Annotated in this window: 90 protein-coding genes and 1 pseudogene (1 of these 91 cut by a window edge); 43 read left to right on the top strand and 48 right to left on the bottom strand. The window is 61.9% G+C overall.

Features of this window, described 5'->3' with window-relative positions; all coding sequences use genetic code 11:
* Positions 1 to 100: 100 nt before the first annotated feature.
* Both QU606_RS21530 and QU606_RS21525 read left to right on the top strand, forming a co-directional pair.
* Positions 101 to 1,141 carry a YCF48-related protein gene (locus QU606_RS21530; protein WP_304998645.1) on the top strand — a complete coding sequence of 347 codons (1,041 nt, stop codon included), beginning with the start codon at positions 101 to 103 and terminating at the stop codon, positions 1,139 to 1,141.
* 15 nt (positions 1,142 to 1,156) lie between these two features.
* Positions 1,157 to 3,532, top strand: a complete 2,376-nt coding sequence (locus QU606_RS21525) for an RND family transporter (RefSeq protein ID WP_150054214.1) — start codon at positions 1,157 to 1,159, stop codon at positions 3,530 to 3,532.
* Positions 3,533 to 3,586: 54 nt separating this feature from the next.
* Here the strand turns inward: QU606_RS21525 and QU606_RS21520 are convergent, their stop codons facing one another.
* Complete coding sequence (locus QU606_RS21520) at positions 3,587 to 8,488, bottom strand: dermonecrotic toxin domain-containing protein (RefSeq protein WP_304997492.1); 4,902 nt, start codon at positions 8,486 to 8,488, stop codon at positions 3,587 to 3,589.
* Between the two features lie 361 nt (positions 8,489 to 8,849).
* Complete coding sequence (locus QU606_RS21515) at positions 8,850 to 13,739, bottom strand: hypothetical protein (RefSeq protein ID WP_304997491.1); 4,890 nt, start codon at positions 13,737 to 13,739, stop codon at positions 8,850 to 8,852.
* A gap of 247 nt (positions 13,740 to 13,986) precedes the next feature.
* Between QU606_RS21515 and QU606_RS21510 the strand changes: the two genes are divergently transcribed.
* The 4 genes from QU606_RS21510 (at position 13,987) to QU606_RS21495 (ending at position 16,074) form a co-directional block, all read left to right on the top strand.
* Complete coding sequence (locus QU606_RS21510; RefSeq protein WP_168233609.1) at positions 13,987 to 14,277, top strand: DUF5629 family protein; 291 nt, start codon at positions 13,987 to 13,989, stop codon at positions 14,275 to 14,277.
* Positions 14,264 to 15,439 carry a lactonase family protein gene (locus QU606_RS21505; RefSeq protein WP_069076318.1) on the top strand — a complete coding sequence of 392 codons (1,176 nt, stop codon included), beginning with the start codon at positions 14,264 to 14,266 and terminating at the stop codon, positions 15,437 to 15,439. The genes QU606_RS21510 and QU606_RS21505 overlap by 14 nt, the downstream gene beginning before the upstream one ends.
* Positions 15,440 to 15,595: 156 nt before the next feature.
* A complete protein-coding gene (locus tag QU606_RS21500; protein ID WP_024075918.1) occupies positions 15,596 to 15,775 on the top strand; it encodes a hypothetical protein in 180 nt (59 codons plus the stop codon).
* A gap of 173 nt (positions 15,776 to 15,948) precedes the next feature.
* Complete coding sequence (locus QU606_RS21495) at positions 15,949 to 16,074, top strand: hypothetical protein (protein WP_024075917.1); 126 nt, start codon at positions 15,949 to 15,951, stop codon at positions 16,072 to 16,074.
* Here QU606_RS21495 and QU606_RS21490 read toward each other — a convergent pair.
* From QU606_RS21490 to QU606_RS21445, 10 genes are all read right to left on the bottom strand, one after another.
* Positions 16,071 to 16,664, bottom strand: a complete 594-nt coding sequence (locus QU606_RS21490) for a glutathione S-transferase (RefSeq protein ID WP_304997490.1) — start codon at positions 16,662 to 16,664, stop codon at positions 16,071 to 16,073. The two genes, QU606_RS21495 and QU606_RS21490, sit on opposite strands and share 4 nt — an antisense overlap.
* Positions 16,661 to 20,302, bottom strand: coding sequence for an AAA family ATPase (locus tag QU606_RS21485; RefSeq protein WP_304997489.1), 3,642 nt, complete (start codon positions 20,300 to 20,302; stop codon positions 16,661 to 16,663). Before QU606_RS21485 ends, QU606_RS21490 begins: the two co-directional genes overlap by 4 nt.
* A complete protein-coding gene (locus QU606_RS21480) occupies positions 20,299 to 21,540 on the bottom strand; it encodes an exonuclease SbcCD subunit D C-terminal domain-containing protein (RefSeq protein WP_024075914.1) in 1,242 nt (413 codons plus the stop codon). Before QU606_RS21480 ends, QU606_RS21485 begins: the two co-directional genes overlap by 4 nt.
* Positions 21,541 to 21,911: 371 nt before the next feature.
* Positions 21,912 to 23,552 carry a BatD family protein gene (locus QU606_RS21475; protein WP_024075913.1) on the bottom strand — a complete coding sequence of 547 codons (1,641 nt, stop codon included), beginning with the start codon at positions 23,550 to 23,552 and terminating at the stop codon, positions 21,912 to 21,914.
* On the bottom strand, positions 23,549 to 25,288 hold the full coding sequence (locus QU606_RS21470) for a tetratricopeptide repeat protein (protein ID WP_024075912.1): 1,740 nt from the start codon (positions 25,286 to 25,288) through the stop codon (positions 23,549 to 23,551). Before QU606_RS21470 ends, QU606_RS21475 begins: the two co-directional genes overlap by 4 nt.
* Positions 25,285 to 26,373 (bottom strand): VWA domain-containing protein, encoded by a 1,089-nt coding sequence (locus tag QU606_RS21465; RefSeq protein WP_069076314.1) that lies wholly within the window; start codon positions 26,371 to 26,373, stop codon positions 25,285 to 25,287. The genes QU606_RS21470 and QU606_RS21465 overlap by 4 nt, the downstream gene beginning before the upstream one ends.
* Positions 26,366 to 26,860: a DUF4381 domain-containing protein gene (locus QU606_RS21460; protein ID WP_024075910.1), complete on the bottom strand. Its 495-nt coding sequence runs from the start codon at positions 26,858 to 26,860 to the stop codon at positions 26,366 to 26,368. The genes QU606_RS21465 and QU606_RS21460 overlap by 8 nt, the downstream gene beginning before the upstream one ends.
* Positions 26,857 to 27,789: a DUF58 domain-containing protein gene (locus QU606_RS21455; RefSeq protein ID WP_024075909.1), complete on the bottom strand. Its 933-nt coding sequence runs from the start codon at positions 27,787 to 27,789 to the stop codon at positions 26,857 to 26,859. Before QU606_RS21455 ends, QU606_RS21460 begins: the two co-directional genes overlap by 4 nt.
* 5 nt (positions 27,790 to 27,794) lie before the next feature.
* Positions 27,795 to 28,754: a MoxR family ATPase gene (locus QU606_RS21450; protein ID WP_017739127.1), complete on the bottom strand. Its 960-nt coding sequence runs from the start codon at positions 28,752 to 28,754 to the stop codon at positions 27,795 to 27,797.
* A gap of 259 nt (positions 28,755 to 29,013) precedes the next feature.
* The gene (locus QU606_RS21445) at positions 29,014 to 29,367 is read right to left on the bottom strand and encodes a hypothetical protein (protein ID WP_024075908.1); all 354 of its coding nucleotides are present in this window, start codon (positions 29,365 to 29,367) and stop codon (positions 29,014 to 29,016) included.
* A 492-nt stretch (positions 29,368 to 29,859) separates the two neighbouring features.
* On the opposite strand from QU606_RS21445, the gene QU606_RS21440 reads away from it, so the two are divergent.
* The gene (locus tag QU606_RS21440) at positions 29,860 to 34,728 is read left to right on the top strand and encodes an NAD-glutamate dehydrogenase (RefSeq protein WP_168233613.1); all 4,869 of its coding nucleotides are present in this window, start codon (positions 29,860 to 29,862) and stop codon (positions 34,726 to 34,728) included.
* Positions 34,729 to 34,924: 196 nt separating this feature from the next.
* Here the strand turns inward: QU606_RS21440 and QU606_RS21435 are convergent, their stop codons facing one another.
* The 4 genes and pseudogenes from QU606_RS21435 to QU606_RS21420 all read right to left on the bottom strand — a co-directional run bounded on the left by QU606_RS21435 (position 34,925) and on the right by QU606_RS21420 (position 37,819).
* Complete coding sequence (locus QU606_RS21435) at positions 34,925 to 35,620, bottom strand: GntR family transcriptional regulator (protein ID WP_069076312.1); 696 nt, start codon at positions 35,618 to 35,620, stop codon at positions 34,925 to 34,927.
* Positions 35,621 to 35,638: 18 nt separating this feature from the next.
* A complete protein-coding gene (locus QU606_RS21430) occupies positions 35,639 to 36,340 on the bottom strand; it encodes a FadR/GntR family transcriptional regulator (protein ID WP_024075905.1) in 702 nt (233 codons plus the stop codon).
* A 32-nt stretch (positions 36,341 to 36,372) separates the two neighbouring features.
* Positions 36,373 to 36,462 (bottom strand): annotated as a pseudogene (locus tag QU606_RS21425) (outer membrane lipoprotein carrier protein LolA); the annotation flags it as partial.
* A 31-nt stretch (positions 36,463 to 36,493) separates the two neighbouring features.
* Complete coding sequence (locus QU606_RS21420; RefSeq protein WP_304998644.1) at positions 36,494 to 37,819, bottom strand: C4-dicarboxylate transporter DctA; 1,326 nt, start codon at positions 37,817 to 37,819, stop codon at positions 36,494 to 36,496.
* Positions 37,820 to 38,036: 217 nt separating this feature from the next.
* On the opposite strand from QU606_RS21420, the gene QU606_RS21415 reads away from it, so the two are divergent.
* On the top strand, positions 38,037 to 38,666 hold the full coding sequence (locus QU606_RS21415; protein ID WP_102624351.1) for a DNA-3-methyladenine glycosylase I: 630 nt from the start codon (positions 38,037 to 38,039) through the stop codon (positions 38,664 to 38,666).
* A 359-nt stretch (positions 38,667 to 39,025) separates the two neighbouring features.
* On the opposite strand, the gene QU606_RS21410 is transcribed toward QU606_RS21415, so the two are convergent.
* On the bottom strand, positions 39,026 to 39,427 hold the full coding sequence (locus QU606_RS21410; RefSeq protein ID WP_069076310.1) for a cupin domain-containing protein: 402 nt from the start codon (positions 39,425 to 39,427) through the stop codon (positions 39,026 to 39,028).
* Between the two features lie 84 nt (positions 39,428 to 39,511).
* Positions 39,512 to 40,945, bottom strand: coding sequence for a PLP-dependent aminotransferase family protein (locus tag QU606_RS21405; RefSeq protein ID WP_304997488.1), 1,434 nt, complete (start codon positions 40,943 to 40,945; stop codon positions 39,512 to 39,514).
* 146 nt (positions 40,946 to 41,091) lie between these two features.
* Here QU606_RS21405 and QU606_RS21400 point away from each other — a divergent pair, with 146 nt between their 5' ends.
* The 3 genes from QU606_RS21400 to QU606_RS21390 all read left to right on the top strand — a co-directional run bounded on the left by QU606_RS21400 (position 41,092) and on the right by QU606_RS21390 (position 46,935).
* Positions 41,092 to 41,535 (top strand): carboxymuconolactone decarboxylase family protein, encoded by a 444-nt coding sequence (locus QU606_RS21400; protein WP_024075899.1) that lies wholly within the window; start codon positions 41,092 to 41,094, stop codon positions 41,533 to 41,535.
* Positions 41,536 to 41,669: 134 nt separating this feature from the next.
* Entirely contained in the window at positions 41,670 to 45,026 is a 3,357-nt protein-coding gene (locus tag QU606_RS21395) for a hypothetical protein (protein ID WP_304997487.1), read from the top strand.
* 61 nt (positions 45,027 to 45,087) lie between these two features.
* Positions 45,088 to 46,935, top strand: a complete 1,848-nt coding sequence (locus QU606_RS21390; RefSeq protein WP_304997486.1) for a hypothetical protein — start codon at positions 45,088 to 45,090, stop codon at positions 46,933 to 46,935.
* Between the two features lie 48 nt (positions 46,936 to 46,983).
* Here the strand turns inward: QU606_RS21390 and QU606_RS21385 are convergent, their stop codons facing one another.
* From QU606_RS21385 to QU606_RS21370, 4 genes are all read right to left on the bottom strand, one after another.
* Positions 46,984 to 47,751 (bottom strand): SDR family oxidoreductase, encoded by a 768-nt coding sequence (locus QU606_RS21385; protein WP_024075896.1) that lies wholly within the window; start codon positions 47,749 to 47,751, stop codon positions 46,984 to 46,986.
* A gap of 22 nt (positions 47,752 to 47,773) precedes the next feature.
* Positions 47,774 to 48,841 (bottom strand): phosphotransferase family protein, encoded by a 1,068-nt coding sequence (locus tag QU606_RS21380; RefSeq protein WP_150295057.1) that lies wholly within the window; start codon positions 48,839 to 48,841, stop codon positions 47,774 to 47,776.
* Positions 48,842 to 48,970: 129 nt separating this feature from the next.
* Entirely contained in the window at positions 48,971 to 49,924 is a 954-nt protein-coding gene (locus QU606_RS21375) for a 2-hydroxyacid dehydrogenase (protein ID WP_304997485.1), read from the bottom strand.
* Positions 49,925 to 50,116: 192 nt separating this feature from the next.
* Positions 50,117 to 50,641, bottom strand: a complete 525-nt coding sequence (locus QU606_RS21370) for a cysteine hydrolase family protein (RefSeq protein WP_069076305.1) — start codon at positions 50,639 to 50,641, stop codon at positions 50,117 to 50,119.
* A 500-nt stretch (positions 50,642 to 51,141) separates the two neighbouring features.
* Between QU606_RS21370 and QU606_RS21365 the strand changes: the two genes are divergently transcribed.
* On the top strand, positions 51,142 to 52,419 hold the full coding sequence (locus QU606_RS21365) for a serine/threonine transporter (RefSeq protein WP_024075893.1): 1,278 nt from the start codon (positions 51,142 to 51,144) through the stop codon (positions 52,417 to 52,419).
* A 143-nt stretch (positions 52,420 to 52,562) separates the two neighbouring features.
* Positions 52,563 to 54,212 (top strand): SulP family inorganic anion transporter, encoded by a 1,650-nt coding sequence (locus QU606_RS21360; protein ID WP_150295051.1) that lies wholly within the window; start codon positions 52,563 to 52,565, stop codon positions 54,210 to 54,212.
* 186 nt (positions 54,213 to 54,398) lie between these two features.
* Here the strand turns inward: QU606_RS21360 and acnB are convergent, their stop codons facing one another.
* Complete coding sequence (acnB, locus tag QU606_RS21355; protein WP_069076303.1) at positions 54,399 to 57,008, bottom strand: bifunctional aconitate hydratase 2/2-methylisocitrate dehydratase; 2,610 nt, start codon at positions 57,006 to 57,008, stop codon at positions 54,399 to 54,401.
* Positions 57,009 to 57,404: 396 nt separating this feature from the next.
* Between acnB and QU606_RS21350 the strand changes: the two genes are divergently transcribed.
* Positions 57,405 to 57,875: a DUF1289 domain-containing protein gene (locus QU606_RS21350; protein ID WP_150295049.1), complete on the top strand. Its 471-nt coding sequence runs from the start codon at positions 57,405 to 57,407 to the stop codon at positions 57,873 to 57,875.
* Positions 57,876 to 58,359: 484 nt separating this feature from the next.
* On the opposite strand, the gene QU606_RS21345 is transcribed toward QU606_RS21350, so the two are convergent.
* Entirely contained in the window at positions 58,360 to 59,223 is an 864-nt protein-coding gene (locus QU606_RS21345; RefSeq protein WP_024075889.1) for a universal stress protein, read from the bottom strand.
* A 148-nt stretch (positions 59,224 to 59,371) separates the two neighbouring features.
* Between QU606_RS21345 and QU606_RS21340 the strand changes: the two genes are divergently transcribed.
* Complete coding sequence (locus QU606_RS21340) at positions 59,372 to 59,974, top strand: tRNA-(ms[2]io[6]A)-hydroxylase (RefSeq protein WP_024075888.1); 603 nt, start codon at positions 59,372 to 59,374, stop codon at positions 59,972 to 59,974.
* Here QU606_RS21340 and QU606_RS21335 read toward each other — a convergent pair.
* On the bottom strand, positions 59,930 to 61,129 hold the full coding sequence (locus QU606_RS21335; RefSeq protein ID WP_069076300.1) for an MFS transporter: 1,200 nt from the start codon (positions 61,127 to 61,129) through the stop codon (positions 59,930 to 59,932). The genes QU606_RS21340 and QU606_RS21335 overlap by 45 nt on opposite strands.
* Positions 61,130 to 61,285: 156 nt before the next feature.
* Between QU606_RS21335 and QU606_RS21330 the strand changes: the two genes are divergently transcribed.
* Together QU606_RS21330 and QU606_RS21325 are read left to right on the top strand one after the other, a co-directional pair.
* On the top strand, positions 61,286 to 61,993 hold the full coding sequence (locus QU606_RS21330; RefSeq protein ID WP_069076301.1) for a winged helix-turn-helix domain-containing protein: 708 nt from the start codon (positions 61,286 to 61,288) through the stop codon (positions 61,991 to 61,993).
* The gene (locus QU606_RS21325; RefSeq protein WP_304997484.1) at positions 61,994 to 63,271 is read left to right on the top strand and encodes an ATP-binding protein; all 1,278 of its coding nucleotides are present in this window, start codon (positions 61,994 to 61,996) and stop codon (positions 63,269 to 63,271) included.
* A gap of 208 nt (positions 63,272 to 63,479) precedes the next feature.
* Here QU606_RS21325 and QU606_RS21320 read toward each other — a convergent pair whose 3' ends face one another.
* The 3 genes from QU606_RS21320 to QU606_RS21310 all read right to left on the bottom strand — a co-directional run bounded on the left by QU606_RS21320 (position 63,480) and on the right by QU606_RS21310 (position 66,810).
* A complete protein-coding gene (locus tag QU606_RS21320; protein WP_304997483.1) occupies positions 63,480 to 65,303 on the bottom strand; it encodes a serine hydrolase in 1,824 nt (607 codons plus the stop codon).
* Positions 65,304 to 65,397: 94 nt separating this feature from the next.
* A complete protein-coding gene (locus tag QU606_RS21315) occupies positions 65,398 to 65,886 on the bottom strand; it encodes a GFA family protein (RefSeq protein WP_024075883.1) in 489 nt (162 codons plus the stop codon).
* 33 nt (positions 65,887 to 65,919) lie between these two features.
* Entirely contained in the window at positions 65,920 to 66,810 is an 891-nt protein-coding gene (locus QU606_RS21310; protein ID WP_024075882.1) for a LysR family transcriptional regulator, read from the bottom strand.
* Positions 66,811 to 66,992: 182 nt separating this feature from the next.
* Here QU606_RS21310 and QU606_RS21305 point away from each other — a divergent pair, with 182 nt between their 5' ends.
* The 8 genes from QU606_RS21305 (at position 66,993) to dctM (ending at position 75,713) form a co-directional block, all read left to right on the top strand.
* Positions 66,993 to 67,811, top strand: coding sequence for a MaoC family dehydratase N-terminal domain-containing protein (locus QU606_RS21305; RefSeq protein ID WP_304997482.1), 819 nt, complete (start codon positions 66,993 to 66,995; stop codon positions 67,809 to 67,811).
* Positions 67,812 to 67,840: 29 nt separating this feature from the next.
* Positions 67,841 to 69,004, top strand: a complete 1,164-nt coding sequence (locus tag QU606_RS21300; RefSeq protein ID WP_069076298.1) for an acyl-CoA dehydrogenase family protein — start codon at positions 67,841 to 67,843, stop codon at positions 69,002 to 69,004.
* A gap of 10 nt (positions 69,005 to 69,014) precedes the next feature.
* Positions 69,015 to 70,364, top strand: a complete 1,350-nt coding sequence (locus tag QU606_RS21295) for an MmgE/PrpD family protein (protein WP_102624340.1) — start codon at positions 69,015 to 69,017, stop codon at positions 70,362 to 70,364.
* Between the two features lie 9 nt (positions 70,365 to 70,373).
* On the top strand, positions 70,374 to 71,570 hold the full coding sequence (locus tag QU606_RS21290) for a CaiB/BaiF CoA-transferase family protein (RefSeq protein ID WP_024075878.1): 1,197 nt from the start codon (positions 70,374 to 70,376) through the stop codon (positions 71,568 to 71,570).
* 13 nt (positions 71,571 to 71,583) lie between these two features.
* Positions 71,584 to 72,399, top strand: a complete 816-nt coding sequence (locus QU606_RS21285; protein WP_193689435.1) for a CoA ester lyase — start codon at positions 71,584 to 71,586, stop codon at positions 72,397 to 72,399.
* Between the two features lie 238 nt (positions 72,400 to 72,637).
* A complete protein-coding gene (locus tag QU606_RS21280; protein WP_304997480.1) occupies positions 72,638 to 73,621 on the top strand; it encodes a TRAP transporter substrate-binding protein in 984 nt (327 codons plus the stop codon).
* Between the two features lie 179 nt (positions 73,622 to 73,800).
* Complete coding sequence (locus QU606_RS21275; protein ID WP_304997479.1) at positions 73,801 to 74,433, top strand: TRAP transporter small permease; 633 nt, start codon at positions 73,801 to 73,803, stop codon at positions 74,431 to 74,433.
* On the top strand, positions 74,433 to 75,713 hold the full coding sequence (gene dctM / locus QU606_RS21270) for a C4-dicarboxylate TRAP transporter large permease protein DctM (RefSeq protein ID WP_024075874.1): 1,281 nt from the start codon (positions 74,433 to 74,435) through the stop codon (positions 75,711 to 75,713). Before QU606_RS21275 ends, dctM begins: the two co-directional genes overlap by 1 nt.
* 195 nt (positions 75,714 to 75,908) lie before the next feature.
* On the opposite strand, the gene ampC is transcribed toward dctM, so the two are convergent.
* Positions 75,909 to 77,063: a class C beta-lactamase gene (ampC, locus tag QU606_RS21265; protein WP_304997478.1), complete on the bottom strand. Its 1,155-nt coding sequence runs from the start codon at positions 77,061 to 77,063 to the stop codon at positions 75,909 to 75,911.
* A 127-nt stretch (positions 77,064 to 77,190) separates the two neighbouring features.
* Here ampC and QU606_RS21260 point away from each other — a divergent pair, with 127 nt between their 5' ends.
* Together QU606_RS21260 and QU606_RS21255 are read left to right on the top strand one after the other, a co-directional pair.
* Positions 77,191 to 78,069 carry a LysR family transcriptional regulator gene (locus QU606_RS21260; RefSeq protein ID WP_024075872.1) on the top strand — a complete coding sequence of 293 codons (879 nt, stop codon included), beginning with the start codon at positions 77,191 to 77,193 and terminating at the stop codon, positions 78,067 to 78,069.
* 74 nt (positions 78,070 to 78,143) lie between these two features.
* Positions 78,144 to 79,328, top strand: a complete 1,185-nt coding sequence (locus QU606_RS21255; RefSeq protein ID WP_069076292.1) for a DUF2252 family protein — start codon at positions 78,144 to 78,146, stop codon at positions 79,326 to 79,328.
* 608 nt (positions 79,329 to 79,936) lie between these two features.
* Here QU606_RS21255 and yghX read toward each other — a convergent pair.
* A complete protein-coding gene (yghX, locus tag QU606_RS21250) occupies positions 79,937 to 80,824 on the bottom strand; it encodes a YghX family hydrolase (protein WP_304997477.1) in 888 nt (295 codons plus the stop codon).
* A 44-nt stretch (positions 80,825 to 80,868) separates the two neighbouring features.
* On the bottom strand, positions 80,869 to 81,363 hold the full coding sequence (locus QU606_RS21245) for a PaaI family thioesterase (RefSeq protein WP_024075869.1): 495 nt from the start codon (positions 81,361 to 81,363) through the stop codon (positions 80,869 to 80,871).
* Between the two features lie 88 nt (positions 81,364 to 81,451).
* On the opposite strand from QU606_RS21245, the gene QU606_RS21240 reads away from it, so the two are divergent.
* Positions 81,452 to 82,009, top strand: a complete 558-nt coding sequence (locus tag QU606_RS21240) for a YceI family protein (RefSeq protein ID WP_041160956.1) — start codon at positions 81,452 to 81,454, stop codon at positions 82,007 to 82,009.
* On the opposite strand, the gene QU606_RS21235 is transcribed toward QU606_RS21240, so the two are convergent.
* The gene (locus tag QU606_RS21235; RefSeq protein ID WP_024075867.1) at positions 82,006 to 82,896 is read right to left on the bottom strand and encodes a DMT family transporter; all 891 of its coding nucleotides are present in this window, start codon (positions 82,894 to 82,896) and stop codon (positions 82,006 to 82,008) included. The two genes, QU606_RS21240 and QU606_RS21235, sit on opposite strands and share 4 nt — an antisense overlap.
* Positions 82,897 to 82,985: 89 nt before the next feature.
* Between QU606_RS21235 and QU606_RS21230 the strand changes: the two genes are divergently transcribed.
* Complete coding sequence (locus QU606_RS21230) at positions 82,986 to 84,311, top strand: PLP-dependent aminotransferase family protein (protein ID WP_304997476.1); 1,326 nt, start codon at positions 82,986 to 82,988, stop codon at positions 84,309 to 84,311.
* 23 nt (positions 84,312 to 84,334) lie between these two features.
* On the opposite strand, the gene QU606_RS21225 is transcribed toward QU606_RS21230, so the two are convergent.
* Entirely contained in the window at positions 84,335 to 84,763 is a 429-nt protein-coding gene (locus tag QU606_RS21225; protein ID WP_024075865.1) for a nuclear transport factor 2 family protein, read from the bottom strand.
* Positions 84,764 to 84,984: 221 nt separating this feature from the next.
* Here QU606_RS21225 and QU606_RS21220 point away from each other — a divergent pair, with 221 nt between their 5' ends.
* The 3 genes from QU606_RS21220 to QU606_RS21210 all read left to right on the top strand — a co-directional run bounded on the left by QU606_RS21220 (position 84,985) and on the right by QU606_RS21210 (position 87,174).
* Positions 84,985 to 86,079: an SMP-30/gluconolactonase/LRE family protein gene (locus QU606_RS21220; protein WP_024075864.1), complete on the top strand. Its 1,095-nt coding sequence runs from the start codon at positions 84,985 to 84,987 to the stop codon at positions 86,077 to 86,079.
* A gap of 101 nt (positions 86,080 to 86,180) precedes the next feature.
* Positions 86,181 to 86,393 (top strand): DUF6434 domain-containing protein, encoded by a 213-nt coding sequence (locus QU606_RS21215; RefSeq protein WP_024075863.1) that lies wholly within the window; start codon positions 86,181 to 86,183, stop codon positions 86,391 to 86,393.
* A gap of 43 nt (positions 86,394 to 86,436) precedes the next feature.
* A complete protein-coding gene (locus tag QU606_RS21210; protein WP_069076288.1) occupies positions 86,437 to 87,174 on the top strand; it encodes a CPBP family intramembrane glutamic endopeptidase in 738 nt (245 codons plus the stop codon).
* Positions 87,175 to 87,447: 273 nt separating this feature from the next.
* On the opposite strand, the gene QU606_RS21205 is transcribed toward QU606_RS21210, so the two are convergent.
* Positions 87,448 to 89,154 carry an amidase gene (locus QU606_RS21205; RefSeq protein ID WP_304997475.1) on the bottom strand — a complete coding sequence of 569 codons (1,707 nt, stop codon included), beginning with the start codon at positions 89,152 to 89,154 and terminating at the stop codon, positions 87,448 to 87,450.
* 56 nt (positions 89,155 to 89,210) lie between these two features.
* Positions 89,211 to 89,996, bottom strand: a complete 786-nt coding sequence (locus tag QU606_RS21200; RefSeq protein ID WP_069081337.1) for a helix-turn-helix domain-containing protein — start codon at positions 89,994 to 89,996, stop codon at positions 89,211 to 89,213.
* An 83-nt stretch (positions 89,997 to 90,079) separates the two neighbouring features.
* Between QU606_RS21200 and QU606_RS21195 the strand changes: the two genes are divergently transcribed.
* Positions 90,080 to 90,385, top strand: a complete 306-nt coding sequence (locus QU606_RS21195; RefSeq protein ID WP_024075859.1) for a DUF2834 domain-containing protein — start codon at positions 90,080 to 90,082, stop codon at positions 90,383 to 90,385.
* A 12-nt stretch (positions 90,386 to 90,397) separates the two neighbouring features.
* Here the strand turns inward: QU606_RS21195 and QU606_RS21190 are convergent, their stop codons facing one another.
* Both QU606_RS21190 and QU606_RS21185 read right to left on the bottom strand, forming a co-directional pair.
* Positions 90,398 to 91,564: a GGDEF domain-containing protein gene (locus QU606_RS21190; protein ID WP_277379584.1), complete on the bottom strand. Its 1,167-nt coding sequence runs from the start codon at positions 91,562 to 91,564 to the stop codon at positions 90,398 to 90,400.
* A 109-nt stretch (positions 91,565 to 91,673) separates the two neighbouring features.
* Positions 91,674 to 92,900 (bottom strand): MFS transporter, encoded by a 1,227-nt coding sequence (locus QU606_RS21185; protein WP_024075857.1) that lies wholly within the window; start codon positions 92,898 to 92,900, stop codon positions 91,674 to 91,676.
* A gap of 102 nt (positions 92,901 to 93,002) precedes the next feature.
* On the opposite strand from QU606_RS21185, the gene QU606_RS21180 reads away from it, so the two are divergent.
* Positions 93,003 to 93,824 carry a helix-turn-helix domain-containing protein gene (locus tag QU606_RS21180; protein ID WP_024075856.1) on the top strand — a complete coding sequence of 274 codons (822 nt, stop codon included), beginning with the start codon at positions 93,003 to 93,005 and terminating at the stop codon, positions 93,822 to 93,824.
* On the opposite strand, the gene QU606_RS21175 is transcribed toward QU606_RS21180, so the two are convergent.
* Together QU606_RS21175 and QU606_RS21170 are read right to left on the bottom strand one after the other, a co-directional pair.
* Positions 93,781 to 96,384: an EAL domain-containing protein gene (locus tag QU606_RS21175; protein ID WP_051448891.1), complete on the bottom strand. Its 2,604-nt coding sequence runs from the start codon at positions 96,382 to 96,384 to the stop codon at positions 93,781 to 93,783. The two genes, QU606_RS21180 and QU606_RS21175, sit on opposite strands and share 44 nt — an antisense overlap.
* 67 nt (positions 96,385 to 96,451) lie before the next feature.
* On the bottom strand, positions 96,452 to 96,853 hold the full coding sequence (locus QU606_RS21170; RefSeq protein WP_102625344.1) for a helix-turn-helix domain-containing protein: 402 nt from the start codon (positions 96,851 to 96,853) through the stop codon (positions 96,452 to 96,454).
* 100 nt (positions 96,854 to 96,953) lie between these two features.
* Here QU606_RS21170 and QU606_RS21165 point away from each other — a divergent pair, with 100 nt between their 5' ends.
* Positions 96,954 to 97,697 (top strand): SDR family NAD(P)-dependent oxidoreductase, encoded by a 744-nt coding sequence (locus QU606_RS21165; RefSeq protein WP_069081332.1) that lies wholly within the window; start codon positions 96,954 to 96,956, stop codon positions 97,695 to 97,697.
* Here QU606_RS21165 and QU606_RS21160 read toward each other — a convergent pair.
* Positions 97,649 to 98,854, bottom strand: coding sequence for an MFS transporter (locus tag QU606_RS21160; protein ID WP_304997474.1), 1,206 nt, complete (start codon positions 98,852 to 98,854; stop codon positions 97,649 to 97,651). The two genes, QU606_RS21165 and QU606_RS21160, sit on opposite strands and share 49 nt — an antisense overlap.
* Before the next feature lie 57 nt (positions 98,855 to 98,911).
* A complete protein-coding gene (locus tag QU606_RS21155) occupies positions 98,912 to 99,934 on the bottom strand; it encodes an alpha/beta hydrolase (protein WP_168232903.1) in 1,023 nt (340 codons plus the stop codon).
* Between the two features lie 166 nt (positions 99,935 to 100,100).
* Between QU606_RS21155 and QU606_RS21150 the strand changes: the two genes are divergently transcribed.
* Positions 100,101 to 101,024, top strand: coding sequence for an AraC family transcriptional regulator (locus QU606_RS21150; RefSeq protein ID WP_024075850.1), 924 nt, complete (start codon positions 100,101 to 100,103; stop codon positions 101,022 to 101,024).
* Here the strand turns inward: QU606_RS21150 and QU606_RS21145 are convergent.
* A complete protein-coding gene (locus QU606_RS21145; protein WP_024075849.1) occupies positions 100,999 to 101,505 on the bottom strand; it encodes a GAF domain-containing protein in 507 nt (168 codons plus the stop codon). The two genes, QU606_RS21150 and QU606_RS21145, sit on opposite strands and share 26 nt — an antisense overlap.
* 56 nt (positions 101,506 to 101,561) lie before the next feature.
* Positions 101,562 to 103,064, bottom strand: coding sequence for a glycine betaine/L-proline transporter ProP (gene proP, locus QU606_RS21140; RefSeq protein ID WP_024075848.1), 1,503 nt, complete (start codon positions 103,062 to 103,064; stop codon positions 101,562 to 101,564).
* Positions 103,065 to 103,589: 525 nt separating this feature from the next.
* On the opposite strand from proP, the gene QU606_RS21135 reads away from it, so the two are divergent.
* Positions 103,590 to 104,111 (top strand): GNAT family N-acetyltransferase, encoded by a 522-nt coding sequence (locus QU606_RS21135; protein ID WP_304997473.1) that lies wholly within the window; start codon positions 103,590 to 103,592, stop codon positions 104,109 to 104,111.
* Between the two features lie 153 nt (positions 104,112 to 104,264).
* Positions 104,265 to 105,668: an MFS transporter gene (locus QU606_RS21130; protein ID WP_024075846.1), complete on the top strand. Its 1,404-nt coding sequence runs from the start codon at positions 104,265 to 104,267 to the stop codon at positions 105,666 to 105,668.
* Positions 105,669 to 105,703: 35 nt separating this feature from the next.
* Here QU606_RS21130 and QU606_RS21125 read toward each other — a convergent pair whose 3' ends face one another.
* Positions 105,704 to 106,624, bottom strand: a complete 921-nt coding sequence (locus QU606_RS21125; RefSeq protein WP_069075823.1) for a bifunctional helix-turn-helix transcriptional regulator/GNAT family N-acetyltransferase — start codon at positions 106,622 to 106,624, stop codon at positions 105,704 to 105,706.
* Between the two features lie 209 nt (positions 106,625 to 106,833).
* Here QU606_RS21125 and QU606_RS21120 point away from each other — a divergent pair, with 209 nt between their 5' ends.
* The 4 genes from QU606_RS21120 (at position 106,834) to QU606_RS21105 (ending at position 109,730) form a co-directional block, all read left to right on the top strand.
* Entirely contained in the window at positions 106,834 to 107,550 is a 717-nt protein-coding gene (locus tag QU606_RS21120; RefSeq protein WP_024075844.1) for a YafY family protein, read from the top strand.
* Between the two features lie 50 nt (positions 107,551 to 107,600).
* The gene (locus tag QU606_RS21115) at positions 107,601 to 107,942 is read left to right on the top strand and encodes a nuclear transport factor 2 family protein (protein WP_024075843.1); all 342 of its coding nucleotides are present in this window, start codon (positions 107,601 to 107,603) and stop codon (positions 107,940 to 107,942) included.
* A 15-nt stretch (positions 107,943 to 107,957) separates the two neighbouring features.
* Positions 107,958 to 109,064, top strand: coding sequence for a cell division protein ZapE (gene zapE, locus QU606_RS21110; RefSeq protein WP_024075842.1), 1,107 nt, complete (start codon positions 107,958 to 107,960; stop codon positions 109,062 to 109,064).
* A 174-nt stretch (positions 109,065 to 109,238) separates the two neighbouring features.
* The gene (locus QU606_RS21105; protein ID WP_024075841.1) at positions 109,239 to 109,730 is read left to right on the top strand and encodes a GNAT family N-acetyltransferase; all 492 of its coding nucleotides are present in this window, start codon (positions 109,239 to 109,241) and stop codon (positions 109,728 to 109,730) included.
* Positions 109,731 to 109,832: 102 nt separating this feature from the next.
* Here QU606_RS21105 and QU606_RS21100 read toward each other — a convergent pair whose 3' ends face one another.
* The 4 genes from QU606_RS21100 to QU606_RS21085 all read right to left on the bottom strand — a co-directional run bounded on the left by QU606_RS21100 (position 109,833) and on the right by QU606_RS21085 (position 114,955).
* Positions 109,833 to 110,054, bottom strand: a complete 222-nt coding sequence (locus QU606_RS21100) for a hypothetical protein (RefSeq protein ID WP_024075840.1) — start codon at positions 110,052 to 110,054, stop codon at positions 109,833 to 109,835.
* Positions 110,055 to 110,199: 145 nt separating this feature from the next.
* Complete coding sequence (locus QU606_RS21095; protein ID WP_024075839.1) at positions 110,200 to 112,437, bottom strand: TonB-dependent siderophore receptor; 2,238 nt, start codon at positions 112,435 to 112,437, stop codon at positions 110,200 to 110,202.
* A 130-nt stretch (positions 112,438 to 112,567) separates the two neighbouring features.
* The gene (locus QU606_RS21090) at positions 112,568 to 114,310 is read right to left on the bottom strand and encodes a phosphoethanolamine transferase CptA (RefSeq protein ID WP_069075825.1); all 1,743 of its coding nucleotides are present in this window, start codon (positions 114,308 to 114,310) and stop codon (positions 112,568 to 112,570) included.
* A 471-nt stretch (positions 114,311 to 114,781) separates the two neighbouring features.
* A complete protein-coding gene (locus QU606_RS21085) occupies positions 114,782 to 114,955 on the bottom strand; it encodes a DUF6026 family protein (protein WP_024075837.1) in 174 nt (57 codons plus the stop codon).
* A 269-nt stretch (positions 114,956 to 115,224) separates the two neighbouring features.
* On the opposite strand from QU606_RS21085, the gene gnd reads away from it, so the two are divergent.
* On the top strand, positions 115,225 to 115,343 hold the beginning of the coding sequence (gene gnd, locus QU606_RS21080; protein WP_024075836.1) for a phosphogluconate dehydrogenase (NAD(+)-dependent, decarboxylating). The gene runs 865 nt beyond the window's last position; the window shows 119 of its 984 coding nt (coding positions 1–119); its start codon is at positions 115,225 to 115,227; the stop codon falls past the right edge of the window.

Raw genomic sequence — 115,343 nt, 5'->3', positions numbered from 1 at the left:
CCTGCTGCCTCCAGGCGCTCTAGATTGCAGGTTTCAGAGCCCAGGAAGGCAACACGACCTAACAATAATAATGGGAGAAAGGTCTATGAGTGAGCCTGTCATGGGTTGGGTTGTTTGCCGCCCACGTGCCGCACGCAGGGTTGCGTTGCTGGCCACAGCGCTCTCGCTGTTTGGAGCCGTCGCGTTGCCGACCGCCGTCCAGGCCGCCAGCGATACCCCCGCCGCCGCGGTGTTTGCGATTGAATCCCCCAAGGCCGCCAAGGGCCTGATGATCGACGTGGTCCATGCCGGCAAGCGCCTGGTGGCGGTCGGTGATCGCGGGCATATCCTCTATTCCGATGACCAGGGCACTGCCTGGACCCAAGCCAAAGTTCCCACCCGGCAACTGCTGACGGCGGTGTATTTCGTCGATGACCAGCACGGCTGGGCGGTCGGCCATGATGCGCAAGTCCTCGCCAGCACCGACGGCGGTGCCACCTGGAGCCAGCAATACCAGGACCTCAAGCGCGAAGCGCCGTTGCTCGACGTATGGTTCAAAGACGCCAGCCACGGCCTGGCCGTCGGTGCCTACGGTGCGCTGATCGAAACCACCGACGGCGGCAAGACCTGGAACGACGTCAGCGACCGCCTCGATAACGAAGACCAGTTTCACCTCAACGCCATTGCTTCTATCAAGGACGCCGGCCTGTTTATCGTGGGCGAGCAGGGCAGCATGTTCCGCTCCAGCGACGACGGCCAGACCTGGGAAAAACTCGAAGGCCCCTACGAGGGCTCGCTGTTTGGCGTGATCAGCACCGCTCAACCGCAGACCCTGCTGGCCTATGGTTTACGCGGCAACCTGTACCGCTCCACGGATTTCGGCAGCACCTGGGAGCAGGTCGAATTGAATGCCGCGCGCGGCGCCCTGGAGTTCGGCTTGTCGGGGGCGACCTTGCTCGATGACGGCTCATTGGTGGTGGTCGGCAACGGCGGCAGCGTGGTGGTCAGCCATGACGACGGCCAGACCTTCAGCGTATTCAACCGCCCGGACCGCATTTCGTTGTCGGCCGTCACGGCGGCAGGCAACGGCAACTTGATTCTGGTCGGACAGGGTGGTGTTCGCGTCGCCACGCCCACCGGCGCCGAACCGACAAAACAATAAGAAGGCGGGGAAAGAATGAGCAGTCATCACAACGATAAAGCGACCTTTCTTGAGCGCCTGATCTTCAACAACCGCCCGGCGGTTATCGTCATTTGCCTGCTGGTGAGTGTGTTCCTGTTCTGGCAGGCGACGTTGATTCGCCCGTCCACCAGCTTTGAAAAAATGATCCCGCTCAAGCACCCCTTCATCGAGAAGATGATGGAACACCGCAACGACCTGGCCAACCTGGGCAACACGGTGCGCATCTCGGTGGAGGCCAAGGACGGTGACATCTTCACGAAGGAGTACATGGAGACCCTGCGCCAGATCAACGACGAGGTGTTCTACATCTCCGGCGTCGACCGCTCGGGCCTCAAGTCGCTGTGGAGCCCCAGCGTGCGCTGGACCGAAGTGACCGAAGAAGGTTTTGCCGGTGGTGAAGTGATCCCGCAGAGCTACAACGGCTCGCCGCAAAGCCTCGACCAACTGCGCAACAACGTGCTCAAGTCAGGCCAGGTCGGGCGCCTGGTGTCCAACGATTTCAAGTCGAGCATTGTCGATATCCCGCTGCTGGAGTCCTACCCGGACCCGCAGGACCAGGGCAAGCTACTGGCCCTGGATTACCGCAAGTTCTCCCATGAACTGGAAGATAAGATCCGCAACAAGTTCGAAGCGCAGAACCCCAACGTCAAGATCCATATCGTCGGCTTTGCCAAGAAGGTCGGCGACCTGATCGACGGCCTGGTGATGGTGGTGCTGTTCTTCGGCGTTGCGTTCGTCATCACCCTGGTTCTATTGCTGTGGTTCACCAACTGCCTGCGCAGCACGGTCGCGGTATTGAGTACCACGCTGGTGGCGGTGGTCTGGCAACTGGGCTTGATGCACTTCTTCGGCTTCGGGCTGGACCCGTATTCGATGCTGGTGCCGTTCCTGATCTTCGCCATCGGTATTTCCCACGGCGTGCAGAAGATCAACGGTATCGCCCTGCAATCCAGTGAGGCCGACAACGCGCTGACCGCCGCGCGGCGTACCTTCCGGCAACTGTTCCTGCCGGGGATGATCGCGATCCTCGCGGATGCCGTGGGCTTTATCACGCTGTTGATCATCGATATCGGGGTGATCCGTGAACTGGCCATCGGCGCATCCATCGGTGTGGCGGTGATCGTGTTTACCAACCTGATCCTGTTGCCGGTGGCGATTTCCTATGCTGGCATCAGCCATCGCGCCATCGCCCGCAGCAAGAAGGACGCACACCGCGACCACCCGTTCTGGCGCCTGCTGTCGAAATTTGCCAGCGCCAAAGTGGCGCCGGTCTCGATCCTGCTCGCGCTGGTCGCCTTCGGCGGCGGCCTCTGGTACAGCCAGAACCTGAAGATCGGCGACTTGGACCAAGGCGCGCCGGAGCTGCGCCCGGACTCGCGCTACAACAAGGACAACAACTTCATCATCAGCAACTACTCGACCAGTTCCGACGTGCTGGTGGTGATGGTCAAGACCAAGGCCGAAGGTTGCTCGCGCTATGAAGCCATGGCGCCGATAGACCAGTTGATGTGGAAGATGCAGAACACCGAGGGCGTGCAGTCGGCGATCTCGCTGGTGACCGTGTCCAAGCAGATGATCAAGGGCATGAACGAGGGCAACCTGAAATGGGAAACCCTGTCGCGTAACCCGGATGTCCTGAACAACTCCATCGCCCGCGCCGATGGCCTGTACAACAACAATTGCTCGCTGGCGCCGGTGCTGGTGTTCCTCAACGACCACAAGGCCGAAACCCTCGACCGCGCGGTGCATGCGGTGCAGGCGTTCGCCAAGGAGAACAACAAGGACGGCCTGGAGTTCATCCTCGCCGCCGGTAACGCCGGGATCGAAGCGGCCACCAACGAAGTGATCAAGGCATCGGAGCTGACCATCCTGATCCTGGTGTACCTGTGCGTGGCCACCATGTGCATGATCACCTTCCGTTCCTGGGCGGCGACCCTGTGCATCGTGCTGCCGCTGGTGCTGACCTCGGTACTGGGCAACGCGCTGATGGCGTTCATGGGGATCGGCGTCAAGGTCGCGACCTTGCCGGTGGTGGCGCTGGGCGTGGGGATTGGCGTGGACTACGGCATCTACATCTACAGTCGCCTGGAAAGCTTCCTGCGCGCCGGCCTGCCACTGCAAGAGGCCTACTACCAGACGCTCAAGTCCACCGGCAAGGCCGTGCTGTTTACTGGCCTGTGCCTGGCGATCGGCGTGTGCACCTGGATCTTCTCGGCGATCAAGTTCCAGGCCGACATGGGCCTGATGCTGACCTTCATGCTGCTGTGGAACATGTTTGGCGCGCTGTGGCTGCTGCCGGCGCTGGCCCGCTTCCTGATCAAGCCCGAGAAACTGGCGGGGCAGAAGGGCAATTCGCTGTTTGCCCACTGAGCCCTGGGGTGAGGGCGTCTGGCCCTCACCCCAAGGTGGACCTTCAGGCCGGTATCACGGGTTCGCTCGCGGTAGCGGCGCGATCGCCAGGAAAATCTGGTCGACGGGAGGCGTGATCAGTACATAGACAATGTTGGTGACCGGTTCGCTGCCGGGGTCCCGGAGGTTGCGCAAGTAGGCTTGGACGTGTTCCTTGAGCAAATCCTTCTGGGTGAATTTGCGCTGTTCGGGCAGCTTCAAATGCGCCCGGGTGTAACGGGCGGGCGGGGCGTCGGCCGTGGCGTAGTGGAAGTGCGCGTACCACAACACCGCCGGCGGTTTTTTCGCCTTGTCGTAAACCGCGTATTCGGTGAAGAAGTCGCCGCTGAGGGTCGGACGTTGCGGGTCGGCCAGGCTCGTCAGGTTGATGTCGATTTCTTGATGCTCCCACAGGTAGTTGAGGCTCTCCGGTGTCGGCCATTGGCGCTTGTAGGCTTCACTGCACACGCGTTGAGCCTGCCGGTTCATATCCCGGGCCTGCGCGAGGTATTCGTCGACCAGGTCCTGGGCCGATAGCTTGTCGAGGTGATCGCGCTGTATTTCCTCGGCCAGTGCCGTGAGTTTTCTCGCATGGCCAGTGAGCAGTTCATCCCAGTCGCCCGGATTGACCTGCTGACGGGTGAGGGGCGAGTCGAGTTTTTGCTGGTCGGTCGCAATCGTGTGATCAATGCCTTTGCGCTGCTCGATCAGCGCCTGGCCAAGGCTTTTGAGGGTGGCGAGTGAGCGGCTCTGTGGTTCGGTTGGCACCGGGGCGGCAGGTTCGTCTTCGGTGGCTGCCCAGCCGTCTTCGTGTCGGCTGAAGGCGCTGACGGTTTCACCGGTCAGCGTATCGGTGATGGTGAAACGTTCCTCGGCGCCTTGTGCACCGGCAGGCTTGAGTTCGCCGATGAGGTATTGCTTCCTACGGGTTTTGAAGACACGTTTTGTCGGCAGTTTGGGGCGCAGGTTTTTCGACAGTGGCAGCTCCACGTCCAGCGCTTCCTGCTTGCGCACCACGGCTTCCAGCTCGTTTTGTGCAAGCGCCTTGGCATATTCGAGACCTTTGAGCAGGCGCTCGGACTCCGGGCGCAGTCGACGCGGGTTGATGACCTTGAGCGCGCGGATGGCCTCTTCATAGCGGTTGTACTGCTTGAGGACCGTCTCGTAGACATCCCGTTGTTCGGCCAGCGGGTATTCGGCGCTGCTGCGCACTTCAACGTGAGACAGCAGCACCTCGAACAGGTCGATGTGCTCAAGGCGCCTGATGTAGAGGTCTTCTTCGGGCGGCGGCACGGTATCGGTCATTTCCACGCTGGCAGCGGCGAGATAATTCAGCGCATTGAGTTTCAGGTTGTCGGAAAAAAAATGCTGTGGGAAGGCGATCTCATCCAGCAGTTTTTGACGTACCACGCGCCCGGCCCGCGAGTCCTGTTCCAGCCGTTGAAGGGTGTTCTCCATGGCTGCCGAGACCTCGCCCATGTGCTGGCGGATGTTGGCCGACTCAATGGCGTTGCTGATGTATTCGTTGTAGACGGTGCGGTCGCCCAGCAAATTGTCGATAAACATCCTGCGCGCCATCTCTGCCATCGGCTCCCCCGCGCGGGAGAAGCGCATGGCGTTGAGCCGGCCCAATAGCAAGGTGTGAATGAACAGCTGTTGGTCCCAGATGGTGTTGAGGATTTTCTCGCGGTCGCGCACGTGCGCACCCGCCCCACCGACTTTTTCCAGTTCCTGGCCCAGCGTGACCATTTCCAGGCGCGGGGGGAGCGACTGGGCAAACAAGACTTCCAGGTTTTGCAGCAGAATCTCGAATTCGCTACGCAGCGTCTGGTGCCTGAGGGTTTCCTGCAGGTGGCGTGCTTCCAGCCCCGGCCTTTGTGCGTCAGCCGCCTTTTTCAGCAGCTCTGCCGTCAGTTGGACGATCTTGCGTTGATGCTTCAGGGCATCCAATGCGTTTTGTGTGGGTTTAAGCGATGCATCGAATGGCTCCAGCAGTTGCGGGATTTCTTGGCTGAGTGCCTGTACGCGCGCGAGCACCTGCTCTTTCTTGCGCCGGTTTTGCGCTTGCAGTTCGTCCTTTCTGCCGCCGCCCAACAGCTTCAGCCCAGGGTCCAGGGTCCAGCGGCCCCTCCCGTCGGTCTTGAGCTTGATACCGGGGTGGTCTGGATGCTCAGGGTGAATGATGAACACCTCGCCAAAGCCCGGAACAATACTGACCCTGAACAACAAGCCGCCGACGGAGGCATGCCATCGGCCATCAATGCTGTACAACCCCGCGTGGGGGCCGATCTTGAGCGGCTCTGGTGCGGGCGTGGGCCAGGCGATGTTGACGGATCGCAGTTTGTCCAACAGCCTGGCCGAGGCGCTGTCGCTGGCCAGGGAATGGTCAAAATCCATCAGCGTACGGCCACCCCCCGGTGGTTCCGCGGGCAGGCCGACAATGCCGCGCGCAACCACTGCTGTTCGCGTTGTTGCCGGGCCGGGCAGCGGGTGCCTGAAGGGCTCGAGGGTCAGGGCTTGTGCATCGAACGGTGGGGTGTCGGCAACGGGAGCCGGGGTGCCATGATGGACCATCAGCAGGCTGATGTTGAGCAACAGGTCGACCCACGCCAGCTCCCTCGCGGTGGGGTTGTCACTTTCCAGCGCCGGCAGGTCTTGGGTGAGGCCTTGCGCCAGTTGCAGGAGCCAACCGACTGCCGCCAAAGGCCCGCGCACGGCCATCAACAGCGTATTGAACCCCAGTTGCATACCTTCCAGGATCAGCGCCCAGCGGCTTTCGCGGTTGGACGTCGACTCGCGCTCGGCCTGGTCCAACAGCTGTCGGGTTTCACTGCCAAACAGGTACTCCATGAGGTTGCCGTGGTTGAGTGACTGAAGCAGTTCGCCACCGCTTTCGTCGCCAGCCCCCGCCAGTTCTGCGGGCGTGGGTACCCTGGGCAGGCTGTCGAACTCCGAACCCATGCCGACACGCACGATGTGGGGTTGCGTAAAACCGCCATGGCTGTAGATCGCCCTGGCAGCGTCCGGCAACCAGGCCAGGACGCTGTCCTGCAGGGGGCCGGGCTGCACGATGGCTGCGAGCAATTGCTCGCGGCGGGCAAATTCGCGCAGTGAGTCGGGATAGGCTGGACGATAAAGCACGTGCGGCCCCAACTGGGTGTCGAGAGGCTCGATGATGAACATGTTTTGCACGACATCCGCCGTCGCCCCGGGCCTGCGCAGAAACGCCAGCGGGCGAATGACGATGGCGTTGCCGTCGATGCGACGCGCCATGGGGTCGGGATCGAGCACCGCGTTCACATATTGGACGCCTCGGGAGGTCAGGCCCGCTTCGCCTTTGATTTTGTGCTCCAGCGCCCGGATTTTCAGGTGGACGGGCCGTTGCTGCTGGAACAGCCGCTGGCGTTTTTGCGCCGCCTCGGTGTCGCTCATCAGCGCCTGGCGCAGGTAGTTGGGGTAATTCTTACCGATGTCGACACGCTGGATCAGTTGGAGGATGTAGTCGGCGGTCAGCCAGGCTTCCACTTCCCGGCCCCGGCGGTGGCTTAGGGTCATGCGCCCTTTGGGTCTTCCCGAGAGGTTCTTCAGGGCCAGGTCCACCAGGGTCATGGAGACCGGCTCGATGTAACCGCCCTCCAGGCTGCCCACCGGGACATGAAAGGTCAGCTCCACGTCATCGGCGGCGTATCCGGCAGACAATGTCTCCTGGCTGCAGGTACGCACACCGCCCAGGGCCTCAGCGCGGTCCAGGCACAGTTGGTGGTTCAAGTGCTGGGTCGCGTAGCTGCGCAGTGTTTCCAGGCCGTCGAAGTCGGCGTCGCCCAAGGTCAGGCGCCGGATCCCGGCTTGTTCGATCAGGCATTGGCGATAGGCCAGGCGGTCGGCGGCGCTGGCGCGTTGCAGCCAGTCGGGCAGGGCAGTCTGGAGGGGCGACAGATTGGCCAGGGGCGTGGCGGCGGCGGTGAATAATCGGCCGGGGTTTACGGTGGTGGCGAACAACTGCTCGAGGGCGGTCACCGTAGACCTGGCGGGAAGTTCAATCGTGGCCAGGTCATCCAGTTGCTGGTTCAGTACCAGCGCGGCTTGTATCTCGAAGATATTGCCGTCGGGTTCATACTGCCGCCAGGTGATCTTGTCGGCCAGGAAACGTTGTTGCATGCGCTCGCCCCAGGCTTGGCCGAAGGCATCCAGGTCGGAGTATGAGTCGATCTTGCCGTCGAGGCTGCACAGCAACACCTGCGTTCGGCTGACGATCAGGATCTCGCTGGCTTGCAGCGTGAGTCGGGCGCCTGCCCGTTCCAACTCCGTCTCCAGGGTATAGGCGCGCACCGCGTTCTCGGGCCAGGGGCGTGCGGCGCGGGTGGCTCTGTCGGGATAGCGGCTCAAGGTGCTGAGGATGTTCAGTGGTTGGGCTGCGTCACCGGCCTGGCGCGTGGCGGATTCGAGCAGCGAGCCTTGCAGCACATCGGCCAGCCATTTCCAGCGACTAACGCCGGCGTCACTGTCCTGGCTCCAATAGGTTGCCAATGCCTGTTGAAAATCGATGAACAGAAGCGTGGGCAGTTCGTTGATGACCCCTTCGATGACCTCCAGGTCATAGTCGCGACTGCGCCCATTGATGGGATAGGTCAGGCGGTTGCCGGTGACTCCGCTCAAGTAGCTGTCCAGGCCCAGGCGTGTCGATACATCGGGAAAGCTGCCATCAGCCAGGTAGCCCAGCGTGACCTCCAGCAAGGGGAGCAGGGTGCGACCGCCACCTTCACGGGGCACGGCTAATCGAAGGTCTGCGAGTGGGTAGGTCAGCGGCGGGTATTTTTCCTTGAGGTTGGTGGCGAGCAGTTGCGCGGTGACTGAGCGCAATGTCGGGCAGGTGCGGAACTGGGCTTCAACCGCTTGTCGGATCGGCTGTGCGGCAGGTGGGGTGTTTGGGGCAGGCATGGGAGTTCCTTTTCCGTTGAATGAAGATGCGCCCATGCACGTTAATGTGCCGTGTTCGGGGGAGGTGGTAGCCCGTTAGGGGGGAGGCGGCTTGCTAAGGGGGGCACGGTGGGGCGCGCATTCGGAGTGGCTGCGATGGCGACGTGTTTTGGCGGGCAAGCCGTAATGCCTTTGTAGGAGCGAGGGGGACGCCTAGTTCTTGCTCGCGAAAAACGTCAACGATAACGCGTATTTCCTGAATCAACGCGGCGCCTGTGAGTTTTTCGCGAGCAAGAACTAGGCGTCCCCCTCGCTCCTACAGAAGGCGATATTCGTTTAACTGACTGCCATCAGGGCAAACCGGCTCCTTGGGGCGGTTGGGTTAGAGCTTCAGGAACAGTTTTTCATCCAGTGGGGCTTTTATCTGGCTGCGCACGATGCTCTCGATGCGTTTGTTGTCCTGGCCGGCCTGGTTGATGAGGTCTTGTTGCGTCAGGAAGCGCTGTTCCGGGATCTTCAGGTGCGCCGCGCTGTGGTCGGCGCGTGGCGTGGTGGGGGTGGGGTAATGGAAGTGCGCATACCAGAGCACCTTGGGCCCATTTTTCTCGCGCACGGCATATTCGGTAAGGAAGTCACCGCCCTTGAGTTTTTTGCCACGGTTGACCAGGCCGATATCGACGCGTCCATGTGTCCACAGGTACTCGACATTTTGTGCGCGGGGGGCCTGGCGCAGGTAGCCGTCACAGCGATGGGCAATGGCACGCCGGCGCATCTCCTTGGCTGCGTCCTGCCATTGCTGCACCCACGCCGCGGTTTCGCTGCGGGCGCCATGGCCGGCCTGGGCTTCCTGCGCAACTTGTTCCAGGCGTTGGGCCTGGGCTTCGAGCATGTCGCTCCAGTCGCTGGGGTTGACCGACTCTCGGCGCGTCGGGTCATCGAGTTTCTTTTTCTGGAACTGGATCGAGCGCTCGATGCCGGCCTGCTCGTCCATCAGCTTGCGAGCATTGCCGATCAAGGCGGATAACGGTTTAGGCGAGGGCACGGGCGCCGGTTTTATCGGTTCGGCCCGCACGATCTGCACCCACTCGCCCTCGGCCGGGTGCCAGCTGTAACTGGTCAACGCCTGGCCGTTGCGGCTGTCGAGGACATCGATGATCGGAATGTCCTGCCCGGCTTGCGCAGCCCTCAAGGTGCCGACCAGGGTCTGCTTGTCACGGGTCTTGAATACCCTTTTGTTGTTCGACTTGCGCGGCCGTTCCTGGCGCGCCACCGCCACGGGCGGCAGGTGTTGCTCTTCGCGGATCAGATCGGCCAACTCGGCTTGGGCCTGGTCGATCACCCCTTGCAGGTAGTCGACGAACAACTTGCCGTACACCGGCCGCACGCTGACGGGGTCGACGTCCTGGAGTGCCTGGGTGTTGCTCAATTCGGCCCGGTATTGATCGATCAGGTGGCTGAGGACCGCGATACGTTCATCAGTGGTATAGCCTTCGTGCTGTTGCAGTTCGATATGGGAGGTCGCCACGCTATTGAGGTCTGCCCGGTTGAAGCGCGCCAGGAAGAAGGCAACCTCGGGAGACTGTGTGTCGACGCTGCGGTCGATGCTCAATTCGCGCAACGCGCTGAGGCGTTCCAGGTTGGCGTTGAATGGCTGGCCGGCCGGTGGCTGGCGCGTAGCCTTGATAAAGGCTTCGGCCTGTTTCTTGCTCGCGGGCGAATCGTTTTTCCACTCATCGAGTGCCTGGTTATACGCCTCGTTGGCCTTGATCAACCGTGTCAGGCGCTCAACCCGGCGGGCCAGGCTGTCGATAAACTCCGCGTAGGCACCCGGTTCATTGTTGCGGGTGCGCTCGATCAGGCTGGTCAACGGTTCGCCGCTGATGGCGTGCGAGAGCTCATCGCCGACGTACAGGTAGTCGGTAGTATTGGCGCGCAGTGTTTCAGCGATCGCCTGGTATTCTTCGGCGCGCTTTTCCTTGAAGACGTTGAAGTCCTGGGCCGGGGTCTCGGCGGTGAGCACCTGAATCGCATGCTTGCGGTGGGCGATCAGGGTGTCGACGCTTTTTTGGTAGTCCTCCAAGCGAAGGCGTAACAAGGCGTCCAGGCCCTGGTTCTTCATGCGTTCCTGCTGGTAACGCGCGGTAAAGTCAGCTTTGCGCTCACCGTGGTTGGCCAGGCCCCATAGGGTCTTGAGGGTTTTGTCCGACGTTTGAAGGGCCTCTTGGGTTTCCTTGACACGCTTGCCTGCGGTTTCCACGGCGCTCACCGCAGGCTTCATGCGGAATACTTCGTTCACGTACGTTGCGAGTTTCGCCTCGCTCAGTGCGTTGTTGCGCTCCAGCGTGGCTTTCATCCTCGCACTGGACTTGGGCATGCCGCCCTTGAGCTTGGGACGTAGGTCAAACTGCCATAGCCGCTGGGCATCGCGTGTCAGCGGCGGGCCGGTACGGGCCTTGTCCTGTTCATCGATCACGAAGACGCCGTCCAGGTCCCTCGCCACGCGGAACCAGCGGTTTTCAATCTGTGCGTGCAATTTGTTGTCAATGAGGTACAGGCCCTCGGTCTCGCCACGGCTGATGGGGGGCACCGGCGTGGTAGGGCCGGGCACGCTGAACGAATCGATCAATGCGCGTTGGGCGGGGCTCAGTTGACGCGGGCTGGAAAAAGCAAAGTCGAAGGGGTGGTGACTGTCGGCAAGGCCATCGCCTGTCATTGTGGTGTCCTGCGTGACCACTGCCGGCGCCGACGAGGGTTCCCCGGCGGCACGGCGCAAGGCAATCGACACGTCCGGTCGCTGCGCAAATGGCAGGTGACCTACCGGCCGCTCCGGCGCCGGGTGTGTGTGGCTCAGTAAGGTGCTGACATTTACCAGCAGGTCGACCAGCGCTTGTGCCGGGTCGGGGTGACTGGGGTCGCTGGCTTGCTTGATATCGTTTTCAACGCTGGCCAGTTGTACCAACCAGCCCGCCATGGCGCCTGGGCCGCGTAGCACCGGGAGCAGTGTGTTGAACAACAACCAGCCCAGTTCTTTATGGGACGCCCAGCGGCTCTGGGCGTCGGAGACGGACTGGCCCTCGGCGAGCGTGACCAGGCTTCGCGCATTGGTGCTGAACAGGTGTTGCATCAGCTGGCCGTCGAGCAACGCCTTGTCCAGTGCCTCGGCCGCGGCATAGCCGTCGACGGCCAACGCCGTCGGCGCGGGCGTGTCGGGTGCATCGAATTCGTTGAACAGGCTGTAGTGCGCAATGTGCGGGGTCTTGAAACCATCGTTGGCGTAGATCGCACGGGTGTTGTCGTCGGGCAGCCAGGCCAGGATGCTGTGTTGCAGCGGGCCAGGTGCCTGGACCGCAGCCAGCAGAGCGTCACGGCTGGCAAACTCCAGCAAGGGCGGTGCCAGCAGCGGGCGATACAGCAAGTGCGGGCCGCGTGCCGGGTCCTTGGGCTCGAGCAGGAACATATTGGCGACCACGTCCGGCGTCGCTCCGGGTTTGTGCAGGAAGGCCAGCGGCCGGACGGTGACGGGCTGCCCGTCGACTGTACGCGGGCCGCTGCCGGGCCGCGTCACCGCTTCGACCAGCCGGTAACCCCCGTCGGTTACACCGGCTTCGCCCTTGAGCTTGAGTTCCAGGGCCTGCAGGGCCAGTTGCACAGGCACCTGCTCGGTAAACAAGGCGCTACGCTGCCGCGCCTGCTCGGTATCACTGAGCAGTTGCTGATTGAGCAGGGTCGGATAGTGTTGGCCGATATCGACGCTGCTGATCAGGTCCTTGAGCCTCTGCGGCATCTGCACGTCGTTCACCCGTTGCCCGCGCAGGCGAATCTCCATGGCGCCCTTGGGCAGGCCGGCAAGATTTTCCAGGGCCATGTCCACCAGGTTCATCTTGATCGGTTCGATATAACCGCTGCCGAGGTCGCCGACCGGCACGTTGAACGTGATCTCCAAGTCTTTGGCGGTATAGCCCTTGGGCGCCAAATGTGCGTTGAGCTGTTGCTCGGCATAGGTGCGCAGGTCGGGGATGTCGGTGAGGAAGGTGCGCCCCTGGTGGCGCTGCACACTGCTGGCCAGCGCAAGGGTCTGGCGTTGGTAGGTGAAACGGTCGGCGTCGCTGGCCTGGGTCAGCCATGGCGGCATCTTGCGTTGCATCTGCTCAAGCCGCGCCGTCGACGCCGTGTCACTGAACCAGTGCGAGGTGTCGCTGGCCTGGGTAAAGACCTGCTCCAGGTTGGTCACACTGGTTTTGGCCGGCAGCTGTATCGCGTCCAGGTTCTGCAACTGTTGATCGAGCATGATGGCGGCCTGGGTATCGAACACGGTGCCATCCGACTCGGTGCGTTTCCAGGTCAGGTGATCGAACGTGAACGTTGCGCTGAGTTGACGCTCCCAGGCTGTGGCGAAGGCTTCCAGGGAGGTATAAGGCGTGACAACGCCCTGGGCCGTCGCGTGCAGCACCAGGGTGCGTTCGCCCACCTGGCGTGTGATCAAAAGGTCTGGGCTGCTCACCGTAGACGCAGTGCCTTGATGCGTCAGGGTCGCGTCCACCCTGAATACCTTGGCGGCGCCCGCACCGTACAGGGTGTTGCGTTCGCCAGCATCGGGGTAGCGGCTGATCTGGTCGAGGGTTTCGCGTTGCTGCGGGTCCAGGCCGGGTTGCTGGAGGCCGGCGATGCGCAGGGTGTTTTTCAATGTATCGCTGAGCCACAGCCAGTGGCTGGTGGCGCCAAAGGCCGGCTGGCCCCAGTACTGGCTCAACGCTTCGGCGTAGGCAGGCTTGAGGTTGGGGCGCAGGCTGCGGAGCGCCAGGTCGAGCGAATGGCTGTCCAGTGGGGCAGGGCTGCCGGTGTCGGACTTGACCCACTGGCGCGGGCCGGAAAAGTCCAGCTCGGCGCCGCTGGCCAGATGCTCAAGGGCAAGGTCCAGCAGGGGTGTCGGCCGGTCTGGCGAGGAACCGGCCAGAGCGGTGTTGGCGCTGTCGATTTTCAGCGCGTCGTCGAGCAGTTTGGCGACCACTGAGCGCACGGTCGGGCGCGTGGCGAACTGGTTGGCCACCACCTTGGCGGGCGTGTCGGGCGGTGTGGGGGCTGGATGAGCGGCTGCGAGCTTGCCTTGCAGGCTCAGGGGCACTTTGCCCCGCCCTGGGGAGAATAAGCGGGCGGTTCTTGTGGGTGTCGCGGGCTCGGGCGCCGGTGTAGCAGGTTGACGGCTGGCCGATGGCTCAGGTTCGATCGGCAACGAAAACGTGAACAGGCGGGGGGTGTTTCTGACCGATTGCATACAGGCACTTCCTTGGCTGGGGGAGACAAAAACAGGCTGGGAAAAATACCCGCCCGTTGCACGCCCAGCTTCGGCAATGCGTTATGAACTGTTTCCAGGTGCCCCGGGAACTCGGGCCCACGCCTTGAGCGGTGCGGGGCAGAGGCGTCTGTTTCGACGTATTTGTAACGCACCCGGTAGCGAAACCGGCACCGTCCTGGGGCCCCTGGGCTATCATTGGCGTTTTCCCGTAGATGATTGACCTGCCATGACTGCCGAAAAACTGCCCGACGTCCTAGCCACCAGCGACATGCTTGAAATCGACGGGCTGCACGCCTTCGACTTCACGCTCAATGATGAGACATTGCAGATCATCGCCATGGACGGGCGTGCGGAAAAACGCTGGAGCTTCAGCCGGCAACAGGTGGAGACCGCCACCTTCGATGAGACCTTGCAAAGCTGGACCCTGATCGGTGACTCCGGCGAGTACCGCCTGGTCTGCATGAGCGCGGTCACCGGCAACAATAACGATGAGGATGAAGCGGATGATGATGCGTAAATTCTGGCCCCTGCTGATGGCGGGCAGTGTCGGTGCGATGTCGGTGCAGGCCGCGCCCGCCGACACCTATGAACTGCTGGTGGGCAGCTACACGGCGGGCAGCAGCGAAGGGATCTACCGCCTGCAATTCGATAGCCGTACTGGCCAGTTCAATGGCAAGCCGGTGCTGGCCGCGAAGGCCGCCAACCCGTCGTGGCTGACGCTCTCCAAAGACCAGAAGCACCTGTTTGTGGTCAACGAGAACGGTCCTGGCCAGAAAGACCCGGTTGGCCGCGTCAGCAGCTACAGCATCGACCCGCAGAGCCATCAACTGACCCTGATCAACCAGGTGCAGAGCCTGGGCAACGAACCAACGCATTCCAGCGTCGCCGTGGATGGCCGCTACCTGTTCGTCGCCAACTATTCGGTCCTCGAAGATCCGGGCGGCAGCCTGGCGATCCTGCCGGTCGACGCGGGCGGCAAGCTGTCGGCACCGGTGCAACTGAGCGGGCACCCGGCCAGCCGTGTGAACCCCGAGCGCCAGGCCTCCAACCATGTGCATTCGGTGGTGTCATCGCCGGATGGCAAATATGTGTTTGTCCAGGACCTGGGCGCCGACAAGGTGTTTGCCTACCACTATGACCCCAGGGCCAACCACGAACTGCCATTGACCCCGGCGACCCCTGCGTCGGTGCCACTGCCACCCGGCAGCGGCCCGCGACACTTGCTGTTCAGCGCGGACGGCAAGCACGCCTGGCTGACCACCGAGATGAGCGCCCAGGTCGCGGTATTCGATTACAACGACGGTAAGCTCACCCAGACCCAACTGGTGGATTTCGCCGCCGGGCAACCGGTGTCGGACAAAGCGGGTGCCGCGCTGCACGCGTCCAGCGACGGCAAGTTCCTGTACGTGAGCAACCGGGGGACGGCCAATCAGGTGCTGGTGTTCAGCATCGACCCGACCACCGCGCACCTCAAGGAATTGCAGCGCCGCTCCGTGGAAGGCGACCACCCGCGTGAGTTCAGCCTGGACCCGAGCGGCAGGTTCCTGCTGATCGCCAACCAGAAAAGCAATGAAATCGTGGTGGTTGAACGCGACCCCAAGACCGGCCTGCTGGGTAAAACCGTGCAGAAATTGCCGATCGATGCCCCCAGCGACCTCAAGTTCCTGGTGCGTCAATAAGCCACAGGCCCCGCACCGCGGGGCCTGACCCTTTGTATTAATTCGATTAATAGCGGCTACTGTTTCAAAGCATTTCTAAGGCTTAGCCCTCGGGCGTAAGTTTGGTTCCAAGGCCTTCCCCGGCCACTCAACCAAACGAACACAAGGGTTACCGACATGAACTTCAATCTCTTCTCGATCATCGCCGCTTCCGCCGTTTCCGCCACCGTGGCCCTGCCAGCGGCCGCCAGTGTGGAACTGACCGGCAAAAAATCCAGCACCAGCGCCTACACCCAGAAATACCTGCAACAAAGCGCCAACTTCTATGCCGCCCTGGATCACAAAACCCAGCAGTGAGCGCTGATTGACCCTGCACACAAGCAGACGCCAAACCACTGGAACGTAGCCACTTGCGTTCGAGTGGTTTGGCGTTTGTGCGTCGGGAGGAAAAAAATAGAGGTAATGGCACAATGACATGTGTTTAAATTTGACGCTGAAATATTGACTCCTTTCTTCCTGGAATCGACAGCATGGCACTCCGACTGGCAGCAGTAATCCTGTTCCTCTATTCCGCCCCGATCCTGTCCTCCGTGCAGCTGGTGGACAACGAGCCGGAGATCGCCCGTGAGCGATTATTGAACTTGGTGGAAGGCTAAGCCTTCGCCATCACCCCGATAAACAGCGGCGATTGCAGGAGCGTGTCCAACCAGCGCTGCAACCCGCTGTAGGGGGTGCGGGCAAACCATTCTCGATCGACATGCGCAAATTGCCGTACAAACGGCAGCAAGGCCATGTCCGCCAGGCTCGGATGGTCTGCGAGCAAATAGGCGCGATGCGCCAGCAACCCCTCCAGTTTCTGCAAGAACACTTCGCCCTCGGCCCGATGCGCTTCCATCGGTTGCTCCGGGTAGCGCTCGGCGTACTTGTATCGATTCAAGTGATGCTTGAATACCTGATCGTTCTCGGCAATCAGTGCCAGCACCGCCGGATCACCCTGCAGCAACCAGTCCTCCGGGTCGTGCTGCGCCAACGCCCATTGCATGATCGCCAGGCTTTCATCGATCACCTGAGCGTCCACACTCAACACTGGCACCGTGCCTTTTGGGGACAGTGCCAGCATTTCAGCGGGCTTGGCTTTCAGGCTGACTTCGATGATGCGTACGGGCACGCCGGAATAACCCAAGGCCAGGCGCGCGCGCATCGCATACGGGCAGCGCCGGAATGAATACAGCAGCGCTTCGCTCACTTGACCTCCAGGGTGCTCAGGCCGTTGCCCTGGCGCTTGACCTGGATCTGCACCGGGATGCGTTCGTGCATTTCCTGCACGTGGGAGATCACCGCCACCTTGCGGCCCTGGGCCTGCAAGCCGTCCAGGGCGTCCATCGCCAGTTGCAGCGACTCAGGGTCGAGGCTGCCGAAGCCTTCGTCGATAAACAGCGATTCGATCTTCAACGTACTCGACGCCATCGACGCCAGGCCCAATGCCAGTGCCAGCGACACCAGGAATGTCTCGCCGCCGGACAGCGAATGCACCGAGCGCAGTTCGTCGCCCATTTCGGTGTCCATCACCAGTAGCCCGAGCATGCTGCCACCGCGCTTGAGGCGGTAGCGGCGTACCAGCTGGCGCAATTGCACGTTGGCATGGTGCACGAGCAAGTCCAGGTTATAGGCCTGGGCGATCTTGCGGAACGTGTCACCGGTGGCCGAGCCGATCAGCGCATTCAGGCGCGCCCAGCGTTGCCACTCGTCATAGGCTCTGGCGATTTGCTCGGCCAGGGCGTGGTTGGCGTCCTGGCGACGTTGGTCGTCGGCTTGGCGCGCACGCAACTCGGCGCACTGTTTTTCGCCCTCGGCCAATTGCTGGTTGAGGGCGGCCAGGGCGCTGTCGAGCGCTTCGGCTTCCAGGTTGCCGTTGTGCAAGGCCAGGTGTTCGGCCAGGCGTTGCTCGCGCTCTTGCAGCAAAACCTTGGCTTGTTCGACGGCTTTTTCGCTGTGTTGCACCTGCTGGCGCAGTTCGCTGACCTGCTTGTCGTCGAACGCCAGCAGGCGGGCCAGGCCGTGGTCATCCAGTTCGGGGTGCAGGGCGCGCCATTCGTTGGTGCGGGCGTCGAGGGTGTGCTGTTCGGCTTCGAAGGATTGCTGGCGCTCCTGCTGGGCCTTGAGGTCGGCGGCCAGTTGGATCAGTTGGTTGCGGATGTCCTGCAACTGCTGGTTGGCGTCGGCCTCGCTCTGGCGTGACTGCACCACCACCTGTTCCAACTGCTGCTGCCAGTGTTCGGCGCTGGTGTGCTCGCCCAGCAGCGCGGTGAGCGTGGCCTGGGCGGCCTGCTGTTGCTCGCTCAACTCGGTGACCTGCTGATGCAAGACGTCGAGCTGCTGTTGGCGATGCTGCTGGTGCGTGTGTTCTTTCTCGATGGCCTGCTGGCGTTCCTGCTGCTCGGCCAGTTCGTCATGCTGATGACCAAGCTGCTCAAGGCGCTGGCTGACCTGCTGGTCCAATTGCATGAAGGTCGCGGCCGGGTCGCTGCGCAAGCCTTCCAGGGTGTCGGCGGGCAGCAGGCTGGCGAAGGCGTTGAGTTCTTCGTCGAGGCGCTCGCGGTCGTTGGACAGCTCGCGCTGCTGGTCGACCAGCAATTGGCGCGCCTGCTGGCTCGCGTCCTGGGCGGCTTGCAGTTGTTGCTGCAAGCGCCCGGCGTTTTGCTGCAGGTTGAGCAGGGCGCCCTGGCGTTGTTCGTCCTGGGTGATGCTTTGGGTCAGTTGGCTGAGTTGCTGGGCCAACCAATGGCTGCGTTTGGCTTCGTCCTGATTGAACAGCGAGGCCGCCAGTGGGTGCGCGTCCAGGCTGGGCTGGAGCGCGTGCTGTTGGGTAGCCAGGTGTTCCTGTTGTTGCAGGAATTCTTTTTGCTGGGCGATCAGGCCGCCCACTTCGCCACGTAGCTCGGTGAGTTTTTCCTTGAGGGTGTCGACGGCTTTCTGCGCCGTGGCCTCTTCGTTTTCATCATGGCGACCCAGGCTTTGCAGCAGGGCCTCGGGCTGATGATACGGATGCTCATGGCTGCCGCACACCGGGCAGGGCTGGCCGTCCTGCAATTGCTCGCGCAATTCCTCGACGCTGGCACTGCGCGCCAGGCGCTGGCGTTCCAGCAGTTGCTTGGTCACCGTCAGGGTTTGTTCGGCGACGGCCAGTTCGGCCTTGGTTTGCAGGCCGGTCTGGTTCAGTTGTTCGCGCTGCTGCTGGGCGTCTGCGAGTTTTTGCCTCAGGGCTGCGGCTTGCTGGTCCAGCTGTTGTTGGCTGTCCCACAGGCGAGTCAGGTCTTCGAAGGCGCGTTGCTGCTTGCGATTGTCTTGCAGCAGGCTGGCCAGCAATTGGATCTGCTCGGCCACGGCGTGCGGCTCGGCACCGGCTTCTTGGTACAGCAGGTCGAGCGCGTCACGTTGTTGGGCGAACTTTTCCGCGGCGGTCGTGGCGCGCTGTTCCAGTTGCGGCAGTTCGGACTGGCCTTTCTTCAGGCGATTACCGATCAGCATCAGCTGTTGCAGGCGGTCGCGGTAGGCGCCCCAGGCCTCGCTGAGCGGGGCGAGGGCGCTGCTGCGTTCAAGTTCGGCGGCCAGGCGTTGCAAGCGCTCGGCAACGTGGGCGTGCTTGTCCTGCAAGCCCTTGAGCAGCGCCTGGCCTTCGGCGCAGGCGGTTTCGTGTTGCTGTTTGTCCTCGGTGCGCTTGGCCAGGTCTCTGGTCAAGTGGGCGAGGGTGCTTTGTGCTTCAAAGGCCTGGCGCAGCAACGGCACGGCGTCGCCCTGGGCCTTGAGGGCTTCGGCCAGTGCCGCCTGGGCCGATGCCTGCTGTTGTTGGGCCTGGGCCTGGCGGGTATGCAACTCGGCCTGTTGCTCGATGTGCGCCTGAATCTGCGCGGCCAGCGGCGCCAGCAAGGTGAGGAGTTCTGCCCTGCGCGCAAACTGATGGCGTTGCGGTGCCAGTTGATCGAGGCGGCTCAGGTCCTGGCGCTGCGTGGCCTGGTTGTCCCACTCCGCTTGCGCACGCTGGAGCTGCTCGGTGGCACTGTGCTGGCGCTCCTGCCATTCGCGCAGTTCCTTGAGCCAGGTGTGCTGCAATTCCAGCTGTTTGAGCTGCGCCTGCTGGGTCTTGAGCTGCTGCTGGGCCGCGTCGAATTGCTGGTCCAGTTCGGCGCGTGCTTCAGGGGCCAGGGGCGTTACTCCGCTGGATTGGGTTTTCAGGTCATCGTGGACTTTTTCCGCTTCCTTGCTTTTGCTGAAGGCTCTTCGGCCCAGATGACTGTAAATGGCTGTGTTGGTGAGCTTTTCGAGCAACTCGCTACGGGACTTATCGTCAGCTTTGAGAAACGCACTGAACTCGCTTTGGGCGAGCATGACTGCACGGGTGAATTGGGCAAAGTTCAAGCCGAGCTTTGCCTGGATTAGTTGTTCAGCTTCTTTTTTCTGGCTAGCCAGTAACTGGTTGATATCCAGGTCATACAGGCTATGGCGCACGGCCTGCAACCTTCCATTAGCTTTATCCCGAGCTCGGTTCGCCTCCCAGCGCGCACGGTATCGATGTCCGTCGGCACCGACAAAATCCACTTCGGCGTAACCGCTACCTGTGCCGCGACGTAAAAGGGTTCGTGCATCGTCAGTACCCAGCTCGGCATCGATCTCAGGAATCTTACCTTCCTTACCCAAGTTGCCCAAGCGCGGCACCGCGCCGAACAGCGCCAGGCACAGGGCATCGAGCAGGGTACTTTTACCGGCGCCGGTTGGCCCGGTGATGGCGAACAGCCCGGCGCTGGCCAGGGGCTCGGCGGTAAAGTCGATCTCGAACGGGCCGGCCAGGGAGGCGAGGTTTTTCAGGCGGATGGCGAGGATCTTCATGGCTGTTCGCCCTCCTGTTGTACTTCCTGGAGCAGCACGGCGAAATCCTTCAAGGTCTGTTCATCCACTTCACTGCCGTAGCTGTCCTGCCAGGCGCGACTGAACAGCTCCTGGGGAGTGAGCTGGTCGAGTTCGATCAGGTGTTGATCGTCCGTGTCGTCGCTGCCGCGTTTGCCGGCGTATTCGGCAGCGATGCGCACCAGGCGCACGGCCTTGCCTTGCAGGGCGGTTTCGATTTGCTGGCGCAGGTCGGGTTGCGGCTCGTCCAGGCGTACCCGCACCTCCAGCCAGGGATGGCGCTGGGTTTCGGCCAACAGGTCAATGTCGGGCAGCTCGGCCAGTTGCTTGAGGATGTCGGCCAGGGGCGCCGCTTCCAGGCGTTGCAGGTTGACCGAACGCGGGATCAGGAGCGGCTCGACGCTGACCAGTCGTTCGCCCTGGAACGTCACGTCGAGAATCTGGTGCTTGTAGCCAATTTCGGAAAACGACAGTGGAATCGGCGAGCCGCTGTAGCGAATGCGCTCTTCGCCATTCACCTTTTGCGGCTTGTGCAAATGGCCGAGGGCGACATAGCCGACACTTTTATCGAACAGTTTGGCCGGCAGCGCCTCGGCATTGCCGATGATCAGGCTGCGCTCGGAGTCTTCCGACACCGAGCCGCCGGCCATGTGCGCGTGGCTGATGGCAATCAGCGCCTGGCCTTTTTTGCGTTTGGCGTTGGCGGCGGCGATCAGCCATTCATGGACCTGGCCGATGCCGTGCAGGTAGTCGTCGCCCAGGTGCGCCCCGGTGACCTCCGCCGGGCGCAGGAACGGCAGCGCCAGGCACCACGCGGCAACCTTGCCCTTGGCATTCGGCAGGGGAATCAGCAGGCGTTCGGCGTCCAGTTGGCCGTCGTCCAGCCATAGCACGCGGCCCAGGGCATGGGTGTGCAAGCGCCGCATCAACGGGGCGGGCAGTTCGATCCGCGAGCCGGAGTCGTGGTTGCCGGCGATCATTACTATGGTGAGGTCGGGGTTTTGTTCGTGGGCGCTGATGATGAAGTCGTACAGACGCTCCTGGGCCTTGAGCGGCGGGTTGACCGTGTCGAAGATGTCGCCGGCGATCAACAGCGCATCAGGTTGGTGGGCATGGAGCTGGCGCAGCAGCCACTCAAGGAAACAGGCATGTTCGAAGTCGCGTTCCTGGCCGTGCAGGTTTTGCCCAAGGTGCCAGTCGGAGGTGTGGAACAGACGCAAGGCGAACTCCGCGGAGAAGATGAAAAGGAGGGGAGTTTACCTGTATTGCGAACACGCTGCTTCAGACGACGCATAACCCCCCTTTGGCAATCAGGCAGTTGTGACAAGCGGGCAGCCGTGGCGAGCAGGTTTGCCCTGCGTTGGGCCGCGAAGCGGCCCCTGACAAAGACACCTGCGCTGTGTCAGGCGCGCCTCAGTGGCTGGTTTTGGGGCCGCTTCGCAGCCCAACGCAGGGCAAGCCTGCTCGCCACAGCAGCCCTGTCTGCCGGGCGTTCAGCGTCGAGCCAACCCATCGCAATCAGGGGCAAGTCGAATCGTCGCACGGCCCCTCCCATATTTTGATTTGTGGAGTGTCAGGGATGCAGCGGGGCTTATTTGGGATATAGCGGCGGCAAGCTGGTGGTATCCGTCGCGGGGTCCTGCTCACGCTCGGCCATCGGGATGGCTTTCACCGCACGCCACAGGTCTTCGCCGACCCAATAGTGGCCGCTCTCGCTGTAGAGCGCGCCGTTCAACCCATCCAGCGCATCCGACAGCGGCACGAACCGCGCCGCCATGTCGGCCAGGGTTTCCGGCTGTTGCCGCGCCCACGCATCCAGCGCCTGGCGGGTGGCCTGGGGGTCGTTGGCCTGGGCGGCGCGCTTGAGGTCGTCGAGCAGGGTGCGCGGGCTCGGGCCGGTCTGGGCGGCGCGCAATACGGCCGGCTGCCAGCGTGCCCGCCACCACAGGCCGAAGCCGAGCAGGGTGGTGCAAGCCAGGATCAAGGTGCTCAGTTGCCACAGCCACAGGCGGCTATCGTCGGGGGCGGTGATGATGGTGGGGGTGGCGGGGGTGTCCACCACCAGGCTCGGGTTGTTCGCGACTTGCAGGGTGCGGGCCGGCAGGCTGGTGCGTTCCAGGTGATCTTCGTGGGTGTTCCACCACACCACTTCCACCGGTGGCAGCTCAAGGGCGCCGACGTGGGTGGGCACCAGCGCTTCGCGGTCTTCGCGGCTGCCGATCAGGCCGCGGTCGTTGTTCTGGTTGGCGAGCACCGGTTGGTCCGGGTAGCGGCGCAGGCCGTTGATGTCGGTGCTGGGCAGGGCCGGCAGTTGCGCGCTGGACAAGCCTTCGGCCTTGAGCGTGAGGCTGCGGGTCAGGGAGTCGCCGACCTGCACGTGGGTCGGCTCGGGGTTCCAGTTTTCGCTCAAGGTCAGGCTGCGTGCCGGTAACCAGGGGGCGTCGGCCGGGTAGAGTTCCGGCTTCGGCTTGACCGTCAGTTGCAGCGGCGCGGAGCTGACGTGAATCAGCTTGCCGGGCTTGGTGCCTTGCAAGCTGTTCTCTTGCTGCGGACGCGATTCCACCAACGTGGCGCTGAAGGTCTGCGTGGGTATCGCCAGGTTGCCGCTATGCTGCGGGTAGATGGCATAGCGGGTTTCGATCACACCGTGGCGAATGCTGTTGATGACCTTTTCGTAGGTGCGTGATTCGCCCAGTTGCTCGATGCGCGCATCGGGGATCTGCAACGGCGTGAGGCTGCTGTCGTCGTACAGCGACACCGAGTGGTAGACGCGCAGTGTTAACAGGGCCTGGGCCTGGACGTACACGGTGGACTGGTCGAGGTTGGCTTCGACAAAGACCGGCGCGAGTTCAGCATTGGTGTCCTGGCTGCTGGTTTCCACGACTTGCAGGGTAATGGGCTGGGTCTTGTATTCACCCACTTGCAACGGTGGAATCACCACGTTGCCGTTTTCCTTGGGCAGCAGGGTAATGATCCAGCGCGTGGTGGCGTGATTGTCGCCACCCAAGGTGGTGAGCTGGTTGATCTGCCGGGTGCCGCTGACTTCGAACTGCGCATCCAGGGGGGACAGGTCCGGCTTGCCGAACTGGGTGACGTCGCTGGATTCCACCGTCAGTTCTACCGTTTCCCCGGAGTTGAGGCGGCTGCGGTCGACGCTGGCGACCAGGCTCGCCGCCTGGGCGTGGCCTGCCGATAACGCGAGCAGAAGCAGAAGGGTGGTGCGGCGGCTCATCGAGTCTTGTCCTGATGCTGTTGCTGTTCGTACCAGAATTTGCGCCGCAGCAGTTCGCCGGGGTTGTCCGGGATCTCCTGCAGCCATTGTTCCAGGGCCTGGCGGCGTTCACCGTCAAGGCTGGTGTCCGTGGGGCGCAAGGGCGGGGTGGTGGTCTGCTCATCCCCCAGCTCGCTGCCCGGCACGTCATTGCCACCGGCCTGCGGCGTGGCGCCGGCCTGGGTATCATGGGTGCCGGTTTCACCCTGGGCTGGGGATGACTCCTCGCCTCCTGTGGCACTTTGCCCAGTGGCGCCCGGTTGCGCAGTTTGGCCGGGTTGGGTGGTTTCGTCATCCTCGTTTTTTGCCGGCTGAGTCGGCTCGGGCTGGGCCTGTTGCTGGATCAGGCTCTCCACCAGGGCTTTGTTCTTCAGGGCCGGTTGCAGGTCGGGCTGGGCTTCCAGCGCCTGTTCATAGGCGTCGATAGCCGCTTCCAGTTCGCCGGACTTGGCCAGGGCATTACCGCGATTGTAGTGGGAATAGGCGTCGCTGCCCTCGGCGAAACGCTTGATGGCCTCGGCGTAGTTACCGGCCTCGTACAGCGCCACGCCTTGCCATTGTGGGTCTTCGAAACGCTCGGCGGCTTCGGCGGGGTGCTTTTTCTTCAGCAGGTACTGGCCTTGCTGGTCAGGGCGCAGCCAGAGGTCCTGGAATTCGAACGCATAGCTGGGCTGCGGCGCGCCCAACAGCAGCAACGGCAGGCAGAACAGCCAGCCCCGGCGCCCGGCGCAGGCGGCCAGCAGCAACAGCGGCAGGAGCAGCCAGTAGCCCTGGTCGGCCCAGGTGTCGAGGTGCAGCAGTTGGCCATCGTTGCGCAGGGCTTGGGGCGTGTCGAGTACGCCAAGTTGGCGCAGGTCCTTGTCGTCCAGGCGCGCGGCGCGGTAACGGCCGCCCATCTCGCTGGCGAACGCCTTGAGCGTCGGGCTGTCGAGGCGCGGCACCAGGATCGCGCCCTGTTCGTCCTTGAGGAACTCGCCGCTTTCCTGGGTCACCGGCGTGCCTTCGCGGCTGCCAACGCCGAGGATCGACAGGCTGGGCGCCTGGCTGCCTTGCAGCAGCAAGCGAATGCCCTGGCGTTCCTGTTTGGACAGCGAGGAGCCAATCAGCAACAGGCGCCCCTGGCCGAGACCGCCTTGCTTGAGCAGGCCCAGGGCTTTGTCCACGGCCAGGTCGGCGCGGTGGCCGGGCTCGGGCATCAGCGAGGGGCGCAGGGCTTCGAGCAGGTTGCGGCTGGTGGCCAGGTCGTCCGACAGCGGTACCAGTATGTGCGCACTGCCGGCATACACGACGATGGCGGTTTGCGCGTCGCTGCGCGCCTGCAACAAGTCATACAGTTTGCGCCGAGCCTGTTCCAGGCGGCTGGGCGGGCTGTCGGTGGCGAGCATCTCCGGGGTCAGTTCCAGCAGCACCACCAGCGGGTCGGACGGTTTCTGGCTGGTTTGTTCCACCCGTTGCCAGCTCGGGCCGAGCAAGGCGAGAAGCGCGAGCAGCCAGGCGATGCCGAGGATCACCCAGGGCGATTTGCTTTCGCGCCCGTTGCCGCCGCTGAGCAGCACGGCGTGGAAGGCCGGTGGCAGGATCATCTGCCAGCGCCCGGCGCGTTTTTGCCGATGCCACAGTTGCCACAGCAACCAGCCGAGCAGCGGCAGCAGCAACAGCCACCAGGGACGGAACCAGTGCGGCCACAAGTCGATCATCGACGCCTCCGCAAACGCAGGCGGTTCAGGCGCTGGCGCCATTCAGGGTGTTGTTGCAGGAAATGGCCCTTGGTGGAGAGTTTGTTGAACAAACGTTGCAAGGCGTTGTTGGGCCAGCGTTCCTGGATCACCAGCAACAGGCTGAGGATCAGCGCCAATGCCAGGGGGGCGCTGTAGAGCGCCTGGGCGGGGCGGGCCTGGGTGGGTTGTTGCTCGACCGGTTCGAGTTGATCGAGGGTGTCCTTGATCGCTTGCAGTTCCTCGCCGTCGCGCGCGCGGAAGTAGCGCCCGCCGGTGGCCTCGGCGATTGCCTTGAGCGCCGGTTCGTCGAGGTCCAGGCTCGGGTTGACGCCCAGGATCCCCAGGGAGCCGGTTTGTTCGGGGTCGGCACCGATGCCGATGGGGTAGATCTTCACGCCTTCCTCAGCCGCCAGGCGCGCGGCGGTCAGCGGGTCGATCTGCCCGGCATTGTTGGCGCCGTCGGTGACCAGGATCAGCACGCGGCTTTGCGCCGGACGCTGGCGCAGGCGTTTCAGGGCCAGGCCGATGGCGTCGCCGATGGCGGTGTTCTTGCCGGCGATGCCGATGCGCGCTTCATCCAGCCAGGTGCGTACGGTGCGGCGGTCGAAGGTCAGCGGCGCTTGCAGGTAGGCTTGGCTGCCGAACAGGATCAGGCCCACGCGGTCACCTTCGCGCGCCTCAAGGAAGTCGCCGAGCAGGTGCTGGACCAGGCTCAGGCGGCTGACGTCCTCGTCCTGCCAGTGCATGTCGGGAAAGTCCATGGAACCGGACACGTCCACCGCCACCAGTAGATCGCGGCCACTGGCGGCAATCGGCAGCGGTTCGCCGAGCCACTCGGGCCGGGCGGCGGCCGTCAGCAGCAGCAGCCACAGCAGCACGAACGGGGCCTGCTGGCGCCAGCCGGGCAGGTTGACCCGCGCGCGGCGGCGGGCGAGGCCTTCGAGGTCGCTGAGGTAGCTGACTTTCAACGCCGGCTCGCCGCTGTCGGCCGCCGGCAATATAAGCCGCATCACCCAGGGCAATGGCAACAGGGCGAAGATCCACGGCCAGGCGAACTCAAACATGTTTGCGAATCCAGGTGTCGACGGCTTGGGTCAGGCCCGCGATGGCTTTGTCATCGAGTTTGCATTCGGGTTTATAGGCGCCTTCCACCAGCACCATCCAGCGCGTGAGGCCGGCGGCGGGGCAGCGGTTATCGAGGAACGCCAGCCATTTGCGGCCGTTGAGGGTGTGGCTCTGGCTGTAGGGATAGTCGTTGCGGCACAAGCGCTTGAGCAGGCCATTGAGCTGCTGCAGCCAGGCGCCGGCGGGGGCGCCGTCATAGGGTTTGGGCATCAGTGCGAGTTCCGCCAGGGCCGCGATGCGCAGCGGGTCGAGCGGTTGTTCGGCGCGAGCCAAGGGGCGCCGCGCGGGCACAAAGCGGCGCAACGACCACAGGCCCCAGCCCAGCAGCGGGATGATCAGCAGCAACAGCCACCAGCCGGGCGCGGGTGGCCAGAAGCCAATGCTCGGCGGGGCGATCAAAGGTTGCAGTTGGTCGAGGCTGCTCATTGCTTTTTAACCGGGCGTTGCGGGTTGAGGTATTCGCGCAGTTGCTCGACCATTTCACTCTGGGTGCTCAACGGCATCAACAGTATTCGCAGTTTCTGCGCGAGCAATTCCCAGCGGGCGATGCGCGCTTCGGCCTGGGCCTTGTAGGCTTGGCGCAAGTCGAAATTCAATGTGTCCAGTTCCAACTGTGCGCCTCTTTGCGCGAAACGCAGCAGCCCGGCGGCGGGCAGGGCATGGTCCAGCGGGTCGGAGATCGGCATCAGCAGCAAGTCGCAATGGCGTGACAGCAGGCTCAGTTGTTGTTCTGCACCTTCGGTGAGGGCGCGTTCATCACAGATCACGATCACCAGGCTGCCCGGGCGCAGGACTTCACGCCCACGGCGCAGGGCCATGCCCAGGGCGTCGGCTTCGGGGCGGCTCTCGGTGTTGAGGCTCTGGTTGACCCGCACCAGGCGGTTGAGCAATTGCAGCAGGCTTTGCTTGCTGCGCCGGGGTTTGATTTCGTAGTGCTCGTTGTCACCGAACACCAGCCCGCCGACGCGGTCGTTATGCCCCAGTGCTGCCCAGCCGATCAGGCTGGCGGCCTGGGCCGCCAGCACCGACTTGAACATCTGCCCCGAACCGAAAAACAGCCGGCAGCTTTGCTCCACCATGATAAAGATCGGGCGTTCGCGTTCTTCGTGGAACAGCTTGGTATGCGGTTCCTGGGTGCGCGCGGTCACACGCCAGTCGATGGTGCGCACGTCGTCCCCGGCCTGGTAGACGCGCACCTGGTCGAAGTCGACGCCGCGCCCGCGCAGCTTGGAGTGGTGCAGGCCGATCAGCGGGCTGCGCTGGCTTGGCGTGGAAAACAGCTGCACTTCGCGCACGCGGTGGCGCATCTCAATCAATTCGCTGAGGGTGACGCGGATTCCATCGCTGGCGTTCATCGACTTCAAGCGACGGCAACGACGTCGAGAATGCGTTGTACTACGCGGTCCTGGTCGATCCCGGCGGCTTCGGCTTCGAAGGACAGGATGATGCGGTGGCGCAGCACGTCGAACAGCACCGCCTGGATATCCTCCGGGCTGACAAAGTCACGCCCGGCCAGCCAGGCATGGGCGCGGGCGCAGCGGTCGAGGGCGATGGAACCGCGCGGGCTGGCGCCGTAGGCGATCCATTCGGCCATCTCCGGGTCGAACTTGGCCGGGGTGCGCGTGGCCATGACCAACTGCACCAGGTATTCCTCCACCGCATCGGCCATGTACAGGCCGAGGATTTCCTTGCGCGCGGCAAAGATCGCCTGCTGGCTGACGCGGCGTTCAGGCTTGGTTTCGCCGTTGAGCGCTTCGCCCCGCGCCTGTTGCAGGATGCGCCGCTCCACGGCGGCGTCCGGGAAGCCGATCTTGACATGCATCAGGAAACGGTCGAGCTGGGCTTCGGGCAGCGGGTAGGTGCCTTCCTGCTCGATGGGGTTCTGCGTGGCCATCACCAGAAACAGCGGCGACAACTCATAGGTGCTGCGCCCGACACTGACCTGGCGCTCGGCCATGGCCTCCAGCAAGGCGGATTGCACCTTGGCCGGGGCACGGTTGATTTCGTCGGCCAGCACCAGGTTGTGGAAGATCGGCCCCTGTTGGAACACGAAGCTGCCGGTTTCCGGGCGATAGATCTCGGTGCCGGTGATATCGGCCGGCAACAGGTCGGGAGTGAACTGGATGCGATGGAACTGCGCTTCGATGCCTTCGGCCAGCTCTTTGATCGCCTTGGTCTTGGCCAGGCCCGGCGCGCCTTCCACCAACATGTGGCCGTCGGCGAGCAGGGCGATGAGCAGGCGATCGATGAGTTTTTCCTGGCCGAGAATCTGCGTAGAAAGAAAGGTTCGCAGCGCAAGCAGCGCTTCACGATGTTCCATCGATGACGGTTCCTGGAGAGATGAGCCTGGTGGTCGAGCGCGAGCGCCAGGCTTGGGAGGCTTACTTTAATGCATCGAAGGGGGTGGCGACTAACGGCGTCACGGGTATTTTCAGAAAAACTTGTAGGGTTTTTGTGTGGGAACACAGTCAATGTGGGAGGGAGCTACACCCCGATGGCGGCGCGTCAGTCACAGATGTATTAACTGACCCGATGCTATCGGGGGCAAGCCCCCTTCCACATTTGATCGATGGTGCAGCTTAAATCCGGATGAAAGTGCCGGTGCCTTTGAGGATGTTTTGCAGGGTTTGCTCGACTTCGGCCAAGTCCGAGGCGGCTGTGGCATGGGTGATTGCCAGGTGGTCCTTGCCGCCCAGGGCGTCGGCGTCGCCTGCGGCGAGTTCTACCTGCAGCGTGGTATCACTCAGGGTGACCTTCAGGCCGTCCAGGGTCGACGGCTCGTAATCCCAGGTCAGCTCGACTTCGTTTTCATCCGGATACCGGGTCAACATGAACATCTCGCCGTTTTTACCGTGGCAGCAGAGCATGGCCATGTTGTCTTCTTCGTCGTCGCACGGGGTGGCCATCAATGCGTCGGTTTTCAGCTGCAGCATGGGGAATCCTGTGTGGGGGAGGGTGTTGCGTGGGCAATTGTGCCATTGCGGCGAATTTTGTGCTGCATCCTGTGTCAGACCCAGTGCATGACCTGATGGGCAAGATCGGTCATTTCTGGTACTCGCTGCGGCGAAAACAGCCGGTTTTTCTGCGGGAAAATCCGGGTTGTCCAAGTCGCAACCGCAAGCCTGCTTACCGATGACCGAATATGTCGCAGCACCGCAAGCAGCGGTCTTCCTACACTCGTTAAGCTGCGCAACGGATGTGCCCTGTGCCGGGAGCCTGACCTGCCCGTCGTACCGTCGCCCGGCAAGGTGTACGTTCAATGGACGTTGTATGTGACCTGACTGTCTTGTCCAGCTTCACCCACCTGTCACCCTGATTCGTTTAAGGTGCTTAACTCGTTACCTGCGAACAGAGCTGACGGTCTCCCCGCAAGGGGATAACACGCGACGCTTCCATCAATAACAAGCCCAAGCGGAGTACCACAGATGGCGTTCTTCACCGCAGCCAGCAAGGCCGACTTCCAGCATCAACTGCAAGCGGCACTGGCGCAGCACATCAGTGAACAGGCACTGCCACAAGTGGCGCTGTTCGCTGAGCAATTCTTCGGCATTATTTCCCTGGACGAACTGACCCAGCGTCGCCTTTCCGACCTGGCCGGTTGCACCCTGTCTGCCTGGCGCCTGCTTGAGCGCTTTGATCACACTGAATCGCAAGTGCGGGTCTATAACCCCGATTATGAACGTCATGGCTGGCAGTCGACCCACACTGCGGTCGAAGTGCTGCACCATGACCTGCCATTTCTGGTGGACTCGGTACGCACCGAGCTGAACCGCCGTGGCTACAGTATTCACACCCTGCAAACCACCGTGCTCAGCGTACGCCGTGGCAGCAAGGGCGAATTGCTGGAAATCCTGCCTAAAGGCACCCAGGGCGAAGGCATCCAGCAAGAATCGCTGATGTACCTGGAAATCGACCGCTGCGCCAACGCCGCCGAACTCAACGTGCTGAGCAAAGAGCTGGAGCAGGTATTGGGCGAAGTGCGCGTGGCCGTGGCCGATTTCGAGCCGATGAAGGCCAAGGTCCAGCAGCTGCTGGAAAGCATCGACGCCAGCCCGTTCGGTATCGACGGCGAAGAAAAGGCCGAGATCAAGAACTTCCTGGAATGGCTGGTGGGCAACCACTTCACGTTCCTGGGCTATGAGGAATTCGTGGTACGTGACGAGGCGGATGGCGGTCATATCGAATATGACGCCAGCTCGTTCCTCGGCCTGACCAAGCTGCTGCGCGCCGGCCTGACCGCCGACGACCTGCGCATCGAAGACTACGCCGTGTCCTACCTGCGCGAGCCGACCGTGCTGTCGTTCGCCAAGGCCGCGCACCCGAGCCGCGTACACCGCCCGGCGTACCCGGACTACGTGTCGATCCGCCAGATCGATGCCGACGGCAAGGTCGTCAAGGAATGCCGCTTCATGGGCCTGTACACCTCGTCGGTGTATGGCGAAAGCGTGCGGGTGATCCCTTATATCCGTCGCAAGGTCGCGGAAATCGAACGCCGTTCGGGCTTCCAGGCCAAGGCGCACCTGGGCAAGGAGCTGGCCCAGGTCGTTGAAGTATTGCCCCGTGACGACCTGTTCCAGACCCCGGTCGACGAGCTGTTCAGCACCGTGATGTCGATCGTGCAGATCCAGGAGCGCAACAAGATCCGCGTGTTCCTGCGCAAAGACCCGTACGGTCGTTTCTGCTACTGCCTGGCCTATGTGCCACGCGACATCTATTCCACCGAAGTGCGCCAGAAGATCCAGCAAGTGCTGATGGATCGCCTGAAAGCCTCGGACTGCGAATTCTGGACCTTCTTCTCCGAATCCGTGTTGGCCCGTGTACAACTGATTCTGCGGGTCGACCCGAAGAACCGCCTGGACATCGACCCGCTGCAACTGGAAAAAGAAGTGGTGCAGGCCTGCCGCAGCTGGCAGGACGACTACTCCAGCCTGGTTGTGGAAAGCTTCGGCGAAGCCCACGGCACCAACGTGCTGGCCGACTTCCCGAAAGGCTTCCCGGCCGGTTACCGCGAGCGTTTCGCGGCGCATTCTGCCGTGGTCGACATGCAGCACCTGCTCAGCCTCACCGAAGCCAACCCGCTGGTGATGAGTTTCTACCAGCCGTTGGGCCAGGTGTCCGGTCAGCGCGAGCTGCATTGCAAGCTCTACCACGCGGATACCCCGCTGGCCCTGTCCGACGTCCTGCCGATCCTGGAAAACCTGGGCCTGCGCGTGCTGGGTGAATTCCCGTATCGCCTGCGCCATGCCAATGGCCGCGAGTTCTGGATCCACGATTTTGCGTTCATCGCCGCCGAAGGCGTGAACCTGGACATCCAGCAGCTCAACGACACCCTGCAGGACGCGTTCGTGCATATCGTGCATGGCGATGCCGAGAACGATGCGTTCAACCGCCTGGTGCTCACCGCTGGCCTGCCATGGCGTGACGTCGCGCTGCTGCGTGCCTATGCCCGTTACCTCAAGCAGATTCGCCTGGGCTTCGACCTGGGCTACATCGCCAGTACCCTGAACAACCACACCGACATCGCCCGCGAGTTGACCCGGTTGTTCAAGACCCGCTTCTACCTGGCGCGCAAGCTCAACGCCGACGACCTGGAAGACAAGCAGCAACGTCTGGAGCAGGCGATCCTCACGGCCCTGGACGACGTCCAGGTGCTCAACGAAGACCGCATCCTGCGTCGCTACCTGGACCTGATCAAGGCCACCCTGCGCACCAACTTCTACCAGACCGACGCCAACGGCCAGAACAAGTCGTACTTCAGCTTCAAGTTCGACCCGCGCGCGATTCCTGAGCTGCCCAAGCCGGTGCCGAAGTTTGAAATCTTCGTCTACTCGCCACGGGTCGAAGGCGTGCACCTGCGCTTTGGCAACGTTGCCCGTGGCGGCCTGCGCTGGTCCGATCGTGAAGAAGACTTCCGTACCGAAGTGCTCGGCCTGGTAAAAGCCCAGCAAGTGAAGAACTCGGTGATCGTGCCGGTGGGCGCCAAGGGCGGTTTCCTGCCGCGTCGCCTGCCATTGGGCGGTTCCCGTGACGAGATCGCGGCCGAAGGCATTGCCTGCTACCGCATCTTCATCTCCGGGCTGCTGGACATCACCGACAACCTGAAGGACGGCGCCCTGGTGCCGCCGGCCAACGTGGTGCGGCATGACGGCGATGACCCGTACCTGGTGGTCGCGGCGGACAAGGGCACTGCGACCTTCTCCGACATCGCCAACGGCATCGCTATCGACTACGGCTTCTGGCTGGGCGATGCGTTCGCCTCCGGTGGCTCGGCCGGTTACGACCACAAGAAAATGGGGATCACCGCCAAGGGCGCGTGGGTCGGCGTGCAGCGTCACTTCCGTGAGCGCGGCATCAATGTGCAGGAAGACAGCATCACCGTGGTGGGCATCGGCGACATGGCCGGTGACGTATTCGGTAACGGCCTGTTGATGTCCGACAAGCTGCAACTGGTCGCGGCCTTCAACCACCTGCATATTTTCATCGATCCAAACCCGAACCCGGCCACCAGCTTTGTCGAACGCCAGCGCATGTTCGAGCTGCCGCGTTCGGCGTGGAGCGACTACGACACCAGCATCATGTCCGAAGGCGGCGGTATCTTCTCGCGCAGCGCGAAGAGCATTGCCATCTCGCCCCAGATGAAAGAACGCTTCGACATCCAGGCCGACAAGCTGACCCCGACCGAACTGCTCAACGCCTTGCTCAAGGCGCCGGTGGACCTGTTGTGGAACGGTGGTATCGGCACTTACGTCAAGGCCAGCACCGAAAGCCATGCCGATGTGGGCGACAAGGCCAACGACGCGCTGCGCGTCAACGGCAACGAGCTGCGCTGCAAGGTGGTGGGCGAGGGCGGTAACCTCGGCATGACCCAACTGGGTCGTGTGGAGTTCGGCCTCAATGGCGGCGGCTCCAACACCGACTTCATCGACAACGCCGGTGGTGTGGACTGCTCCGACCACGAAGTGAACATCAAGATCCTGCTCAACGAAGTGGTGCAGGCCGGCGACATGACCGACAAGCAACGCAACCAGTTGCTGGCGAGCATGACCGACGAAGTCGGCAGCCTGGTGTTGGGCAACAACTACAAGCAGACCCAGGCCCTGTCCCTGGCCGCGCGCCGTGCCTACGAGCGTGCCGCCGAGTACAAGCGCCTGATGAGCGACCTGGAAAGCCGTGGCAAGCTGGACCGCGCCATCGAGTACCTGCCGACCGAGGAGCAGCTCACCGAGCGCGCTTCCGCCGGCAAGGGCCTGACCCGTCCGGAGCTGTCGGTGTTGATCTCGTACAGCAAGATCGACCTCAAGGAAGCACTGCTCAAGTCGCTGGTGCCGGATGACGAGTACCTGACCCGTGACATGGAGACCGCGTTCCCACCGAGCCTGGTCGCCAAGTTCGGTGAAGCGATGCGTCGCCACCGCCTCAAGCGTGAGATCGTCAGCACCCAGATCGCCAACGACCTGGTCAACCACATGGGCATCACCTTCGTTCAACGCCTCAAAGAGTCGACCGGCATGAGCCCGGCGAACGTGGCGGGCGCCTATGTGATCGTGCGGGACATCTTCCATCTCCCGCACTGGTTCCGTCAGATCGAAGCCCTGGACCACCAGGTCTCTGCCGACGTGCAACTGGAGCTGATGGACGAACTGATGCGCCTGGGCCGCCGCGCGACGCGCTGGTTCCTGCGCAGCCGTCGCAACGAACAGGATGCTGGCCGCGATACCGCGCACTTCGGTCCGCACCTGGCCGCGCTGGGCCTCAAGCTCGACGAACTGCTGGAAGGCCCGACCCGTGAAGGTTGGCAGACCCGCTACCAGGCCTACACCGAAGCCGGCGTGCCGGAATTGTTGGCGCGCATGGTTGCAGGCACGACTCACCTGTACACCTTGCTGCCGATCATCGAAGCCGCCGACGTTACCGGGCATGACGCCGCCGAAGTGGCCAAGGCCTACTTCGCTGTCGGCAGCGCCTTGGACTTGCCGTGGTACCTGCAGCAGATCAGCGATCTGCCGGTGGCCAACAACTGGCAGGCCCAGGCTCGCGAAGCGTTCCGCGACGACGTGGACTGGCAGCAGCGGGCGATCACCATCTCGGTACTGCAAATGGCCGACGCGCCACAAGACATGGAAGCCCGCGTGGCCCTGTGGCTTGAGCAACACCAGGACATGGCTGATCGCTGGCGCGCCATGATGGTGGAAATCCGTGCTGCGGTCGGCACGGACTACGCCATGTATGCGGTGGCCAACCGTGAGTTGCTGGACCTGGCGTTGAGTGGCCAGTCGGCGCTGCAACCGGCTTGATTTAGCGCCTGAAACAAAAGCCCCTGCATTGTGAGATGCAGGGGCTTTTTGTTGGAATGCCCTTTATCAAACACCCCAAAAACTGTGGGAGGGGGCTTGCCCCCGATAGCAGAGTGTCAGCCAGCCTCTTCATGACTGGCCCACAGCTATCGGGGGCAAGCCCTCTCCCACATTTTGATCTCGTTTTATCTGGAGATTAATGGTGTTTCAGCAACTTGGCTTCCAGGTGATCCAGGTGCTGGGTCATCAGGGCCACTGCGGTGCTTGAGTCGCGTTGCTCCACCGCATCCACAATCGCCTCATGCTCCTGCCACGCGCAATACGTGCAGGCTTTCGTTTCGTACTGGGCAATGATCAGCGACGTCAACGGCACCAGGCTGTTGAGAAACTGCGCCAGTGGCCCATTCCCGGCAATGGCCGCCAAATTCAGGTGAAACTCCCCCGACAAGCGAATCGCCGGCCCACGCAGGTCCCGTTCGATGCCGTCACGCTCGCGTGCGATCAATTCGCGCAACTGCCGGATTTGCATCGGCGTGGCTTGGGCGCAGGCCAGTTGCACCACGGTGATTTCGGTCAGTCGCCGCGCTTCCAGGATCTGCCGTGTTTGCTGCGCGTCCGGCGCCGCCACCTGGGCGCGTTGGTTGGGGCGCAGGATGATCACTTGTTGATGGGAAAGCTTGGCCAGCACGCGACGAATCACACTGCGGCTGACGCCAAAGGTTTCGCCCAGGCCCTCTTCGGTAAAGCGGCTGGAGGGGGCGATGCGTTGTTCGAGGATGGCGTCGAACAGCCGTGGGTAGATGTCATCCACCGAGGTTTTTTTAGCGCCCACCAGGCGCATGCTGGGCAGGGCAGTGACAAGGGGGGCACGTTGCAAGGCGTGGGCGGTCATGGCCGGTCTCCAAAAAAATCAACTGCCCAGATGGTCGTCCGGGATGTTCAAGCGAATGCCCATGCGCAGGCCTTCCTGGAGGATGTGCCGGCGCATTTCGGCACTGGCCAGGGCGCTGTTCTTGTTGCGGATGGCGCGTACTACGGCTTCGTTTTCCTGAAGGCGTTCGGCCAGGTGCTCGGGGGAATTGCGCAGCACCTGGGCGCTTTGCTTGAGGGCGTTGCTGGTTTGTTGCACCACGTTCTGGAAGATCGGGTTGGAGGTGAGCGCAAACAGTTCTTCGTGAAAATCGAGGTAGGCGTTCATGCCGGCTTCGGCATCCCCGGCGTCGAGGGCTTCGCGCATGTCCATCAGGGTCAGGCGCAGTTGGCCGACTTCCTTGCTGCTGATGGACTGGGCCACCAGGCCGACGATGAAAGGTTCGAGGGTGTAGCGCAGTTGCAGGATGTCTTCGAGGCTGGCGTCGGCCACAGCGTCGCTCGATTGCGGTTCGCTGATGCTGGTTTCCAGCACGACCACGCCTTTGCCGGGCATGGAGCGCACCAGGCCGAGGGTTTCCAGCACAATCACGGCCTCGCGCAGGCTGGGGCGGCTGATGCCCATCTGTTCGGCCAGTTCACGCTGACCGGGCAACATTTCGCCCCGGCGCCACTGACCCCGCGCCAAGGCGGCGCGGAGTTTTTCTACGACTGAATTGACGACGGTTGAGGTGCTGATCACGTCGTGCGCTCCTTAAAAATGAATAATCCCTGCACTGTAGGAGCGAGCTTGCTCGCGAAAAACTTCAAGTCACCGCGTGCATCCAGAATGCCCGCGTTATCGTTGACGATCTTCGCGAGCAAGCTCGCTCCTACAGTGGAAGGCGTTAGCGTTCTAGAATTCCTGATGCGCTGGCACTACCGGCTTTTTAGCCTGGAAGGCATAACCCTGCTGGCCGTCCAGCACTTTGTTGGCGCGCTGGATGTCGATGTCTTTTTCCCAGCGGGCGATGGCCACGGTGGCGACGCAGTTGCCGATCAGGTTGGTTAACGCACGGCCGATGCCCATGAACCAGTCCACCGCCAATACCAGCACCAGGCCGACCACCGGAATCGCCGGGATGGCCGTAAGGGTGGCCGCCAGAATCACCAGCGCCGAGCCGGGAATCCCATGGGCGCCCTTGGAGGTGATCAGCGACACCAGCAAGATCGTCAGCAGGTCGGTCATCGACAGTGGCGTGCCGGTGGCGTTGGCGATAAACACGATGGCCAGGGTCAGGTAGATCGAGAAACCGTCGAGGTTGAACGAATACCCGGTCGGAATCACCAGGCCCACGGTGGAGCTGCCAATGCCCAGGTGTTCGAGTTTGCGCATGACCTGCGGCAGCACCGCGTCGGAGGAGGCGGTGCCCATCACGATCAGCAGCTCTTCACGCAGGTACTTGAGCAACGGCAACATGCGCAGGCCCGACAGGCGCATCACCAGGCCGAGGATCAGCGCGACAAACGCAAAGCAGGTCAGGTAGAACAGGCCCACCAGGCTGCCCAGGTGTTGCAGGGAGTCCAGCCCGTAGGTGCTGGTGGTGAAGGCGATCGCGCCAAACACGCCGATCGGCGCCAGGCGCACGATCATGCCCATGATGCGGAAAATCACGTGGCTCAGTTCATTGATCAGCCGAGTGATGCCGGAAGCCGCTTCGCCCACCAGGTTCAACGCGCTGCCGAACAACACCGAAAACAGCAGCACTTGCAGCACATTGTTATCGGCAAAGGCGCCAATCACCGAGTTGGGGATCAGGTCCATCAGGAACTGGCTGGTGCCCTTGATGTGCTGGCCCTTGTCGGCCAGTTCATGCAGGCCCGCGGAGGAGAGCTGTTCCAGGTGGATATTGGCTCCCGTGCCGATGCCGGTGCTGAAGGCCATGACCAGGCCGATCACCAGGGCAACCGTGGTCAGCACTTCAAAGTAGATCACCGACTTGAGGCCGATGCGCCCGACTTTCTTCAAGTCACCGGCGCCGGAGATACCGCTGACCACCACGCAGAACACGATCAGGCCGATCAGCATCTTGATCAGCTTGATAAAGCCGTCACCCAGGGGTTTGAGTTGCGAGGAGAATTCGGGAAGGGCAAGGCCGCAGGCGATGCCGAGCATCAGGCCAATCACGACTTGCAGGAAAATCGAACGCGAGCACCATCTGAGCATGGGAGGGATCTCTATTCGGTGCCCCGGTGGTTCCAGGGCTTAATTGTTGTGGTCATACCGGTAAGTCCAGTGCGTCGCCAGTCTAGGCCAGGTATTTTTGAAATAACAAGTCATTCTTCGTCGGTTGACAGGTCCCGGTCTGACCAGTTGGTCGTGGAGGGCGGCGCTTGAGCGGTTGGCCGCGTGGAAATTTTTTCGCTTATCATCCGCGACCTGGCATGTGAGGTGATGGATGGATACACCAGGACTGAGCACCGATGAGACCGGACAGGTCTACTGCACCTGGCGCACGGCGGCGCCGGAATACCCTCGATACCACGACCGCGAGTGGGGCGTGCCGGTGGCGGATGATGTTCAGCTGTACGAGAAGATTTGCCTGGAAGGCTTTCAGGCGGGCATGGCGTGGATCACCATCCTGCGCAAGCGTGAGCAGTTTCGGGTGGCGTTCGAGGGCTTTGATTTTCGCCGGGTGGCGCAGTACGGCGCGGCGGATATCGAGCGCTTGATGCAAGATCCGGGCATCGTGCGTAATCGGGCGAAGATCGTTTCCACGATCAACAATGCACGCCGGGCGTGTGAGCTGGTGGACGAGACCGGCTCGCTGGCGCAGTGGTTGTGGGCGTTCGAACCCGGCCCTGAAGAGCGTCCGGCAGTGGTGGACCTGGCCTACTGGACCGGCAATCCGACTTCACCCGCCTCGGTGCGCTTATCCAAGGCCTTGAAGAAACGCGGCTGGACGTTTGTGGGCCCGACCACGATGTATGCGCTGATGCAGGCGATGGGGATGGTCAACGATCACCTTGATGGGTGTGCGTGCCGCCCAAAGATCGAAGAATTGCGCCGCCAGTTCAAACGCCCGTGAGCCACAGACAAACCGCAGTTAAAAAATGTGGGAGGGGCTTGCCCCCGATGAGGGAGTGTCAGTCACTTATTTGTTAACTGACCCAGCGCTATCGGGGGCAAGCCCCCTCCCACATTTGGATCTGCATACATCAGGTCGATCTGAGTCTGCTTTTGCTCTGGCTTTGGCTGCCTTGGAACCGACCAGAGTTGTGCCTGGTGTACTCGGTAAAAAATGTGGGAGGGGGCTTGCCCCCGATGAGGGAGTGTCAGTGGATGCATCTATGGCTGACCCACTGCTATCGGGGGCAAGTCGAATCGTCGCACCGCCCCTCCCACATTTAGCACCCCACCCAAACTTCTGATTGGGGGGGCGGCTGATTATTTTGGAAGAGGGGTCAGCACTTCGGCCTTGTCGTCCAGCACTATCACCACCAGCAACCTGGCCGGCTGGGTCTGGCTGGCATTGCTGGATTCAAAGTGTCGCGAGCCGGCCGGCTCGTAGAACGATTCGCCGACCTTGTAGGTTTTCGCTTTCTCATCATTGACCCGCGAAGTGATCGCGCCTTCGAGCACGTAGGCCACGGCCGTGCCCGTGTGGCTATGGGGCACGGTGGCTTGGCCGGGGGCGTAGTCCACGGTGAGCATGAGGGTTTTCTTGCCGGGCACATTGGTCAGCGCGTGTTCTTGCAGGACCTTGATCGATTCCTGGTTGTACACGGGCTCGTGGGCAAAGGCGCTGAGCGAGGCGAGCATCAGGGTGGTGGCGAGCAGGCGTTTCATGGCGACGTTTCCGAGAAGTTCGAGACCTGCCCACCGTACGCCGGGTTTTTCGCGCGACCAATGACCAATCCGGTGGAAAACCCCTTAGCCAATCTGCTGGAGGATATCGCGCACCTTGTCCAGCGCCGGGTCGATGTCGAGGGTCTCGATGGCCCCAAACCCGATGATCAGGCCCGGACGCACCGGCGTGTCGTGGAAGAACACGTCCAGCGGGTACAGGCCGACTTCCACCTGGCGCGCCAATTCCATCAGCAACGGGATATTCACCGGTACTTTGCACAACGCCGCCATATGGAACCCGGCGACGGTGGGCACCGCTTCGAACCACGGCGCAAGGTCGCCCGCCAGGCGTTGCAAAATGCGCTCGCGGCGCCCGGCGTACACGGTGTGGCAGCGGCGAATATGCTTGAGCAAATAGCCTTCGCTGATGAACTTGGCCAGCGCCCATTGCGGCAATGTGGAGCTGTGCTGGTCGGTCAATTGCTTGGCCTTGAGCACCGCACCGTAGATCGCCGGGGGCAGCACCGCATAACCCAGGCGCAGCTCGGGCAGCAGGGTTTTGGAGAAGGTGCCGACGTAGGTGACCACGCCACGGGTGTCCAGGCTTTGCAGGGAATCGGTGGGGCGGCCTTCGTAGCGGAACTCGCTGTCGTAGTCATCCTCGATGATGATCGCCCCCAGCTCGAATGCGCGTGCCAGCAAGGCTTCGCGACGTGCCAGGCTCATGGGCATGCCGAGTGGGAATTGGTGCGACGGCGTGACGTAGATCAGTCGTGTGCCATCGGGGATCCGGTCGACCTGGATGCCTTGTTCATCGACGGGAACGCCAATGACCAAAGCCCCCATCGCCATGAACAATTGACGCGCGGGGCTGTAGCCGGGGTCTTCCATGGCGACGATGCTGCCCGGTTCCAGCACCACACGGGCGATCAGGTCCAACGCCTGTTGCGCACCGTTGGTGACCACGATGTCGCTGTCGCGGCATTTGACCCCACGGGAAAACGCGATATGCCCGGCAATGGCGCTGCGCAGGGCCGGCAACCCTTCGGGCTGGCTGTAGAACCCGCTGTCCTGGGCGATGCGTCGCAACGCGTCCTGGGTGCAACGCCGCCATTCATCCTGGGGGAATTGGTTGCGGCTGGTGGCGCCGCCGATAAATTCACAGCGCAACGTGCTGTCGCGAGTGGGGTGGCGCATGGGCGAAGGCAGTGACTGCCACTTTTTCAGGTTGGCGGCGCAGGCCAGGTCGGTAGCGGTTTGCAGGCGCTCGGTCTGCGGCGTAGGGGCGTTGACGAAGGTGCCGCGGCCAGTCTTGCCGACCAGCAGGCCTTCGTAGGTCAGGGTGGCGTAGGTGTCGGATACGGTCTTGCGTGATACCCCCAGTTGTTCGGCGAGCAAGCGGCTGGGCGGCAGTTGCGCGCCGGCGGCCAGGCGCCCGGAGACAATGGCTTCGTGCAACTGCTGGTACAGCTGTTCGGCCAGATCCTTGCGGCCATTGATGATGACGTGCAGTTCCATGTTTCATCCCGGGGTCTTCGTTCTGTGCCAAGGTTACTCGCTCGCGAGGCGCGCTCAAAATGGTCCCTGGGTAAACCGTCGAATTGGCTATAGGGCTTATACCGTGAGGGTTCTAGGCTGAGGTGTCATTGCCCGAGAACTGCCCCATGGAATCCCGTCTGGACTACTACACCGCGTCACCACAAGCGCTCAAGGGCATGTTGCTGCTGGAGGCGAACACCTTTGGCCTGTCCATCGAGCGGCCGCTGCTGGAACTCATCAAGATCCGCGTTTCGCAGCTCAACCACTGCGGCTTTTGCACCGATATGCATTCGATGGCGGCGCGTCAGCGCGGCGAGACGGAGCGACGTTTGTTCGCGCTGTGCGTATGGCGTGACTCGCCGTTCTTTACGCCGCGGGAGAAGGCGGCATTGGCCTGGTGCGAATCGGTGGCGATGCTGCCGACTTCCAGTGTTTCAGACGAACTCTTCAGCGCCGTGCGCGTGGAGTTCAGCGAGCAGGAACTGGTGGACCTGACCATGGCGGTATCCAGCATCAGTGGCTGGAACCGCTTAGCGGTGAGTTTTCGCCAGCAACCGCCGAACGCTTGATCGGGATATTCACCAGCGCTCTACGTATACACCTCAGGTTCATGCCTCAACACTTCAGTATCGACGCAGTGCGCGCACAGGGTGTTCGCGTTGATAACGACGAAGCGTTCTTCGTCAGTGACTGGAGTGCCGTAATGGAAGAATTGCAGGACGAAGGCGCGTCTGCCTTACAGCTGCGTCAAAAGACCTTGATGGATCTGGATGCAGCATGGGGATCGATGCGTATCGGTGAGATCTCGGTTGGCCGTGTGGCCCTGGATAATATGGGCGCGCGCGTGGAGGGCGCGGACCTTGACGTGGCGCGGTATCGTGTCAAGGAAGCTGATCAGGCATTGATCGATCAGATCACGTTTTCTGCTGTGCACCTTAAGGACTATCTGGCGTCCGCCAGCAGTGCAACCTGTGACCAGGCCACCGCCGCACTGTTTGAACTGGCGTCATTACGTTCGGATTGGGCGCCCGCTATGTTGAGCACGCCTGATGTTTCGGACGGGGCGATTGTCAAGCTCGATCGACTGCTGCGGCGGGTACAGGACGTCAACCTCAACGACGTGGGTGCCATGGAAAGCCTGCCCGGCTGGGCCGATAAGCTTAGAAGCGGGAGTGCCCAAACCTTGGGAGCCGGGCTGCAGCTCTACGGTTTTTACAGTGCCATTCGAGGAATAGGCGAAGCGCTCAGAACGGGGGATGCGGGCGAGCTGTTGTTCGAGGGCAGCGCCTTTTCCGCAGAAATGACGTCCCTCGGCGTGGAGTTGGCGCTGGAGCGTATCGGCCAGAAAATGATGAGCGCCGGCCATACGGTTTATCGCGGGTTCTGTGCATCACGCGCGGGATTGCTGTTACGCCGTGGTGCTGGATTGATCGCCTCGGTATTGACCGTGCCGTTTGACCTTGCCCAGGCGGGCATTGCGCTTTCAAACGCGCTGAAAGCAGAAGGCAAACAGGCGCAGGATCTCTACGTCGAGGCCGGTTTCAGTCTCGTCAGCGCAACCCTCAGTCTTGCACTGGGCGTCTCGGCGTTGGCCGGCTTCAGCGCGACCGGGCCCGTAGGCCTTATCGCCGCAGCGGTGCTGATTGTCGGTACCCGGATTTATGCCGCGTGCCGGGTGGTGGATGATATCGATGATTACATCGAGTTGAGCACCCATGAGCGCCTGCGCAGCGGCTGGTTCGCGTTTACCGGTATTGACTTGGATGAAGGCGTACTCGATCGCTACACGACCAGCCGCGCGCGCACTGTATACGCAGAAAGCCTCAAGGCCCAAGCCAGGGCATTGCTTGGCGGTGAGATGAAGAACAGTGTGCAGGCCATCGTCAATGGCACGTTCGAGGTCCACCTGCAGACGATACGGCACTGGAAACATCAATGGGATGAGCAGGCGGGTGAGGCCCCCCACACGTTGGTCCGTGAACCGGTCATCCACGAGGTGGATGACCACTTCGATGCGACCAAGGAAGGGGCCGTCGATTTATTGCCCGAGGCCACCTGGGGGACGAAGGGGCCCGAAAAAGGTGTGCTCTGGCTGCTGGGTGGCGGGGATGACACGGTGTTGGGGGTGCCCACCCGCCCGAACCACTTTCGCTACAGCGGTGGCCGCAAGTACCTGGTGGGCGGCAGCCAGGACGACGAATTCATGTTCGAGGTACCGCCGGATACTTTTTCTGGCGCAGAAGGGCGGGTGCCGATCTCGGTGTTGGTGGGCGGTACCGGGGCTGACACCCTGAGCTTTCTCGGCGAGGCGACATGGCCGCGTGCAGCAGGCTTCAACGTCAACCTGGGGGCGGGCAGCGTGACATTGATGACCGACAATGGCCGAGACGGTCTCAAGTGCATGGGGTTGTGGAGCATTGAGAATGTTGCGTCCCTTGCCGGCGCTTCCAGCGTGATTACCGGCAGTAACGAGGCCAACCGTATTGTCTTGAAGGGGGAGCACGACAAGGCCCACGCAATGGCCGGAGACGACCAGTTGTTGATACAGCGGGGCAGTGCCAGGGTGAATGGCGGTCCAGGCGCCGACTACTTCGAGATTCTTGAGAGCGCCAAGGATGTCGTCATCGAGGAGGACGGCCAGCAGCGGAGCCTCATCATGCTCAACTGGCCCTTCAGCCGGATTCAACGCTGGTGGATCTCGGGCAACGCTCTGAAGGTGGAGTCTACCCTGGGGCTGGACGGTGAACTGCCAGGCCCTTGTGTCGGAATCGAAAATGTCTACACGCTGCGTGAGGGTAAACGCCATCTGGTCAACGAACTTTTCAGCTTTCTCACGCAGGACGGCTATCGAATAACGCCCTTGTTGCCTGAAGCGTTGGAACCGACCGGGGAGCCGCAAGTGAGCATGGAAGTGCTGGCGCCTCCCGGACCCAGGATCTCCCCGATTATTCTGGGCCCCGGTCAGTCGGTTGCCTTGGCGGCAGGCACGTCCAGTTACTTTGTCAGTCGCGGCCACGGGATGACGGCCATTGATGCCCATGCAAGCCAGGAGCAGGACCGATGCTGTGTGTATGTGGACTATGACAACCAGGAATTGGCAGGGGTGTATACCACCTATCATGTGGCCACGCGACGCGTGAGCAACTTCGACTACCTGGATTACACGGGCGCGAAGATAAAGTTTGAGTGGGCTGATGGCCGCACGCTTTATCTGGACGAATACGCGGCGCAATCCTCAGCGACGTGGACGAGCGTGGGCGGTTCATTGCAAGCGTCAGCCTTGAAGTTGAAGGCTGAGTTCGTCGTGGTGATGCGTGATGGTGTTTCGTACCGGCTATTACCGCCGGTGCAGTCTTACGTCGGTGATTTCGCCACTCCAGGTTATAGAATCAAGGACGGAATGGCTTCGTTGAACCTGAGGCACGGGCATTACCCGTTCTTGAGGCCGCGCACGCCTAAAAGCATAAATCTGACCGCTCACTCACAACGGGTGCACCTGGGCGCGGCGCCTCAGCTGGCAACCTGTGTGCTATGCGGACGGGGCGGGGTATACGAAATCTATCTGACGTCCTGGGCGACCGTTGAACTATCGACACCGCAGGCGCTGAGTAAAGAGTCCGATGCATCGACCTGGGACTTCTTTTGTACAGCGCTGGCGGAAGATATTCAGCTCGACAGCATTGTTGTCAGCCCTGGCCACATCAAGGTGGGCAGCGTGTCGATTAGGGTCCCCAAGTATGACGACCCCGACGTTCCCTTGGAAAACATCCGGATTCATTCAAAGGACGGCGGACGTTTCGACGTCAGGCTGGACCTTGGCAAGGTGTATCTCGCCAGGGTCGCCGCTTCGGGCAATAGTTCGATTGCGCAACTGTTGAAGGCCTTGCGTCACTGCCGACAAAGAGCCGCAGTGTTTACGCCACGCGTTAACGTGACGGGCATCGGCATGGCCGATGGGACAACGGGCACTGTTTATTACGACGTCATGGCTGATTGCTGGAGATTGGACGCTGACAGGCATCGGCAGGTATCCAGTGATGAGCTGGCTGTTTCAACTTGAATCCATAAGCTGCCGAGGTGGTTCTTCCGGGCGGCTGAACAACATAGTCTAAGGACATTCTATGAAGCAATTTACTTCCCCTTCCGTGCAACCGGTAGCAGGGCGCCCGGTCGATCGACCCAGTGGCGCGGCACCCAGTGCGCGTACTGCGTTTCCTGTCGTTGACTTCGCTGGCGGGCCCCTGCCGCCTGAAGCGATACCCGTGCGCAACAGGCCAGCCGCAGCTGTTCCGAGCGCGACTTATCAGCGCATTACCGATCTGCCGACGACCCCCGCCGTAACCCGAGACGCTATTTTTGCCCCCGACGGTGACCCCATACCCGCACCTGATCCAGCGACTGGATTGCGTGAATATGAATCGCGCAATTACCTGAACCTGGATGACGGGACGACCGTTCTGGCGGTGCGTGATCCGCAGACCGGGGAATGGCGTGAAAGAGCGCCGGATTCACGCTTGCCACGAGGTCCTGCACTTCACCGGGTGCCGCAGACGAACACCTGGCGCAGTCATTCTGCGGCCAGTTCGTCTTCTTCTTCCCCGAGCCTCAGTCATAGCTCATCGGCATCGTCATTGAGCCACAGTGCTTCGTCTTCCTCGCTTACCGCCACACCGAGCCCTGTGAGCTTGTCGGCGACCCTGCGTATTGATCCGGTATGGAATCTGGGGCTCTACACGTTGCCGGTGAGTCCGGCCCCCGCCGACACCCTGACGTTCTCCGGCAAGAGAGCCTTCATGATCGGGGCTGAGCAATATTTTATGGATGCCAATTTTGGCAACCCATCAGGTGCTGTACCGAATGCGCGACCCCATCTGTTTTCTGTGGGGGCGGGAGGCAATCTGGTAAGCGCCGGGCGTATCGAACGGGATGGCTTGTTCAGGTTAAACGACAACCGACATTATTTGCCGGTGGGCACAGGCTTTTGCACAGTGAACTTCGATAGCGCATGGCTGCGTTGGAAGGTGGTAGATGCAGGCGGTCATGGCAGGGCAGAGATTTTAATTGAAATGGGTGGCGCGCCCGATAGCTGGGTGCCGATGCTGGCTGTTGATCAACTCTCGGATCTTTTTCAATCGGTCCGGAATATCAAAGGTTATGCCGGGCATGTGGGGGCGGTCGATCTGAGTAATAGCAGTATCGACCAGTGGGTTTATCGCTATATGCAGGGCTACTTGCGTCAAATAGTCGGGTTTTGCGAGCCGGCTATCCGCAGTGCGCCAACGGCGCAAAAAGGGGCGCTGATCGATGCCTATATCTGGCGCAATGGTTACCCGTATGACTGTCTGGCTTCCATCTGCAGCGCATTGGAAAACCGCCGCCCATTGCCTCCGGGGATGCCGATATTCGATGCGTTTCAAGGTTTGGGCACGGTCAGGTGCTCAAAAGACGGTAACTTCAATGTGGCGCGTATCAGCCGAACGATGCAACTGCACTATCCCGATAGAAGGCGCTCGTTGGCCGAAGAGGCGTTACTTGAGACGTGGCGGGAAAAAGACGCTGCCCGGGACAACAAGCGCAAGGGCGAAGTGAACGAAGCCATGTATGAGGCCCGGTTGACGGAAGATGGCTATACGGTACTTCCCGGCGGAACCTACGGAGGTGGGCAGAATGGCTTTGATCGGGTGTTTGAAGGCCCGGCAGGCGATATCTACATTCTGGAAGCCAAGCATGTCAGTTATACCTCCGCCGGCGAGCTTGCCAACGTCAGCCTGGGAGGGACGACAAGCTCACGTCAAATGACCGACAGTTGGGTGCGGCAAGTGCTGGCGTTATCCCAACCCGGTACGCTGGCGGCCAAGCGCGTTTCCGACGCGTTGAGGCGTGGCCAGTTATTCAAGTTATTAGGTGCGACGTCCAAGGATGGCAAACTTGTCATGTTCAAGATTGATATGAGTCCCGTGGACTTCTAGTCCTGCCGGCATGCCTGGGAGCAAGCGCCCTTGCTCCCAGGCACGTGTTCAGGACAGGAAGCCGCCATCCACATTCAGCGACACGCCCGTAGTGTAGCTCGATGCATCGCTGGCCAGGTACAGCACGGCGCCGGCCATCTCGCTTGGGTCGGCCACGCGCTTGAGCGGGATCTGCGCCAGGGCCATTTTCAGGATCGCGTCGTTCTTCACCAGCGCCGAGGCGAACTTGGTATCGGTCAGGCCCGGTAGCAGGGCGTTGCAGCGAATGCCGAATTCGGCGCATTCCTTGGCGAACACCTTGGTCATGTTGATCACGGCGGCCTTGGTTACCGAGTAGATGCCCTGGAACACGCCCGGCGAAATGCCGTTGATCGACGCCACGTTGATGATGCTGCCGCCGCCGTTCTCGCGCATCAGCTTGCCGGCTTCCACCGACATGAAGAAGTAGCCGCGAATGTTCACGTCAACGGTCTTCTGGAAGGCCCCGAGGTCGGTGTCCAGTACGTTGCAGAACTGCGGGTTGGTCGCGGCGTTGTTGACCAGGATGTCCAGGCGCCCGAACTGCTCGCGGATGCCGGCGAACACCTGGGTGATCTGCTCCATTTCGCCAATGTGGCAGGCGACTGCGGTGGCCTTGCCGCCGTCGGCGATGATCGCGTCCGCCACGTGCTGGCAGCCTTCGAGCTTGCGGCTGGACACAATCACATGGGCGCCTTGCTGGGCCAACAACTTGGCGATGGCTTCACCGATGCCACGGCTGGCGCCGGACACAAAAGCAATCTTGCCATCGAGGTCGAACAGGTGGGTCTTGGACATGGGGACTCCTTGTTATAGGCGATCAGAGCGCGGATTTGCCGATGACATTCAGGCTCATCTGCTCCAGCAGCGTGTTCATTTGGATGAATTGCGCAAAGCGTTTGTCCTGGGTCTGGCCATGGAAAAAGCGGTAGTAGATCTGCTGCACGATGCCGGCGAGGCGGAACAGGCCGTAGGTGTAGTAGAAGTCGAAGTTGTCGATCTCAAGGCCCGAGCGCTCGGCGTAGTAGTCGACAAACTGGCGACGGGTGAGCATGCCGGGGGCGTTACTCGGCTGGCGGCGCATCCGTTGCACGGGCGCCGGGTCGGCGGCTTCGATCCAGTAGGCGAGGGTGTTGCCCAGGTCCATCAGCGGGTCGCCCAGGGTGGTCAGTTCCCAATCCAGCACGCCGATGATCTGCATCGGGTTGTGCGGGTCGAGGATCACGTTATCGAAGCGGTAGTCGTTGTGCACGATGCTGGAGGTCGGGTGGTCGGCCGGCATCTTGTCGTTAAGCCAGGCGCGCACGGCCTCCCAGCGCGGAGCGTCGGGGGTCAGGGCTTTTTCATAGCGGTCGCTCCAGCCACGAATCTGCCGCGCCACATAGCCTTCGGGCTTGCCCAGGTCGGCCAGGCCACAGGCGGCGTAGTCCACCTGGTGCAGCTCGACGAACTTGTCGATAAAGCTTTTGCACAAGGCTTCGGTCTTGGTCGCGTCCAGGCCCAGCTCGGCCGGCAGGTCGGAGCGCAGGATGATGCCGTTGACACGCTCCATCACGTAGAACTCGGCGCCGATCACCGACTCGTCGGTGCAATGCACGTAGGCCTTGGGGCAATACGGGAAGCCATCCTTGAGCTGGTTGAGAATGCGGTATTCACGGCCCATGTCGTGGGCGGACTTGGCCTTGTGGCCGAAGGGCGGGCGACGCAGGACGAATTCCTGGCCAGGGTATTCCAGCAGATAGGTCAGGTTGGACGCACCGCCGGGGAACTGACTGATGGTGGGCGTGCCGCTCAGGCCAGGGATGTGGGCCTTGAGGTAGGGATCGATCAGGCTGGCATCAAGTTCTTCGCCTGGGCGAATCTGGGTCGATTGGTCGTTCAGCGCCATGCTTATCCCTTCTGCTTATTATAAAGGCCTTGGACTATTTCCTAATCTAATGCGCACAGCCGCCCAACGACAAGGTCGGGGCGGCTTAATAGGTTAGCGTGTTGGATGATGATCAGCGTGCCTGATCGGTCATTTATTGGGCTGCGGCAAGGTCACTGGCGTCAGTACCGGTCGGCCGGCGAAGAATTCCACCAGGTTGTCAGCCACCCGCTGCACGGTGTCGTGGGCCGCTTCCGGCGACAGGCCGGCCACGTGGGAGGTCAGCACGGTATTGCCGAGGCGCTTGAGGGCATCCGGGACCTTGGGTTCATCGTCGAAGACGTCCAGTGCCGCGCCGCCGATACGGCGCTGTTCAAGGGCGGCAATCAGATCGGCGGTCACCACCACACTGCCACGCCCGACATTGACCAGGTAGCCGTTGGGGCCCAGCGCATCCAAGGCGATGCGATCGATCAGATGGCGAGTTCCGGCGCCACCGGGTGTGGCCAGGATCAGGAAGTCCGAGGTGCGCGCCAGTTCCACCGCGCTGGCGCAGTAGGTGTAGTCCACGTCATCGCGCGGCTGGCGATTGTGGTAACTCACCTGCATGTCGAACCCCAGGGCGGCACGCTTGGCGATCTCCAGGCCCACGGCGCCGAGCCCGAGAATGCCCAGTTGCTTGCCGCCCAGGGAAGGGCGCATCACCTTGGGCCATTCACTGCGCCGCACCGCCGCGTCCGTCTGCGGAATGCCGCGCACCAGCGACAGCAGCAAGGCCATGGCGTGGTCGGCCACCGACGGTGCGTTCACCCCGGCACCGTTGGTGACCACAATCCCGCGGTTGCTCGCCGCCTGCAGGTCCACGTGTTCGTAGCCGGCGCCGATCACGCAAATGATCTCCAGCAACGGCAGCGCGGCGATTTCCTCGGCATACAGCCCCAGCGGGCCACGGGTCAGCACGGCCTTGATCTGCCCGCCGTGGGTCTTGATGGCCTGGGCGCGTTCGGCGGGCGTCGGTGCCAGGATCACATGAAAGTCGTTGCTCTCGATGATTTGCAGGTATTCGTTGATGGTTTCAACCAGAACCAGAACAGTGGTGGTCATCGGAAGGCTCTTCCTGAAGGGTTTGAGGGCATGAGTATGCGGGATTTGCAGGACGGCGCGTTTTGTCTGGATGGAAAAATTACTGTAGGCGCGAGCTTGTTCGCGAAAAACCTGGTGGGAGGGGCCGTCAGGTTTCGCGTGATAGCGTTTACGATTGTCGCAAGCAAGCTCGCTCCTATAGGGTTTGTATTGTCAGAACGCTATCTCGGTCGCTCTCACCCGTTTTACAAATGCCCCCGCCAACGTTGCATTGTGATGCTCGATGATTTCCTGGGCCGACAGTGTCGGGGTGTCCATGCAGGTATGTCCGTCTTCGGGCAGTAGCACCGAGAACCCCAGTTCTGCCGCCACCCGGCAGGTGGTGTCGATACAGAACTGGGTTTTCATCCCCACGATCACCAGTTGATTGACCTGTGCAGCGTGCAGTTGCTGCGCCAGGTCCGTGCCCAGGAAGCAACTGGGGCGGGTTTTATTGAACAGGTGGTCGCGCGCTTCATCGACATCCAGCGCGGGCCATACCTGCCAAGGCGGGCTGCCCGCTTCGATGGGGGAGCCCGCAGGGCCGGTGTGGCGGGCCACGAAGATCGGAGCGCCGGCATTGCGGGCGGCTTGGATCAGGTGGTTGATGGTGCCCAGTACGCGTTCGCGCTCGAAGGGTTTGTCCGGGCCATCGTACAAGCCGGTTTGCATATCGATGATCAGTAGGGCGTCAGTCATTGTAGTGCTCCTGGTGGTGGCCGGAGGACGGAGCAATAAAAAGGCCCCGTCCATTGCTGGCGGGGCCTTGGGTTGATTCTGTGTGTGGCTAGTTCAAGCACCCACGGCAACCGCACGACCCGCCTTGAGCGGTCGTGGTGGTGGTACGGGTGAGGCATTGCTGAGTCAGGTTCATGCCCCGATCATGCTGGGATGGACGTGGGGCTGTCAACGGGCAGTCATTGCGTGCGCCAGGCTGCTGCCGTGCGACGCTCATTCACAAGACAGGTATGTGGCCCCAATAGAATTGTGCACGGCCGGATTATCCTGCGTCACGCCAGAGCCCTTTAAAACCGCCGCCTGTAGCCGCCCCTGCGCGTCTGCGTCGCATAACCGTTCCTCAGCTAAGTCTTTGCTTCTTCAGGAGAATCCCGGACAATCGCGCCCCTGTTATGGCTGGGGCGCTGCCTGTCAGGTTTTTCTGACTCGTCCCGGCTGTGGAAATGCGGAGATCCGACCGGATGAATGATCAGGCCAATAGCGTCGACGAACGCTATGCAACGACACCTGCAACCCTCACAAACTGGAGCCACCAGGACACCACTTGGATGCTCGGTCTGTTCGGCACCGCCATTGGCGCCGGCACCTTGTTCTTGCCGATCAACGCGGGCCTGGGGGGCTTCTGGCCGCTGGTGATCCTGGCGCTGCTGGCCTTCCCGATGACGTTCTTTGCCCACCGTGGCCTGACCCGTTTCGTCTTGTCCGGCCGCGAAGGCTCCGACATTACCGATGTGGTCGAAGAGCACTTCGGCGTCAAGGCCGGTGCCCTGATCACCTTGCTGTACTTCTTCGCAATTTTCCCGATCCTGCTGATCTACAGCGTGGCGTTGACCAACACCGTCAGCAGTTTCATGGAGCACCAGTTGCATATCATGCCGCCGCCCCGGGCGATCCTGGCATTCGTGCTGATCCTCGGCCTGCTGGCAGTGGTTCGCTGCGGTGAGCAGGTGATCGTCAAGGCCATGAGCCTGATGGTGTATCCGTTTATCGTCGCCTTGCTGTTCCTGGCGGTGTACCTGATCCCCCATTGGACCGGCGGCATTCTCAGCACGGCAAGCGTGGTCCCGGCACCGTCGGCTTTGCTCAATACCCTGTGGCTGGCGATTCCGGTGATGGTGTTCTCGTTCAACCACTCGCCGATCATCTCGGCCTTTGCGGTGGACCAGAAGCGCCAGTACGGCGCCCATGCCGATGAGCGCAGCTCGCAGATCCTGTCCCGTGCGCACCTGTTGATGGTGGTGATGGTGCTGTTTTTCGTGTTCAGCTGCGTGCTGACCCTGTCGCCGGCACAGCTGGCTGAAGCGAAGGCGCAAAACCTGTCGATCCTGTCGTACCTGGCCAACCACTTCGACAACCCGACCATCGCCTTCGCGGCGCCGTTGATTGCGTTCGTGGCGATTGCCAAGTCGTTCCTGGGCCACTACATCGGTGCCAGCGAAGGCTTGAAAGGCCTGGTGGTCAAGAGCGGCCGCCGCCCTGCAGCCAAGACCCTGGACCGCATGACCGCCGCCTTCATGCTGGTGGTGTGCTGGATGGTGGCCACGCTCAACCCCAGCATCCTCGGCATGATCGAGACCCTGGGGGGGCCGATCATTGCGTCGATCCTGTTCCTGATGCCGATGTATGCGATCCGCAAGGTGCCGGCCATGGCCAAGTACCGTGGGCAGGCGTCCAACGTATTCGTCACGGCCGTCGGCCTGGTGGCGATTACCGCGCTGATTTACTCGCTGCTGTCCTGACACCCGGCTGTACCCCACAAGGCCGATTCGCGCACACCGCGAATCGGCTTTTTTTTGCGCGTGCAAAACCTGACGGGGCTCAACCACGACACGCCAATGAGCGCTAAGCTGGAGCACGTTTTTGCCAGGAGGAGTGGGGCCGCTTGAAAACTGCAACCGAGACGCCCGTTGTCATACCGCCGAATCGCACCCAGGACATTCTCGCCGGCTTATCCATTGCCGGTTTGCTGCTGCCGGAAGCGGTGGCCTATTCCAGCATTGCCGCACTGCCACCCCAGGCCGGGGTGATTGCCTTGTTTGCCGGGCTGGTGTGCTACGGCCTGTTTGGCAGCAGCCGCTTTGCGATTGTCTCGGCCACCTCATCGTCGGCGGCGGTGCTGGCGGCGGCCACGGCCAGCCTGGCCGGTGACGACCCGGCGCTGAGGCTTTCCCTGGCCTTTGGGCTGGTGCTGATCATTGGGGTATTTTTTCTCCTGGCCGGGCTGTTCAAGCTCGGCGGCGTCACCTCGTTCATCGCCAAGCCGGTGTTGCGCGGCTTTGCCTTCGGCCTGGCGTTGACCATCATCCTCAAGCAAGTGGCCAATGTGGTGGGCGTCCATCTCACCGATAACAACCTGATCCGCTTCCTGCCGCAACTGCTCGAACAGTTGCCACGCTGGAACTGGCCCGCCGCGCTGGTGGCGGCGGCGGCGTTGCTGGTGTTGCGGCTGTGCGCACGCTTGCCACGGGTGCCCGGTGGCCTGGTGGTCGTGGTGCTGGGCATCGTGGCCGGGCAGTTACTGGGCCTGCAGGCCCAGGGCGTGGCGCTGATCGGCATGATCGACCTGCGCCTGGAACTCGGGCATTTGCCGGTACTGCCGTTTGCCGACTGGTTGCGCCTGGGCGAACTGGCATTTGCCTTGGTGATGATTTTGTACGCAGAGTCCTACGGCTCCATCAGCTCATTCGCCCTCAAGCATGGCGACCGAGTGTCATCCAACCGTGATTTGCTGGCGCTGGGGGCGGCCAACCTGGTGTCGGGGTTGTTCCACGGCATGCCGGCGGGGGCCGGGTATTCGGCGACCTCGGCCAATGAGGCGGCCGGCGCCTATTCACGGTTCGCGGGGATCGTTGCGGCGCTGGTGATATTGGTGATCGTGCTGACGGTGCTGCCGTATGTGGCGCTGACGCCGGAGCCGGTGCTCGCGGCGGTAGTCATCTATGCCTTGGGGCGTGGTTTGAGCCTGCAGCCCCTGGGGCGCTATTTCCTGTGGCGACGCGATCGCTTGCTGGTGGTCTGCGCGGTGGCGGCAGTGCTGGTGCTGGGTGTGCTGGATGGCTTGTTGCTCGCCGTGGCGATCAGCGTGATGTTGATGTTGCGCCAGATGTCCTCAGCGGACATCCAGGTGCTCGGGCGCCTGGGTGACAGTCATGATTTTGTCGATCGCCAGCACCATGCCGATGCTGTGGAAGTGCCAGGCGTGCTGATCGTGCGGCCCAGTGAAGCGCTGTTTTTCGCGAACGCCGAGCGCATCCTGGGGGCGGCCTTGCGCCTGATGCGCCAGGCACCCGTTCAGGCGGTGGTACTGAGCCTGGAAGAGTCGCCCGACCTCGATGGCACCAGTATCGAAGCGCTGGCGGTGTTTTTTGCCCAGGTGCGGGGGGAGGGCAAGCGCCTGGTGCTGGCCCGTGTGCGGCATGATGCCCGCGAGGTGTTGCAGGTACTGCCTGAAGCGTTGGCGCCGCATGTACTGCTCAGCGGCTTGAGTGTCGACGACGCGGTGCAGTTGGCGCGTGAGGCGAGCAACGCGTGACGCAGGCATGGTGTGGGAGGGCTTGCGCGTAGTGTGGGAGGGGGCTTGCTCCCGATAGCGGTGAATCAGTCACTGGAGCTATTGACTGAACTACCGCTATTGGGGCAAGCCCCCTCCCACAGTATTCCAGGCACAAAAAAACGCCGCGTACCTTGCGATACGCGGCGTCCTTTACATCAACACACCTTAGGCTTGAATCACCGGGATGTTGGCGCTTGCTGCGATTTTGCGGAACTCGGCGATCTGGTCGAAGTTCAGGTAGCGGTAGACGTCACTGGCCATGGTGTCCAGTTTCGCTGCGTAGCCCATGTACTCTTCGACGGTCGGCAGGCGACCGAGGGTGGAGGCCACTGCCGCCAGCTCAGCCGACGCCAGGTAGACGTTCGCGCCATCACCCAGACGGTTCGGGAAGTTACGGGTGGAGGTCGATACGACGGTCGAGTTCGGCTCTACACGTGCCTGGTTACCCATGCACAGCGAGCAGCCCGGCATTTCCATGCGCGCTCCAGCCTTGCCGTAGATGCCGTAGTAGCCTTCTTCGGTCAGCTGGTGAGCGTCCATCTTGGTCGGCGGCGACAGCCACAGACGAGTTGGCAGCTGACCCTTGACCTGCTCCAGCAGCTTACCGGCAGCACGGAAGTGACCGATGTTGGTCATGCACGAACCGATGAACACTTCGTCGATCTTCTCGCCGGCAACGCTGGACAGCAGACGGGCGTCGTCCGGGTCGTTCGGTGCGCAGAGGATCGGCTCGTTGATTTCGGCCAGGTCGATCTCGATGACTTCGGCGTATTCCGCGTCGGCATCGGCTTCCATCAGTTCCGGGTTGGCAACCCAGGCTTCCATCGCTTGGGCGCGACGTTCCAGGGTGCGTGCGTCGCCGTAGCCTTCACCGATCATCCAGCGCAGCAGGGTGATGTTGGAGTTCAGGTATTCGGTGACGGATTCTTTCGACAGCTTGATGGTGCAACCGGCAGCCGAACGTTCGGCCGAGGCGTCGGACAGCTCGAAAGCCTGCTCCAGCGTCAGGTCGTTCAGGCCTTCGATTTCCAGGATGCGGCCGGAGAAGGCGTTTTTCTTGCCTTTCTTCTCTACGGTCAGCAGGCCAGCCTGGATCGCGTAGTAAGGAATGGCATGAACCAGGTCACGCAGGGTGATGCCAGGTTTCATTTTGCCTTTGAAGCGCACCAGGATCGATTCCGGCATGTCCAGTGGCATAACGCCAGTGGCTGCGGCGAACGCGACCAGACCGGAACCGGCCGGGAACGAGATGCCCATCGGGAAACGGGTGTGGGAGTCACCACCGGTGCCGACGGTATCCGGCAGCAGCATGCGGTTCAGCCAGCTGTGGATGATGCCGTCGCCTGGACGCAGCGATACACCGCCACGGGTCATGATGAAGTCAGGCAGGGTGTGGTGGGTGGTCACGTCGATCGGCTTTGGATAAGCCGCGGTGTGGCAGAAGGATTGCATCACCAGGTCGGTCGAGAAGCCCAGGCACGCCAGGTCTTTCAGTTCGTCACGGGTCATCGGACCGGTGGTGTCCTGGGAACCCACGGTGGTCATCTTCGGTTCGCAGTAAGTCCCTGGGCGAACGCCTTTGCCTTCCGGCAGGCCGCACGCCTTGCCGACCATTTTCTGGGCCAGGGTGAAACCCTTGCCAGTGTCGACCGGTGCTTCAGGCAGCTTGAACAGGTCGGTAGGGCCCAGACCCAGCTCGGCGCGAGCCTTGTCGGTCAGGCCACGGCCGATGATCAGCGGGATACGGCCGCCGGCGCGAACTTCGTCCAACAGGACCGGGGTCTTCATTTCGAAGGTGGTCAGGACTTCGTCGGTGCCGTGTTTGCAGACTTTGCCAGCATGCGGGTACAGGTCGATCACGTCGCCCATGTTCATGTTGGTGACGTCGAATTCGATCGGCAGTGCGCCGGCATCTTCCATGGTGTTGTAGAAGATTGGAGCGATCTTGCTGCCGAAGCAGAAGCCGCCGGCGCGCTTGTTCGGCACGTAAGGAACGTCGTCGCCGAAGAACCACAGTACCGAGTTGGTCGCGGATTTACGCGAAGAACCGGTACCGACCACGTCACCGACGTAGGCGATCGGGAAGCCTTGACCGCGCATTTCTTCGATCTGCTTCATCGGGCCGGTCTTGCCTTGCTCGTCCGGCACAATGCCTTCGCGCGCCATTTTCAGCATGGCCAGGGCGTGCAGCGGGATATCAGGGCGGGACCAGGCGTCCGGGGCAGGGGACAGGTCGTCGGTGTTGGTTTCGCCGGTGACCTTGAATACGCGCAGGCTGATCTTGTCGGCCAGGGTCGGGCGGTTCTTGAACCACTCGCCGTCGGCCCAGGACTGGATCACGGCTTTGGCGTGTTCGTTGCCGTTGCGGGCTTTCTCGGCCACGTCGTGGAACGCATCGAACATCAGCAGGGTGTGCTTGAGTTGGGCGGCGGCGACAGGTGCCAGCTCGGCGTCGTCCAGCAGCTCGACCAACGTCACGATGTTGTAGCCGCCTTGCATGGTGCCGAGCAGTTCAACAGCGCGTTTCTTGTCGATCAGGGGAGAAGTGGCTTCGCCCTTGGCCAGGGCAGACAGGAAACCGGCCTTGACGTAGGCAGCTTCGTCAACGCCTGGTGGAATGCGGTTGGTGATCAGGTCAACGAGGAGTTCTTCTTCGCCAGCCGGAGGATTCTTCAGCAGCTCGACCAGGCCTGCGGTTTGTTCGGCGTTAAGCGGCTGGGGAACGATACCCAGTGCTGCACGCTCTTCGATATGTTTGCGGTAGGCTTCAAGCACAGTTATTACCCTCATCAGTGGTCCCACGGGACGCTCATCCAGAAATGAACGGCACGCATGCGCTCGGGGGCTTTTTGGGCCGCAAAGCCAGCGCTGCCGGCATTCCTCACAGAAGCTGCTTTCAAAGTTTTACGCCTGCAGAACGGAGCTGATGAGGGTTGGCGCTGGGACTACCTACCGGGTAATCACCATCGCCAACACCGTTCTGAAGGAACGACTGTGCTCGTGACGCTTTGAAAACAGCTTCCAGCGGATTGTTTGGCGCCTTACAAGGCCGGATGATTCTACGGCAAAAAATTTCTAAAGGTAAGTTGCCTGACTAAGTTTGCTGGGTGATCAACCTTAGACAAAGGGCTAACATGGCGCACTGTTTCGCTGATTTGTGTGTTGCCACCCATGTCCAATCAAACCATCAAGACCCCCTGCGTAGGCCTGTGCTCAACGGTTTACGGCGATCTCGTGTGCCGCGGCTGCAAGCGCTTCCACCACGAAGTGATCCAATGGAATGGGTATAACGAAGAGCAAAAACGCGCCGTATGGCTAAGGCTTGAGCAACTGCTGGTACAGGTGATGGCCGGCAAGCTGGAGGTTTTCGACCCCAAGACCCTGCGTGGGCAACTGGAGCAACGCAAGATTCGCTTTGTGCCGCACCAGTCCGAGTACTGCTGGGCGTACCAGTTGATTGCCCGTGGGGCGCGGGTGATCAACAACCTGGAGGCTTATGGCATGGTGCTGCTGCCGGAGTTTCGCGACTGGGCGCTCCCAGAGCTGCGCGATGCCATCGACCGTGAGTTCTTCATCCTGTCCGAGGCGCACTACCAGCGCTATATCGCGCCGGCGTTCCTGAGGGATGCGCTCGCCGACTGACAACACAAATCCAAATGTGGGAGGGGGCTTGCCCCCGATGAGGGAGTCAGCTCAAACAGCTGTGACTGACACACCGCCATCGGGGGCAAGCCCCCTCCCACAGGGGACCGCGTTGCATCAAAGGGGTAGAAGAACCCCAGCGGATTGATGTCGTAGCTCACCAGCAGGCTCTTGGGATGGGGGTGCGAATGCTACTTTCGAACGAGTGCGGGCACTGCATTAATCGCGAACATACGGGGGCAACATGTGGGAGGGGGCTTGCCCTAATGCCATTCAGTTAAGCGTACATCGCCTTCTGTAGGAGCGAGGGGGACGCCTAGTTCTTGCTCGCGAAAAACGTCAACGATAACGCGTGTTTCCTGAATGAACGCGGCGCCTGTGAGTTCTTCGCGAGCAAGCTCGCTCCTACAAAAAAGCCTTAACTGAACGGCATTAGGGCTTGCCCCCTCCCACATTGGATCTCGGTTGCCTTCGAGGATCAGCGTCAGGCCGTGGTTGCGAGTTCTTCCAGTTGGTCCATCAACGCCTGCGGCTTGAGCACCAGCACGTCACTCTCCAGCGCATCCAGCACCACTTCGGCGGTGTTGCCGATCAGCGCTCCGGAAATCCCGGTGCGTGCGACAGTGCCGATGATCGTCACCGCGGCCTGGAGCGCGTGCGCCGTATGCGGGATCAGCACATCTGCCGGGCCTTCCTTGATATGAAGGTGCGCGTCATCCACGTCGAATTCGGCCTGGAACGCCTGGCATTGCTCGCGATAGCGCGCCTCGATGGTTTCCTTGAGCTGGAAGGTCGGATCCGCCGCCGACAGCATGGGCGACGGATGGGCGCTGATCACATGCAGTTGGGCCTTGGCCAGGCTGGCGATATCAAAACCGTGGTCAATGATCGAGTGGTGCAGTGCGCGGTGTTCGACATCGCTGTTGCCCACGTCGATGGCCGCGAGGATTACGCCGTCGGCCCACGGCGTCGAGGTCTTGACCAGCAGGACCGGCGTCGGGCAATAGCGCAGCAGCTTCCAGTCCGCGGGCGTCAGCAGGGCCTTTTTCAACGGGCTGTCGGGATAGTGCTGCTTGATCACCAGCCCACAGCCTTCGGCCTGCTGCACGTCGATGATGGTTTTGTGCAGGCTGTCATTCCAGGCTTGCTCGGTGGTGACGCTATAGCCGTCACCCTGCAAACCGGTCTTGAGCAGGCTCAAGAGCGCCGAATGCTCGTGTTTCCTGTCGCAGACCAGCAAGTGCAGGTGCGCGTCGGTGACCCCGGCGATCAGCTTGGCGCGCTTGAGGGCCAGGCTTTCCGAATGCTCGGGCTCGATGACCACCAGGATGCTGCGGATAGCTTGCATGGTCGGGATCTCCAGAAAAGGGGCGTTAGACAACTATAGTTGCTGCTCGCCAGCCGTCATGTTGATGCACATCAAGGCCAGTGGCTGGTGGTCTGCGGCGTGGTCGGTATAATCGGCGCCCTTTTGTGACCCTTTGCCCGTGAGCCCGATGAACCTGCCCGAAATCCACGAATTTCTCGGTTGCCCCACCCCCGACGCCTGGGTGCAGGCCGCGCTGGCCGATCAGGACACCCTGCTGATCGACCACAAGAACTGCGAATTCAAGGCCGCCAGCACTGCCCTGAGCCTGATCGCCAAGTACCACGGCCATGTGGACCTGATCAACATGATGTCGCGCCTGGCCCGGGAAGAGCTGGTGCACCACGAGCAAGTGATGCGCCTGATGAAGAAGCGCAAGGTCGAGTTGCGCCAGTTGCATGCCGGGCGTTACGCCTCCGGGTTGCGCAAGGTTGTGCGTAGCCATGAACCGGTCAAGCTGGTGGATACCCTGGTGGTCGGCGCGTTTATCGAGGCGCGCAGTTGCGAGCGTTTCGAAGCCTTGGTGCCGCATCTGGACGAGGAACTCGGCAAGTTTTACTTCGGCTTGCTCAAGAGCGAAGCGCGGCACTACCAGGGTTACCTGAAGCTGGCCTACCAGTATGGCGACGCCAAGGACATCGCCCAGGTGATCGAGCGGGTGCGGGCGGCCGAGCAGGCACTGATCGAGTCACCCGACGTCGAGTTCCGCTTTCACAGTGGCGTGCCAGCCTGAGGCCACGGCGACGCCGATCAGCGCGGTGATCCCGGTCAACAGCAGGATCACCGTTTGCGTGCCCCAGGGCGCCGCCAGCAACGCGATCAGCAAGCCCGCCAGCGGTTGGGCCAGGTTGTTGAGCAGGGTGAGCACGCCCACCGTCTTGCCAAAGTCCTGCACCGGTATCACGCGCTGGCGGGTGCTGCGCAGGTACACGTTGAACATTTTGTCGAAACCGGTGACCAGCAAGAAGCCCACGGCATAGGTCATGAGCCCGGGGCTGAGCGCGGTGATCAGCGCCCCGAGTGCAATCATCGAATACGACAACCCACCCAGTACCTTCAACGGCAGGCTGCAGCGCGCCAGGTAAAACAGAATCGCGATGGTCACCACGGCCCCCGCGGCTTGCAGCAACGCATAGGCGTCCTTGTCGGCGGCAAAGTGCCCCGTGACCATTGCCGCCGAAGTCGCCAGCGTCACGCCGATGATCAGGTTGACGCCGACCGCCAGGGTGATGATCCGCTTCAATTGCGTCAGGTTGCGGATATGCCGGAAGGCAATGCGCAGCGGTTGCAGCCAGATATCCTGGTGTTGCTCGAAGGTTTCCAGGTGCACCCGGCTATGGCGTTGCCAGATCAGCATCGCCAGGTCTGCCAGGACAAACAGCCCGGCAACCCCCAGTACCACCCAATGCCAGGCCCACACTTGCAGCATCAGCGCCGCGACCAAGGGGCCTAGCACCAGGCCGCTCTGGTCGGCAATCTGCGAATAGGACAACGTCTTGGTATAGCTGTACTGCCTGAAGATGTGCGGCATCAGCACTTCCCGCGCCATGATGCCCTGGGTGGTCAACACCCCGCACAGCGCCGACAGCAGCACAATCCAGTAAATGCCGTCGAACACCCCGTACAGCGCCACCGCGACCACGCAGGCCAGTGCTCGGTAGACCTGGCTGATATGCAGGATGCGGACTGGCGAGAACTTGTCGCACAATGCCCCGCACACCGGGAACGCCAGGTAGCGCGGTAGCGACTCGAGAAAAAATGCCAGGCCCGCCCAGCTCACGCTGTTGGTGGTCTGGAACACGATGAGCGGCACGATAAACAGCAGAATCTGGTCCGCCAGCCGTGACAGGAACAGCGAAACGAAGAACGCCAGGTAATCCTTGCGCATACAACTCCCTGTGAATGGCGTTAAAGATTGCAGGCTATTTGTTAAAAACTCTTAAAAGCATGAAGCTTGGTCACCCGCTACGGGCCAAGCGCTGCTGTCGGGCAGCTTGCCACCTATAATGCCCGCACTTCAATCGGCGTCGCATATTGAGAACGTATGGAAAACCTGGGTCTGGGCAAGGTCCTGCTCGTTGAGGACGATGAGAAGCTGGCAGGGCTGATCGCGCATTTTCTGGCGCAGCATGGCTTTGAGGTGCGGGTGGTGCACCGGGGCGATTTGGCCTTGGCGGTGTTTCTCGACTTCAAGCCCAAGATTGTCGTGCTCGACCTGATGCTGCCCGGCCAGAGCGGCCTGCATGTGTGTCGCGAGATTCGCACGGTGTCCGACACGCCCATCGTGATCCTCACCGCCAAGGAAGATGACCTGGACCATATCCTGGGCCTGGAATCCGGCGCCGACGATTACGTGATCAAGCCGATCAAGCCGCCGGTGCTGCTCGCACGCCTGCGTGCCCTGCAACGTCGCCAGTCACCGGAGCCAACGGTGCGCGGCGCCGTGGAGTTCGGCCGACTGTCGATTGACCGCAGTTGCCGGGTAGTCAGCCTGGGGGAGGAGCAGATCGACCTCACCACCATGGAATTCGAATTGCTGTGGTTGCTGGCCAGCAACGCCGGCAAGATCCTGTCCCGCGATGACATCCTCAACCGCATGCGCGGCATTGCTTTCGATGGCCTGAACCGCAGCGTCGACGTGTACATCAGCAAACTGCGCGGCAAACTCAATGACAACCCGCGTGAGCCGGTGTGCATCAAGACCATCTGGGGCAAGGGTTATCTGTTCAATCCATTTGCGTGGGAGGTCTAGATGCTGCGCCTGTTTCTGCGCCTGTATGTGATTCTGGCCCTGGGCCTGGCGGGGGCTATCTGGCTGGTCAACTACACCTTCGATGAGCTGATGCCCGAAGCCAACGAAACCTATAACCGCGAAGCCGTGCGGGGTCCGGCGTATGGACTGGTAGAGCAATTGCGTCCTCTGCAAGGGGACGCGCGCCAGGCCCGGCTGGCCGAGTTGCAGCCCCATTACGGGCTGCGCCTGAAGCTGGTGCAGAAGGATACCCAGGCCCTGACCGAGCGTGAACAGGCGCTTTTGGACAAGGGGCAGTTGGTGGTGCGCGGCGACTTCATGGAGTTTCTCACGACCATCGACGGCAGCTCGCAGTTGCTGGAAATCAAGTTGCCGGAAGAGCCCAAGTGGCTGTACCTGTGGGCCTATAGTTTCCTCGGGGTGTGCCTGGCCATCGTGCTGTACTTCTGGGTTCGCCCCCATTGGCGCGATTTGGAACATATCCGCCTGGCCGCGCAGCGTTTCGGTGACAACGACCTCGGTTCGCGCATCCTGCTGCCGCGCCGTTCCACCGTGCGCGAGCTGGCCGGGCACTTCAACCAGATGGCCGAACGCATTGAAAGCCTGATCGCCAACCAGCGCGAACTGACCAACGCAGTCTCCCATGAGTTGCGCACGCCGATTGCGCGCCTGTCGTTCGAGCTCGACCAACTCCGGCAACAGGCCGACCCGCGCCAGAGCCGCGCGCTGATCACGGACATGTACGCCGACTTGGGCGAACTGGAAGAAATGGTCTCCGAGCTGCTGACCTACGCCAGCCTCGAGCGCGGCGCCACCCAGGTCACCCGGGAAAATATCGAAGCCCACAGCTGGCTCGACAGCGTGATTGGCAGCGTCGCCCTGGAGGCCGAGGCGGAAGGTGTGCACCTGTCACTGCGCACCTGTGAAGTCGACATTATCCAGATCGAGCCACGTTTTATGGCGCGCGCGGTGATCAACCTGCTGCGCAACGCCATCCGTTACGCCGACCGCCGCGTGGAAGTGTCACTGGTCAAGTTCGGCAGTGGCTACGAAGTGCGGGTCTGCGACGACGGCCCTGGCGTGCCCGAGGAGGGCCGGGCAAAAATCTTCCAGCCGTTCATGCGCCTCGACGCCAGCCGTGACCGCCGCACCGGCGGCTTCGGCCTGGGCCTGGCGCTTGTGCAGCGGGTATCGCAGTGGCACGGCGGCCAGGTGCAAGTGCTGGATTCGGAGTGGGGCGGGGCGTCGTTTCGGATGACGTGGGCGTACGCCGAATAAGCCTCCTGCGGGTCATCCTGTGGCGAGCGGGCTTGTTGTGGCGAACGGGCTTGTTGTGGCGAGCGGGCTTGCCCCGCGTTGGGCTGCGAAGCAGCCCCAAAACCAGGCACCGCGGTGTGTCAGTTAAAAACACATCGCTTGTAATGGGGCCGCTTCGCGCCCCAACGCGGGGCAAGCCCGCTCGCCACAGTACAGTGTTCCTCCAGGGTTAAAAAATCAGCGGTTTGTGCGGCGATTGCGTGCGTTTGAAGGCGTAGCCCGAAGCGCTGAGGCCGTTGACCTGGCGGCTGACGGTGTCGCCCAGGCCATAGCCGTTGCCGGCCAATACGGCATGGGCGTTGTCCACGGGCAGCAGGATGTAATCGGTCAGCGGCTCGTCGTGCAGTTGCCCGCGGATTACCAGGAAGCCGTCCTCCAGGCGCACGCTGACGCCGCTCAGCGGCGCGTCAGGCTCATGGGTGTTGAGTACCTGGTAGGTGCCGATGGTGTCGGCCCAGGCCAGGGGCAGGGTTGGCGGGTCGATCCGCTCACCCAGGGCAATGCGCTGGCCGTGGCTGCGCGCAGTCAGCATTTGCCGGCCCTGTACGGTGACGACGTCGAGTTGCACACGCCCCAGTTCGCCGAGATCCTCGAGCCAGAAACCGAGGAACTTTTTCTGCGCGCGCAGCCAGCCGTCCTCATCGCGCAGCAAGTCAAAGGTATACCCCGACAGCTCACCGGACAGGCGCGAGTGCTCGTCCCGGATGCGGAACACGCCCCAGGCCGTAGCGTAAAACCCAGCCAGGCGCTTGCGGTCGACGGCTGCCGGCACCTGGCGCAACTTGAGCCCATGGGTGGGGGCCGCGCAGTTATCGGCGCACACAGGGCGGCCTGTCTGCGCCTGGAGCATCAGGCGCAGGGCGTCGTTGGACAGCGCGACCACCATGTCTTCGGCGTTGCTGTCGTTGGCCATGATGATGACCGCCAGTTGCGGGTCCGGCAGCAGGGTCAATTGCGCGGCAAAATCGTCGCCACCGCCACTGTGCTGGTAGGTGCGTACACCGGGGGCGACCGGCTCGTCGCCACAGGGGGCGAGAAACCACCCGAGGCCGATCTGGCAGTCGAAGTCCAGGGCGTTCCCGGTGTTTTGCTGGGTGAACATCTGTTCGATGGAGGCACTGCCCACTACGCGATGGTCCCGGTAGATACCCTGGGCAAACAGCATCTGCACGTAGTGGCTCAGGTCCTTGGGGCTGGTCCATAAACCGGCGGCGGCGAGGTCACGCACCTGGGCGTCAGTGCTGGCGCTGCCGTTCTGATAACCCAGGGCGCGGTAGCCCAGTTGGGTGCCGGTGCCGACAAAACTCGACTGGCTCATTCGCAACGGCTTGAGCAGGCTGGTTTGCAGCTGGGTTTCGAAGTCCTTGCCGGTGCTGCGCTCAATCGCAGCGCCGACCAGCGCATAACCGAGATTGGAATAGGCCACCTGGGATCCTGGCGGGCTGCTCAGCCACACCCCCGAGACACGCATTGGCATCTGGCTCATGGCGAAGGAACTGCGCAGGTCTCGCAGGTGCTCGCTGGGTAAGCCCGATTGATGACTGAGCAGGCGGCGCAGGGTGATATCGCGGTCGGCGGCGGCCTGGTCGCTATGAAAGCGCGAGCGCACATAGAACTCGCGCAGGGTGTGCTGGATCGGTGCGTCAAGCTCCAGCCGTTGCTGTTCTACCAATTGCAGGGCCGCGGTGGCGGTGAGCAATTTGGAAATGGCCCCTGCGCGAAATGCCGTGTTGGGGGTTACCGGCACGCCACGGGCTTTGTCCGCCAGGCCGAAGCCATGGGCCCAGATCAGTTCCTGGCCATTGACCAGCGCGATGGACAGCCCCGGCACATTTTCCCGGGCCATTTCCCGTGGAATGCGCGCTTGCAGATAACGGATGATCGCACTGTAGTCACCCTTGGCAATCGGCGGCGGGGCAGAGGGTTGGCCATGGCAACCGATACTGCCCAACAGGCAACCCAGCAACGGAATACCGCGCAATGTGCGAAACATGAAGAGCACCCGGATGGTTGTTTGGATGCTCGAATGCTAGGGGAGGGCCGTCCAACAATCTTTGCAAGCTTTGTCGGGAAACTGTCAAAGATTGTTAACGAGTCAACCCCAGTCGCTCATGCCACTGTGCAATCGATTCCTCGGGGTATTCATCAAATTGAAGGTCGCCCTCGCGCACGCTGACTTCAACCCACGGCGCCTTCGAGCCCAGCATCAGGTGCGTATGCTCCGGCGGCACCGGCAACGGCGTGTCGATGGCCGAGGCAAACGGGTGGATCAGCTCCGGCCACTCCGGGCTGAACAGCCATAGCGCACTGCCGCACTGCGAGCAGAAATGCCGTTCGGCGGTGCTGGCATGGGCCCGGCTGGCACCTTCTGGCTTGAGCCGGGCATGGTAGATCGAGATCAGTTTGCGCCCGCGCACTTTCAGGCTGCTGGCATCGCCCGCGAGGTTGATGGCGTAGCCACCACCCCCTTGGGTCTTGCGGCAGATCGAGCAGTAGCAACGCTGGTACGGGTAAGGGTGGGCACTGCTCAGGCTGAACGTGACGGCGCCGCAGTGGCAGGATCCTTCAAGTTGCATAAGGTGTCTCCTCTGGCTGGGTGACTGTTCAGCTTAGGCGCTCTTCGGCATCAGGGTTGCGATCAGGGCGCGGATCGTGCCCGGCAATGCCTCCAGCTCCCGCACCAGAATGCTGCGCTCACGAATCGCCCAGGGTTCATCCAGCTTCACCGCCACCAGTTGCATGGTACGGCTGTGCCGGACGGCGGCGGACTCCGGGATGATGCCAATGCCCACGCCGGCCTCGACCATCCGGCAGATTGCCTCGAAGCTCGAGACCTGGATGCGCAGCGACAAGTGCTTGCCGATCCGCTCCACGTGCTCGCGCAGGAAGCTGAGCAAGGTGCTGCCTTCGTGCAGGCCGATATGCTGGTAGGCCAGGGTCTGTTCCAGGGTGACCGAGGGTTGCCCGGCCAAGGGGTGGCCCACCGGCACCATCAAGACCAGCTCATCGGTGCTGAAATGCAGCACCTGCAAGCCTGCCGCTTCTACCGGGCCGGCGATGATTCCCATGTCACTGGTGCCATCGAGCACGCCGCGCACGATATCCCGCGACAAGCGTTCCTGTAGATCGACGGTGACGCCGGGGCGCTGTGACAGGAAACCGGCCAGCACCTCGGGCAGGAATTCGGTCACCGCCGTGGTGTTGGCAAAGATGCGGATATGCCCGGCGGAATCCACGCCATATTGGGTGAACTCACTTTTCAGGTAGTCCACCTGGCGCATGATCAGCCGGGCGTGGTGCAACAGGCGTTCGCCCGCCGGGGTGATTTCCACGCCACGGCTGTCACGGTACAGCAGGCGGGTATCGAGTTGACCTTCCAGGGCCTTGATCCGCGCACTCGCAGCGGCAGGCGAGAGGAATGCGCGCTTGGCGCCCTGGGTCAGGCTGGGGGATTCGGCAATATGGATGAACAGGCGCAGGTCGGCGAGATCGAAGTGCATGCAAAACTCCAGGTGTACGACCACCTGTGGCGGGGGCTTGCTGCCTCGCCACAAGAGGGGACAGATCGGACGATTGGCGTTCAGCATAGCCGAACGCTGGTTTATTGAAATGCAAATTCTCAGAACGGCCAGGCGCTTGCATGATCCGGGGCAGACACTCACTGCCCGAGGACCTGTACCTGATGAGCGCCACTGATTGGATCGGCCGAAGCGAAACCGCCCACGACCACCTGAGCTATAACCTGCTCAAACGCATTGCCGCCACCCTTGGCCAAGCCGTCCCCGAGCAGGGCCAGGATCTGCCGCCGCTGTGGCAGTGGTGTTTCTTCCAGGACCCGCTGCCCGAGTCAGCCCTGGGCACCGACGGCCACCCGGCCCGTGGCGGCTTCCTGCCGCCGGCGGATAAGCGCAATCGCATGTGGGCCGGTGGGCGGATCGAATTCCTGCACCCACTGCGTGCCGGCGAGGCGGCCACCCGGGTGTCAACCATCACCCAGGTCGAGGAAAAAACCGGCCGCAGCGGTTCACTGTTGTTTGTCACGGTGCGTCACGACTATTCCCAGGACGGCCGCCTGGCGATCCGCGAAGAACAGGACATCGTCTACCGCGAGCCCACGCCACCCAAGCAGGGCAGCGGCGAGGCCCTGGCCCAAGGCGAATGGCGCGAAACGATCGCCCCCACGCCGACCCTGCTGTTTCGCTACAGCGCCGTGACCTTCAACGGCCACCGCATCCACTACGACTACCCCTATGTCACCGGCACCGAAGGCTACGCCGGGCTGGTGGTACATGGCCCGCTGATCGCGACCTTAAGCCTGCGCGCGTTTTGCCGCGCCCACCCTGAAGCCACCTTGCGTCGTTTCAGCTATCGCGGGGTGCGCCCACTGATCGCGCCTCAGCCGTTCGAGGTGGGCGGGCACGTCACGCAGCCAGGCGTTGCCACGCTGTGGGCCGGTAACGCGGACGGCCTGGCCCAGCAGGCCGAAGTGCATTTCGAATAATCCAAGAACAACAGGCGGAGAGCCGTTAGATGAACCCGAACGACAACGAAGCACTCAATGCCATCCGCGAAGGGGTGCGTGCCTTGTGCGCCGAATTCGATGCCGCTTATTGGCGCCGGATCGACGAGGAAAAAGGCTTCCCCGAAGCCTTCGTCAAGGCCCTGACCGATGCCGGCTGGCTGTCGGCGATGATCCCGGAAGAGTATGGCGGCTCGGGCCTGGGCCTGGCCGAGGCCTCGGTGATCCTTGAAGAGGTCAACCGCTGTGGCGGCAACTCCGGCACCGTGCATGGCCAGATGTACAACATGTTCACCCTGTTGCGTCACGGCAGCGCGGCGCAGAAAAGCTTCTACCTGCCCAAGCTGGCCAGCGGCGAATTACGCCTGCAATCGATGGGCGTCACCGAGCCCACCACCGGTACCGATACCACCAAGATCAAGACCACTGCGATCAAGCGCGGCGACAAGTATGTGATCAACGGCCAGAAGGTGTGGATCTCACGGGTGCAGCATTCCGACTTGATGATCCTGCTGGCGCGCACCACGCCGTTGGCCGAGGTGAAGAAAAAGTCCGAGGGCATGTCGATCTTCCTGGTCGACCTGCGCGAAGCCATCGGCAACGGCCTGACCGTGCAACCCATCGCCAACATGGTCAACCACGAAACCAACGAGCTGTTCTTCGACAACCTGGAACTGCCCCTGGACAGCCTGATTGGCGAGGAAGGCAAGGGTTTCAAATACATCCTCGATGGCCTGAATGCCGAACGCACGCTGATCGCCGCCGAGTGCATCGGTGACGGCCGCTGGTTCATCGAAAAAGCCAGTGCCTACGCTCGCGACCGCGTGGTGTTTGGCCGGCCCATCGGGCAAAACCAGGGCGTGCAGTTCCCGATTGCCGAAGCGCACATTGAAATCGAAGCGGCGGACCTGATGCGCTGGCGTGCCTGCGACGAATACGACCGCGGCGCCAATGCCGGGGCCAGCGCGAACATGGCCAAGTACCTGGCGGCCAAGGCGTCCTGGGAAGCGGCCAATGCCTGCCTGCAAACCCACGGTGGCTTCGGCTTTGCCTGCGAATACGACGTGGAGCGCAAATTCCGCGAGACCCGCCTGTACCAGGTGGCACCGATCTCCACCAACCTGATCCTGTCCTACGTGGCCGAGCATTTGCTCGAACTGCCACGCAGCTTCTGAGGGCCTGAGCATGAGCCATACCCAAGCCCTGTGTCGGTTCCTGGCCGACCTGGCCTACGCGCAATTGCCCGAGCCCGTGCTGGCGCGCACCGAAGACCTGTACCTGGATTGGCTGGCCTCCGCGTTGGCCAGCCAGGGCGCGCACCCGATCCCGTTGTTTGAACGCTATGCGCAGAAGATGGGGCCCAGCAGCGGCCCGGCGCAGGTGATCGTCACTGGCGGCAGCAGCAGCGCGTATTTCGCCGCGCTGGTCAACGGCGCCTCGTCCCATTTGGTGGAGCAGGATGACCTGCACAACAGCTCGGTGCTGCACCCGGCCACCGTGGTGTTTCCGGCGGCCTTGGCGGCCGCGCAAGACCTGGGCAAATCCGGCCGCGACCTGCTGCTGGCCTCGGTGGCGGGTTATGAAGCCGGGATCCGCATCGGCGAATTCATGGGCCGTTCCCACTACCGCATCTTCCACACCACGGCCACAGTGGGCACCCTGGCGGCGGCGGTGGCGGTAGGCAAGTTGCTGGATTTCAATGAGGAACAGTTCATCAACCTGCTCGGCAGCGCCGGCACCCAGGCCGCCGGGCTGTGGGAGTTCCTGCGCGATGCCGCCGACTCCAAGCAACTGCACACGGCCAAGGCGGCCGCCGACGGTTTGCTCGCCGCATACCTGACGGCCGATGGCCTGACCGGTGCGCGCAATATCCTCGAAGGCGACCAGGGCTTGGCGGCGGGCATGTCCACGGATGCCGAGCCGAGCAAGTTGTCCGCCGACCTTGGCCGTCGCTGGGCGCTGCTGGAAACCTCGTTCAAGTTTCACGCCTCGTGCCGCCATACCCATCCTGCCGCCGATGCGCTGTTGGAGGTGATGCAGCGTGAAGGCCTGGGCGCCGCCGATATCGCGCATGTGGAAACCCGTGTGCACCAAGGCGCCATCGATGTGCTCGGGCGCGTGACGGTGCCCACCAGCGTGCACCAGGCCAAGTTCTCCATGGGCACCGTGCTCGGCCTGATCGCTGTGCATGGCAAGGCCGGCTTGACCGAGTTCCACCAGTGGGCACTGAGCGATCCTGCTGTTTCGGCCTTTCGCGACAATGTCAGCATGGCCCTCGACGCCGAAGTCGACGGCGCCTACCCGCAGCGCTGGCTGGGCCGGGTCATCGTCAGCACCGTTGATGGCCGCTCGCTGCACGGCGCCATCGACGAGCCCAAGGGCGATCCCGGCAACACCCTGAGCCGCGCGGAGCTGGCGGATAAATTCCAGCGCCTGACCCAGTTCAGCGGCGCGCGCTCACCGGCCCAGGCCCACGCATTGATCGACAAGGTCTGGAACCTGCGCAACGCCGCATCCATGGCCCATTGGCTTTAAGGAACCGTCATGACTGCTAATCAACGACCGCTGGACGGCATTACCGTTGTCAGCCTGGAGCACGCGATTGCCGCGCCATTCTGCACCCGTCAACTGGCCGACCTCGGCGCCCGTGTGATCAAGGTCGAACGCCCCGGTGCCGGTGATTTCGCCCGTGGCTACGACGAGCGTGTACGTGGCCTGGCCTCGCATTTCGTGTGGACCAACCGCTCCAAGGAAAGCCTGACCCTGGACCTCAAGCACGACGAGGCGGGCGACATTCTGCAAAGCCTGCTGGCTGACGCCGATGTGCTGGTGCAGAACCTCGCACCCGGCGCGGCGGCGCGCATGGGGTTGTCGTTCGAGGCGCTGCATGCGCGTTTCCCGCGCCTGATCGTCTGCGATATTTCCGGCTATGGCGAAGGCGGGCCCTACGAGAAAAAGAAAGCCTACGACCTGCTGATCCAGAGCGAGGGCGGCTTCCTGTCGGTGACCGGCGGCCCGGGTGACGACCAGATGGCCAAGGCCGGTTGCTCCATTGCCGACATCGCCGCCGGCATGTACGCCTACAGCGGCATCCTTTCGGCGTTGCTATTGCGTGGCAAGACCGGGCAGGGCAGCCGCATCGACGTGAGCATGCTTGAAAGCCTGGTGGAGTGGATGGGCTACCCGATGTACTACGCCTTTGACGGTGCGCCGCCGCCGCCGCGTGCCGGTGCGGCGCATTCGACGATCTACCCGTATGGGCCGTTCCCCACCGGCGACGGTGGCACGGTGATGCTCGGCTTGCAAAACGAGCGCGAATGGGCGGCGTTCTGCGACAAGGTTTTGCTTACCCCGGAACTGGCGACGGATGAGCGCTTCAGCGCCAACTTCAAGCGCTCGGCCAACCGTGAGGTGTTGCGTCAGATCATCGTCGACCGTTTTGCGCAATTGGACGCCGAAGCGCTGATCCAGCGCCTGGAGGCCGCGCAGATCGCCAGCGCCCGCGTCAACGATATGCAGGGCGTGTGGGACCACCCGCAGCTCAAGGCGCGTGACCGCTGGCGTGAAGTCGACAGCCCGGCGGGGCCTTTGCCCTCGCTGCTGCCACCGGCACGCAATGCCGCCTTTACCCCACGAATGGACGCCGTACCCGCACTGGGGCAGCACAGCCAGGGCATTCTCGACCAGCTCGGGTATTCGGGCGATGCCATCGACAGCCTGCGCGCGCGCGGTGTTATCTAACAAGGAAGCCATGATGCCCAAGTCTTTAGCTCGTTCGGCCCTGTTTGTGCCCGGCAGCCGCCCGGAGCGGTTTTCCAAAGCGTTGGCCAGTGGTGCCGACGCGGTGATTGTAGATTTTGAAGACGCGGTGGAAGAACCGCTCAAGCGTCAGGCGCGGGATAACCTTGGGGTGTTTTTGCAGGCACATCCAGAGGCCCAGGTGTGGGTACGTATCAACGCGCCCGAGCACGCCGAGCACGTTGCCGATGTGGCGTTTTGCAAGGCCCATGCAAACGTTGCCGGCGTGCTGCTGCCGAAGGTGGAAAGCGCGGCCCAGGTAGCGGTGGTAGCCGCTACGGGCAAAGGGATCTGGCCGATTATCGAAAGTGCCAAGGGCCTGCTGGCCGTGGCCGAGATCGCCCATGCGCCGCAGGTGCAGCGCTTGTCATTCGGTGGCCTGGACCTGGCGCTGGACCTCAACCTGAGCAGCCATACCCCGGCCGCGCAGTTCGCCCTCGACCAGGCCCGCCTGGCGCTGATCGTGCACTCCCGCGCCGCGGGCCTGGTCGCGCCGCTGGACGGTGTCCACCCGGCCATCGACGACCCCGAGGGCCTGCGCCGCTCGATCCGGCACGCCTATGAAATGGGCTTTGCCGGGGCCTTGTGTATCCACCCCAGGCAGGTGGCGGTGATCCATGCCGCCATGGCGCCGAGCGCCGAAGACCTGGCCTGGGCGCAACGGGTGGTGGATGCGGGGGCCCATGGGGCAGGGGCTTACCAGATTGATGGGCAGATGGTGGATGCGCCGGTGCTGTTGCGTGCGCAACGGTTGCTTGCTGCCCAGATCTAACTGTGGAAGCTCAATCAAATGTGGGAGGGTGCTTGCCCCCGATTGCGTTGGGTCAGAGACAAGTGTGCAAGCTGACACACCGACATCGGGGGCAAGCCCCCTCCCACAGGGGTTCTCCATTTTTTCTTGGGATTGGTGTTCGGCCTGGCCGAACGCAGGTATCAAAAATTCGAAATTCACTACACGCGTCATATCAGGCACCTTGCCCTACAACACAACAATAAGAAGGTGATTTTCCATGCTCAAGCTTTCTCGGGCGCTGTTCTGCGCCGCCACCTTGTTTGCCGCGGGCCTGGCCCAGGCGGCCGACCCGGTCGTGATCAAGTTCGCCCACGTGGTCGCTGAAAACACCCCCAAGGGCCAGGGCGCTTTGCTGTTCAAGAAGCTCGCCGAAGAGCGCTTGCCGGGCAAGGTCAAGGTCGAGGTGTACCCCAACTCGTCGCTGTTCGGTGACGGCAAGGAAATGGAAGCGCTGCTGCTGGGCGACGTGCAGATGCTGGCGCCGTCCCTGGCCAAGTTCGAGCAATACACCAAGCAAGTGCAGATCTATGACCTGCCGTTCCTGTTCAACGACCTGGCCGCCGTCGACCGCTTCCAGGCCGCCCAGGGCAAGCAACTGCTGACCTCGATGCAGGACAAGAACATCCTCGGCCTGGCCTATTGGCACAACGGCCTCAAGCAGCTTTCGGCCAACAAGGCCCTGCATGAACCCAAGGATGCCCGTGGCCTGAAGTTCCGCGTGCAGGCTTCCAGCGTGCTGGAAGAGCAGTTCAAGGCGATCCGCGCCAACCCGCGCAAGATGAGCTTTGCCGAGGTGTACCAGGGCTTGCAGACCGGCACCGTCAACGGTACCGAGAACACCTGGTCCAACTATGAAAGCCAGAAGGTCAACGAAGTGCAGAAGTACTTCACCGAGTCCAACCATGGCTTGATCGACTACATGGTCATCACCAACGCCAAGTTCTGGAACGGCCTGCCACCGGATATTCGCAGCACCCTGGAGCAGATCATGGTCGAGGTCACCGTCGAGGTGAACAAACAGGCCGAAGCGCTGAACCAGTCGGCCAAGCAGAAGATCATCGACGCCAAGACCAGCGAAATCATCGAGCTGACCCCCGCGCAACGCCAGCTGTGGCGCGAAGCCATGCGCCCGGTGTGGCAGAAGTTCGAAGGGGAGATCGGGGCTGATCTGATCAAGGCGGCGGATGCCTCCAACCAGTAATGCCAGGGCGTACCGAGATCCCCTGTGGGAGGGGGCTTGCCCCCGATAGCGGTGTGACGGTTACCTTATCTATATCTGACCCACCGCCATCGGGGACAAGTCGAATCCTCGCACCGCCCCTCCCACATTTCGATCCGGTTTCCACCCTGACATCTCATTTGTTTTCGCGAGGTTTTGCCATGCAAACGCTAAGGCGCGTCTGGGAGCACCTGGAGGAAGGCGTTATTGCCTTCCTGTTGGCCGCCATGACCCTGGTGACATTCGTCTACGTCATGCTCAACAACATCTACACGCTGTTCTTTGCCCTGGCCGACAAGTGGGCCTTCAGCAGCAACGTCTTCAGTGCCCTGGGCGACGCCACCATGACCTGGGCCCAGGACATGACCTGGAGCGTGGCGCTGACCAAGGCCATGTTCGGCTGGCTGATCTTTTTCGGTATTTCCTACGGCGTGCGCACCGCTGGCCATCTCGGCGTGGATGCGCTGGTCAAGCTGACCCCGCGCCCGGTGCAGCGCGTGCTCGGCATGCTCGCGTGCCTCTGCTGCCTGGCCTATGCCGGGCTGTTCATGATCGCCAGCTACAAGTGGGTCAGTGCGGTAATGACGGCGCATATCGGCGCCGAAGACCTCGACCAGTTCGGCATCGACGTGGGTGACATCGTGGTCATCGTGCCCATCGGTTTTGCCCTGGTGTTTATCCGCTACCTGGAAATTTTCTACCGCATCTTTACCCGCCGTCAGGTGGGGTTGGGGCTGGCCGATGAGGCCGGTGAGGCCAGTAAGTTGGCCGGCAGCCATGAGGAGCGTCACTGATGGCCGTGCTCTGTCTGTTCCTGCTGCTGTTCGTGTTCATGTTCCTGGGCGTGCCGATTGCCATTGCGCTGGGTTTGTCGGGGGCGGTATCGATCCTGATGTTCAGCCCGGACTCGGTCAGCTCCCTGGCGATCAAGCTGTTCGAGACCTCCGACGCCTACACCTTCCTGGCGATTCCATTCTTCCTGTTGTCCGGTGCATTCATGACCACCGGCGGCGTGGCACAGCGGCTGATCGATTTTGCCAACGCCTGTGTCGGGCATATCCGTGGCGGCCTGGCGATTGCGGCGGTACTGGCGTGCATGCTGTTTGCGGCGCTGTCCGGCTCATCCCCGGCGACGGTGGCGGCGGTGGGTTCGATTGCCGTGGCAGGCATGGTGCGTTCGGGTTACCCGAAGGAATTCGGCGCCGGGATCATCTGCAACGCCGGCACCCTGGGCATCCTGATACCGCCGTCGATCGTGATGGTGGTGTACTCGGCGGCCACGGAAACCTCAGTGGGCAAGCTGTTCATGGCCGGGGTGATCCCCGGGCTGCTGCTGGGCCTGATGCTGATGGTCGCGATCTACATCGTCGCGCGCATCAAGAAGCTGCCGGCCCAGCCACGTGCGACCTTGCGCGAATGGCTGAGCTGCGCGCGCCGGGCGTTCTGGGGCCTGCTGTTGCTGGTGATCATCCTCGGTGGCATCTACAGCGGCATGTTCACGCCCACCGAAGCGGCGGCGGTAGCGGCGGTGTATTCGGCGTTCGTGGCGTTGTTCGTCTACAAGGACATGAAGCTGCGCGACTGCCCCAAGGTGCTGCTGGAGTCCGGGCGCCTGGCGATCATGCTGATGTTTATCATCGCCAACGCCATGCTCTTTGCCCACGTGCTGACCACCGAGCAGATCCCCCAGGAAATCACGGCGTGGGTGCTGTCCGAGGGCCTTACGCCGATTGGCTTTTTGATCATGGTCAATGTGGTGCTGCTGATCGCCGGCAGCTTCATGGAGCCTTCGGCCATCGTGCTGATCCTGGCGCCGATCTTCTTCCCGATCGCCATGAAGCTGGGCATCGACCCGATTCACCTGGGCATCGTGATGGTGGTCAACATGGAAATCGGCCTGGTGCACCCACCCGTTGGGCTGAACCTGTTCGTGACCTCGGCGGTGACCGGCTTGACGCTGGGGCAGACCATCCGCGCGGCATTGCCGTGGCTGATGATCCTGCTGGTGTTCCTGATCATGGTCACGTACTTGCCGTTCATCTCGCTGGCCTTGCCGCACTGGCTGGGGATGTAACGCGACTCCACAGGTGATTCACTGTAGGAGCGAGGGGGACGCCTAGTTCTTGCTCGCGAAGAACTCAGGGCCACCCCGTTTATCGAGAATGAACGCGTTGCCTGGGCGTTTTTCGCGAGCAAGCTCGCTCCTACAAAGTGCCTTAACTGACTGGCATTGGGGCTTGCCCCTCCCACATTGGTTTTGCGTCCGGCTCTATTGGTCCATCGCACTCAAAATTGCATGGGCAACTTTTACCCGTTCGGCGTTCGGGTAGTTCTTGTTCGCCAATATCACCACGCCCACGCCCTTGCTCGGCACATACGCCACATAGGCGCCAAACCCATTGGTGGAGCCGGTCTTGTTCACCAGGGTGTCGGCGCGGGGCGCTTGTGGTGGGGTCAGCCAGTTGACCTTGTGCGGCTCCATTGCCATGGGGGTGGAGTTGCCGGCAATCAACGCATCGAGCTGGATCGGGTAGGGGTACATTTCCCAGCCGAGGCCCTGGGTCATGCCGTCAACGCTGTAGTAACCCGTGTGAGTGACGGTAATCGCCTGCTGCAGGGTTTTATCCAGATTCGCCGGGTGCATGTTCACGTCAACGTACTTCAGCAGGTCCGCAGCGCTGGTCTTGATGCCGTAGGCTTCGCTGTCCATGGCGCCGGGACCGACGCGCACGGGTTTGCCATCTTTGCCATAGCCTTGGGCGTACAGGCTCATCTGGCTCTGGGGCACCTTGACGAAGGTGTGCTTGAGCCCGAGTGCGGGCAACAGGGTATTCTCCATCGCCTGATCGAACGGCTGCTTCAGGCTCTGCGCCGCGAGGTAGCCGAACAGCCCCAGGCTCGGGTTGGAATACAGGCGCTGGGTGCCGGGGGCGAAGTCGGGTTTCCAGTGCTGGAAGTAGCTGATCATGCCCTGGCTGTTATCCGCCTTGGCGGGGAATTGCAGGGGCAAGCCGCCAGCAGTGTAGGTGCCGAGGTTGAGCACGCTGATGTGCGCGAACGTGCCGCCGCCCAGGGCTGGCAGGTAGTGGTTGGCCGGGTCTGACAGTGTGAGTGCGCCGGTGGCGACGGCGTAACCGGCCAGGGTGGCGGTGAAGGTTTTGCTCACCGAGCCGACTTCGAACAAGGTATTTTCGCTGACCGGCTGGCGGGTGTCGGTGGCTGCGACGCCGTAGTTAAAGTATTGCGCCTTGCCGTCCCGCACCACACCCACTACCAGGCCTGGAATCGATTGCTGCTGCATCAGCGGTTTGACGTTGGCATCCACCACCGCCCGCAGGTCGGTGGCGGCCAGGCAGTTGCCGGCGGCGATAAAGACCGCGAGGGCCGTGAAATTACGCACGCCAGACAATAAATGTTGGGGCATGATAAGGCTTCCATGAGAATGATCGATTGAATGAAGAGCCTGCGCGGGCGAGGCCAATGTAGGCAGTTCGCCGGTCACGAGCAAACGATGATATCTCGCACCAGCCATTAGAAAATCTGGGGTCAACATGCTCCGTTCCCATTTGCCCCTCAATGCCTTGCGGGCCTTCGAGGCCTCTGCCCGGCATTTGAGCTTTACCCGCGCGGCCATCGAGTTGTGCGTGACCCAGGCGGCGGTCAGCCATCAGGTGAAAAGCCTGGAGGCGCAGCTTAATGTCGCCCTGTTCAAGCGCCTGCCGCGCGGCCTGATGCTGACCCGCGAAGGCGAAACCCTGCTGCCGGTGGTACGCGAGTCGTTCGACCGCATTGCCCATACCTTGGGCCAGTTCGAAGGCGGGCACTACCGTGAGGTGCTCACGGTGGGAGCGGTCGGCACCTTTGCCGTGGGCTGGCTGTTGCCACGCCTGCCGGACTTCCAGAGCCGCTACCCGTTCATCGACCTGCGCCTGTCCACCCACAACAACCGTGTCGACGTGGCCGCCGAAGGTCTCGATTACGCGATCCGCTTCGGCGCCGGGGCCTGGCACGGCACCGACGCTTGCCAGTTGCTCGAAGCACCGCTGAGCGTACTGTGTGTGCCCACGCTTGCCGAGCAATTGCACGCGCCAGCCGACCTGCTGAAGCACACGTTGCTGCGCTCCTACCGCGCCGATGAGTGGAACCTGTGGTTCCAGGCTGCCGGGTTGCCCGCCGATACGCTGGTGCCGCGCAGTATTGTGTTCGACTCGTCGCTGGCCATGATGGAAGCGGCGCTGCAAGGCATCGGCGTGGCGCTGGCACCGGCGCTGATGTTCTCGCGGCAACTGGAGAGTGATGTGATTCGCCAGCCGTTCGACGTCGGCATCAGCACCGGCAGCTATTGGTTGACGCGCTTGCAGTCACGGGCCGAGACCTCGGCGATGCTGGCGTTCAAGGCGTGGTTGCTGGAGGAGGGTGGGCGTGTCTGAGTTTATTTTTGAAACATAATGAAACATTTGCTCGGGGCCGGCGTTCTACCGCTACACCTGCACTGAGTTAATCAATGAAAATCCCGCGTCCCTCCGCCCGTATGCCCCACCTGATCCAACTGCGAAACCTGAAGATGGCACGCTCCGCCCACGCGTATGTGCGCGGCAGTACCGTGCAATTCTACGAATGGCTGCACAGCCAGATGGGCAGGCGCCTGCCTCAAGGCCCGGCGATCTGGATCTGTGGTGACTGCCACGCCGGCAACCTGGGGCCTACCGGTGACAACAAAGGGCGCATCGATATGCATATCCGCGACCTTGACCAGGCCGTGATCGGCAACCCGGCCCACGACCTGGTGCGCCTGGCGCTGTCCCTGGCCACCGCCGCGCGCGGCTCGGACCTGCCGGGGGTGACCACCGCGCGTATGCTCGAAGAAATGATGGTGGGCTACGAACAGGCGTTCAAGGACAAGCCCGATGAGGCACCGCCGCGTCCGTCCCAGGTCAAGGCGGGAATGCGCAGCGCTGTGGAGCGCACCTGGAAAAGCCTGGCCCGCGAGCGTATCGACAACGTGCGACCGACCATCCCGTTGGGCAAGCATTTCTGGTCGCTGTCGCGGGCGGAAAAAAATGCGCTGGAAAGTGTCTGCGCGTCGGATGAAATCCATCAGTTGGTCACTTCCCTCAAGGGCCGCCCCAAGGACGCCAAGGTCGAACTGCTGGATTCGGCCTATTGGGTCAAAGGCTGCAGTTCCCTGGGCCTGTTGCGCTATGCCGTATTGCTGGGGGTGGGCGACAAGGACGATGAGGAATACTGCCTGATCGACATCAAGGAAGCCGTCGGCGCCGCTGCACCGCGCGCGGCGCGGGCGAAGATGCCCAGGGATAACGGCCGCCGGGTGGTGGAGGGCGCACGCCAACTGTCGCCGGGCTTGGGTGAACGCATGGTGGCGACACGGTTTCTGGATCATGGCTTCTTCATCCGCGAACTGCTGCCCCAGGACATGAAGCTGGAACTGGATGAACTGAGTGAACTCGATGCCATGCACGCCGCCGGCTACCTGGCGCGCGTGGTCGGTATCGCCCATGCCCGGCAGATGGACCGGGCGACGCGTAAGGACTGGATGGCGGTGTTGCAGCAAAACCGCTCCAGACAGCTGGATGCGCCGTCCTGGTTATGGACCAGTGTGGTGCAGTTGGTGGGCAGTCATGAGCAGGGCTATCTCAACCATTGCCGCCGGTATGCCTTGGAACACTGAACTGGAATGTGGTGATGCTCCAATGTGGGAGGGGGCTTGCCCCCGATTGCGGTGTGTCAGTCACCATACTTGTGACTGACCCAGCCTCATCGGGGGCAAGCCCCCTCCCACATTTGGATTGCGATCAGGCCAGGTATCGGTGGAACCAGCCCAGTTGGCGCCCTGGTAGATGTACCGAGTGGGTGGGTAGCGATGAGCAGGGCTACCTCAACCATTGCCGCCGGTATGCCTTGGAACACTGATCCGGAATGTGGTGATGCTCCAATGTGGGAGGGGGCTTGCCCCCGATTTCGGTGTGTCAGTCAACTTATCTATAACTGAACCACCGCCATCGGGGGCAAGCCCCCTCCCACATTTGGATTGCGATCAGGCCAGGTATCCGTGGAACCAGCCCAGTTGGCGCCCTGGTAGATGTACCGAGTGGGTGGGTAGCGATGAGCAGGGCTATCTCAACCATTGCCGCCGGTATGCCTTGGAACACTGATCCGGAATGTGGTGATGCTCCAATGTGGGAGGGGGCTTGCCCCCGATTGCGGTGTGTCAGTCACCATACTTATGACTGACCCAACCCCATCGGGGGCAAGCCCTCTCCCACATTTGGATTGCGATCAGGCCAGGTATTTACGGAACCAGCCCAGCGTCCTTTCCCACGCCAGGTTCGCCGCTGCCTCGTCATAACGCGGTGTCGAATCGTTATGGAAACCATGGTTGGCGCTCTTGTAGATATACGCTTCATAGGTGGTGCCGGCGGCCTTCAGGGCCTTTTCATACGCCGGCCAACCCTCGTTGATCCGCGTATCCAGCTCGCCGTAATGCAGCATGATCGGCGCCTTGATGCGCGGCACGTCCTTGGCTTCCGGTTGGCGGCCGTAGAACGACACCGCCGCGCCCAGCTCCGGGTAGGCCACCGCTGCGGCATTGGCCACGCCGCCGCCATAGCAGAAGCCGGTGATGCCGACCTTGCCGGTGCTGCTGTCGTGGTGCATCAGCCATTCGATGGCGGCGAAGAAGTCGTTCATCAGCTTGGTCGGGTCAACTTTCTGTTGCAGTTCCACGCCTTTTTCATCGTTGCCGGGATAGCCGCCCACCGAGGTCAGGCCGTCTGGCGCGAGGGCGATAAACCCGGCTTTGGCCAGGCGTCGGGCGACGTCTTCGATGTAGGGATTGAGGCCACGGTTTTCGTGGACCACCACCACCGCTGGCAGCTTGCCGGCGGCCTTGGCCGGGCGCACCAGGTAGCCACGCACCGTGCCGTTGCCCTTGGGCGAGGGGTAGGTGATGTAGTCGGCGACGATGTCCGGGTCGGTGAATTTCACCTGTTCGGCCAGGGCATAGTTGGGGCTCAGGGCGGCCAGCAGGGCCGAGGCGGTGAGGCCGCCCAAGGTGAACAGCGCGGCGCGGTCGAGAAATTCGCGGCGGTTGATCTTGCCGTGCGCATAGCCGTCGTAGAGTTCCAGCAATTCGGGGGCAAAGTCTTTCGCGGTGAGACGAGTCATCGGTTCGGTCCTCGATTAGCGGTGCCAGTCAATGTAGACCAGGATCAGCTGTCACGGCCATGGGCGGCGGCGGCCAGTTGGCGTGTATCGACGCGCACGAACAGCGAATCACCGATGGCCGTGAGCACCTCGCCGGCGTACACCTCGCAGACCACACGGCTTTTGCGCCCCACCTCACCCTCGACCCGAGCGCGCAGGATAAGGGGCACGCCCATCGGCGTGGGCTTGATAAATTTGATGCCCAGGTTGCCGGTGACGCAGTCGATGCGCGGCAGGCTGCCGGGTTCGCGCTGTTCGGCACGGTAGTGGTAAGCCATGGCGGTCCAGTTGGAATGGCAGTCCACCAACATGGCGATCAAGCCGCCGTAGACCAGGTCGGGCCAGCCGCTGTATTTTGCCTCGGGGTGATGTTCGGCGACGACATGGACACCATCGGCATCCCAGCGGCTCTTGATGTGCAAGCCATGGGGGTTACTGCCGCCGCAGCCGTAGCAGATGCCTTCCGGCGCGGTGGTGTCCTGTAGCGAAGGGGCGTGCATGCGGCGTCCTTATTGTTGTGGGTGACTATTCTGTTTAGCAGGACATGCACCTGATGGGAATACATCCATTTTTTTTGCGGAGCGTGGCATGAAGCGTCGAATGCTGTCGTTGGCCGTTGTCCTTGGATTTATCGGCTGTGTCCAGGCGGCGGAGTACACGGACGTCAACCGCACCGCCAGCCAGATCAGTTTTACCTATACGCAGTTGGGGCAGCGGGTGTATGGCACCTTCGGCGACTTTGAAGGCACGCTGAGCTTTGACACGCAAAAGCCCGAGACCGGACATGCCTTGCTCAAGATCCAACTGGCGAGTATCGATGCCGGCAGCGCCGATGCGAACAACGAGCTGCAACGGGTCTCGTGGTTCGATACCGCGGCCTATCCGGTGGGCGTGTATGAGTCCACCGGTATCACGGCCCTGGGCGATAACCGCTTCAAAATCAGTGGCAACCTGACGATCAAGGGCACTACGCGTCCGGTGCTGCTCAGCGTGGTGCTCAAGGAGCTGGATGGCATCGGCGTGTTCGACGGGGAGTTCATTCTCAAGCGCGGCGACTTCAAGATCGGCGAAGGTGAGTGGGCCGGGAACAGCGTGGTGTCCGACGATATCAACATCAAGTTCAAGATGGTCGCGCCGCAGCGTTAGCGCGCGAACCGCTTGGCCCCGGCTACGCAGCCGATCACCGCGACCGTCACCAGCAGCATGCCCAGGCTGACCTGTTCATGCAGCACGCCCGCGGCCAGCGCCAGGCCGAAGAACGGTTGCAACAGCTGCAACTGGCCGACCGCGGCAATGCCGCCCTGGGCCAAGCCGCGATACCAGAATACGAAGCCGATCAACATGCTGAACAGCGACACATAGCCCAGGCTCAACCAGGCCGGTAGGCTGATGCCGCTGAAGCCAGGCGGCGCCATGACCAGGCTCAACGGCACCACCACCGGCAACGACACCACCAGCGCCCAGCAGATCACCTGCCAGCCGCCCAGGCTGCGCGACAATGTGGCGCCTTCGGCATACCCCAGGCCGCACACCAGCACCGCCAACAGCATCAGCACATCACCCGCAGGTGCGGCGCTCAAGCCTTGGGCAAAGGCATAACCCATCACCAGCACACTGCCGAGGATCGAAAACAGCCAGAACACCGGGCGCGGGCGCTCGCCGCCGCGCAGTACGCCAAACACCGCGGTCGCCAGCGGCAGCAGGCCGATGAAGACGATGGAGTGCGCGGAGGTGACGTATTGCAGCGCCAGCGCAGTGAGCAGGGGAAAGCCGATGACCACGCCGAGGGCGACGATGACCAGGGGCCTCCATTGATGGCGCGCGGGGCGTTTCTCCTTGAACAGCCACAGCAAGGCCAGCCCCAATAAAGCGGCGATGGCGGCGCGGATCATGGTGAGGAACACCGGGTCGAATTCCATCACCGCCAGGCGCGTGGCCGGCAACGAGCCGCTGAAGATCACCACGCCGATAAAGCCGTTGATCCAGCCTTGGGTGCTGGTATCCAGGGTGCGCAGGGGAGATGTACGTTCCATGAGAGGCGTCCGAAAAGGATGAGTTGCGTGGAAGGCATCCTAGGGTCGAAGATAAAGACAATCAAAAAATTGTCATGGATACATCGCTTATGCCGCGCGCGCGTTACAAGTCGTTGGTCGATCGCTTCGCCGAGGCCATTCGCTCGGGCAGCATGCCACCCGGCACGCGGATGCCGACCCACCGCCAACTGGCCGCCGAGCATGGCCTGGCGCTGGTCACCGCCAGCCGGGTATATGCCGAGCTGGAGGCCATGGGCCTGGTCAGTGGCGAGACCGGCCGGGGCACCTTTGTGCGCGAAATCGCGCTGCCGCCGGGGCAGGGCAGCGGGCAGATGAGCGTGGCGGCGGGCATGCTCGATCTGAATTTCAACTACCCGTCCTTGCCGGGCCAGGCCGACTTGCTGCGCACCGCATTGCGCCAGTTGGCGCTGTCCGGCGACCTCGAAGCGCTGCTGCGTTACCAGCCCCACGCCGGTCGCCTGCATGAGCGCGCCGCCGTCGCGCGGCATCTGTTGAACCGAGGGCTGACGGTCGAGGCCGAACAGGTGTTGGTGGTCAGCGGTGCCCAGCACGGGTTGGCCGTGACGATGATGGCCTTGCTCAAGCCCGGTGATGTGATCGCTGTCGACGCCTTGACGTATTCGGGGTTCAAAGTACTGGCCGAGACCCTGCACCTGGAGATCGTCGCCATCCCGGTCACGGCCCACGGCCCGGACCTGGACCATCTGCAAGGTTTGTGTCGCAAACGCCCGGTGCGCGCGGTTTACAGCATGCCGACCCTGCATAACCCGTTGGGCTGGGTGATGAGCCTGGCGCAGCGCGAGCAGTTGGTGGAGATTGCCCGTCAGTACAACCTGATGATCATCGAGGACGCGGCCTACGCGTTCCTCGCCGAGGACGTGCCGCTGCCCTTGGCGAGGTTGGCGCCGGAGCGCACGGTCTACGTGGGCGGGTTGTCGAAAAGTGTCGCGACCGGCCTGCGCGTGGGATTTATCGCCGCCCCTCTGGATTGGGTGAAGGCACTGGAGCGCACCATCATGGCCACCACTTGGAACGTGCCGGGGGTGATGAGTGCGATTGCGGTTGCCTGGCTCGAGGATGGCACGGTGGCGCAACTTGAAGCACAAAAGCGCGAGGATGCGCGGGCGCGGCAAGCCTTGGCGGCGCAGGTACTGAAGGGGGTGGCCTACATCAGCCACCCGTCATCGTACTTCCTGTGGTTGCCCCTGGCGGAAGAGGCCCGCGCCGATCAAGTGGCCATGACCTTGCAGCGCGACGGCATTTCCGTCTCCACCGCCGAGCCCTTCGCCGTCTCGGTCCACGTGCCCCATGCATTGCGCCTGGCCTTGGGTTCGGTGGACATGCCGGCGCTGCGCGAGGCGTTGGTGAAGGTGCGCAAGGTGGTGCAGTGGTGAGCCCGATGGCTCACCGCTAGCCATCAGAATTTAAACGCCTGGCGACCGATCAGCAGCCAGTGGCCTTTTTGCTTCTGCCAGATCTGGAAGTTCTCGATTTCGGTCGGCACTTCCTTACCGCTGTTCACCGCCAGGGCCGAGAAGTGGTTGCGCACCAGGGCGGTATCGCCGCTCAAGGTGATGGTCTGCTTCTGCATTTCCAGGGTCTTGAAGCCACTGCGACCGGTCTCGATATCGGCGATGAACTCCTGCTTGTTCTGGATCTTGCCGCTGGAGTGGCCGTAGGTGAGGTTCTCGGCGGTCAGGCTCTGGAGCTGCTTAAGGTCTTTATGCAGCATGGCCTGGGTCAGGTGGTCGACCGCTTGGGCGACGTCTTTGTCGGCGGCAGGGGCAGCGGCCACATACCCGCTGAACAGGCAGAGAAAACCGATCAGCACTTTGACGTTTTGCATGGGTGTTTCCTTATTGTTGTGGGGAGGTGTACGGGCAACATGTCGCAAGTCATGTTGTCGTACAACATTGCAATAGTCGCAGGGCTTTTGGAAAGTAAAATTTAGACAATTTGCGCATTGTCTTGGGTTGTGGAGGGTTTGCGAGGTTTTCTGTCTTGTACGATGTCTCATCACAGGTTAAAACTAGTGTCCCGTCTAACAATAAAATAACGGAGATACCCATGGATTTTCCCCCTTTGCCTGCCCGCACCGACCACAGCCGCCGCGTATTTCTCAAGCGCTCCCTGGCGGTTTCGGCGTCGGTGGCGGTGCTGGGCAATCTGCCCGAGTTGGCGCAAGCGGCGGAGCCGTTGAGCCAGCGTTACCCCGACCCACTGATCAAGGTGCTCGACGACAGTTTCCTCGAGTTGCGCCTGTTCAATGCCAGCGTCGAACGGCTTGCCAGCGGTTTGCGCTGGGCCGAGGGGCCCGTTTGGATCGGCGATGGCCGCTACCTGCTGCTCAGCGATATTCCCAACAACCGCATCGTGCGCTGGGACGAAGTGACCGATAGCCTGTCGGTGTACCGCGACAATGCCAACTTCTCCAACGGCATGTGCCGGGATCGCCAGGGCCGGCTGCTGGTGTGCGAAGGCTCGACCACCTCCCGCGAGGGGCGGCGTATCACCCGCACCGAGCACAACGGCAGCATTACCGTGCTGGCGGACAGTTATGACGGCAAACCTTTCAACTCACCCAACGATATCGTGTGCAAGCGCGATGGCTCGGTGTGGTTCAGCGACCCGCCATTCCAGACCGGCAACAACTACGAAGGGCACAAGATCACGCCCACCCAGCCCCATGGGGTCTATCGTATCGACGGCGAAAGCGGCATGGTCACGCGGGTGATCGAGGACCTCAATGGGCCGAACGGACTGTGCTTTTCGCCGGATGAAAAGACCCTGTACGTGGTGGAGGGGCGGGCCAAGCCCAACCGGCTGATCTGGGCGATCGACGTCAACGCCGACGGCACCCTCGGCGCACGCCGCAAACACATCGAGGGGCTGGATTACGCCGCGCTGGACGGTATCAAGTGCGACGAGAGCGGCAACCTCTGGTGTGGCTGGGGCGGGAATGGCGACCCCAAGGCTGACCTGGAAAAGCTCGATGGCGTGCGCGTATTCAACCCGCAGGGCAAGGCGATCGGGCACATCTCGTTGCCGGAGCGTTGCCCCAACCTGTGCTTTGGTGGCCGCGAAGGCAACCGCCTGTTCATGGCCGGCAGCCATTCGATCTATGCGCTATTCGTCAACACGCGAGACGCCAGTTTCGCCTGACCGGGTGCTGAAAAAACCACTGTGGGCGTCGGTTGAGCGGCGCCCGCAGTGGCATTTTGGCGCTATGCTGCGTGCTCCCGAGGGATCAGAGGCACAGGCAAATGGATTTCAATTGGCACAGCGACCCCATCACCCGTAGCACCCCCGTCACCCCACGCTATAAAAACACTCAGAACGTGCGCCGTTTCATGCTCGAACACTGCGGCCCTGGGTTCAGGTTCGATCGGCCGTTCATGGCCTGGATCCGCAACGAGCAGCCTAAGACCCTGGGCGATGTCGTGGATGAATGGCAGCGTCGCCACAAGGGGGCATGACCATGGATCGAACTGACGGCCGTCACCCACGATTGAACCGCCGATGATCGCCCAAGGCATGGCGGTATTGCTCCACTACACCGCTTACGTGGCGCCGGGCGTGCTGCTGCTCGGTCTGTGGTTCGTGCTGACGCCCAGGTCATTGCCGGCGATGCGTATCCTGATTCTGCTGGTGGCATTTGTGCTGATGCGCGATGTCATGACGCCGCTGGGGCTGTGGGCGCTCAGTGACGCCGTGCAGATTGCGTTCACGGCCAATACGTTTGTGCTGGCGGCGCTGGGTGGTCTGTCGCTGCTGCTGATTGCGCTGCTTGCCCAAATGGCGCCGGAATGGTCGCGGTGGGTTGTCTGGTCCAGGGGGCATCGGGCGCTGGGCCTTGCGGTGGGGCTTGTCGTGGGCTGCCTGATCGGAGTGCCGTTGCGGCTGTATCAGGGCATCGAGGCGCATGGGATCCCTGGCTACTGGGTATGGCTGCCGGGCATGGTGGTGTTGGCTTATGGTGCCAACGCCTTGGAAGAAGTGCTGTTTCGCGGTTATTTGCAGGGGTATCTCGAGCAGCAACTGACGCCATTACGGGCGGCCTTGATCAGTGGCGTGGCCTTTGCGGCCTGCCATGCATTCCTGGCCCTGAGCGTCACTCAGTTGGGCTGGCCGGTGTTGCTGTTTACTCTGATCGAAGGGCTGGCCTGTGCGTTGGTGCGCATGCGTTACGGCGTGTTGGCGGCGATATTGACCCATGGCACGGCGATCCTGTTGATTGCAGTGCCGCTCACGGTGTGAGGCGAGCGGGGCTGTTGTGGCGAGCGGTCTTGCCTGTGGCGAGCGGGCTTGCCCCGCGTTGGGCTGCGCAGCAGCCCCAAAACCAGGCACCGCGGTGTGTCAGTTAAAAACATATCGCCTGTAATGGGGCCGCTTCGCGCCCCAACGCGGGGCAAGCCCGCTCGCCACAGGCAAGCCCGCTTGCCACAACAGCCCCGCTTGCCACAAAAAAACCGGTCGTTTGAGCGGTGATTTTAATCCTTGATAATCAATGGGTTGAGTGCACTGTCTGCGTCAGTTCGTTGCCAGCGCCGGGGTGCGCGGGGGGATCAGGCGTTTGCTGCCGGTCGCTTCATACGCCGAAGCGAACCGCAGCAGCGCCGAGTCATCGTAGGCGCGGCCAGCAAACGTCAGCCCGACCGGCATGCCGATATCGGCCATCACCCCCATTGGCACCGTCACTGTGGGCACGCCCAGGTGGCGAATGGCGAGGTTGCCGTTGGCCACCCACACGCCGTTGCTCCAGGCAATATCCGCCGACACCTCGTTCACATCGGCATCCGCCGGCCCCACGTCGGCCACGGTTGGAAAGATCACCGCGTCGAGCCCGAGCGTTTCCATCCACTCTTCCAGGTCGATCCGGCGTGTCTGTTCAAGGCCGCGCAGGCCATCGGGCAGGCTGCTGATCTGGTCCCAGGGCGTGATGCCGCGCTGGGCCATGCGCACATACTCGTCCATGCCGGCGGCCAGGTCGTCTTCGCGGTTGGGCAAGGTGCCGGGGTCGTGGGGGAAAATCTTCGGCCCATCGACGTCCGCCAGGCGGTTCAGGTGCGGGTCATTGTTGGCGCGCAGAAAGTCATCGAAAGCCCATGCAGAAAGCTCCCACAACTCATCGTGCAGGAACTCCTTGGACACCAGGCCGCGGGTAAACACCGTCGGCGCGCCGGGGCGATCGCCTTCACAGTTGGACACCAGCGGGAAATCCACTTCGAGCACTTCGGCACCGGCGGCTTCGAGGGCCTGGCGGGCGGCTTGCCACAACGCGATGACGCTGGCGCGGGTGTGGATCTTTTGCCCGGTCGGGCCACCGATTCCGGGCTTTTCGCTGGTGCCGGCGTCAGGGTCGGCGTTGATGTACATGCGGGGTACGCCGAAACGTTTGCCGGCGAGGGTAGCGGGCGACGCGGCCAGTGCCGCGTAGGACGCCGGGCGCACCGAGGCGACGCTGGGGATCGGCACCCAGGGTTGCAGGCGCCATAAGTCGCCACGGGTGTCGGGGTCTTCGGCGACCACCACGTCGAGCACTTCCAGCAGGTCGGCCATGGTGCGTGCGTAGGGCACCACCACGTCCATGGTCGGGGTCAGCGGCCAGTTGCCGCGCACCGAAATCACGCCACGGGAGGGTGTGTAGGCACACAAGCCATTGTTGGATGCCGGCCCGCGTCCGCTTGACCAGGTTTCTTCGGCCATACCGAAAGCCGCGAAGCTGGCGGCGGTTGCAGTACCGGCGCCGTTGGAGGAGCCGGAGGCGAACGGTGCGGTGAGGTAGGCGGCGTTATACGGGCTTTCCGCGCGGCCATACACGCCGCGTTGCATGCCGCCATTGGCCATCGGCGGCATGTTGGTCTTGCCCAGGCAGATGGCGCCACTGGCCCGCAGGCGCTCGATGGTGAAGGCGTCGCGGTGGGCGACCAGTTGGGCGAACGCCGGGCTGCCGGACGCGGCCGTCAGGCCCTTGACCAGGTAGCTGTCCTTGGCGGTGTAGGGGATGCCATCCAGTGGCCCCAACGTTTCGCCCCGTGCCCGGCGCGCATCGGACGCGGCGGCTTCCTGCAGGGCTTCGGGGTTGCGCACCACCACCGCGTTCAGCGCGGTCGGCGTCTGCGGGCCGTCATAGGCATCGATCCGTGCCAGGTAAGCCTGGACCAGTTCAACGGCCGTGGTCTGGCCGGTTTCAAGCGCCGCGCGCAATTGGGCAATGGAGACTTCGGTAACTTGCATGAGTTTTTTTCGCCGCCTTCAGGTGGGGGTATGGCGGCAGTCTACGTACAGATATTTCACAAAACCAGCGCCGAATACGCTTCATAGGCGGCACGCATGACCTGCCAGGTGGCGGCGTCTGCAGGAATCAGATGTTCGATACGCAGCGAGGCCAGGGTGATGTCCTGGGGCATGCCAAAGGTGGTGAAGATCGACAGGAAATTCAGCTCGCCCTGGGGTGAGCGGATGCGGGTCAGCACCAGGGGTGGCAGTGCCTTGGGCAGATCGGCGTTGCCTGGTTTCGGCAGGTTCGCCAGCAACGCCGCCAACGTGGGATCGCCCAGCGCTTCACGGGTTGCCCGCTGCCAGGCGAGGCTGCGGATTTCTTCGGCATTGACCAGGTGATCGCCGAGGCCGCCGGGTTGCAGCAGGGTGGTCAGCAGGTTCAAGCCGTCTACGCGTGGCTCGATCCCCAGCAGTTCAAACAGCACGCCGGTACTGGCATTGGCCGCCAACACGTCCCAGTGGCTGCCCAGCAGGATTGCGGGGGCCGGATTGTTGGCGTGCAGTACATGCTCGACCGCTTCACGAATCGCCGCCATGGCCGGCGAGGTGAGCGGGGTGGCGGTGTAGCGGGGCGCGAAACCAGCGGCGAGGAACACGCGGTTGCACTGCTCCAGCGGCGTCTCCAGGGCACTCAGCAAGGTGTGCAGGGTGGCCGGGCTTGGCTTGGCGCGGCCGGTTTCGAGACAGCTGAGGTGGCGCTGGGAAATGCCGGTGATCAGGGCCAGATCGAGCTGGCTCAAGCGTGCCTGTCGGCGTAGCTGGCGCAGGTGCTCGCCGGCGGTAGCGGGAGTATCCATGGCGGGTTCATGACCTCCGAGGTCATTGCGAGGGGGCCAACCCTATCACTAACCTGGGCCTCGATCACACCAAGGACGAGACCATGCATAGACCTTATATTGCCCTGGCGGGTTTGCTGGGTTTTTCGCTGTATACCCTGGCCACGATGCTGACCGCCGAACAGTCGTTGATCGCGTTCGGACGCGAATTGCTGTCACGACCGGACACGGCGCAAGTGGTGATCGACCTGTACCTGATGGCGCTGCTGGCCTGTGTGTGGATGTATAAGGATGGGCGGAGGCGAGGGCGCTCGACAGCGTCGCTGTTGCCGTATTTTTTGCTGACGGCGGTGTTCGTTTCGCTTGGGCCGTTGCTTTATCTCGTGGTGAAGGGGTTTAAGGATGAATGATCTGCTCCACCTCTAGCGGTAGGCGCCGACGCCCGTACGATCCACCAGCCGGATGCTGTCACGCCCACCCCGCTTGGATTCATACAGCGTGGTGTCGCCTTGTTCGATCAAGGCGGCCAGGCTCGGGGGCGGTTGGTCGAACAGGTTGGCGCCGATGCTCAAGGTGACGCGTTCGGGGGTGGCAAAGGTTTGTGCGGCAAGTTGTTGAAACTGCTCGCGCAGGTCGCTGCCCAGTTCGATCACCTGCTCCTTGGAGACCGGGTTCAGCAGGATGACGAATTCGTCCCCGCCCAGTCGCGCCGCCAGTGCGCCCTGGGGCACCAGGCTGCGGATCATTTCACTCAAGGCGATCAGCAAGCGGTCGCCGGAAGTATGGCCGTGGTGGTCGTTGACCCCTTTGAAGTTGTCGATATCGATCAGCAGCAACGCCCCCGGCTGCGACGGTGACACCTGGGCCAGCAGCCGTGGTGCGCGCAGGTCGAGGGCGCGGCGGTTGTAGAGGGCGGTGAGTGGGTCGCGGGCGGCCAGGCGGGCGATCTGCTGTTCGCGGCGATAGCGTTCGGAGCCGGTCATGGACAGGGCGATCAGCATGATCGCCATGGCGCCTTCCACCAGGGAGATCTGGATGATCTCGCCCTTGAACGCCGCCAGGTCGATCAACGTGCCGGGGATCAGCACAGACAGCGCCTTGGCCACGTAGAACACGCCGTGGGCCAGCAGCACATAACGCAGTTGCACCGCGCCGATGCTTAACGATTTGCCATGGGGCCGCAGCAGGAAACTGGCGCGCAAGGTCGGCAGTGCCACCAGTAGCGACTGCACCCCCAGCATGGCTTTGGACCAGGGCAGTTCGGCCGGCAACATCAGCATGCCGAACCAGGCGAACAGCATCAGCAGCCATAACCGCGACAGCCGCACGTGGGTGAACCGCGCCACACCGAGCAAAAACAGAAAGTGTGCGCTCACCAGCAAGCCGTTGGCGAACCAGATACCGATCATCAGAAAGCCGCTGCTGCGCAGCAGCGCCAGGGTGGAGCCGATCGTGATGATGGCGAAACCGGCGCTCCAGTACAGCAGCGACGGTTCGCGTACGCTGCGCCATTCAATGGCCAGGTACAAGGCGGCAGCGGCTGCCAGGGCAACGGTGAGTGCCAAAATCGTGGGAGGGTCGAGCGTCATTTCGTGCCGGGTCTGCCTGGGTGTGCGTTTGAACCGGGATTGTAAGCGCACACGCAGGTTTTTTCAGAGCCCTCATCGTATGGCATACAGCCATCTGATGATCGGCCAGTCAGACGCCTTTGGTCGAGGGCAGCAGTATCGTGAGGATGCCCACCAGCGGCAGGAACGAGCACAGTGTGTAGACGTACTCGATGCCATGGCTATCGGCGAGCAGGCCCAGTAGCGCCGCGCCAATCCCGCTGAAGCCGAACATCAGGCCGAAGAATATCCCGGCGATCATGCCGACATTGCCTGGCACCAGTTCCTGGGCAAACACCACGATGGCCGAGAATGCCGAGGCGAGGACAAAGCCGATGATCACGCTGAGGACAGCGGTCCAGAACAGGTCGACGTAAGGCAGGGCCAGGGTGAACGGCGCAGCGCCGAGAATCGAGAACCAGATGACTTTCTTGCGGCCGATCCTGTCGCCGATCGGGCCGCCGGCGAAGGTGCCGACGGCAACCGCGCCGAGGAACAGGAACAGGTACATCTGGGAGCTGGAGACCGACAGCTGGAATTTTTCAATCAAGTAGAACGTGAAGTAGCTGGTCAGGCTGGTCATGTAGAAGTATTTGGAGAAGACCAGGACGGCCAGCACCACCAGGGCAAAGGCCACGCGGCCTTTCGACAGGCCATGGCTGGCCTGGCCACCTTGCTTGAGCTTGAACAGGTTGAGGTGGTTGCGGTACCAGCGGCTCAGGCCGTAGAGCACCAGGATGGCGAAGACCGCGAACAGCCCGAACCAGGCGATATGACCCTGGCCGTAGGGAATGATGATCGCCGCCGCCAGCAATGGGCCCAGGGCGCTGCCCGTATTGCCGCCCACCTGGAAGGTCGATTGCGCCAGGCCGTAGCGTCCGCCGGAGGCCAGGCGGGCGACGCGCGAGGTTTCCGGGTGGAAGGTCGACGAGCCCACGCCCACCAGGCCCGCTGCCAGCAGGATCGCCGGGAAACTGCCGACAAATGCCAGCATCAGGATGCCGATCAAGGTGCACACCATGCCCGCCGGCAGTAGCCAGGGCTTGGGGTGACGGTCGGTGTGGTAGCCGATCCACGGTTGTAGCAGCGACGCGGTCAGTTGGAAGGTCAAGGTGATCAGGCCGACCTGGGTGAAGGTCAGGCCGTAGTTGGCCTTGAGCATCGGGTATATCGACGGCAGCACGGCCTGGATCAGGTCATTGATCAGGTGGGCCAGGGCGCAGGCGCCGAGGATACGCATGACCAAGGGGCTTGTTTGCGCAGCACTGGCTTGAGGAGTGCTCGCCGTGGCGGCGGGTGACGCGGTCAGGGTGGACATACAGGTATTCCATGCAAGGCAGCGAACGGTGTGGAGCGGGCAGCGATGATGTGAAGCGCTGCTCTATTTATAGGTACGGCGTTTATGCTAGATTTGCCGAAAATGCCTGTCTCGCGAAATTCGGGCAGTAACCATTGCAAAAAGGGCGAAATCATCAAATCACTGGATCTATTTCTGCAAGAAATCGATGAGGGCGCCTGGACCGTCATCAGTTCGGCCACTGACTATCCCGAGAACTGGGTGATCCCCGAGCACAGCCATGAGAAGCATCAACTGCTCTACGCCATCGAGGGCGTGATGGTGGTGCATTCGGCGCACAACCAGTGGACGGTGCCGCCCAATCGCGGTTTCTGGATGCCCTGCGGCCATCGGCATTCCCTGCGGTGTGTGGGGCCGCTGAAGATGCGCAGTGTGTTTGTACGCCCCGACAGTTTCCCGAACCTGCCCACCGAGACCAAGGCGGTGAGCGTTTCGCCGCTGCTCAGCGAATTGATCAAGGCGTCGGTGAGCCTGAAGCCGCCGTATGCCGAAGACTCGCGCGATGCGCGGATCATGCACCTGATACTCGACGAGCTTGCGCTGTTGCCGGCCTTGCCGTTGTCGCTGCCGCAGCCCGCCGACCCGCGAATCAACCAGATCTGCGTGGCGTGGCAGGATGACCCCGGCGATGCCTCCACTGTCGCCGATTGGAGCGAGCGCCTGGACCTGGACCAGAAAACCATCCAGCGCCTGTTTCGCAAGGAAACCGGCATGACCTTTGGCCAGTGGCGCCAGCAAGCGCGGTTGCTGCTGGCACTGGAGCGCCTTGCCGTGGGGCAGAAGATTATCGACGTCGCCCTCGGGCTGGGCTACGAAAGCCCGAGTGCCTTTACCAGCATGTTCAAGAAACAGTTTGGCAAGACGCCGAGTCATTTTTTCCGATAACGCGGTCCACGCCCAGCAGGCCGTTGAATGTATCGAGGTCCAGCGGCCGGCTGAGGAAGTAGCCTTGCCCCTCGTCACAGTCCACGGCCTTGAGCATGGCCAGGTGTTCGGCGGTTTCAATGCCCTCCGCGGTGACCGTCAACGCCAGGGCACGGCCCAACCCCACGATGGCCTGGATGATTGCCTTGTCGTCGGCGCTTTCTGCCAGCCGGGTCAAGAAACTGCGGTCTATTTTCAAGCCGTCGAACGGGAAGGCGCGCAAGTAGCTCAGGGACGAATAGCCAGTACCGAAGTCATCCATGGCGATGCGGATGCCCAATTGCTTGAGCGTGTGCATCACCTCCAGCGCGCCGACGGCATCCTCGAGCATCACGCTTTCGGTCACTTCCAATTCCAGGCGCGAAGGGTCGATGCCTGAGCTGTCAAGGGCGTGTCGTACGCGCTCCACCAGGTTGCCGCGCTTGAATTCGGTGGGCGACAGGTTGACCGAGACAAACAGCGTGTCCGGCCACTGGGCCGCGCAGGTGCAGGCGTTTTCAAGCACCCAGTCGCTCAGCGACAGGATCAGCCCGGACTCTTCGGCAATCGGAATGAAGGTGTCCGGCGCGATCAAGCCGCGCTGCGGATGCTGCCAGCGAACCAGCGCTTCGGCTCCCACCATCAGCCCATCGGCAATGCGATAGCGCGGTTGGAAGTGCAGGCGTAATTCTGCGTGCTTGATCGCATAGCGCAGGTCGCTTTCCAGGCGCCGACGTTCGATGATCCGCGTGTTCATTTCGCCGGAGTAAAACCGCCAGGTGTTGCGGCCGGCCGCTTTCGCTTCGTATAACGCAATGTCGGCGTAGCGCAGCAGTTCGCTGGCTTCGTGGGCGTCGTCGGGGGCGATGGCAATGCCGATACTGGCGCTGATGAAGACCTCCTGTTCGTCGATTCGGATGGCGTGCTCGATAGACTCGATCAAGCGCTTGCAGAGGCTTTCGACTTCGTCTTGAGTGCCTGCTTCGCTCAGGATCAGCACAAATTCATCGCCGCCGACGCGGGAAACCAGGTCGCCATGGCGCACACAGTTGGTCAGGCGGCTCGACACTTCATTGAGCACCCGATCACCGGCGGCGTGCCCCAGCAGATCATTGACCGGCTTGAACCGATCCAGGTCCAGGCTGAGCATTACCAAGGGGTGTCCGGCGTGGGGCAGGGCCTTGAGTTTGCCATCCAGGAACGCTTGCAGGCGCGTGCGATTAGGCAGCCCGGTCAAGGCATCATGCTGGGACAAAAACTCGATGCGCCGACGTGATTCGACCTCTTCAGTCACGTCGGTGGCCGTACCGCGAAAACCGCCGCAGGGCATTTCCCGTGCCGATAGCCGCGTGGTGCGTTCCTGCCCCTGAGCATCGAAATAGCGGCACTGCACGCTGATATCCACGCATCGGCCCGGGGTGTTCAGCCATTGCGAAAGCAGGCCGGCTTCGGTGTCCAGCAAGTCGCTCATCGCGGCGCCGATCCAGGCTTGCCGCGCCAGGCCGGTGACACTTTCGAAACGCTCCGACAAGTAGGTGAAGCGCCATTGGGCGTCGATTTCCCAGACCCAGTCAGAACTGGCCTCCACCACATCGCGAAAGCGTGCTTCGCTGGTGGCCAAGGCATTCTGGCTGTCTTGCAGCGAAGCGTGGCTGGCATCCAGGGCGAGGGCCGCGGCAGTGGCTCGGCGCAAAATCACCCACGTCATCAGGCACACCAGCAACGCGGCCAGCCCCAACAGTGGCAAGCCTACGCCCATCAGCCGCAGGCCGGGACGGGCAGGCTCCCAGTGCAGGCTGCCGGCGGCGCCGTTATCGCCGAGGGGGAAAACCAGGGTCTGGCCGATGTCATCGGCAGTGGCGACGTGCAGTTTGCTGACGCCAAAGTCATCGCCGATCGTGGTCAGTTTGGCGCTGTCGAGGATGTCGACGAAGATCAGCACTGACGCTGGCCGGTCGTCCGCTATGACCGTCGGGTCGGTGCCCGGGGTGATCGCCGCAGCGGCTACGAGCGCGGGGCTGCCACGCACGTTGATGAAGGCCGTGACCGGCGTTTCATTTTCAGCGCCTGCACGCGCCTGTTCGATAATCTCGGTCAGGGGTTGGTCGAGCCATTGGCTGAGTTCAATGCTGCGCAGCTTGCCCCCAATCACGGCGTAAACGGTGTGATTGACGTCGTTGACCACAAACAGGCCCTGGAAGCCGAAGTCCTGGTACAGCGTTGCCCCGACGTTGCCGCGACTATAGGCCCAGTCGCTGTCCACCGTCATATGAAGGTGCTTATAGGCATCGCTCCAGAACGCGTAGTCTTTGACGGTGACCCGCAGCGATTTCTCCAGGGATTGCACCGCTTTGCGGGTATAGAACGCGCTCTCTTGCTGCTCGGAGTGGTCCAGGTCATGGGCGAGGTAAACCAACGAATAGGCAGCGGCTGCAAATACCAACGTCAGCAAGGCGATGAAATTGAACAGCGAGGTACGCGTCAGCGACAGGCTGGTACGGTTGGAAAGCTTGCGCACCATCGGGGTAAGAGAGTTCGGCATTGTTTCCCGCAGCGTATTGCTGCAAGTCAGGGGGGATGCCTGGTTATCGGCGGCGCGGGCAAAACAATTAGGGTTTCAGCGGTTGTCGTTCGCGCTGGAGCGCCGTGCGCCCGCGCGGGTTGGGCTTCACTGGAACACTGTCGCCGTATTCGCTCCACCACAGCATCAATGCCTGCATCGTCGGCCCCAGTGCGCGGGCTTTTTCGGTCATTTCATATTCGACCCGGGGTGGCACTTCGGCGAACACCGTGCGGGTGATCAAGCCGTCGTTTTCCAGTTCCCGCAGTTGCGCCGTGAGCATGTGCTGGGTAATGCCACCGATCGCCTTGCGCAGCTCACCAAACCGATAAACACGCTGGTTCAACAGCCACATGATTTCCAGCTTCCACTTGCCTGAAAGCAGTGAGAATGCGCGTCGCATTTCTTCGTGCATATTCGGCTTTTCAGCGCTTTTAGTCTGGTTTTCCATACTGACTGCCACTTTTTCATCCTACTTGTGTCGATTCATGTTGCCAGGGATCTTAGCGCAAACCCGCTGCAATAAACCCTGTATCCCATGGAGAAAACACATGTCCCGACTCAACGGAAAAGTAGCCATCGTGACCGGCGCCGGACGCGGTATCGGCCGTGCCACGGCGCAGTTATTTGCGGCGCAGGGCGCCAAGGTCGCGGTGGTCTCGCGTACGGCGGCAAACGTCGAGCGCGTGGTGGCCGATATCCAGGCCGCTGGCGGCACAGCGCTGGGCGTCGTGTGCGATCTGTCCGACGCCGCGCAGGTCAGCGCAGCAGTGCAGGACGTTGTGGCCACCTACGGCGGCATCGATATCCTGGTGAACAACGCATTCGACCCCAGTGTGGTGTTTTCATCGGTCCTCGACCTGCCCGTGGAGCAACTGCAACGCAATTTCGACATGGGGCCCATCGCCTACCTGCGGACCATGCAGGCGTGTTATCCGTATCTGAAGGCCAGCGGCGCAGGGCGGGTGATCAACTTCGGATCGTTGGCGGGCATTATCGGCCTGCAAGGCTACGCGCCCTACAACATCGCCAAGGAAGCGGTGCGCGCCTTGACGCGTTCGGCGGCGCGGGAATGGGGCGTGGACAACATCACGGTGAATAACCTGTTACCGGTGGCCGACACCTGGGGCGACGCTTACGACGCGCCCGCGCCGACCAATGTACTGGGACGCTATGGCTCGCCGGAGGAGGACATCGCGCCAGTCGCGCTTTTCCTGGCCAGCCAGGACGCGCAGTTCATTACCGGCTACAGCCTGACCCCTGATGGCGGGCAAATCATCGACAGCGCGCGATAGTGGCTGGCGCGCCCAGCCAGCCAGGCCAGCAACGCCGCGGCGCTCAGTACCGCGGCACTTGACTCGAACGTGGCCCGGTAGCCGCTGAGGTCGAATACCCAACCGCCGACGATGGCGCCCAGGGCGATCGCCAATTGGATGATCGCCACCATCAAGCCGCCGCCGGCTTCCGCATCATCCGGCAGGACCTTGGCCAGCCAGGTCCACCAGCCAACCGGTGCGGCGGTGGCCACCAGGCCCCAAACGCCCAGCAGCATTGCGGTGATGAGCGATGAACCGCCAAAGGCGACCAAGGCCACGGCGGTCAGCGCCATCAATACAGGAATGACGGTCAACGTGGCGTACAGGTGGTTTTTCAGGAAACGCTCGATCAGGAACGTGCCCGCCAGGCCGGCCAGGCCAAGCACCAGCAACATCAGCGAGAGCTTAGAAACGCTGGCCCGGGTCACGCCTTCCAGGAACGGCCGCAGGTAGGTGAACAGCATGAACTGGCCCATGAAAAACACACTGACGGCGAGCATGCCCAAGGCCACCGGCCGATGGTTCATCAGGCGCAGGCCATTGGAGGACGCCCCTTCAGCACGCGGCTTGATTGACGGCAGGCTTATCAGCAGCCATGCCACGGCGACGATGGCGACCGGAACCACGCAGAAAAATGCGCCTCGCCAACCGATCAGTCCGCCGACAAAGCTGCCCAGCGGTGCGGCGATCACCGTTGCGAGGGCGTTGCCGCCGTTGACGATGGCCAAGGCACGCGGTACCTGGGGTGTCGGTACCAAACGCATGGCGGTGGCGGCCGACAGCGACCAGAAGCCGCCGATGGCGACGCCGATCAACGCGCGGCCCAGCATGAACACCCCGTAATTCGGGGCCAACGCCACCACCGTGCCGGACAGGATCATCAGCAGGGTCAGGGCGATCAGCAGGCGCTTGCGATCGACCCGGGCAGCGACGGTGGCGATAACCAGGCTGGTCAACAAGGCAAACAACCCGGAGACGGAAATACCTTGGCCGGCCTGGCCTTCGCTGATGTTCAGGTCGGCGGCCAAGGGGCTGAGCAGGCTTACGGGCATGAACTCGGAGGCCACCAGGGCAAAGGCGGCCAGGGACAAGGCGAGCACGGCGCCCCAGCGTGGGCGAGAGGAGGAGTGGTCCATGGGGGAGTCCTTCTGTGTGAGCGGCGGCCTCGACAGTGAGGCCGCGCATCGAGGCGGTTATTTCAAGTACGTGCGGAAGAAGGTGGTGAGCTGGGCAAAGGGGATCAGGTCGACTCGGTCATAGAGATCCACGTGCCCGGCGTTGGGCACGATCAGCAGCGTCTTGGGTTGCGCGGCACGGGCGTAGGCGTCCTCGCTGAATTCACGGGAGTGGGCATTGGCGCCGGCAATCAGCAACAGCGGGCGTGGGGAGATCGTCTCGATGTCGTTGAACGGGTAGAAGTTCATGAACTTCACGTTGCTGGTCAGCGTTGGCCGGGTGGTGGTCCGTGCCGAGGCTCCGGACGGGGTGAACTCCCCACGTGGTGTGCGGTAGAAATCGTAGAACTCATCCCCCACGGCATCGCCGGTCAGCACATGCGGCGTACCACCGGTGTAGAGGGTTTCGCCACCTTGGAACTCAACATAGCGCTGGTTGGCGGCCTGGAGCAGCACCTGCCGGCGTTGTTCCAGGGTCACGCCGTGCTTGAGCCCGTTACGGTTGGCGGCGCCCATGTCGTACATGCTGACCGTGGCGATGGCCTTGAGGCGTGGGTCGATTTTCGCCGCGCTGATGGCGAAGCTGCCACTGCCACACACGCCGATGACGCCAATGCGTTCACGGTCGACCATCGGGCGGCTGCCGAGGAAATCCACGGCGGCACTGAAATCTTCGCTATAGAGGTCGGGCAGCACCGCATTGCGCGGCGTGCCTGCGCTTTCACCCCAGAACGATAGGTCCAGGGACAGGGCGACAAAGCCCTGTTCGGCCATCTTGGTGGCGTACAGGTTGGCGCTTTGTTCTTTGACGGCTCCCATCGGGTGGCCCACGATGATTGCGGCATTCTTTGTGGTGGGTGCGAGGTGTTTGGGCACGAACAGATTGCCCGCCACCCGCATGCCGTATTGGTTGTTGAAGGTGACCTTTTCCACGCTCACCTTGTCGCTGGTGTAGAAGTTACTTGCACCGTTGGACATGTCGGCTCCCAGTGAGGAAAAAGAGGTCACCAACAAACCCAGGGCGAACAAGAGGCTTTTCATTGGCGGTTCCCTTGGCGAAGTTGGTGTGCCCATTTTCCCGATGCAGCCCGTGGTCCTGTAGTGCGTTCCACTGGATTACTTGCCTGATCCTCTGAGTTTTGAGGTTTGTCGGGGACGCCCAACGGCTGGCGCGCTACAGTTCCGAGACGAAAGCAAAGAGCCTGTCATGACGATCAATCATTCCCTCCTGGCGACGCTGGTGCAGTCCATCGGCTCGCGTATCTCGACACCCGGCGACTACGCCATGCCGATCCCGGGCCTGGGGTTTTATCGACGTGAGCATCCTTCGGCGCCAGTGGTGTGCATGGTCGAGCCCAGCGTCATCCTCGTGGCCCAGGGCGAGAAACAGCTGTGGGTCGGCGGCGAGGGGTACCCGTATGACACGTCCCGTTTCCTGCTCACTTCCCTGGACATCCCGGCCAATTCGCAAGTGCGGGTCGCCAGTCCCGCTAACCCTTGCCTGGGGCTGACGTTCCAGTTGGACCTGCGCGTATTGACCGAACTGATCGCCCAGAGTGAGCTGCCGCCGCTGCGTGAACCCGCGGTGATGAAGGGGGTTGGGATTGGCGCGATCACCGACGGGATGCTTGCATCCTTTGCGCGCCTGGTGGCGCTGCTCGATGAGCCGGAAGCGATACCGGTTCTGGCCCCGCTGATCAGCCGTGAAATTCATTACCGGCTGCTCAAGAGCGACCAGGCGGTTCGGCTGCGCCAGATCTGTGCGGTTGACGGGCAGGGCTATCGAATCGCCAAGGCCGTCGACTGGCTGAAGCTCAACTACGACGCGACGCTGCGTATAGAGGAACTGGCGGCGCGGGTGCAGATGAGCGCCGCCACCTTTCACCATCACTTCCGCCAACTGACGGCGATGAGCCCGTTGCAGTACCAGAAGTGGTTGCGCTTGAACGAGGCGCGACGATTGATGTTGAACGAGCACCAGGATGTCTCCCGTGCAGCGTTCAAGGTGGGTTATGAAAGCCCGTCCCAGTTCAGCCGCGAATACAGCCGCCTGTTTGGCGCGCCACCCAAGCGAGACATTGCCGCGTTGCGCGGTAAGTCAGAGATCAATGCTCAGTCGTCGTCAAGTTAGCGTAGAAGATGCAGCCGATCAGGCGGGCGAACAGGCTGAGGGTTTCCGGCAGGTTGGGGTCATCGAACAGCATTGCCCTCGAATCCAGTGCACACAGCGCGCCGAACAGGCGGCCGTCGGGGAGGAAAATCGGTGCGCCTGCGTAGCTCTCGATGGCGTATTGCTTGACCACCGGGCGTGCGGCAAAGCGGCCGTTCTGGCTGACTTGCGGGATGAACAAGGTATGGGGGTTGATACAGAACTCACTGCACAGGGTGGTTTCCAGGTCGAGCACGTCATCGACATGGATGCCCATGTCGAGGGGGTCGTGCACGGAGCAGACGATCCATTCCAGGTCGGTGAATTTGGCGATGCCGGCGAAGCGCATGCCCGTCAGGCGGGTAACCAGTTGCAGGATGCTGGTGGTGGCTTCTATTTCGGCGATGGCAGCGCGTTCATCGGCGCTGAGTAACGCGTGTGTAGCAGTGACGCTTGGAACCATGCTCAACACTCCAATCCAATGGCGTGGCGACCCTGGTCGCCACGCGCGATAAGGTCTTAATTAATGCGCGGATGCTGCTGCACGAGGTTCTGGCGCTTGGCTTCCAGCTCGGCGATCTCGGCGTCGATGTCTTCGATTTTCTGCTCAATATTGTCGTGGTGCTCTTGCAGCAGCTCCTTGGCTTCTGCCATGTCGGAAGCCGCTGGTGCCGCGCCGCGCAGGGGTTTGTTGGCGGTTTCCTTCATGGTCAGGCCGGTGACCAGGCCCACCACGGCAAATACCATCAGGTAATAGGCGGGCATGTACAGGTCGTTGGTGCTTTCCACCAGCCAGGCCACGGCGGTCGGCGTTACGCCGGCGATCAATACCGAGACGTTGAACGCGCTGGCCAGGGCGCTGTAGCGCAGGTGGGTGGGGAACATCGCAGGCAGGGTCGAGGCCATCACGCCGATGAAGAAGTTAAGCACGATGGCCAGGATCAGCAAGCCGCTGAAGATCAGGCCGATCTTGCCGCTGGTGATCAGCATGAACGCCGGGATCGAGAGAAACAGCAGGCCGATGCTGCCCGCGATGATGAACGGCTTGCGCCCGACCTTGTCGCTGATAAAGCCAATGAACGGCTGCACGAACAGCATGCCGACCATGATCGCGATGATGATCAGCACGCCGCTGTTTTCTTTGTAATGCAGGTTATGGGACAGGTAGCTGGGCATGTAGGTGAGCAGCATGTAGTACGTCACGTTGGTCGCCGCGACGATCCCGATGCAGGTCAGCAGGCTGCGCCAATGCTGGGTGGCGATTTCCTTGAAGGACACCTTGGGGCCATGGGTCAGGCCTTCGCGGTCGCCCTGTTCGAGCTTATCGACATGTTGTTGGAAGGCGGGGGTTTCTTCCAGTGCATGGCGCAGGTATAGGCCGATGAGGCCCAGGGGCAGGGCGAGAAAGAACGGCAAGCGCCAGCCCCAGGACTCGAAGTCGGCTTCGCCCAGGACGCTGGAGATCAGTACAACCACACCGGCGCCGAGGACAAAACCGGCGATGGAACCGAAGTCCAGCCAGCTGCCGAGGAAGCCGCGCTTGCGGTCGGGCGCGTATTCGGCAACGAAAATCGAGGCGCCGGTGTATTCACCGCCTACCGAGAACCCTTGGGCCATCTTGCACAACAGCAGCAGGATCGGTGCCCAGATGCCAATCGAGGCATAACCGGGAATCAAGCCGATGGCGAAGGTGCTCAACGACATGATCACGATGGTGGCGGCGAGGACTTTTTGTCGCCCGTATTTGTCCCCCAGCGCGCCGAAGAACAGGCCACCGAGGGGGCGAATCAGGAAGGGCACGGAGAAGGTGGCCAGGGCAGCGATCATTTGGACGCTGGGGGAGGCGTCGGGGAAGAACACCTTGCCGAGCACATAGGCAACAAACCCATAGACACCAAAGTCGAACCATTCCATGGCGTTGCCCAATGCCGCGGCGGTGATCGCCTTGCGCATCTTGGCGTCGTCGACGATGGTGATGTCTTTCAAACCGATGGGTTTGACGCTTTTCTTACGTAATTTCATGCGGGCCACTCTAAAACAGAACAGGGGAGGTGCCATCGTTGCGATGGCACCGCTCTGTCAGTTCAGATATAAGCGGACACGAAATAATTCACCGTTATTTACGTTTTTTTGCCTGGGGCGCAATTTGCCTGCAATCGCCAGGATTTTCGGGGGAGGCGCTTCCCCAGTGCCGAGCGGACCTGTTGTGGTGAGCGCGCCTGTTGTGGCGAGCGGGCTTGCCCTAATGCCGTTCAGTTAAGGCTTTTTTGTAGGAGCGAGCTTGCTCGCGAAAAACTCACAAGCGCCGCGTTGATTCAGGAAACACGCGTTATCGTTGACGTTTTTCGCGAGCAAGCTCGCTCCTACAGAAGGCGATGTACGCTTAACTGAACGGCATTAGGGCTTGCCCCGCGTTGGGCTGCGCAGCAGCCCCCATCAGCACAACGGTTAAACATCAGGTACGCCGAGGCGCCTGGTTTTGGGGCTGCTTCACAGCCCAACGCGGGGCAAGCCCGCTAGCCACAGTTTTGAAGAGGACTGATCCCGATGCCCGCCACCACTTCCCGTCTTGTCTACCGTCAGCCACTGCCTGGGGACGTGCAGCGATTGTTTGCGATCTTCGGCGATTCCCAAACCAACCTCTTCAATCCCGCCGGGCCCATGCCCAGCCTGTCCGCTGCCCAACACCTGCTCGACCACTGGATCGCACAGTGGGCCACCCACGGCTATGGCTGGTGGGCGATTGCCCATCGGCAAGCCCCGGAGCACATCATCGGCTTCGGCGGTATTGCGCCGCTCAACTACCTCTCGCAACCGCGCATCAACCTGGGCTATCGCTTCGCCGTGGAAGCCTGGGGGCAGGGCTATGCCACAGAGTTGGCGCGCGATGCCCTGGCGCTGGCGTTTGACACCCTCGGTTTACCGGAGGTGTTCGGCCTGGTGCGGCCCGACCACGCGGCGTCGATCCGTGTGCTGGAGAAGGTCGGCATGCAGCCATTCGGTGTGCTCGATGATGTGCCCGGCAAAGCGCCGAGCCGGGTGATGCGCGTTTGTTGTCCTACAACATAGCTGCGTTGACATTTTTCACCCCCGCGCGATAGCCCACAAAAGCCTCAATATTTCACATTGACAGCGAGTAGGCAGCCCGATATAAAAGCCACAGTTGTACGACGACATATGACGTTACATGTGTCCTACCTAACAAAAATAAAAAGTGATGCCATGAACTTGATCGAGCCCATCAACGCCCAGCGCGTTGGCCAAGCTGTAGGCAACTATCGCTGGACCATCTGCGCGATGCTGTTCTTCGCCACCACCGTCAATTACCTCGACCGCCAGGTGCTCAGCCTGTTGGCGCCGCAGTTGTCCACGCAATTCGGCTGGAGCAACACCGACTACGCCAACATTGCGGCGGTGTTTCAGTTTGTCTATGCGATTTCCATGCTGTTTGCCGGGCGGTTCGTCGACAAGATCGGCACCAAGGCGGCGTATGTGATCGCGATTGCGATCTGGTCCACCGGCGCCATCATGCATGCGTTCTCGGTACCGATGGGTGAGGGGATTGCTGCCGTGAGCGGGGCGATCGGTCTGGCGGTGATCCCGGTCTCCATCGCCGGCTTCATGCTGTCGCGCGCGGTATTGGCGATTGGCGAAGCGGGTAACTTTCCGATTGCGATCAAGGCCACTGCCGAGTATTTCCCAAAGAAAGAGCGCTCCCTGGCCACCGGTATTTTCAACTCGGGCGCCAACGTCGGCGCGATCCTGGCACCGATTTGCGTGCCGCTGATCGCCGGGATGTGGGGGTGGGAAGCGGCCTTTATGGTCATCGGCATGCTCGGCTTCGTCTGGGTCGCGGTGTGGGCAGCGGTCTACGAAAAGCCGGAGCAGCAAAAACGCCTGTCTGCCGAGGAGCTGGCGTACATTCGCAGCGACCAGACGGTGCAGCCATTCCCCCCGGCAATGGCGGGCGCGGTCGAGAAGAAAGTCTCATGGTTCAAGTTGCTCACCTACCGCCAGACCTGGGCGTTTGCCTTTGGCAAGTTCATGACCGACGGCGTGTGGTGGTTCTTCCTGTTCTGGTTGCCCACCTACCTGTCGGCGCAATACGGCATGAAAGGCGCCGATATCGTCATGCCGCTGGCGGTGCTGTACAGCATGACCATGGTCGGCAGCATCGGCGGCGGCTGGTTCCCCAGCTACTTCATGGCCCGTGGCGACGCGCCCTATGACGGGCGGATGAAAGCCATGCTGGTGATCGCGTTGTTCCCGCTGGTGGTATTGCTGGCACAGCCCCTGGGCTATATCAGCTTCTGGGTGCCGGTGTTGTTGATTGGTGTGGGCGCCTCGGCGCACCAGGCGTGGTCGTGCAATATCTTCACCACCGTGTCCGACATGTTCCCGCAGAAAACCGTGGCGTCGGTGGTCGGCATTGGCGGCATGGCCGGTGGCCTGGGCGGGGTGGTGATGACCAAGATCGGGGGCTGGGTGTTCGATTACTACAAGTCCATCGGCGATATCCACACCGGCTACATGATCATGTTCGCGATCTGCGCGCTGGCTTACCTGGTGGCCTGGAGCGTGATGAAGACGCTGGTGCCACGCCACAAGGAAATCACCGACCTGTAAAAGGGCCAGGGCCTGGGTTCTCCAGGCCCTTTTTTTTACAGTGCGCGGGCCCAGGTCTGGCTGACCAGGGCCTTGCCAAAACTGAGGGTAGGTTCCTCTTCCTCCAGCTCGAAACCGGCTTTCTGGTAGAGCCTGCGCGCATCGGTCAGCGCGCTCATGGTCCACAACATCATGCGCGTGTAGCCGGCATCGCGGGCAAAGCGCAGGCATTCATCGACCAGACGCTGGCCGATACCCAGGCCCCTGGCGCTGGCGTCGACGTAGAGCATGCGCAGTTGGGCGGTGCTGTCGTCATGACGCACCACGAATACCGAACCCACCACCGCGCCATCCTTTTCGGCGATCCAGCAGCGCTCACGCGTTGGGTCGAACTCGCGCAGGTACTTGGCGACGATCTCCGCCACCAGTGCTTCGAACTCCCAGTTCCATTGGTATTCCCGCGCATACAAGGCCGATTGCTGCTGCACCACCAGGCCCATATCGCCTGGCTGCGGGTCACGCAGCAGGTAGCTCGGCGGGGTGCCTTGCAACAAGGATTGAATGCGCTGCATGGCGGCGGTCAGTTGCTGTTGTTGTGGCTCAGGCAGGGCTTGCAGCAGGGCAATGACTTCGTCCTGGGTCCGTTGCTCCAGGGGTGCCAGCACGGAGCGGCCTTGTTCGGTGAGGTGCAATTGCACCGCGCGCGCATCGGTGGGTGAGCGGAGCTTTTGGATCAAGCCTTGCTTTTCGAAACCGCTGGTCAACCGGCTCAGGTAGCCCGCATCCAGGCTGAGCATCTGGCACAGGTCGGCGCTGGTCAGGTCGCCGCGCGACGACAGCTCATACAGCACCCGGATCTCGGTGAGGGAATAGTCGCTTTGCAGCAGGTGCTCCTGCAGTACGCCGATCTGATGGGTATAGAAACGATTGAAGCCGCGCACGATGCCGGCGCGTTCGACAAGCAAGGATGTGGACATGGCGCATGCTCTTATGGTTGCCTGAGTCAATAATATTGTTGCTTAAGGCAACTATGTCAAACACTTTAAAGAACGAAGCTCATCAGGGCGGTCACACCGGTTTCTCACGTGGGCCTGTGGTGTGATGAGGCGCTTTTTACTCCTGACATTTTCTGGCAGGACGCTCTGCTAAGCTGCTGCACATTTTTCCTTTTGCCGGCGGGATCAACGTGTCGCGTACCACTCGTCTACTGTCTTTGCTCCAGGCCCTGCGAGGCAAGAAACGCCCGGTGACCGCGGCTGTGCTCGCCGCACAGTTGGAGGTGTCCGAGCGCACCTTGTATCGCGATATCGCCGCTTTGACTGCCTTGGGCGCGCCGATCTTCGGGGAGGCGGGCGTCGGGTATGTGTTGCGCAGTGGCTTGTTTCTACCGCCCTTGATGCTGAACGCCGAGGAAACTGAAGCCATCGTGCTCGGCCTGCGTTATGTGGATCAGCGTGGCGATGATGTGCTCAGCCGCGCCGCGGCCAACGCCCTGGCAAAAATTGCCGATGTGCTGGACCCCGCCGCCCAGGAGGCGTTGCGCAACCCGACGCTGCTGCCGGGGCCGCCAGGGTTCGGCTATCCGGAAAACCGCGTACCGTTGAATGTGTTTCGCGAGGCCATTCGCAGCCAGGCCAAGCTGCATATCGATTACGCGGATGCCAGCCAGACCCAGAGTCAACGCCTGATCTGGCCTTTAGCCCTGGGTTTTCTCAATGAGGTGCGGGTGATCGTGGCCTGGTGCGAACTGCGGGGCGCGTATCGCACCTTTCGGACCGACCGTGTCGCCACCGCGCAAGCCCGTGGCGAGCGCTACCCGGGGCGACGCAGTGACTGGCTGCGCGCCTGGCGTAAATTGCTGGAACAGAATGACACCGGGCCATTCACTCCTGACAAAAACTGACACGACCCTGGCTTAGCATGGCCCCACAACCACTCAGAAGGAGCTGTGCCATGTCCGGTCACCATTCACTGCTGGCCCCGGCCATCGTTGCCTATCTCGCCGCGACCAACAGCGGTGACACCTCGACCGTCGCCGATTGTTTTGCCGACGATGCCCACGTGTTCGATGAGGGCGAGCATCAGGTCGGTCCTGCTGCCATCGCCCGCTGGATGGAAGACACCGGGCGGCGCTACGAGCCGCGGGTCGAGGTGCTCAACGTACAGCACCGCACCGGCAAGGTGCTGGTCAGCAACAGTGTCTCGGGCAATTTCCCTGGCAGCCCGCTGGCGTTGCGCTACACCTTTCGCCTGAACGAGCAGGGCAAGATTTCACGGCTGGATATCTCTGTGTAAGTCATACTGGCGCGCATGACTTTCGACTCGCCTCTCGCCGCTTATCAACATGCCATCGCCCAGCAGGGCTTCGTTGCCGATGACGCCCAGCGCCAGGCAGTGGATGCCCTGCAAGCCTGTCACGAAGCCCTGCACCGGGGCCACCCACCGATCACCGGGGTGTATCTATGGGGGCCGGTGGGCCGGGGCAAAACCTGGTTGATGGACCAGTTCTACCACAGCCTGCGTGTACCCGCGCGGCGCCAGCATTTCCATCACTTCATGGGCTGGGTGCATCAGCGCTTGTTCCAGCTCTCCGGCATTCCCGACCCGTTGCAGGCCCTGGCCCGTGAACTGGGCCGGGAGGTGCGGGTGCTGTGCTTCGACGAGTTATTCGTCAGCGACATTGGTGATGCGATCATCCTTGGCCGCCTGTTCCAGGTCATGTTCGAGGAGGGGGTGGTCATGGTCTGCACCTCAAACCAGCCGCCCGACCAACTGTATGCAGACGGTTTCAATCGTGAGCGTTTCCTGCCAGGTATCGAGGCCATCAAGCAGCATATGCGCGTGGTGGCGGTGGACGGTGGCGAGGATCATCGACTGCATCCGGGTGTGGGTGTGCAGCGTTATTGGGTCAACCAACCGGAGGCGTTGGCCACGCTGTTCAAACAACTGAGCCAGGGGCAACGGGTGAGCAGTGGGGCGGTCAGCGTTGGGCACCGCTCGATTGTGGCTGTGCAGGCCAGTGACACCGTGCTGTGGTGCCGCTATGCCGACCTGTGCGAACAACCCCTGGCCGCCATGGACTTCATGCTGCTGTGCGACCGTTTCAAAGCGATTTTGCTGGGGGAGGTGCCCAACCTCAGTGCGCAAAGGCGCCCTGGCCGGATTGCCCGTGGCACCGAGGACGCTGCCCAGCGCGTGGTGGCCGGGGATCGCGAATTGCCTGAGCTCTCGGTACACGATGACAGCGTGCGCAGATTTATCGCGCTGGTGGATGAATGCTACGACCGCAAGGTGCCGTTATTCATCGAAGCCAAGGTCCCGTTGGCAAGCCTCTACACCGAAGGCTACCTGGAGTTTCCGTTCCGTCGCACCCTGAGCCGATTGCAGGAAATGCAATTACAGCGTTTTGGCGTATGAGCGTACGAAAAAGGCCCTGGAATGACCTGGCAACCTATTTTGATCGGCATAACCTTCGCGTTTTCAGGCAGGTATTTGTAGTTAATCTCCTTCATCTATTACCGGCGCCATGCTTACAATCGTGCCCTTCGGAGGGAGCTGAATTCCCTTTTTTGTTTTTGATTGAGGAAGGAAATGGACACCCCTGACATTCTGGTGCTGCAAGCCAGCTACACCAATCCCGTGCATGCCGATGCCATTGGTCGTGTGCTCAACCACTATGCAGAAGACCCTATGGGGGGCGGGCACAGCCTGCCGTCGGACTTGCTGCGCCAACTCCCGGCGGAACTGGCGAAACGCCCCCATGCTTTTAGCGTGTTGGCGTTTGTCGGTGGCGAACCGGCCGGGTTGGTGAACTGTTTTGAAGGGTTTTCCACGTTCGCCTGCCGTCCATTGGTCAATGTTCACGACGTGGTGGTGATGAATCCATTTCGTGGCCTGGGGCTGAGCCAGAAGATGCTGCACAAGGTCGAGGAAATCGCTCGCCAGCGCGGCTGCTGCAAGATCACCCTGGAAGTGCTGGAGGGCAATGCCGTGGCCCAGTCGGCCTACCGCAAGTTCGGTTTTGACGACTCGGTGTTCGATCCGGCCCATGGGCGCATGTTGTTCTGGAACAAGCCGCTGTAATAAATAACCGGCGAAAAAAAAAGGCGCCATCAAATGGCGCCTATTAAACCTTTGCCAACGGAGCGGAATGGCACAGGGTGTTGCGGATTAAGTCAGCGTTAATTAACTCTTTGATTGTGGCTCGGCCGTTTTTTGTTCGGCAGAGTCGATTTTTAATGTCTTGCCGTCGGCGACTTCCGTTTGTTCGGCGGTGCCGTGGAGTTTTTGCTGGACGAAACTGAAGTCGTTGTAAAACGCCTTCGAACGCTCTGAGCCGCCTTCTGCGAATGCGGCGGCGGAGGTCAGGGTCATCAGGCTGGCAAGCATCAGGGTGGAGAGTTTCATGGCAGTGTTCCCGTTAAGAGTGATCGGTATCCGCTCTGTCCTTGATCAGATTCATGGGGCGAGTGTGGAGTGATCTTATTAAGTGGGAATTAACGCGGAACTGCCCCCGAAGTTAACATTTTCGTTAACTTCGGGTTAAAAAGTCTTACAGTCTCCAGTCCAATGCCAAGGTGATCGAGCGGGGTTCGCCCCAATACACACCATTATAAAAGCCGACGCGCTCGTAATATTTTTCATCAAATAAATTGTTGACGTTAACTGACGCCGAAACATGTTCGTCGAATTGATAGCGAGACATCAGATTGACCACGGTATAAGCCTGCTGTGTGATCTTCGTTGATTCGGTGATCAGGTAGCCGTCCGCGTCGCGACCGCCGATCGGACGGTCGGCAAATGCGTAGAAGTCGCTTTGCCAGTTCACCGCACCGCCCACCGTCAATCCGCGCCATTCGCCCGGCAGGCGATAGGTGCTGGACAGCTTCAACAGGTTCATCGGCTGGTCAGTGTTGCTGCGCTGTTTGTTGCCGTTGAGCGAATGGGTGTAGGTGTAGCCCGCCGTGAGGTTCCAGTCCGGCATGACCTCGCCCGACACTTCAACTTCAAAGCCTTGCACCTGGTTGCCCTTGCCGCCGGATGTGTAGAACTGCTCGCCCGTTTCCCGGTCGGGCTCGGCGCTGTTGTCCAACTCGGCCACGTTGTCCTGGGTACTCCAGAAGTAGGCGGCGGCCAGGTTCAAACGCTCGTCCAGCAGGCTGCCCTTGAGGCCCACCTCGTAATTGCTGCCCACCACCGGCTCCAGGTACTTGCGGCTGGCGTCGCGCTCATCCTGTGGGTTGAAGATATCGGTGTAGCTGGCGTAAAGCGTGTACTGCGAGGTGATGTCGTAGAGCAGCCCTGCATACGGGGTCAACATGTCGTTGTGAGTCTGACGGGTCTTGGGGGCTAGGGTCAGTTGGTTGTTGGCATCGTATTCTGGCGCGACGCTTTCGATTTCCCAACTGCCATAGCGGCTGCCCAGCACGGCGTGCAACTTGTCGGTCAGGCTCAGGCGAGTGGCCAGGTAGCCGGCTTTCTGCTGTTTGCTGGAGTGGGAGCCTTTGAGCCCGGTGGTGCGGTCGGGAAATTTGGCGATACCGCCCATGTGTTGCCAATCAGGGATGGTGACGTAATCGGCGGGAGAGCGATTGCGTTGGAAGGGCGAAGTGTCGCGCTGCTGCGACTCGCCATATCCCACCATCAATTCATGCTCGCGGCCCAGCAGCGAATAGGCGCCGGCCAGGTTGAAATCCACCACGTCCATTTTCGAGGTGCCGACCATCTGGTTGGTCCAGGCGGTCATGCCGCTGCCATCGGCATTAGGGAATCCCGCGCCACCGTAATACACCTTGCCATCGGTGTCGCTCTGGCGGTGGGTGTAGGCGGCCTTGAGGCGCCAGTCGGCGGACAGCTTGTGATCGACGGATGCAAAGGTGGTCTGGTCCTTCAGCGGCCAGGAACTCCAATCGGCGGCCATATTGGCCGAGCGTGACAGCCGAGCTTTACCACCGTCGCTGTTCCAGTAAGGCAGGGTGCCCCAGGAGGTGCCTTGCACATGCTTGTTCTGATAATCGAACCCGACTGCCACCACGGTATCGTCCGTCAAATCGGCCTCGAGCACCCCGTAGCCCACTTCCCGTTGCAGCGCGTAATTGTCGCGAAAGGATTGGCTGTCTCGGTAGGCCATGACGCTACGCCCGCGCAGGCGCCCCTCAAAGCCCAGCGGACCGCCGACGTCCAGATAGTTGTAGTAATTGTCATGGCTGGCGCCGCTGACACCGGCCCTGGCCTGCCATTGCGCGGTCGGGCGCTTGCGGATCATGTTCACGGTGGCTGAGGGATCGCCCGCGCCGGTGGTCAAGCCGGTGGCGCCGCGTACCACTTCGATACGGTCGTAAATGATGGTGTCGGCGTCGGACTTCATGCGCCCGAACGTGTTGAGCATGCCATCCACCTGGAAATTATTGATGGAATAGCCCCGGGAGGAATAACCGGCACGGTCGGAATCCAGGTGCTGCACCGTGACCCCGGTGGTCTGGCGCAGGGCGTCGGTCAGGGTATTGAGATTGAAGTCATCCATTTGCTGGCGGGTGATCACCGAAATGGATTGAGGGGTTTCCTTGATCGATAGGTTCAGCCGCGTGGCGGTGCTCATCGAACCGGTGGTGTAGGCCCCGGTGTGCTCGGTAGTGGCCCCCAGGCCTTCGGCGGTGACGCGGGTGCTGCCCAGCTCCAACGCGGTGGCGGGCGTTTGCTCGGGGTCGTTTTCAGCCAGCAGGTCGGGGCTCAGTACGATACTGAACAGGCCGAGGGTGAAGGTCATGGAACGGGTGAGAGGCGCGAACATCGCGGAAGACTCCTTGTCGTCTTTGAAGCCTTCTCAGTAAGAAAAGGCCTTGGCTCAAAGACGAAAGGAGGCGTGAAACTTTAGGCTTAAACGAGAATGATTGTTATCGTCGCCGGGGCGACGCTGGTGGTCACTTCGCTACAACTTCTGCCCCGTCAGCTTTCTTTGGCTTGATCAGGCTGAAGTCGATCAAGGCTTTCTGCTGGCGCTCGTAAGGGTTGCCGATCAGCAGCGGGCGCGGCTTGAAACTGTCGCTGACCAGGCTTTTGCTGCGGTCCAGCTCATCGAAACTCAGCCCGGCCAGGTCTGCCCAGGTATGAATCAACTGCGAGCTGCTATAGGGGCGCTGCAGGTCGCCGGCAAAACTCCAGTTGTGGGTTTCGCGCCACTTGGGAGAGGCGTAGGCCATGAACGGGATGGTGTACATCGGTGCGGTGGGTTTGCCTTCGTTGCGCCCCAGGGTGCTGTGGCCGGCGGAGTCGAAGACGTCTTCACCGTGGTCGGACAGGTACAGCAAGAAGCCGTTGGGGTCGGTCTTGGCGTAGCTCTTGATCAGGCTGGAGACTACGAAGTCGTTGTACAGCACGGCGTTGTCATAGCTGTTGTAGGTGGGCAGCTGGGCGTCGCTGATGCCTGCCGGAACCCCCTGGCGATCGGTGAATTTGTCGAAGGTCGGCGGATAACGGTACTGATAGCTCATGTGCGTGCCCAGCAGGTGCACCACGATGAACTTGCGCTCGGCCGGGTCGGCCATGGCCTTGGCGAATGGCTCCAGTACGTCGCCGTCATACTGGCGGGCGTTCTGGTTGCGGTTGTTGTTGAGGTACACCTGCTCGTCGGCCTGTTCGGAAAAGGTCGTGAGCATGGTGTTGCGCTTGGTCATGGTCTGCTGGTTGGTGATCCAGTAGGTCTTGTAGCCCGCCTGTTTCATCATGCTGACGATCGACGGCGTCTTGAGGTACAGGTCCGGGTTTTCTTCGTCGGCGAAGGTCAGCACCTGTTGCAGCGCTTCGATGGTGTAGGGGCGCGGGGTGATGACGTTGTCGAATACCGCCAGTTGGTCGCGCAGCTTGTCCAGCTCGGGCGTGGTGTTGCGCGGGTAGCCATAGAGGCTCATGCGCTGGCGGTTGGTGGACTCGCCGATCACCAATACCAGGGTCGACGGTTGGTTGGCCATGCTGTCCTTGAGGTTCTTCAAGGGCGGAATCTGGCTGGCGCTGGTGAGCATGCCCTGCATGTTGTCGAGCTGCTCGGTGTAGCGACGATAGGCCACGATCATCTGCCATGGCACGGCCGGTTCGACGCGGGTTTCAAAGCGGTCGATGGCCTGTTCCATGTTGTCGCTCGTGGCGATCTGCTTGACCAGCGGGTAGCCCACGACGGCCAGCACAATTGCCGTCGCCGCCAGTATCGATTGACCACGGGGCAGGTACACCGGGCGCAGGCGCGTCCATAGGAACACGGCCAGGGCGGTATGGGCGATGAACGCCAGCACGATCCACCAGGCAAAATATTGGGTCGCGTATTCACCGGCTTCAGAGATGTTCGACTCGAACATGATGAAGATGACGCTTTGGGAGAATTCCTGCTGGTAGATGAAGAAATAACCCAGGCTGGCCATGGAGCAGGCCCACAGCACCACACCGATCAACGCGGCGAGCAGGCGGGTGCGGCGCGGGAATAACAACATCGGCGCGAGCCACAGTGCGCTCATGAAGAAGGCTTGGCGAAAGCCGCTGAAACCGGAGGTGCCGGTCAGTTGTATGAGGAGTTGGGTAATACCCGAGAAGTACCAGAAAAACAGAAACAACCAGCCAAGGCCGGCCCAATCAAAGCCTTTCGCAGACTTGGTGCTGCGTTTGAACATCGCCATCCAGCGCTCCAACAAACTTAAATTCAATCATCGGGTAGCAATACCCGCACGGGTTTTGATCCGCAGACCGGATATTCATCCGGCGCAGTATCGACAGTCGTGTGTGAAAAGTTTGTGAGTTTAAGACGCGGTGTTTGCCCCTCTCGAGCCCGGTACTGATCCAGGCGCCGCTGGCTGATCTGCCGCGTTTCGCGGTGAGGCTCGACATTTGGGCGTGGACGGATAAGACCGCCCGCTGCAAAGGGCCGGAATTGATCGAGGGATTCGAATGGTGGGTGGAGAAGCGCTTCCACTCAGGACGCCGGGGTGTGAGGACCTTGGGCGAAGGGCATTTGAAGTTGGCGGGCCTCAGGTACGAGACCGGTTGTGACGACCAACTTCGCGAAGCGCAGAGCCGATGGCGGTTATCGCCAGCAGTGGTATCCGGGAGCGAGAGGCACAGCGGTTTTTACCCCTGTATGCCCGCTGGGCTCAGCCGTGGGCGGGGGCTGCCAGTGCGACGGCGCTGGGGCCTTGCAATTGCATCTGCAACTGCGCGACTTGCATCAGCAGTTGATCGCGTTCGTCCTTCAGTTGGCGCAACTCATCGCGGCGGATGGTGACGTAGAGGGTCTGTGCCGGGCGGTTCATCTGTGCTGTGCTCATTGCTTACCTCGCAAATAGCCGGTAGATCGCGACGCCAGAACGCTTGATTCGAGGTTCTCGGCATCAGTCGGAAGCAATTCTGAATTCTTTTTCGTATCAAGGGAACTTTTTTATTTTTGATGGTCGTGTGACTTTTGTCGGCGTGATGGTGAAACGATGGCTACTTTTTTGTCATGAAACTACCGCCATCCGCGCTGGACTAACCCTCAATAGCTTCATTGCGCTATAAACTAGGCACACATTTTTTGAGTAGTTAGGAGCATCAGCACATGCAACTGGGGATTATCGGACTAGGCCGCATGGGCGGGAATATTGCACGGCGCCTGATGCTCAATGGGCATACCACCGTTGTTTACGACCGTAACGAAGCATTTGTCAAAGGCTTGAG

It is taken from the genome of Pseudomonas sp. OVF7, from assembly GCF_030644265.1.
Classification (GTDB): Bacteria; Pseudomonadota; Gammaproteobacteria; order Pseudomonadales; family Pseudomonadaceae; genus Aquipseudomonas; species Aquipseudomonas gorinensis.
The sequence above is the reverse complement of the archived record's forward strand: the minus strand, read 5'-3'. Positions and strand labels throughout refer to the sequence as shown.

Excerpts from the sequence above, each read along its gene's own strand:
- QU606_RS21125 (WP_069075823.1), bottom strand. The coding sequence starts at position 106,624 with ATGTCCACATCCTTGCTTGTCGAACGCGCCGGCATCGTGCGCGGCTTC.
- QU606_RS21185 (WP_024075857.1), bottom strand. The coding sequence starts at position 92,900 with ATGTCCACCCTGACCGCGTCACCCGCCGCCACGGCGAGCACTCCTCAA.
- QU606_RS21405 (WP_304997488.1), bottom strand. The coding sequence starts at position 40,945 with ATGGAACTGCACGTCATCATCAATGGCCGCAAGGATCTGGCCGAACAG.
- QU606_RS21330 (WP_069076301.1), top strand. The coding sequence starts at position 61,286 with ATGGAAAACCTGGGTCTGGGCAAGGTCCTGCTCGTTGAGGACGATGAG.
- QU606_RS21505 (WP_069076318.1), top strand. The coding sequence starts at position 14,264 with ATGATGATGCGTAAATTCTGGCCCCTGCTGATGGCGGGCAGTGTCGGT.
- QU606_RS21515 (WP_304997491.1), bottom strand. The coding sequence starts at position 13,739 with ATGCAATCGGTCAGAAACACCCCCCGCCTGTTCACGTTTTCGTTGCCG.
- QU606_RS21225 (WP_024075865.1), bottom strand. The coding sequence starts at position 84,763 with ATGCAAAACGTCAAAGTGCTGATCGGTTTTCTCTGCCTGTTCAGCGGG.
- QU606_RS21510 (WP_168233609.1), top strand. The coding sequence starts at position 13,987 with ATGACTGCCGAAAAACTGCCCGACGTCCTAGCCACCAGCGACATGCTT.
- dctM (WP_024075874.1), top strand. The coding sequence starts at position 74,433 with ATGGCCGTGCTCTGTCTGTTCCTGCTGCTGTTCGTGTTCATGTTCCTG.
- QU606_RS21470 (WP_024075912.1), bottom strand. The coding sequence starts at position 25,288 with ATGATCGACTTGTGGCCGCACTGGTTCCGTCCCTGGTGGCTGTTGCTG.
- QU606_RS21195 (WP_024075859.1), top strand. The coding sequence starts at position 90,080 with ATGCATAGACCTTATATTGCCCTGGCGGGTTTGCTGGGTTTTTCGCTG.
- QU606_RS21395 (WP_304997487.1), top strand. The coding sequence starts at position 41,670 with ATGGAAGAATTGCAGGACGAAGGCGCGTCTGCCTTACAGCTGCGTCAA.
- QU606_RS21340 (WP_024075888.1), top strand. The coding sequence starts at position 59,372 with ATGAACCTGCCCGAAATCCACGAATTTCTCGGTTGCCCCACCCCCGAC.
- QU606_RS21190 (WP_277379584.1), bottom strand. The coding sequence starts at position 91,564 with ATGACGCTCGACCCTCCCACGATTTTGGCACTCACCGTTGCCCTGGCA.
- QU606_RS21380 (WP_150295057.1), bottom strand. The coding sequence starts at position 48,841 with ATGGCGCTGAACGACCAATCGACCCAGATTCGCCCAGGCGAAGAACTT.
- QU606_RS21235 (WP_024075867.1), bottom strand. The coding sequence starts at position 82,896 with ATGGAACGTACATCTCCCCTGCGCACCCTGGATACCAGCACCCAAGGC.
- QU606_RS21290 (WP_024075878.1), top strand. The coding sequence starts at position 70,374 with ATGACTGCTAATCAACGACCGCTGGACGGCATTACCGTTGTCAGCCTG.
- QU606_RS21210 (WP_069076288.1), top strand. The coding sequence starts at position 86,437 with ATGATCGCCCAAGGCATGGCGGTATTGCTCCACTACACCGCTTACGTG.
- QU606_RS21370 (WP_069076305.1), bottom strand. The coding sequence starts at position 50,641 with ATGACTGACGCCCTACTGATCATCGATATGCAAACCGGCTTGTACGAT.
- QU606_RS21350 (WP_150295049.1), top strand. The coding sequence starts at position 57,405 with ATGTCCAATCAAACCATCAAGACCCCCTGCGTAGGCCTGTGCTCAACG.
- QU606_RS21155 (WP_168232903.1), bottom strand. The coding sequence starts at position 99,934 with ATGAAAAGCCTCTTGTTCGCCCTGGGTTTGTTGGTGACCTCTTTTTCC.
- QU606_RS21205 (WP_304997475.1), bottom strand. The coding sequence starts at position 89,154 with ATGCAAGTTACCGAAGTCTCCATTGCCCAATTGCGCGCGGCGCTTGAA.
- QU606_RS21105 (WP_024075841.1), top strand. The coding sequence starts at position 109,239 with ATGGACACCCCTGACATTCTGGTGCTGCAAGCCAGCTACACCAATCCC.
- proP (WP_024075848.1), bottom strand. The coding sequence starts at position 103,064 with ATGAAATTACGTAAGAAAAGCGTCAAACCCATCGGTTTGAAAGACATC.
- ampC (WP_304997478.1), bottom strand. The coding sequence starts at position 77,063 with ATGCCCCAACATTTATTGTCTGGCGTGCGTAATTTCACGGCCCTCGCG.
- QU606_RS21390 (WP_304997486.1), top strand. The coding sequence starts at position 45,088 with ATGAAGCAATTTACTTCCCCTTCCGTGCAACCGGTAGCAGGGCGCCCG.
- QU606_RS21455 (WP_024075909.1), bottom strand. The coding sequence starts at position 27,789 with ATGAACGCCAGCGATGGAATCCGCGTCACCCTCAGCGAATTGATTGAG.
- QU606_RS21215 (WP_024075863.1), top strand. The coding sequence starts at position 86,181 with ATGGATTTCAATTGGCACAGCGACCCCATCACCCGTAGCACCCCCGTC.
- QU606_RS21525 (WP_150054214.1), top strand. The coding sequence starts at position 1,157 with ATGAGCAGTCATCACAACGATAAAGCGACCTTTCTTGAGCGCCTGATC.
- QU606_RS21260 (WP_024075872.1), top strand. The coding sequence starts at position 77,191 with ATGCTCCGTTCCCATTTGCCCCTCAATGCCTTGCGGGCCTTCGAGGCC.
- QU606_RS21385 (WP_024075896.1), bottom strand. The coding sequence starts at position 47,751 with ATGTCCAAGACCCACCTGTTCGACCTCGATGGCAAGATTGCTTTTGTG.
- QU606_RS21345 (WP_024075889.1), bottom strand. The coding sequence starts at position 59,223 with ATGCAAGCTATCCGCAGCATCCTGGTGGTCATCGAGCCCGAGCATTCG.
- QU606_RS21485 (WP_304997489.1), bottom strand. The coding sequence starts at position 20,302 with ATGAAGATCCTCGCCATCCGCCTGAAAAACCTCGCCTCCCTGGCCGGC.
- QU606_RS21325 (WP_304997484.1), top strand. The coding sequence starts at position 61,994 with ATGCTGCGCCTGTTTCTGCGCCTGTATGTGATTCTGGCCCTGGGCCTG.
- QU606_RS21300 (WP_069076298.1), top strand. The coding sequence starts at position 67,841 with ATGAACCCGAACGACAACGAAGCACTCAATGCCATCCGCGAAGGGGTG.
- QU606_RS21175 (WP_051448891.1), bottom strand. The coding sequence starts at position 96,384 with ATGCCGAACTCTCTTACCCCGATGGTGCGCAAGCTTTCCAACCGTACC.
- yghX (WP_304997477.1), bottom strand. The coding sequence starts at position 80,824 with ATGACTCGTCTCACCGCGAAAGACTTTGCCCCCGAATTGCTGGAACTC.
- QU606_RS21315 (WP_024075883.1), bottom strand. The coding sequence starts at position 65,886 with ATGCAACTTGAAGGATCCTGCCACTGCGGCGCCGTCACGTTCAGCCTG.
- QU606_RS21415 (WP_102624351.1), top strand. The coding sequence starts at position 38,037 with ATGGATACACCAGGACTGAGCACCGATGAGACCGGACAGGTCTACTGC.
- QU606_RS21180 (WP_024075856.1), top strand. The coding sequence starts at position 93,003 with ATGCCTGTCTCGCGAAATTCGGGCAGTAACCATTGCAAAAAGGGCGAA.
- QU606_RS21090 (WP_069075825.1), bottom strand. The coding sequence starts at position 114,310 with ATGGCGATGTTCAAACGCAGCACCAAGTCTGCGAAAGGCTTTGATTGG.
- QU606_RS21200 (WP_069081337.1), bottom strand. The coding sequence starts at position 89,996 with ATGGATACTCCCGCTACCGCCGGCGAGCACCTGCGCCAGCTACGCCGA.
- QU606_RS21400 (WP_024075899.1), top strand. The coding sequence starts at position 41,092 with ATGGAATCCCGTCTGGACTACTACACCGCGTCACCACAAGCGCTCAAG.
- QU606_RS21085 (WP_024075837.1), bottom strand. The coding sequence starts at position 114,955 with ATGAGCACAGCACAGATGAACCGCCCGGCACAGACCCTCTACGTCACC.
- QU606_RS21450 (WP_017739127.1), bottom strand. The coding sequence starts at position 28,754 with ATGGAACATCGTGAAGCGCTGCTTGCGCTGCGAACCTTTCTTTCTACG.
- QU606_RS21240 (WP_041160956.1), top strand. The coding sequence starts at position 81,452 with ATGAAGCGTCGAATGCTGTCGTTGGCCGTTGTCCTTGGATTTATCGGC.
- QU606_RS21100 (WP_024075840.1), bottom strand. The coding sequence starts at position 110,054 with ATGAAACTCTCCACCCTGATGCTTGCCAGCCTGATGACCCTGACCTCC.
- QU606_RS21145 (WP_024075849.1), bottom strand. The coding sequence starts at position 101,505 with ATGGTTCCAAGCGTCACTGCTACACACGCGTTACTCAGCGCCGATGAA.
- QU606_RS21475 (WP_024075913.1), bottom strand. The coding sequence starts at position 23,552 with ATGAGCCGCCGCACCACCCTTCTGCTTCTGCTCGCGTTATCGGCAGGC.
- QU606_RS21500 (WP_024075918.1), top strand. The coding sequence starts at position 15,596 with ATGAACTTCAATCTCTTCTCGATCATCGCCGCTTCCGCCGTTTCCGCC.
- QU606_RS21435 (WP_069076312.1), bottom strand. The coding sequence starts at position 35,620 with ATGACCGCCCACGCCTTGCAACGTGCCCCCCTTGTCACTGCCCTGCCC.
- QU606_RS21135 (WP_304997473.1), top strand. The coding sequence starts at position 103,590 with ATGCCCGCCACCACTTCCCGTCTTGTCTACCGTCAGCCACTGCCTGGG.
- QU606_RS21320 (WP_304997483.1), bottom strand. The coding sequence starts at position 65,303 with ATGTTTCGCACATTGCGCGGTATTCCGTTGCTGGGTTGCCTGTTGGGC.
- QU606_RS21365 (WP_024075893.1), top strand. The coding sequence starts at position 51,142 with ATGAATGATCAGGCCAATAGCGTCGACGAACGCTATGCAACGACACCT.
- QU606_RS21460 (WP_024075910.1), bottom strand. The coding sequence starts at position 26,860 with ATGAGCAGCCTCGACCAACTGCAACCTTTGATCGCCCCGCCGAGCATT.
- QU606_RS21220 (WP_024075864.1), top strand. The coding sequence starts at position 84,985 with ATGGATTTTCCCCCTTTGCCTGCCCGCACCGACCACAGCCGCCGCGTA.
- QU606_RS21410 (WP_069076310.1), bottom strand. The coding sequence starts at position 39,427 with ATGAAACGCCTGCTCGCCACCACCCTGATGCTCGCCTCGCTCAGCGCC.
- QU606_RS21495 (WP_024075917.1), top strand. The coding sequence starts at position 15,949 with ATGGCACTCCGACTGGCAGCAGTAATCCTGTTCCTCTATTCCGCCCCG.
- QU606_RS21130 (WP_024075846.1), top strand. The coding sequence starts at position 104,265 with ATGAACTTGATCGAGCCCATCAACGCCCAGCGCGTTGGCCAAGCTGTA.
- QU606_RS21305 (WP_304997482.1), top strand. The coding sequence starts at position 66,993 with ATGAGCGCCACTGATTGGATCGGCCGAAGCGAAACCGCCCACGACCAC.
- QU606_RS21160 (WP_304997474.1), bottom strand. The coding sequence starts at position 98,854 with ATGGACCACTCCTCCTCTCGCCCACGCTGGGGCGCCGTGCTCGCCTTG.
- QU606_RS21530 (WP_304998645.1), top strand. The coding sequence starts at position 101 with ATGGGTTGGGTTGTTTGCCGCCCACGTGCCGCACGCAGGGTTGCGTTG.
- QU606_RS21295 (WP_102624340.1), top strand. The coding sequence starts at position 69,015 with ATGAGCCATACCCAAGCCCTGTGTCGGTTCCTGGCCGACCTGGCCTAC.
- QU606_RS21285 (WP_193689435.1), top strand. The coding sequence starts at position 71,584 with ATGCCCAAGTCTTTAGCTCGTTCGGCCCTGTTTGTGCCCGGCAGCCGC.
- QU606_RS21335 (WP_069076300.1), bottom strand. The coding sequence starts at position 61,129 with ATGCGCAAGGATTACCTGGCGTTCTTCGTTTCGCTGTTCCTGTCACGG.
- QU606_RS21115 (WP_024075843.1), top strand. The coding sequence starts at position 107,601 with ATGTCCGGTCACCATTCACTGCTGGCCCCGGCCATCGTTGCCTATCTC.
- QU606_RS21095 (WP_024075839.1), bottom strand. The coding sequence starts at position 112,437 with ATGTTCGCGCCTCTCACCCGTTCCATGACCTTCACCCTCGGCCTGTTC.
- QU606_RS21310 (WP_024075882.1), bottom strand. The coding sequence starts at position 66,810 with ATGCACTTCGATCTCGCCGACCTGCGCCTGTTCATCCATATTGCCGAA.
- QU606_RS21520 (WP_304997492.1), bottom strand. The coding sequence starts at position 8,488 with ATGCCTGCCCCAAACACCCCACCTGCCGCACAGCCGATCCGACAAGCG.
- QU606_RS21280 (WP_304997480.1), top strand. The coding sequence starts at position 72,638 with ATGCTCAAGCTTTCTCGGGCGCTGTTCTGCGCCGCCACCTTGTTTGCC.
- QU606_RS21245 (WP_024075869.1), bottom strand. The coding sequence starts at position 81,363 with ATGCACGCCCCTTCGCTACAGGACACCACCGCGCCGGAAGGCATCTGC.
- QU606_RS21375 (WP_304997485.1), bottom strand. The coding sequence starts at position 49,924 with ATGACCACCACTGTTCTGGTTCTGGTTGAAACCATCAACGAATACCTG.
- QU606_RS21275 (WP_304997479.1), top strand. The coding sequence starts at position 73,801 with ATGCAAACGCTAAGGCGCGTCTGGGAGCACCTGGAGGAAGGCGTTATT.
- zapE (WP_024075842.1), top strand. The coding sequence starts at position 107,958 with ATGACTTTCGACTCGCCTCTCGCCGCTTATCAACATGCCATCGCCCAG.
- QU606_RS21170 (WP_102625344.1), bottom strand. The coding sequence starts at position 96,853 with ATGGAAAACCAGACTAAAAGCGCTGAAAAGCCGAATATGCACGAAGAA.
- QU606_RS21465 (WP_069076314.1), bottom strand. The coding sequence starts at position 26,373 with ATGTTTGAGTTCGCCTGGCCGTGGATCTTCGCCCTGTTGCCATTGCCC.
- QU606_RS21165 (WP_069081332.1), top strand. The coding sequence starts at position 96,954 with ATGTCCCGACTCAACGGAAAAGTAGCCATCGTGACCGGCGCCGGACGC.
- QU606_RS21440 (WP_168233613.1), top strand. The coding sequence starts at position 29,860 with ATGGCGTTCTTCACCGCAGCCAGCAAGGCCGACTTCCAGCATCAACTG.
- QU606_RS21150 (WP_024075850.1), top strand. The coding sequence starts at position 100,101 with ATGACGATCAATCATTCCCTCCTGGCGACGCTGGTGCAGTCCATCGGC.
- QU606_RS21255 (WP_069076292.1), top strand. The coding sequence starts at position 78,144 with ATGAAAATCCCGCGTCCCTCCGCCCGTATGCCCCACCTGATCCAACTG.
- QU606_RS21445 (WP_024075908.1), bottom strand. The coding sequence starts at position 29,367 with ATGCTGCAGCTGAAAACCGACGCATTGATGGCCACCCCGTGCGACGAC.
- QU606_RS21230 (WP_304997476.1), top strand. The coding sequence starts at position 82,986 with ATGCCGCGCGCGCGTTACAAGTCGTTGGTCGATCGCTTCGCCGAGGCC.